The sequence below is a fragment of the Streptomyces sp. NPDC099050 genome (assembly GCF_044759865.1).
In the GTDB taxonomy this organism is placed as follows: Bacteria; Actinomycetota; Actinomycetes; order Streptomycetales; family Streptomycetaceae; genus Streptomyces.
In genome coordinates this window covers 1-112,466 of record NZ_JBIWAE010000009.1, presented here as the reverse complement: position 1 = coordinate 112,466, position 112,466 = coordinate 1, and the positions used below count along the sequence as shown (strand labels likewise).

General features: G+C 72.1%; 106 protein-coding genes, 7 tRNA genes and 1 pseudogene (1 of these 114 running past the window's edge). 84 read left to right on the top strand and 30 right to left on the bottom strand.

Annotated elements, in window-relative coordinates; translation table 11 throughout:
• Together mycP and ACIQV3_RS17475 are read left to right on the top strand one after the other, a co-directional pair.
• A protein-coding gene (gene mycP, locus ACIQV3_RS17480; RefSeq protein ID WP_403713262.1) for a type VII secretion-associated serine protease mycosin crosses the window boundary here: on the top strand, positions 1-1,139 show its 3' portion. 52 nt of this gene lie to the left of the window's left edge; 1,139 of the gene's 1,191 nt are visible here — the last part of the coding sequence; the start codon falls outside the window, past its left edge; the stop codon is at positions 1,137-1,139.
• Between the two features lie 33 nt (positions 1,140-1,172).
• Positions 1,173-1,913, top strand: a complete 741-nt coding sequence (locus ACIQV3_RS17475; protein WP_403713260.1) for an SseB family protein — start codon at positions 1,173-1,175, stop codon at positions 1,911-1,913.
• A gap of 148 nt (positions 1,914-2,061) precedes the next feature.
• Here ACIQV3_RS17475 and ACIQV3_RS17470 read toward each other — a convergent pair whose 3' ends face one another.
• Positions 2,062-2,454: a DUF1844 domain-containing protein gene (locus tag ACIQV3_RS17470; RefSeq protein WP_385377199.1), complete on the bottom strand. Its 393-nt coding sequence runs from the start codon at positions 2,452-2,454 to the stop codon at positions 2,062-2,064.
• A gap of 323 nt (positions 2,455-2,777) precedes the next feature.
• Between ACIQV3_RS17470 and infC the strand changes: the two genes are divergently transcribed.
• From infC to ACIQV3_RS17425, 9 genes are all read left to right on the top strand, one after another.
• Positions 2,778-3,560: a translation initiation factor IF-3 gene (gene infC, locus ACIQV3_RS17465; protein WP_403713425.1), complete on the top strand. Its 783-nt coding sequence runs from the start codon at positions 2,778-2,780 to the stop codon at positions 3,558-3,560.
• A gap of 104 nt (positions 3,561-3,664) precedes the next feature.
• Positions 3,665-3,859 carry a 50S ribosomal protein L35 gene (rpmI, locus tag ACIQV3_RS17460; RefSeq protein WP_215021864.1) on the top strand — a complete coding sequence of 65 codons (195 nt, stop codon included), beginning with the start codon at positions 3,665-3,667 and terminating at the stop codon, positions 3,857-3,859.
• 103 nt (positions 3,860-3,962) lie between these two features.
• Entirely contained in the window at positions 3,963-4,349 is a 387-nt protein-coding gene (gene rplT / locus ACIQV3_RS17455; RefSeq protein WP_214948116.1) for a 50S ribosomal protein L20, read from the top strand.
• A gap of 182 nt (positions 4,350-4,531) precedes the next feature.
• Positions 4,532-5,392 (top strand): RNA methyltransferase, encoded by an 861-nt coding sequence (locus tag ACIQV3_RS17450; RefSeq protein ID WP_327307606.1) that lies wholly within the window; start codon positions 4,532-4,534, stop codon positions 5,390-5,392.
• 55 nt (positions 5,393-5,447) lie between these two features.
• Positions 5,448-6,749: an ATP-binding protein gene (locus ACIQV3_RS17445; RefSeq protein ID WP_403713259.1), complete on the top strand. Its 1,302-nt coding sequence runs from the start codon at positions 5,448-5,450 to the stop codon at positions 6,747-6,749.
• Between the two features lie 151 nt (positions 6,750-6,900).
• Positions 6,901-8,028 carry a phenylalanine--tRNA ligase subunit alpha gene (gene pheS, locus ACIQV3_RS17440; protein ID WP_327307608.1) on the top strand — a complete coding sequence of 376 codons (1,128 nt, stop codon included), beginning with the start codon at positions 6,901-6,903 and terminating at the stop codon, positions 8,026-8,028.
• Positions 8,028-10,556 carry a phenylalanine--tRNA ligase subunit beta gene (pheT, locus tag ACIQV3_RS17435; RefSeq protein ID WP_403713258.1) on the top strand — a complete coding sequence of 843 codons (2,529 nt, stop codon included), beginning with the start codon at positions 8,028-8,030 and terminating at the stop codon, positions 10,554-10,556. Before pheS ends, pheT begins: the two co-directional genes overlap by 1 nt.
• 709 nt (positions 10,557-11,265) lie before the next feature.
• Entirely contained in the window at positions 11,266-12,618 is a 1,353-nt protein-coding gene (locus ACIQV3_RS17430; protein WP_403713257.1) for a transcriptional regulator, read from the top strand.
• 101 nt (positions 12,619-12,719) lie between these two features.
• Positions 12,720-13,250, top strand: a complete 531-nt coding sequence (locus ACIQV3_RS17425; protein ID WP_403713256.1) for an NUDIX hydrolase — start codon at positions 12,720-12,722, stop codon at positions 13,248-13,250.
• Positions 13,251-13,280: 30 nt separating this feature from the next.
• Here ACIQV3_RS17425 and ACIQV3_RS17420 read toward each other — a convergent pair whose 3' ends face one another.
• On the bottom strand, positions 13,281-14,177 hold the full coding sequence (locus tag ACIQV3_RS17420; RefSeq protein WP_243334100.1) for a 3-hydroxybutyryl-CoA dehydrogenase: 897 nt from the start codon (positions 14,175-14,177) through the stop codon (positions 13,281-13,283).
• A 151-nt stretch (positions 14,178-14,328) separates the two neighbouring features.
• On the opposite strand from ACIQV3_RS17420, the gene ACIQV3_RS17415 reads away from it, so the two are divergent.
• Positions 14,329-15,603 (top strand): glycoside hydrolase family 10 protein, encoded by a 1,275-nt coding sequence (locus ACIQV3_RS17415; RefSeq protein WP_403713255.1) that lies wholly within the window; start codon positions 14,329-14,331, stop codon positions 15,601-15,603.
• Between the two features lie 103 nt (positions 15,604-15,706).
• Here ACIQV3_RS17415 and ACIQV3_RS17410 read toward each other — a convergent pair whose 3' ends face one another.
• Both ACIQV3_RS17410 and ACIQV3_RS17405 read right to left on the bottom strand, forming a co-directional pair.
• Positions 15,707-15,904 (bottom strand): DUF1918 domain-containing protein, encoded by a 198-nt coding sequence (locus ACIQV3_RS17410; protein WP_403713253.1) that lies wholly within the window; start codon positions 15,902-15,904, stop codon positions 15,707-15,709.
• A 40-nt stretch (positions 15,905-15,944) separates the two neighbouring features.
• Positions 15,945-16,895 carry a DMT family transporter gene (locus tag ACIQV3_RS17405; RefSeq protein ID WP_403713252.1) on the bottom strand — a complete coding sequence of 317 codons (951 nt, stop codon included), beginning with the start codon at positions 16,893-16,895 and terminating at the stop codon, positions 15,945-15,947.
• Here ACIQV3_RS17405 and ACIQV3_RS17400 point away from each other — a divergent pair.
• Positions 16,894-18,342: a PLP-dependent aminotransferase family protein gene (locus tag ACIQV3_RS17400; RefSeq protein ID WP_403713251.1), complete on the top strand. Its 1,449-nt coding sequence runs from the start codon at positions 16,894-16,896 to the stop codon at positions 18,340-18,342. The two genes, ACIQV3_RS17405 and ACIQV3_RS17400, sit on opposite strands and share 2 nt — an antisense overlap.
• 50 nt (positions 18,343-18,392) lie before the next feature.
• Entirely contained in the window at positions 18,393-19,178 is a 786-nt protein-coding gene (locus tag ACIQV3_RS17395) for an N-acetyltransferase (protein ID WP_403713250.1), read from the top strand.
• A 9-nt stretch (positions 19,179-19,187) separates the two neighbouring features.
• Here the strand turns inward: ACIQV3_RS17395 and ACIQV3_RS17390 are convergent, their stop codons facing one another.
• A complete protein-coding gene (locus ACIQV3_RS17390) occupies positions 19,188-19,793 on the bottom strand; it encodes a carbohydrate-binding module family 14 protein (protein WP_403713248.1) in 606 nt (201 codons plus the stop codon).
• A gap of 285 nt (positions 19,794-20,078) precedes the next feature.
• On the opposite strand from ACIQV3_RS17390, the gene ACIQV3_RS17385 reads away from it, so the two are divergent.
• Entirely contained in the window at positions 20,079-20,411 is a 333-nt protein-coding gene (locus tag ACIQV3_RS17385) for a hypothetical protein (RefSeq protein ID WP_403713247.1), read from the top strand.
• A gap of 11 nt (positions 20,412-20,422) precedes the next feature.
• Here ACIQV3_RS17385 and ACIQV3_RS17380 read toward each other — a convergent pair whose 3' ends face one another.
• Positions 20,423-21,202, bottom strand: a complete 780-nt coding sequence (locus ACIQV3_RS17380) for a LysR family substrate-binding domain-containing protein (protein ID WP_403713246.1) — start codon at positions 21,200-21,202, stop codon at positions 20,423-20,425.
• A gap of 37 nt (positions 21,203-21,239) precedes the next feature.
• On the opposite strand from ACIQV3_RS17380, the gene ACIQV3_RS17375 reads away from it, so the two are divergent.
• The 8 genes from ACIQV3_RS17375 (at position 21,240) to ACIQV3_RS17340 (ending at position 27,828) form a co-directional block, all read left to right on the top strand.
• A complete protein-coding gene (locus ACIQV3_RS17375; protein ID WP_403713245.1) occupies positions 21,240-21,665 on the top strand; it encodes a DUF5997 family protein in 426 nt (141 codons plus the stop codon).
• A gap of 107 nt (positions 21,666-21,772) precedes the next feature.
• Positions 21,773-22,204: a helix-turn-helix transcriptional regulator gene (locus ACIQV3_RS17370; protein WP_403713244.1), complete on the top strand. Its 432-nt coding sequence runs from the start codon at positions 21,773-21,775 to the stop codon at positions 22,202-22,204.
• Positions 22,205-22,213: 9 nt separating this feature from the next.
• Positions 22,214-22,630 (top strand): VOC family protein, encoded by a 417-nt coding sequence (locus ACIQV3_RS17365; RefSeq protein ID WP_403713243.1) that lies wholly within the window; start codon positions 22,214-22,216, stop codon positions 22,628-22,630.
• 280 nt (positions 22,631-22,910) lie between these two features.
• Entirely contained in the window at positions 22,911-23,939 is a 1,029-nt protein-coding gene (gene argC / locus ACIQV3_RS17360) for an N-acetyl-gamma-glutamyl-phosphate reductase (RefSeq protein ID WP_403713242.1), read from the top strand.
• Entirely contained in the window at positions 23,936-25,108 is a 1,173-nt protein-coding gene (gene argJ / locus ACIQV3_RS17355) for a bifunctional glutamate N-acetyltransferase/amino-acid acetyltransferase ArgJ (RefSeq protein WP_403713241.1), read from the top strand. The genes argC and argJ overlap by 4 nt, the downstream gene beginning before the upstream one ends.
• On the top strand, positions 25,105-26,073 hold the full coding sequence (gene argB, locus ACIQV3_RS17350) for an acetylglutamate kinase (RefSeq protein WP_403713240.1): 969 nt from the start codon (positions 25,105-25,107) through the stop codon (positions 26,071-26,073). The genes argJ and argB overlap by 4 nt, the downstream gene beginning before the upstream one ends.
• A complete protein-coding gene (locus ACIQV3_RS17345; RefSeq protein WP_403713239.1) occupies positions 26,070-27,269 on the top strand; it encodes an acetylornithine transaminase in 1,200 nt (399 codons plus the stop codon). Before argB ends, ACIQV3_RS17345 begins: the two co-directional genes overlap by 4 nt.
• 22 nt (positions 27,270-27,291) lie before the next feature.
• The gene (locus ACIQV3_RS17340) at positions 27,292-27,828 is read left to right on the top strand and encodes an arginine repressor (RefSeq protein ID WP_250744663.1); all 537 of its coding nucleotides are present in this window, start codon (positions 27,292-27,294) and stop codon (positions 27,826-27,828) included.
• A 7-nt stretch (positions 27,829-27,835) separates the two neighbouring features.
• On the opposite strand, the gene ACIQV3_RS17335 is transcribed toward ACIQV3_RS17340, so the two are convergent.
• Positions 27,836-28,504, bottom strand: coding sequence for a L,D-transpeptidase (locus ACIQV3_RS17335; RefSeq protein ID WP_403713424.1), 669 nt, complete (start codon positions 28,502-28,504; stop codon positions 27,836-27,838).
• 33 nt (positions 28,505-28,537) lie between these two features.
• Positions 28,538-29,134 carry a pyridoxamine 5'-phosphate oxidase family protein gene (locus ACIQV3_RS17330; RefSeq protein WP_403713423.1) on the bottom strand — a complete coding sequence of 199 codons (597 nt, stop codon included), beginning with the start codon at positions 29,132-29,134 and terminating at the stop codon, positions 28,538-28,540.
• 114 nt (positions 29,135-29,248) lie between these two features.
• On the opposite strand from ACIQV3_RS17330, the gene ACIQV3_RS17325 reads away from it, so the two are divergent.
• The gene (locus ACIQV3_RS17325) at positions 29,249-30,442 is read left to right on the top strand and encodes an argininosuccinate synthase (RefSeq protein ID WP_403713238.1); all 1,194 of its coding nucleotides are present in this window, start codon (positions 29,249-29,251) and stop codon (positions 30,440-30,442) included.
• 122 nt (positions 30,443-30,564) lie between these two features.
• A complete protein-coding gene (gene argH, locus ACIQV3_RS17320) occupies positions 30,565-31,995 on the top strand; it encodes an argininosuccinate lyase (protein WP_403713237.1) in 1,431 nt (476 codons plus the stop codon).
• A gap of 75 nt (positions 31,996-32,070) precedes the next feature.
• Here argH and ACIQV3_RS17315 read toward each other — a convergent pair whose 3' ends face one another.
• Positions 32,071-32,586: an HAD domain-containing protein gene (locus tag ACIQV3_RS17315; protein WP_403713236.1), complete on the bottom strand. Its 516-nt coding sequence runs from the start codon at positions 32,584-32,586 to the stop codon at positions 32,071-32,073.
• A gap of 111 nt (positions 32,587-32,697) precedes the next feature.
• On the opposite strand from ACIQV3_RS17315, the gene ACIQV3_RS17310 reads away from it, so the two are divergent.
• The 3 genes from ACIQV3_RS17310 to ACIQV3_RS17300 all read left to right on the top strand — a co-directional run bounded on the left by ACIQV3_RS17310 (position 32,698) and on the right by ACIQV3_RS17300 (position 36,338).
• The gene (locus ACIQV3_RS17310; protein ID WP_403713235.1) at positions 32,698-33,249 is read left to right on the top strand and encodes a TetR/AcrR family transcriptional regulator; all 552 of its coding nucleotides are present in this window, start codon (positions 32,698-32,700) and stop codon (positions 33,247-33,249) included.
• On the top strand, positions 33,246-34,790 hold the full coding sequence (locus tag ACIQV3_RS17305; RefSeq protein WP_403713234.1) for an MFS transporter: 1,545 nt from the start codon (positions 33,246-33,248) through the stop codon (positions 34,788-34,790). The genes ACIQV3_RS17310 and ACIQV3_RS17305 overlap by 4 nt, the downstream gene beginning before the upstream one ends.
• 69 nt (positions 34,791-34,859) lie before the next feature.
• Positions 34,860-36,338: a membrane-associated oxidoreductase gene (locus tag ACIQV3_RS17300; protein ID WP_403713232.1), complete on the top strand. Its 1,479-nt coding sequence runs from the start codon at positions 34,860-34,862 to the stop codon at positions 36,336-36,338.
• A 6-nt stretch (positions 36,339-36,344) separates the two neighbouring features.
• On the opposite strand, the gene ACIQV3_RS17295 is transcribed toward ACIQV3_RS17300, so the two are convergent.
• A complete protein-coding gene (locus ACIQV3_RS17295; protein WP_267756847.1) occupies positions 36,345-36,965 on the bottom strand; it encodes a 1-acyl-sn-glycerol-3-phosphate acyltransferase in 621 nt (206 codons plus the stop codon).
• Positions 36,966-37,278: 313 nt separating this feature from the next.
• Between ACIQV3_RS17295 and ACIQV3_RS17290 the strand changes: the two genes are divergently transcribed.
• The 3 genes from ACIQV3_RS17290 to ACIQV3_RS17280 all read left to right on the top strand — a co-directional run bounded on the left by ACIQV3_RS17290 (position 37,279) and on the right by ACIQV3_RS17280 (position 39,677).
• Positions 37,279-38,475, top strand: a complete 1,197-nt coding sequence (locus tag ACIQV3_RS17290; protein WP_403713231.1) for a glycerophosphodiester phosphodiesterase — start codon at positions 37,279-37,281, stop codon at positions 38,473-38,475.
• A gap of 106 nt (positions 38,476-38,581) precedes the next feature.
• A complete protein-coding gene (locus ACIQV3_RS17285; RefSeq protein WP_403713422.1) occupies positions 38,582-39,133 on the top strand; it encodes an RNA polymerase sigma factor in 552 nt (183 codons plus the stop codon).
• Positions 39,134-39,170: 37 nt separating this feature from the next.
• Positions 39,171-39,677 (top strand): GNAT family N-acetyltransferase, encoded by a 507-nt coding sequence (locus tag ACIQV3_RS17280; RefSeq protein WP_403713230.1) that lies wholly within the window; start codon positions 39,171-39,173, stop codon positions 39,675-39,677.
• Between the two features lie 23 nt (positions 39,678-39,700).
• Here ACIQV3_RS17280 and ACIQV3_RS17275 read toward each other — a convergent pair whose 3' ends face one another.
• The gene (locus ACIQV3_RS17275) at positions 39,701-40,135 is read right to left on the bottom strand and encodes a hypothetical protein (protein WP_403713229.1); all 435 of its coding nucleotides are present in this window, start codon (positions 40,133-40,135) and stop codon (positions 39,701-39,703) included.
• The gene (locus ACIQV3_RS17270) at positions 40,128-40,496 is read right to left on the bottom strand and encodes a hypothetical protein (protein WP_403713228.1); all 369 of its coding nucleotides are present in this window, start codon (positions 40,494-40,496) and stop codon (positions 40,128-40,130) included. Before ACIQV3_RS17270 ends, ACIQV3_RS17275 begins: the two co-directional genes overlap by 8 nt.
• A gap of 68 nt (positions 40,497-40,564) precedes the next feature.
• Here ACIQV3_RS17270 and ACIQV3_RS17265 point away from each other — a divergent pair, with 68 nt between their 5' ends.
• The 9 genes and pseudogenes from ACIQV3_RS17265 to ACIQV3_RS17225 all read left to right on the top strand — a co-directional run bounded on the left by ACIQV3_RS17265 (position 40,565) and on the right by ACIQV3_RS17225 (position 52,924).
• Positions 40,565-41,254, top strand: coding sequence for an HAD-IA family hydrolase (locus ACIQV3_RS17265; protein ID WP_403713227.1), 690 nt, complete (start codon positions 40,565-40,567; stop codon positions 41,252-41,254).
• Positions 41,255-41,627: 373 nt separating this feature from the next.
• Positions 41,628-42,725 carry a methionine ABC transporter ATP-binding protein gene (locus tag ACIQV3_RS17260; RefSeq protein ID WP_403713226.1) on the top strand — a complete coding sequence of 366 codons (1,098 nt, stop codon included), beginning with the start codon at positions 41,628-41,630 and terminating at the stop codon, positions 42,723-42,725.
• Entirely contained in the window at positions 42,722-43,390 is a 669-nt protein-coding gene (locus ACIQV3_RS17255) for a methionine ABC transporter permease (RefSeq protein ID WP_382974455.1), read from the top strand. The genes ACIQV3_RS17260 and ACIQV3_RS17255 overlap by 4 nt, the downstream gene beginning before the upstream one ends.
• 105 nt (positions 43,391-43,495) lie before the next feature.
• Positions 43,496-44,359 (top strand): MetQ/NlpA family ABC transporter substrate-binding protein, encoded by an 864-nt coding sequence (locus tag ACIQV3_RS17250; RefSeq protein WP_403713225.1) that lies wholly within the window; start codon positions 43,496-43,498, stop codon positions 44,357-44,359.
• 246 nt (positions 44,360-44,605) lie between these two features.
• Positions 44,606-45,217, top strand: a pseudogene (locus ACIQV3_RS17245) (GNAT family N-acetyltransferase); the annotation flags it as partial.
• Positions 45,218-45,521: 304 nt separating this feature from the next.
• Entirely contained in the window at positions 45,522-46,739 is a 1,218-nt protein-coding gene (cbiE, locus tag ACIQV3_RS17240) for a precorrin-6y C5,15-methyltransferase (decarboxylating) subunit CbiE (protein WP_403713224.1), read from the top strand.
• Between the two features lie 227 nt (positions 46,740-46,966).
• On the top strand, positions 46,967-50,296 hold the full coding sequence (cobT, locus tag ACIQV3_RS17235; protein WP_403713223.1) for a nicotinate-nucleotide--dimethylbenzimidazole phosphoribosyltransferase: 3,330 nt from the start codon (positions 46,967-46,969) through the stop codon (positions 50,294-50,296).
• 527 nt (positions 50,297-50,823) lie between these two features.
• Complete coding sequence (gene cobA, locus ACIQV3_RS17230; RefSeq protein WP_403713222.1) at positions 50,824-52,044, top strand: uroporphyrinogen-III C-methyltransferase; 1,221 nt, start codon at positions 50,824-50,826, stop codon at positions 52,042-52,044.
• Positions 52,045-52,111: 67 nt separating this feature from the next.
• A complete protein-coding gene (locus ACIQV3_RS17225) occupies positions 52,112-52,924 on the top strand; it encodes a TrmH family RNA methyltransferase (RefSeq protein ID WP_403713221.1) in 813 nt (270 codons plus the stop codon).
• 23 nt (positions 52,925-52,947) lie between these two features.
• Here the strand turns inward: ACIQV3_RS17225 and ACIQV3_RS17220 are convergent, their stop codons facing one another.
• On the bottom strand, positions 52,948-54,198 hold the full coding sequence (locus tag ACIQV3_RS17220; protein WP_403713219.1) for a protein kinase: 1,251 nt from the start codon (positions 54,196-54,198) through the stop codon (positions 52,948-52,950).
• A gap of 553 nt (positions 54,199-54,751) precedes the next feature.
• Between ACIQV3_RS17220 and ACIQV3_RS17215 the strand changes: the two genes are divergently transcribed.
• The 3 genes from ACIQV3_RS17215 to ACIQV3_RS17205 all read left to right on the top strand — a co-directional run bounded on the left by ACIQV3_RS17215 (position 54,752) and on the right by ACIQV3_RS17205 (position 56,901).
• Entirely contained in the window at positions 54,752-54,937 is a 186-nt protein-coding gene (locus ACIQV3_RS17215; RefSeq protein ID WP_330295472.1) for a hypothetical protein, read from the top strand.
• Positions 54,938-55,309: 372 nt separating this feature from the next.
• A complete protein-coding gene (locus ACIQV3_RS17210; RefSeq protein WP_403713218.1) occupies positions 55,310-56,521 on the top strand; it encodes a phosphotransferase in 1,212 nt (403 codons plus the stop codon).
• A gap of 65 nt (positions 56,522-56,586) precedes the next feature.
• Positions 56,587-56,901 carry a zf-TFIIB domain-containing protein gene (locus tag ACIQV3_RS17205; protein ID WP_403713217.1) on the top strand — a complete coding sequence of 105 codons (315 nt, stop codon included), beginning with the start codon at positions 56,587-56,589 and terminating at the stop codon, positions 56,899-56,901.
• 53 nt (positions 56,902-56,954) lie between these two features.
• Here the strand turns inward: ACIQV3_RS17205 and ACIQV3_RS17200 are convergent.
• The 5 genes from ACIQV3_RS17200 to ACIQV3_RS17180 form a co-directional block, all read right to left on the bottom strand.
• Positions 56,955-57,029, bottom strand: a tRNA-Val gene (locus tag ACIQV3_RS17200).
• A gap of 54 nt (positions 57,030-57,083) precedes the next feature.
• Positions 57,084-57,155, bottom strand: a tRNA-Val gene (locus ACIQV3_RS17195).
• A 19-nt stretch (positions 57,156-57,174) separates the two neighbouring features.
• A tRNA-Val gene (locus ACIQV3_RS17190) sits at positions 57,175-57,246 on the bottom strand.
• A 1-nt stretch (position 57,247) separates the two neighbouring features.
• Positions 57,248-57,321, bottom strand: a tRNA-Cys gene (locus ACIQV3_RS17185).
• 45 nt (positions 57,322-57,366) lie between these two features.
• Positions 57,367-57,439, bottom strand: a tRNA-Gly gene (locus ACIQV3_RS17180).
• 180 nt (positions 57,440-57,619) lie between these two features.
• Here ACIQV3_RS17180 and ACIQV3_RS17175 point away from each other — a divergent pair.
• The 3 genes from ACIQV3_RS17175 to ACIQV3_RS17165 are packed head-to-tail and all read left to right on the top strand — an operon-like array spanning position 57,620 to position 60,428.
• Positions 57,620-58,723, top strand: coding sequence for a chorismate-binding protein (locus ACIQV3_RS17175; protein WP_403713216.1), 1,104 nt, complete (start codon positions 57,620-57,622; stop codon positions 58,721-58,723).
• On the top strand, positions 58,720-59,547 hold the full coding sequence (locus ACIQV3_RS17170; RefSeq protein ID WP_403713215.1) for an aminotransferase class IV: 828 nt from the start codon (positions 58,720-58,722) through the stop codon (positions 59,545-59,547). The genes ACIQV3_RS17175 and ACIQV3_RS17170 overlap by 4 nt, the downstream gene beginning before the upstream one ends.
• Positions 59,548-59,603: 56 nt before the next feature.
• Complete coding sequence (locus ACIQV3_RS17165; RefSeq protein ID WP_403713214.1) at positions 59,604-60,428, top strand: GNAT family N-acetyltransferase; 825 nt, start codon at positions 59,604-59,606, stop codon at positions 60,426-60,428.
• On the opposite strand, the gene ACIQV3_RS17160 is transcribed toward ACIQV3_RS17165, so the two are convergent.
• Positions 60,425-60,925: a DsbA family protein gene (locus ACIQV3_RS17160; protein WP_403713213.1), complete on the bottom strand. Its 501-nt coding sequence runs from the start codon at positions 60,923-60,925 to the stop codon at positions 60,425-60,427. The genes ACIQV3_RS17165 and ACIQV3_RS17160 overlap by 4 nt on opposite strands.
• Before the next feature lie 230 nt (positions 60,926-61,155).
• Here ACIQV3_RS17160 and ACIQV3_RS17155 point away from each other — a divergent pair, with 230 nt between their 5' ends.
• Together ACIQV3_RS17155 and ACIQV3_RS17150 are read left to right on the top strand one after the other, a co-directional pair.
• Positions 61,156-61,599 (top strand): hypothetical protein, encoded by a 444-nt coding sequence (locus ACIQV3_RS17155; RefSeq protein ID WP_403713212.1) that lies wholly within the window; start codon positions 61,156-61,158, stop codon positions 61,597-61,599.
• A gap of 78 nt (positions 61,600-61,677) precedes the next feature.
• Entirely contained in the window at positions 61,678-61,851 is a 174-nt protein-coding gene (locus tag ACIQV3_RS17150) for a hypothetical protein (protein WP_403713211.1), read from the top strand.
• Here the strand turns inward: ACIQV3_RS17150 and ACIQV3_RS17145 are convergent.
• Positions 61,792-62,418, bottom strand: a complete 627-nt coding sequence (locus ACIQV3_RS17145; RefSeq protein ID WP_403713210.1) for a CGNR zinc finger domain-containing protein — start codon at positions 62,416-62,418, stop codon at positions 61,792-61,794. The genes ACIQV3_RS17150 and ACIQV3_RS17145 overlap by 60 nt on opposite strands.
• 228 nt (positions 62,419-62,646) lie before the next feature.
• The gene (locus tag ACIQV3_RS17140) at positions 62,647-63,060 is read right to left on the bottom strand and encodes an SsgA family sporulation/cell division regulator (protein WP_030011909.1); all 414 of its coding nucleotides are present in this window, start codon (positions 63,058-63,060) and stop codon (positions 62,647-62,649) included.
• A gap of 178 nt (positions 63,061-63,238) precedes the next feature.
• Between ACIQV3_RS17140 and ACIQV3_RS17135 the strand changes: the two genes are divergently transcribed.
• Both ACIQV3_RS17135 and ACIQV3_RS17130 read left to right on the top strand, forming a co-directional pair.
• A complete protein-coding gene (locus tag ACIQV3_RS17135; protein WP_403713209.1) occupies positions 63,239-63,721 on the top strand; it encodes a TIGR02611 family protein in 483 nt (160 codons plus the stop codon).
• Between the two features lie 58 nt (positions 63,722-63,779).
• Positions 63,780-63,851: transfer RNA gene (locus ACIQV3_RS17130), tRNA-Val, on the top strand.
• 164 nt (positions 63,852-64,015) lie between these two features.
• Here ACIQV3_RS17130 and ACIQV3_RS17125 read toward each other — a convergent pair.
• Complete coding sequence (locus tag ACIQV3_RS17125) at positions 64,016-66,544, bottom strand: SCO7613 C-terminal domain-containing membrane protein (RefSeq protein ID WP_403713208.1); 2,529 nt, start codon at positions 66,542-66,544, stop codon at positions 64,016-64,018.
• Positions 66,545-66,659: 115 nt separating this feature from the next.
• Between ACIQV3_RS17125 and ACIQV3_RS17120 the strand changes: the two genes are divergently transcribed.
• Positions 66,660-67,184 carry an SRPBCC family protein gene (locus ACIQV3_RS17120; RefSeq protein WP_403713207.1) on the top strand — a complete coding sequence of 175 codons (525 nt, stop codon included), beginning with the start codon at positions 66,660-66,662 and terminating at the stop codon, positions 67,182-67,184.
• Between the two features lie 38 nt (positions 67,185-67,222).
• Positions 67,223-67,294: transfer RNA gene (locus ACIQV3_RS17115), tRNA-Val, on the top strand.
• Positions 67,295-67,415: 121 nt separating this feature from the next.
• On the opposite strand, the gene ACIQV3_RS17110 is transcribed toward ACIQV3_RS17115, so the two are convergent.
• Entirely contained in the window at positions 67,416-68,141 is a 726-nt protein-coding gene (locus tag ACIQV3_RS17110) for a 3'-5' exonuclease (protein WP_403713206.1), read from the bottom strand.
• 255 nt (positions 68,142-68,396) lie between these two features.
• On the opposite strand from ACIQV3_RS17110, the gene ACIQV3_RS17105 reads away from it, so the two are divergent.
• The 3 genes from ACIQV3_RS17105 (at position 68,397) to thrS (ending at position 72,516) form a co-directional block, all read left to right on the top strand.
• Entirely contained in the window at positions 68,397-68,987 is a 591-nt protein-coding gene (locus ACIQV3_RS17105; protein WP_266876553.1) for a DUF4365 domain-containing protein, read from the top strand.
• On the top strand, positions 68,987-70,207 hold the full coding sequence (locus ACIQV3_RS17100) for a hypothetical protein (RefSeq protein ID WP_403713204.1): 1,221 nt from the start codon (positions 68,987-68,989) through the stop codon (positions 70,205-70,207). The genes ACIQV3_RS17105 and ACIQV3_RS17100 overlap by 1 nt, the downstream gene beginning before the upstream one ends.
• Before the next feature lie 332 nt (positions 70,208-70,539).
• Positions 70,540-72,516, top strand: coding sequence for a threonine--tRNA ligase (gene thrS / locus ACIQV3_RS17095; RefSeq protein ID WP_403713203.1), 1,977 nt, complete (start codon positions 70,540-70,542; stop codon positions 72,514-72,516).
• A gap of 51 nt (positions 72,517-72,567) precedes the next feature.
• Here thrS and ACIQV3_RS17090 read toward each other — a convergent pair whose 3' ends face one another.
• A complete protein-coding gene (locus ACIQV3_RS17090; protein WP_403713202.1) occupies positions 72,568-73,233 on the bottom strand; it encodes a potassium channel family protein in 666 nt (221 codons plus the stop codon).
• 67 nt (positions 73,234-73,300) lie between these two features.
• Here ACIQV3_RS17090 and ACIQV3_RS17085 point away from each other — a divergent pair, with 67 nt between their 5' ends.
• On the top strand, positions 73,301-73,861 hold the full coding sequence (locus tag ACIQV3_RS17085; RefSeq protein WP_327307669.1) for an HIT domain-containing protein: 561 nt from the start codon (positions 73,301-73,303) through the stop codon (positions 73,859-73,861).
• Positions 73,862-73,887: 26 nt separating this feature from the next.
• Here the strand turns inward: ACIQV3_RS17085 and ACIQV3_RS17080 are convergent, their stop codons facing one another.
• Together ACIQV3_RS17080 and ACIQV3_RS17075 are read right to left on the bottom strand one after the other, a co-directional pair.
• The gene (locus ACIQV3_RS17080; protein ID WP_403713200.1) at positions 73,888-75,558 is read right to left on the bottom strand and encodes a hypothetical protein; all 1,671 of its coding nucleotides are present in this window, start codon (positions 75,556-75,558) and stop codon (positions 73,888-73,890) included.
• 207 nt (positions 75,559-75,765) lie between these two features.
• Complete coding sequence (locus ACIQV3_RS17075) at positions 75,766-78,000, bottom strand: elongation factor G-like protein EF-G2 (RefSeq protein ID WP_403713199.1); 2,235 nt, start codon at positions 77,998-78,000, stop codon at positions 75,766-75,768.
• 470 nt (positions 78,001-78,470) lie between these two features.
• Here ACIQV3_RS17075 and pgsA point away from each other — a divergent pair, with 470 nt between their 5' ends.
• From pgsA to ACIQV3_RS17000, 15 genes are all read left to right on the top strand, one after another.
• Positions 78,471-79,145: a phosphatidylinositol phosphate synthase gene (gene pgsA / locus ACIQV3_RS17070; RefSeq protein WP_403713198.1), complete on the top strand. Its 675-nt coding sequence runs from the start codon at positions 78,471-78,473 to the stop codon at positions 79,143-79,145.
• On the top strand, positions 79,145-80,077 hold the full coding sequence (locus ACIQV3_RS17065; RefSeq protein ID WP_403713197.1) for a phosphatidylinositol mannoside acyltransferase: 933 nt from the start codon (positions 79,145-79,147) through the stop codon (positions 80,075-80,077). Before pgsA ends, ACIQV3_RS17065 begins: the two co-directional genes overlap by 1 nt.
• Positions 80,074-81,237: a glycosyltransferase family 4 protein gene (locus ACIQV3_RS17060; protein WP_403713196.1), complete on the top strand. Its 1,164-nt coding sequence runs from the start codon at positions 80,074-80,076 to the stop codon at positions 81,235-81,237. The genes ACIQV3_RS17065 and ACIQV3_RS17060 overlap by 4 nt, the downstream gene beginning before the upstream one ends.
• A 71-nt stretch (positions 81,238-81,308) precedes the next feature.
• Complete coding sequence (locus tag ACIQV3_RS17055) at positions 81,309-81,848, top strand: hypothetical protein (protein ID WP_403713195.1); 540 nt, start codon at positions 81,309-81,311, stop codon at positions 81,846-81,848.
• 165 nt (positions 81,849-82,013) lie between these two features.
• A complete protein-coding gene (gene pdxS, locus ACIQV3_RS17050) occupies positions 82,014-82,931 on the top strand; it encodes a pyridoxal 5'-phosphate synthase lyase subunit PdxS (protein ID WP_112446777.1) in 918 nt (305 codons plus the stop codon).
• Between the two features lie 7 nt (positions 82,932-82,938).
• The gene (gene pdxT / locus ACIQV3_RS17045; protein WP_327307676.1) at positions 82,939-83,532 is read left to right on the top strand and encodes a pyridoxal 5'-phosphate synthase glutaminase subunit PdxT; all 594 of its coding nucleotides are present in this window, start codon (positions 82,939-82,941) and stop codon (positions 83,530-83,532) included.
• Between the two features lie 57 nt (positions 83,533-83,589).
• On the top strand, positions 83,590-84,342 hold the full coding sequence (locus tag ACIQV3_RS17040) for a YebC/PmpR family DNA-binding transcriptional regulator (RefSeq protein WP_243334244.1): 753 nt from the start codon (positions 83,590-83,592) through the stop codon (positions 84,340-84,342).
• A 182-nt stretch (positions 84,343-84,524) separates the two neighbouring features.
• Positions 84,525-85,061: a crossover junction endodeoxyribonuclease RuvC gene (gene ruvC / locus ACIQV3_RS17035; RefSeq protein ID WP_403713194.1), complete on the top strand. Its 537-nt coding sequence runs from the start codon at positions 84,525-84,527 to the stop codon at positions 85,059-85,061.
• Positions 85,058-85,690 carry a Holliday junction branch migration protein RuvA gene (gene ruvA / locus ACIQV3_RS17030; protein ID WP_403713193.1) on the top strand — a complete coding sequence of 211 codons (633 nt, stop codon included), beginning with the start codon at positions 85,058-85,060 and terminating at the stop codon, positions 85,688-85,690. Before ruvC ends, ruvA begins: the two co-directional genes overlap by 4 nt.
• Before the next feature lie 72 nt (positions 85,691-85,762).
• Positions 85,763-86,824: a Holliday junction branch migration DNA helicase RuvB gene (gene ruvB / locus ACIQV3_RS17025; protein WP_327251803.1), complete on the top strand. Its 1,062-nt coding sequence runs from the start codon at positions 85,763-85,765 to the stop codon at positions 86,822-86,824.
• A 165-nt stretch (positions 86,825-86,989) separates the two neighbouring features.
• On the top strand, positions 86,990-87,457 hold the full coding sequence (gene yajC, locus ACIQV3_RS17020) for a preprotein translocase subunit YajC (RefSeq protein ID WP_403713192.1): 468 nt from the start codon (positions 86,990-86,992) through the stop codon (positions 87,455-87,457).
• Positions 87,458-87,610: 153 nt separating this feature from the next.
• The gene (secD, locus tag ACIQV3_RS17015) at positions 87,611-89,410 is read left to right on the top strand and encodes a protein translocase subunit SecD (protein ID WP_403713191.1); all 1,800 of its coding nucleotides are present in this window, start codon (positions 87,611-87,613) and stop codon (positions 89,408-89,410) included.
• A gap of 3 nt (positions 89,411-89,413) precedes the next feature.
• A complete protein-coding gene (gene secF, locus ACIQV3_RS17010) occupies positions 89,414-90,466 on the top strand; it encodes a protein translocase subunit SecF (RefSeq protein ID WP_403713190.1) in 1,053 nt (350 codons plus the stop codon).
• Entirely contained in the window at positions 90,463-91,017 is a 555-nt protein-coding gene (locus tag ACIQV3_RS17005) for an adenine phosphoribosyltransferase (RefSeq protein ID WP_383955410.1), read from the top strand. Before secF ends, ACIQV3_RS17005 begins: the two co-directional genes overlap by 4 nt.
• A 347-nt stretch (positions 91,018-91,364) precedes the next feature.
• The gene (locus ACIQV3_RS17000) at positions 91,365-93,800 is read left to right on the top strand and encodes a RelA/SpoT family protein (RefSeq protein ID WP_403713189.1); all 2,436 of its coding nucleotides are present in this window, start codon (positions 91,365-91,367) and stop codon (positions 93,798-93,800) included.
• Positions 93,801-93,873: 73 nt separating this feature from the next.
• Here ACIQV3_RS17000 and ACIQV3_RS16995 read toward each other — a convergent pair whose 3' ends face one another.
• Positions 93,874-95,103 carry a DUF349 domain-containing protein gene (locus tag ACIQV3_RS16995; RefSeq protein ID WP_403713188.1) on the bottom strand — a complete coding sequence of 410 codons (1,230 nt, stop codon included), beginning with the start codon at positions 95,101-95,103 and terminating at the stop codon, positions 93,874-93,876.
• Positions 95,104-95,307: 204 nt separating this feature from the next.
• Positions 95,308-96,102 carry a peptidylprolyl isomerase gene (locus ACIQV3_RS16990; protein ID WP_403713186.1) on the bottom strand — a complete coding sequence of 265 codons (795 nt, stop codon included), beginning with the start codon at positions 96,100-96,102 and terminating at the stop codon, positions 95,308-95,310.
• Positions 96,103-96,256: 154 nt separating this feature from the next.
• Between ACIQV3_RS16990 and ACIQV3_RS16985 the strand changes: the two genes are divergently transcribed.
• The 5 genes from ACIQV3_RS16985 to ACIQV3_RS16965 all read left to right on the top strand — a co-directional run bounded on the left by ACIQV3_RS16985 (position 96,257) and on the right by ACIQV3_RS16965 (position 101,444).
• Entirely contained in the window at positions 96,257-96,967 is a 711-nt protein-coding gene (locus ACIQV3_RS16985) for an MBL fold metallo-hydrolase (RefSeq protein WP_403713185.1), read from the top strand.
• Positions 96,968-96,977: 10 nt separating this feature from the next.
• A complete protein-coding gene (gene hisS / locus ACIQV3_RS16980) occupies positions 96,978-98,237 on the top strand; it encodes a histidine--tRNA ligase (protein WP_403713184.1) in 1,260 nt (419 codons plus the stop codon).
• A gap of 244 nt (positions 98,238-98,481) precedes the next feature.
• A complete protein-coding gene (locus ACIQV3_RS16975) occupies positions 98,482-99,102 on the top strand; it encodes a vitamin K epoxide reductase family protein (protein WP_403713183.1) in 621 nt (206 codons plus the stop codon).
• Positions 99,103-99,155: 53 nt separating this feature from the next.
• Entirely contained in the window at positions 99,156-100,511 is a 1,356-nt protein-coding gene (locus ACIQV3_RS16970) for a replication-associated recombination protein A (protein WP_403713182.1), read from the top strand.
• A gap of 225 nt (positions 100,512-100,736) precedes the next feature.
• Complete coding sequence (locus ACIQV3_RS16965; protein WP_403713181.1) at positions 100,737-101,444, top strand: HNH endonuclease family protein; 708 nt, start codon at positions 100,737-100,739, stop codon at positions 101,442-101,444.
• Positions 101,445-101,482: 38 nt separating this feature from the next.
• Here the strand turns inward: ACIQV3_RS16965 and ACIQV3_RS16960 are convergent, their stop codons facing one another.
• Complete coding sequence (locus ACIQV3_RS16960; protein ID WP_403713180.1) at positions 101,483-102,373, bottom strand: DUF2470 domain-containing protein; 891 nt, start codon at positions 102,371-102,373, stop codon at positions 101,483-101,485.
• Between the two features lie 55 nt (positions 102,374-102,428).
• On the opposite strand from ACIQV3_RS16960, the gene rpsD reads away from it, so the two are divergent.
• Positions 102,429-103,040, top strand: a complete 612-nt coding sequence (gene rpsD, locus ACIQV3_RS16955; protein ID WP_112446798.1) for a 30S ribosomal protein S4 — start codon at positions 102,429-102,431, stop codon at positions 103,038-103,040.
• A 38-nt stretch (positions 103,041-103,078) separates the two neighbouring features.
• Here the strand turns inward: rpsD and ACIQV3_RS16950 are convergent, their stop codons facing one another.
• Complete coding sequence (locus ACIQV3_RS16950) at positions 103,079-105,355, bottom strand: ATP-binding protein (RefSeq protein ID WP_403713178.1); 2,277 nt, start codon at positions 105,353-105,355, stop codon at positions 103,079-103,081.
• A gap of 169 nt (positions 105,356-105,524) precedes the next feature.
• Here ACIQV3_RS16950 and ACIQV3_RS16945 point away from each other — a divergent pair, with 169 nt between their 5' ends.
• The 7 genes from ACIQV3_RS16945 to ACIQV3_RS16915 all read left to right on the top strand — a co-directional run.
• Positions 105,525-105,965, top strand: coding sequence for a DUF948 domain-containing protein (locus tag ACIQV3_RS16945; protein ID WP_403713177.1), 441 nt, complete (start codon positions 105,525-105,527; stop codon positions 105,963-105,965).
• An 8-nt stretch (positions 105,966-105,973) separates the two neighbouring features.
• On the top strand, positions 105,974-106,321 hold the full coding sequence (locus tag ACIQV3_RS16940) for a DUF6167 family protein (protein ID WP_403713176.1): 348 nt from the start codon (positions 105,974-105,976) through the stop codon (positions 106,319-106,321).
• A complete protein-coding gene (gene alaS, locus ACIQV3_RS16935; protein WP_403713175.1) occupies positions 106,321-108,990 on the top strand; it encodes an alanine--tRNA ligase in 2,670 nt (889 codons plus the stop codon). Before ACIQV3_RS16940 ends, alaS begins: the two co-directional genes overlap by 1 nt.
• A 2-nt stretch (positions 108,991-108,992) precedes the next feature.
• On the top strand, positions 108,993-109,463 hold the full coding sequence (gene ruvX, locus ACIQV3_RS16930) for a Holliday junction resolvase RuvX (protein ID WP_243334308.1): 471 nt from the start codon (positions 108,993-108,995) through the stop codon (positions 109,461-109,463).
• Positions 109,464-109,590: 127 nt separating this feature from the next.
• Complete coding sequence (mltG, locus tag ACIQV3_RS16925; RefSeq protein WP_403713173.1) at positions 109,591-111,357, top strand: endolytic transglycosylase MltG; 1,767 nt, start codon at positions 109,591-109,593, stop codon at positions 111,355-111,357.
• A 6-nt stretch (positions 111,358-111,363) separates the two neighbouring features.
• Positions 111,364-112,191 (top strand): shikimate dehydrogenase, encoded by an 828-nt coding sequence (locus ACIQV3_RS16920; protein WP_403713171.1) that lies wholly within the window; start codon positions 111,364-111,366, stop codon positions 112,189-112,191.
• 138 nt (positions 112,192-112,329) lie between these two features.
• Positions 112,330-112,466, top strand: a 137-nt coding sequence (locus ACIQV3_RS16915) for a chorismate synthase (RefSeq protein WP_403713421.1), incomplete at its 3' end; no start/stop codon positions are given.

Here is a 112,466-nt window from a genome sequence, read left to right as displayed (position 1 = left end):
CCGTCACCGTCGCGCCGCCGGCCGCCGCGGACTCCATCCGCGACAGCCAGTGGCCGCTGATGGCCCTGCGCACCGAGGAGGCCTGGGGCACCACCAAGGGCGAGGGGGTCACCGTGGCCGTCCTCGACACCGGGGTCGATCCGTCCCACCCCGACCTGGCGGGCGCGGTCCTGGAGGGCATCGACCTCGTCGGCATGGGGGCGGTGCCCGGCGACGAGACCTGGGCCCGCCACGGCACCGGCATGGCGGGGATCATCGCCGGGCGCGGCCACGGCTCCCAGTGGCGCGGCGGCGTCATCGGCATCGCCCCGCAGGCCAAGATCCTTCCGGTCAGGGTGATCCTGGAAGAGACGGACCCGGGCCGGGAGAAGGCCCGCGCGAGCAAGGGCGGCGCCCTCGCCGAGGGCATCCGCTGGGCCGCCGACCACGGCGCCGACGTGATCAACCTCTCGCTCGGCGACGACAGCAGCGACGCCCACCACGACGCCACCGAGGACGAGGCCATCCAGTACGCCCTCGCCAAGGGCGTGGTGGTGGTCGCCTCGGCCGGCAACGGCGGCAACAAGGGGGACCGCATCTCCTATCCGGCGGCCTACCCCGGGGTCATCGCCGTCACGGCCGTCAACCGAGAGAACAAGAAGGCGAAGTTCTCCACCCGCAACTGGTACGCCACCGTCAGCGCCCCGGGTGTCAAAGTGGTCGTCGCCGCCCCGCCCCGCGGATACGGCGAGGGCTGGGGGACCAGTGCCGCCGCGGCCTTCGTCTCCGGCGCCGTCGCCCTCGTCAAGGCGGCCCACCCCGACCTGTCCCCGGCGCAGATCAAGAACCTGCTGGAGGACACCGCCTCCGACCCCCCGCCCGGCGGCCGCGACGACTCCCGCGGCTTCGGCCTGGTGGACCCGGCCGCCGCGCTCCAGGCCGCCGACGCGATCGCCCCCGAACCGGTGCTGCCCGCACCCGTCGCGGCAGCGAACCCCTACTTCGGCGCCGGCCCCGATCCGGTACCCGATCCCGGGCCCTGGGCCCGCTTCGGAGTTCCGGTGGGCGGGGTCGCGGGGCTGGCCCTGCTCGTGACGGCCGGAGTGCTGGCCCGGCGGCCCCGGCCCCGGGTCGGACGGCGGGACCCCGACGCGGGATAGGCGCGGGGAGACGCGGGATAGGCTCGGGGAACTGTGGCGAACAAAAACATTCCGGACCCCGGTTTCTCCGACGACGACGGCTCGGCCGACCCCCGCCTGAGCGCGGCCCTGGCCGCCTGGGCCGAGGACAGAGCCAAGGAGCCGGAGGTGCTGGCGGCCCTGAAGGACGCCCGCCTGCTGGTTCCCGTCGTGGCGGTCCTCGGTGAGGTCGAGACCGACCCCGAGACCGGACTCAAGCGCGAGAAGACCAGCGACATGGCCGTGCCGACCCTGCGCGCGGGGGACCGGCGGGCCCTGCCCGCCTTCACCTCCACCGCCTCGCTGGCCCTGTGGGACCCGGCCGCCCGCCCGGTCGCGGTGCCGCTGCACCAGGCGCTGGCCGCCGCCGCGCACGAGAAGGCCGACACCCTCGTCCTGGACCTCTCGGGACCGGTCCCGTACCAGCTCGCGGGCCCCGCGCTGCTCGCGCTCGCCGAGGGCCGCACGGACGCCGGCCCGCTCGCCGACCCCGCCGTGCGCGAGGCCGTACGGGCCGTCGTGACCGCCGAGCCGGCCGTGCTCGGCGCCCACCTGGGCCCGGGCGGCGCGGACGCCGACGGAACCCTGGCGATCGTGCTGGCCGCCGGTCCGCAGGCCGCGGCGGCGGCCCGCCGGGTGGCCGAGGCCCTCGCGGCCGACGAGACCCTGCGCGCACGCCTCGTAGGCGGACTGGACCTGGCACTGCTCCCGGAGGGGGCCCCCGTCCCGCCGGGCGAGCCGCTCTTCACGCGCTGAGCGCCTCCGAAACGTTTCCGAACGTTTCCGAACGACCCCGAACGACCCCGAACGACTGCGAATGCCTCCCAACAACGCAGAACGCCGGAGGGCCACACCTTGACGTCAAGGTGTGGCCCTCCGGCGTTCTGCGGCGCGCTTCGCGCGGTTACGCGTACACCGGACCCGTGAACTTCTCGCCCGGGCCCTGCCCCGGCTCGTCCTGCACCAGCGAGGCCTCGCGGAAGGCCAGCTGGAGGGACTTCAGACCGTCGCGCAGCGGGGCCGCGTGGAAGGAGCTGATCTCGGTGGCGCTCGCGGTGACCAGGCCGGCGAGGGCGGTGATCAGCTTGCGGGCCTCGTCGAGGTCCTTGTACTCGGAGTCCGGCTTGTCCAGGCCCAGGTTGACCGCCGCAGCGCTGAGCAGGTGGACGGCCACCGTGGTGATGACCTCGACGGCCGGCACGTCCGCGATGTCGCGGGTCAGGTCGTCGTAGTCGGGAGCGGCCGGGGATTCGGAGGGGGCACCGGAGGAGGATCCGGAGGGCGTCGCGTCAGTCATGTGCCCCACGATATGCCGTGCGGCGGGCTTGCAACGCGGGTGCTAGTATGTACTTCGACCGGCCGGACACTTATGTGCCCGGCCCACAAGTGGAGGCTCCGATTCTCCCACCCAGCCACCCTCACGGGAGGCGGGTCACCGGTCTGGTGGTATCCATCGTTCCGTACGGACGATGGAAAGCTGCCCGATTTTGCGCCCCGCGGTTCGCACGCGACGGTGCTCCGGTTGTATTGGAGCCCCCGCCTGTGCCCGGCGGGGCTTTTTTCATTCCCCGCCGCGGTCGGTCTGACGGAAAAACGTCAGCGGCTGTCCTCCAGGCAGCCGTGTGGTGCTACCGAGGAGGATCCATCAGCACCGAGCCCCGCATCAACGACCGGATTCGCGTTCCCGAGGTACGACTCGTCGGCCCGAGTGGCGAGCAGGTCGGCATCGTGCCGCTTGCCAAGGCGCTCGAGCTCGCGCAGGAGTACGACCTCGACCTGGTCGAGGTCGCGGCGTCCGCACGCCCGCCGGTCTGCAAGCTCATGGACTACGGCAAGTTCAAGTACGAGTCGGCCATGAAGGCCCGTGAGGCGCGCAAGAACCAGGCGCACACGGTCATCAAGGAAATGAAGCTCCGGCCGAAGATCGACCCGCACGACTATGACACCAAGAAGGGTCACGTCGTTCGGTTCCTCAAGCAGGGCGACAAGGTCAAGATCACGATCATGTTCCGTGGTCGCGAGCAGTCCAGGCCGGAACTCGGCTACCGACTGCTGCAGCGTCTGGCTTCGGACGTCGAGGACCTCGGGTTCATCGAGTCGAACCCGAAGCAGGACGGCCGAAACATGATCATGGTTCTCGGTCCGCACAAGAAGAAGACCGAGGCGATGGCCGAAGCCCGCGAGGCGCAGGCCGCCCGCAAGGCCGAGCGCCAGGGTGTTGCGCACGGTGACGAGAGTGGTGACGAGGCCCTGGACGCCGACGCCGCGCTCGAGGCCGAGAACGCCGCACTCGAAGCCGAGGACGTGGACGCCGAGGACGCTTCCGACGAAGCGACCGACGCGGCGGCCGAGGCCGGCACCGACGAGGCAGCCGCCTCGGACGAGGCCTCTGCCCAGGCCTGATTCCGAGGCAGCCCGTCTCGGATCACCGATACAACATGACGCTCCCGTGAGCCGGCCCCCACCAGGGCCGGTGGGGGCGCCACCGACGAGGAGATAACGGCGCCATGCCGAAGAACAAGACGCACTCCGGGACCAAGAAGCGCTTCAAGATCACCGGCTCCGGCAAGGTGCTCCGTGAGCGCGCCGGCAAGCGCCACCTGCTCGAGCACAAGTCGTCCCGTGTCACCCGCCGCCTGACCGGCACCGCGGAGATGGCCCCCGGCGACGCCAAGAAGATCAAGAAGCTTCTCGGCAAGTGACGTCCTCCGCTCCCCTTCCGGGAGCGGAAGCACGTCAAGACCGGGACCCCATCGAATTCGGGCCGTGTGAACACAACCACGGCCCCGCTACAAGGAGTACACAGTGGCACGCGTCAAGCGGGCAGTAAACGCGCACAAGAAGCGTCGGGCAATCCTCGAGGCGGCGAAGGGTTACCGCGGTCAGCGTTCGCGCCTGTACCGCAAGGCCAAGGAGCAGGTCACCCACTCCCTGGTCTACAACTTCAACGACCGCAAGAAGCGCAAGGGCGACTTCCGTCGGCTCTGGATCCAGCGCATCAACGCGGCTGCCCGTCAGAACGGCATGACGTACAACCGCCTCATCCAGGGTCTGAACGCCGCCAACATCGAGGTGGACCGCAAGATCCTCGCCGAGCTGGCCGTCAACGACGCCAACGCGTTCGCCGCGCTGGTCGAGGTCGCGCAGAAGGCCCTCCCGGCCGACGTCAACGCCCCGAAGGTCGCTGCCTAAGCAGCACGCCCTCAAGGCTGCAGTATCTTGCCCGGACCCGCAGGCCTCGCGCCTGCGGGTCCGGTGCGTTGACCCTCCGGTGGGTTGACCCACAGGTGGGTCGTCCCTCCAGTCGGTTGACCCACCAGTCGCGTTGACCCACCAGTTCCACCCGCTGTACGTACGGAAGCGAGCCGACCGCCATGGGCACCCCCGCCGAGCTGATCTCCCCCCGGTCCACCCGGGTGGCCGCCGCCAGGCGCCTGGCGCGACGCAATTTCCGCACCAAGGAGCGCCGCTTCATCGCCGAGGGCCCGCAGGCCGTGCGCGAGGCCGTGGAGCACCGCGGCGCCGGGGGCGAATCCACGCTGATCGAGCTGTTCGCGACCGTGGAGGCCGCCGAGCGCTACGCCGACATCGTCGACGCCGCGTACGCCGCCGGAGCCCGTGTCCACTACGCCTCCGACGAGGTGCTCGCGGAGGTCTCTCAAACGGTCACCCCGCAGGGCCTGGTCGGCGTCTGCCACTTCCTCGACTCCCCGTTCGAGGAGATCCTGAAGGCCCGGCCCAAGCTGGTCGCCGTCCTCGCGCACGTCCGCGACCCCGGCAACGCCGGTACGGTGCTGCGCTGCGCGGACGCCGCCGGAGCCGACGCGGTCGTGCTGACCGACGCCTCCGTGGACCTGTACAACCCCAAGTCGGTACGCGCCTCCGTGGGCTCCCTCTTCCACCTCCCGGTGGCCGTCGGCGTGCCCGTGGAGCAGGCCGTGGCGGGGCTGCGCGCGGCCGGCGTACGGATCCTCGCCGCCGACGGGGCCGGCACGGACGACCTCGACGCCGAGCTCGACGCGGGCACCATGGGCACCCCGTCGGCCTGGATCTTCGGCAACGAGGCCTGGGGCCTGCCCGAGGAGACCAGGGCGCTCGCCGACGCCGTCGTACGGGTCCCGATCCACGGAAAGGCCGAGAGCCTGAACCTCGCCACGGCCGCCGCGGTGTGCCTGTACGCGTCCGCGCGAGCACAGCGGGCGCCCGGAGGGTGCCGCTCCGTGACCCCCAGCTAGTAATGTGGCGGCCCGGGGGCCCACCGTGGTACTCGGAGATGTGGGGTACGGGGACATGACCGTCGGTACGAACAGCTCGCCAGGCGCCGCCAAGGCGGCCGGCGCACCGGTCCTGGCGACGGTGTCCCAGCTGGCCGCGCCCGCCGCCCGGGTGCCCGTGCAGCAGCCCCAGGAAGCCCCCGCAGCGCCCCCGCGGGCCCGGCCCGCGGCTGCGTCCGCTTCCGCTCCCCCTTCCCCTCCTGCTTCCGCTCCCGCGAGCGAGGACACCGACGGGCTAGGCGAGTACGCCGCGCTCGGGATCGACCCCGACGACCTGCCCGACGGGCTCGTGATCGCCGACGCCACCGGCCGGGTCATCTGCTTCAACTCCGCCGCCGCCCGGATCACCGCCCTGGTGGCGGGCGAGGCCCTCGGCCTCGGGATCGAGCGCGCCCTGCCGCTGGAGGACCTCGAAGGCCGCCGCTGGTGGGCGCTGACCGACCCCTACGGAGGGCTCGCCACCCGGCGCGGACAGCCCGAGCGGAACCTGCTGCTCCCCGGCGGCCGCGAGGTGCTGGTCTCCGCCCGGTACGTGCGCACCCACCCCAAGGGCCCGGTGCGCCGGCTCGTGGTCACCCTGCGGGGCACCGAGGCCCGGCGGCGCACCGAGCGCAGCCACGCCGAGCTGATCGCCACCGTCGCGCACGAGCTGCGCTCCCCGCTCACCTCCGTGAAGGGGTTCACGGCGACGCTGCTCGCCAAGTGGGAGCGGTTCACCGACGACCAGAAGCGCTTGATGCTGGAGACCGTCGACGCCGACGCGAACCGCGTCACCCGGCTCATCACCGAGCTCCTGGACATCTCCCGCATCGACTCGGGCCGTCTGGAGGTGCGCCGCCAGCCGGTGGACATCTCCACCGCCGTGGGCCGCCACGTCCAGGCGCTCACCGCCAACGGGCAGGCCCCGGAGCGGTTCCTGGTCAGCGTGAGCCGGCCGCTGCCGGACTGCTGGGCGGACCCCGACAAGATCGACCAGATCCTGGGCAACCTGCTCGAAAATGCGGTGCGCCACGGCGAGGGAACCGTCACCATCGACGTGACGCCGACCAGCTTCGCGAACGCCGCGGGGAAGACCGAGAAGGGAACCGCCGTCACCGTGACCGATGAAGGCCCCGGTATCCCCGAGGAGTCGATGGGCCGCGTCTTCACCCGTTTCTGGCGGGGCAGCAAGCGCGGCGGCACCGGCCTGGGCCTCTACATCGTCAAGGGCATCGTGGAAGCCCACGGCGGCACCATCAAGGTCGGCCGCGGCCCCGGCGGCGGCGCCGAGTTCCGATTTATCCTGCCCGTCGGCGCCCCGGCATACCTCACGCAGTAGCCCTGCGGAGCGTCTCGCCAGGCGGCCCACGGGCCCCTTCACCCCCAGCGACCTTTAGACTCGACCTTTGGCACCTTTGTGTCCTAGTGCCGAGCGCGTCCTGCGCGTCGCGCGGGGGACCACCAGCCAGCCATCGGAAGTACGGGAAGAGATGTCGGCACCGAACAAGTCGTACGACCCTGTTGAGGTCGAGGCACTGAAACCGGATGAGATCGAGCGCATGCGGGACGAGGCGCTCGCCGCCTTCGCCGCCGCCGGCGACCTCGACGAGCTTCGCGAGGCGAAGACCGCGCACATGGGCGACCGCTCGCCCTTGGCGCTCGCCAACCGCGAGATCGGCGCGCTGCCCCCGCAGGCCAAGGCCACCGCGGGCAAGCTCGTGGGCCAGGCCCGCGGCGCCGTGAACAAGGCGTTCGGGGCCCGCACGGTCGCGCTCGAAGCCGAGCGCGACGAGCGGGTGCTGGTCGAGGAGGCGGTGGACGTCACGCTGCCCTACGACCGCGTGCCCGCCGGCGCCCGGCACCCCCTGACCACGCTGATGGACCGCATCGCGGACATCTTCGTGGCCATGGGGTACGAGGTCGCGGAGGGCCCCGAGGTCGAGGCGGAGTGGTTCAACTTCGACGCCCTCAACTTCACGCCCGACCACCCCGCGCGCCAGATGCAGGACACCTTCTTCGTTCGGGGGCCGGAAGGCACCGAGGGAGACGAGTCCGGCGTCGTGCTGCGCACCCACACCTCCCCGGTGCAGGCGCGCTCGCTGCTGGAGCGCAAGCCCCCCGTCTACATCGTGTGCCCGGGGCGGGTGTACCGCACCGACGAGCTCGACGCGACGCACACCCCGGTCTTCCACCAGGTCGAGCTGCTCGCCGTGGACGAGGGCCTGACCATGGCGGACCTCAAGGGCACGATGGACCACATGGTCCAGGAGCTGTTCGGCGAGGGCACCACCACGCGCCTGCGCCCGCACTTCTTCCCCTTCACCGAGCCGTCCGCCGAGATGGACATGCAGTGCTACGTGTGCCGCGGCGAGTCGGTGGGCAACCCCGACCGTCCGTGTCGCACCTGCTCCAGCGAGGGCTGGATCGAGCTCGGCGGCTGCGGCATGGTCAACCCGAAGGTGCTCACCGCCTGCGGTGTGGACCCGGAGAAGTACAGCGGGTTCGCCTTCGGATTCGGCATCGAGCGGATGCTGATGTTCCGCCACAACGTAGAAGACATGCGAGACATGGTCGAGGGTGACGTTCGTTTCACCCGGCCGTTCGGGAGTGAGATCTGATGCGCGTCCCGCTTTCTTGGCTGCGGGAGTACGTCGACCTCCCCGCGGGTGAAACCGGTCGCGACGTGGCCCACAAGCTCGTCGACGCCGGCCTCGAGGTCGAAACCGTCGAGCAGCTCGGTGGCGGGCTCAAGGGCCCGCTCGTCGTCGGCCAGGTGCTGACCATCGAGGAGCTCGAAGGCTTCCGCAAGCCGATCCGCTTCTGCACGGTCGACGTCGGCCAGGCCAACGGAACCGGCCTGCCGCAGGAGATCGTCTGCGGCGCCCGGAACTTCTCCGTCGGCGACAAGGTCGTCGTGGTCCTGCCGGGCGCGGTGCTGCCCGGCGACTTCGCGATCGCCGCGCGCGAGACGTACGGCCGCACCTCCCACGGCATGATCTGCTCCGGCGACGAGCTGGGCATGGGCGACGACGGCACGCACGGCATCATCGTGCTGCCGCACGAGCACGAGGTCGGCTCCGACGCGATCAAGCTCCTGGAGCTGGTCGACGAGGTCCTCGACATCGACATCACCCCGGACCGCGGCTACTGCATGTCCATGCGCGGTGTGGCCCGCGAGGCCGCCACCGCGTACGGCCTGCCGCTGCGCGACCCGGCGCTGCTCGACGTGCCCCAGCCGAACTCGTACGGCTACCCCGTGAAGATCGACGACCCGCGGGGCTGCGACCGCTTCACCGCGCGCACGGTGACCGGTCTCGACCCCGAGGCGCGCTCCCCGATCTGGCTCACGCGCCGCCTCCAGAAGGCGGGCATGCGCCCGATCTCGCTCGCCGTCGACATCACCAACTACGTGATGCTCGAGCTCGGCCAGCCGCTGCACGCCTACGACCGCTCGCGCATCGACGGCACCATCGGCGTCCGCCGGGCCGAACAGGGCGAGAAGTTCACCACCCTCGACGGGGTCAAGCGCACGCTCGACTCCGAGGACCTGGTGATCACCGACAACAGCGGCCCGATCGGGCTCGCCGGTGTCATGGGCGGTGCCAACACCGAGATCGCCGACTCCGTCACGGACCCGGAAACGGGCGCCGTCACCGGCACCACCGAGGTCGTCGTCGAGGCCGCGCACTTCGACTCCGTGTCGATCTCGCGCACCGCCCGCCGCCTCAAGCTGTCCTCGGAGGCGTCCAAGCGCTTCGAGCGCGGCGTCGACCCGCAGGCCGCCGCCGCCGCCGCGCAGCGCACCGTCGACCTGCTCGTGCTGCTCGCGGGCGGCACCGCCGAGGCCGGCGTCACCGAGCTCACCGCACCGGGCGCCCCGCGCACCATCGCGATGAGCGCGGACCACCCCGACAAGGTCGCGGGCATGGACTACGGTCGCGAGACCGTCGTACGCCGCCTGCAGGAAGTCGGCTGCGACGTCTACGGCCAGGACGAGCTCGTGGTCACCACGCCCTCGTGGCGGCCCGACCTCGCCGAGCCCAACGACCTCGCCGAGGAAGTCATCCGGCTGGAGGGTTACGGGAACCTTCCCTCCACCCTCCCGCAGGTGCCCTCCGGCCGCGGTCTGACCGCCCGGCAGCAGCTGCACCGCCGGGTCGGGCGCGCGCTGGCCGGCGCGGGCTACGTGGAGGCGCTCAGCTACCCCTTCATCGGGGAGGGCGTCTTCGACCAGCTCCAGCTGCCCGCGCACGACGCCTCCCGCCAGGTCGTCAAGCTGGTCAACCCGATCTCCGACGAGGAGCCGGCGCTGCGCACCACGCTGCTGCCGGGTCTGCTCGGCGCGCTGCGCCGCAACGACAGCCGGGGCAGCCACGACCTGGCCCTCTTCGAGACCGGCTCGGTCTTCCGGGCCGCCGCGCAGCCGGGCGTCGCCGTACGCCTCGGCGTCGACCGGCGTCCCACCGACGAGGAGATCGCCACCCTGAACGCGGCCCTGCCCGCGCAGCCGCGCTACGCCGCGGTCGTGCTGGCCGGGGCCCGCGAGCAGGCCGGCTGGTGGGGCAAGGGCCGTCCGGCCGACTGGGCCGACGCGGTCCAGGCGGCGCGCTCGCTGGCCGTCGAGGCCGGTGCGGAGCTCGTCGTGCGCCAGGGCCAGTACGGTCCCTGGCACCCGGGCCGCTGCGCCGAGCTGCTCGTCACCCTGGACGGGGTGGAGACGGTCATCGGCCACGCCGGTGAGCTGCACCCGCGCGTGGTCAAGGCGATGGGCCTGCCGGCCCGCACCAGCGCGATGGAGCTCGACCTGGACCGCCTCGCGGCGGCCGGCGGCGAGTCCCTCCAGGCGCCCCGGATCTCCTCCTTCCCGGTGGCGACCCAGGACGTGGCGCTGATCGTGGACGCGTCGGTGCCGGCTTCGGCCGTCGAGGACGCGCTGCACAAGGGCGCGGGTGAACTGCTGGAGTCCCTCCGGCTGTTCGACGTCTTCGAGGGAGAGCAGGTGGGCGAGGGCAAGAAGTCCCTGGCGTACGCGTTGCGCTTCCGCGCGGCCGACCGGACGCTGACCGCAGAGGAGTCCACGGCGGCCCGCGACGCGGCGGTCGCCCTGGCGGGCGAGCGCACGGGCGCGGTGCTGCGCGGCGCGTAGCCGCTGCCGCCGCTCCTTGTGGCACCGAGGGGGTGCATCCCGATCACGGGGTGCACCCCCTCACCCGTTCCACCCGGCTGCGCGAGGTGCGGGGCTGCCCTGCGGGGCTGCCCTGCGGGGCTGGTCCCCTACCCGCCCTTCCACCGTTCCCCGGGCTCCGCCCGGACCCGGTCCTCAAACGCCGGACGGGCTGGAAAATCCAGCCTCGCCGGCGTTTGAGGCGCGGGGTCTGGGGCGGAGCCCCAGGGAACGGGCGAAGGGCGGGTAGGGGACAGCCCCGCAGGGCCCGGGGACGCGGTCGCGGACGTCCGCGCGGCTGGGTCGCGGGCGTCCGCGCCCGGGCGGGGGACCACGCGGGCCGGGCCCGGTGGGTGGGCCCGGCGCGCGCTCGGTCCGGCTCGGCCGGGGCCCGGCGACCAACCAGGACCCGGCGGAGCCGAAACGCGCCGCCCGCCTGCCGTGGAGTGTCGGGCAGACAACAGGACGGGCGGCGCGGTTGACGGGTCGTCGCACTGTACGAGGGGGAGCCGACGACCCGAGCCGCCTCTTGGCGAGGCCCTTAAGTGAAGCGCTCGGACGGACCCCCGCGCGAGGGTGCGTATCGCATTTATGCGCGTACTGGCTTCACACCCTGTGTGAATTGGATGCAGTACACCCCGTGTGAACCCCGCACCCACTAGCCTGGATCCGACGAGCCCTTGGAGCGGCCATGCAGCCCAATGCACTGCTCGACGCCCTCCTCGCCGAGGCGGGCATGTCCCATGCCGGACTCGCCGCGTACGTCAACCAGGCGGGCCGTTCCCGCGGACTTGCCCTGCGTTACGAACACACCGCCGTGGCGCGGTGGTTGAAGGGGCAGCGGCCGCGCGGCCAGGTGCCGGACCTGATCTGCGAGGTCATCGGGGGGCGGCTGAGGCGGCCGCTCTCTCTCGACGACGTCGGGTTCGGTCTGCCCGGACAGGCCGCCGATCCGCACGGTCGTTGTGGCGGCGCAGTCCCGCTCAGCGGCTTCGTCGACCGCGCCGCCGCCCTGTGGCGCTCCGACGGCCACGGCCGCCAGCCCCTCGACGCCGGGGCGCTGACCGGTACCCCCGCGGTGATGCCGGTATGGGAGTGGGAGAACCCGCCGGAGGACGCCGACGTGTCGAGGGAGGGGCCGACCCGCGTCGGACCCGAGCACGTGGAGATCCTGAAGGCCGCCCGCGCGCACTACGAGCTGATGTACCGCAGGGCCGGCGGCGTGGCCACCCGCGACCGGGTCGTCCGGTTCCTCGGTACCGAGACCGCCCCCCTGCTGCGCGGCAGTTACTCCGACGGACTCGGCCGCAGCCTGCACCGGGCCGGGGGTTCCCTGGTGGCCGTGGCGGGGATCTGCGCCTACGACTCGGACGCGCACGGGCTGGCACAGCGCTACTTCCACCAGGCGCTGAGGCTGGCCAAGGCGAGCGGGGACCGGGGGCTCGGGGCCTACGTGATCGCGCTGATCGTCAACCAGAGCCTGCACCTACGGGAGTTCCGCCAGGCCGTGGCCTTCGCCGAGGCCGCCCTGCGCGCGGCCGGCCGGCACACCACCCCGGCCCTGGCCGCGGACCTGTACGCCATGCAGGCCAAGGCCTACGCCCAACTCGGCGATACCGCGGCCGCTTTGGCCTGCATCCGCAAGGCCGAGGCGGCGGCGGAGCGGATCCGGCCCGGCACGGAGCCGGACGAGACGGGGTACGTGCAGCCCGGGCTGGTCAACGTACAGGTGGCGGAGGCGCTGCTCGGGCTGGGTGATCTGCGGGGGGCCCGGGAGCAGGCTTCGGCCGCCGTGGGCACGCCCGCGCACGACCGGGGCCGGGTGCACCGGCTGGCGATGCTGTGCGAGATCCAGCTGCGCCAGGGCGAGGCCGATCAGGCGGTGGCCTCGGCGGCCGAAATGGCCGAGCGGGCCAAGGGAATGGAGTCGCTGCGCCTGCGCGACCGGCTGCGCGCGGTCCGGGAGCAGCTGCTGACCAGCGGTTGTTCGGGGGCCGAGGACACGGCCGAGCTCATCGACGGGGCGCTGCGCGTTCCGCTGTGACATGCCCCGTGGCGTTCACTGCGCCGCCCTGTGCGCGTTCCCCTGGGCCGGGGTGAACTGCTGCCATGTTGCCACCTACTCGATCGGAAGGTGGCAGAACCGTGCAGTGGACGAACCTGAGTGAGCAAACCGTGTACACGAACCGCTGGTTCGACGTGAATCTCGCCGACGTGGAACTCCCCGACGGCCGGCACCTGGACCACTTCGTCATCCGGCTGCGCCCGGTCGCCGTCGCCACGGCCGTCAACGCGGCCAACGAGGTGCTGCTGCTGTGGCGCCACCGCTTCATCACCGACAGCTGGGGCTGGGAACTGCCCGCCGGGGTCGTCGAGGACGGGGAGTCCGTGGAGCGGGCGGCCGCCCGCGAGATGGAGGAGGAGTCGGGCTGGCGGCCCGGCCCCCTGCACCACCTGATGACCGTGGAGCCGTCCAACGGGCTGACCGACGCCCGCCACCACCTCTACTGGGCGGACGGGGCCACGTACGTGGGCCACCCCGAGGACGACTTCGAGTCCTCGCGCCGCGAATGGGTACCGCTCAAGCTGGTCCCCGGCATGATCGCGCGCGGCGAGATCCCGGCCGCCAACATGGCGGCCGGGCTGTTGCTGCTGCACCACCTGCGGCTCGGCTGACCCGCAGGTGGCGGGGGTGCGGCCGAGGGGTCAGCCGTACGGGTAGAAGCCCGAGCCGGTCTTGCGGCCGAGGCGGCCGGCGTCGACCATGCGCTGGAGCAGCGGGGGAGCCGCGTACAGGGGCTCCTTGAACTCCGCGTACATCGAGTCGGCCACCGAGGCCACCGTGTCCAGGCCGATGAGGTCCGCGAGCTTCAGCGGGCCCATCGGGTGGGCGCAGCCCAGCTCCATGCCGTTGTCGATGTCCTCGCGGCTCGCGATGCCCGACTCGAACATCCGGATCGCGGACAGCAGGTACGGGATGAGGAGCGCGTTGACGACGAAGCCGGAACGGTCCTGGGCGCGGATCGCGTGCTTGCCCAGCGCCTGACCGACCAGCGCCTCGGCGCGCTTGATGGTCTCGTCGCTCGTGGTCAGCGCCGGGATCAGTTCGACGAGCTGCTGCACCGGGGCCGGGTTGAAGAAGTGGATGCCGATGACCTGGTCGGGACGCGAGGTCGCGACGGCCAGCTTCACCAGCGGAATCGAGGAGGTGTTGGAGGCGAGGATCGCGTCCGGGCGGGTGACCACCTGGTCGAGGACCTGGAAGATCTCCGTCTTGACCTGCTCGTTCTCGACGACCGCCTCGATCACGAGGTCGCGGTCGGCGAACTCGCCGAGATCGGTGGTGAACGACAGGCGGGCCAGTGTCGCGTCCCGCTCCTCCTCGCTGATCTTGCCGCGTTCGGCGGCCCTGGTCAGAGAGGTGTGCAGCCGGGTCCGCCCGAGTTCGAGTGCCTCGCCGGTGGTTTCGGCGACCATCACCTCGAGCCCGCTCCGGGCGAACACCTCCGCGATGCCCGCGCCCATCTGGCCACAGCCCACTACGCCGACGCGTGCGATGTCGTCTGGGAGGTCCGTCACATCGTGCCTTTCGCTGCTCTCCATCGCGGGTCCCCCGTACTCGTGCAGTGGTAACTGCGTTCCGGCGCCCGCCACGCCCCCCGACGTTACCCCCGTCCTTGCCCGGCGTGTCGGGCCGGGGCGGGCATGCTGGGCGGACAGTAAGCAATGTCACGTAGCGGATCGGAGTCGTCACATGGCGTCCATCGGGAGGCGGAGCATCGGGAGGAGGGGAGTCCTGGCCGCGGCGGCGGGGGTGCTGGCCGCCGTGGCGGCCGCCCCCGCGCGAGCGGCGGGGCCGGCGGAGGCGGGCGGGGCGGGGCGGGGGCGCGCGGCGGGCGAGCCCGCGTTCCGCGGGATGTGGGTGGCCTCCGTACAGAACGTCGACTGGCCCTCGCGGAGCGGGCTTTCCGCGCGCGAGCAGCGCGCCGAGCTGCTGGACCTGCTCGACACCGCCGTCGCCCGCCGCCTCAACGCGGTGATCCTCCAGGTCCGGCCCACCGCCGACGCGATGTGGCCCTCGGCGCGCGAGCCCTGGTCGCAGTGGCTCAGCGGGGAGCAGGGGGTCGACCCCGGCTGGGACCCGCTCGGCACGGCGGTGGCCGAAGCGCACGCCCGGGGGCTGGAACTGCACGCCTGGTTCAACCCGTACCGGGTGGCCAACCACACCGACAGCAGCCTGCTCGTCCCCGGGCACCCGGCCCGGCGCAACCGGGGCTGGACCGTGCCTTACGGCGGCAAGCTGTACTACAACCCGGGGCTGCCGGAAGTCCGCCGCTTCGTGCAGGACGCCATGCTCGACGCCGTGGCCCGCTACCCCCTCGACGGGGTGCACTGGGACGACTACTTCTACCCGTACCCCGTCGAGGGCCGCGATTTCGACGACGACGACGCCTACGAGCAGTACGGCCGGGCCTTCGCGACCCGCGCCGACTGGCGCCGCCACAACACCGACACCCTCGTCCGCGAGATGTCCGAGCGGCTGCGGGCGCTGCGCCCCGCGACGCGCTTCGGCATCAGCCCCTTCGCCGTCTGGCGCAACTCCGACCGCGATCCGCTCGGTTCGCCGACGCAGGCGGGCGTCGCCACGTACGACGACCTGTACGCGGACACCCGCAAGTGGGTGCGCGAGGGCTGGATCGACTACATCGTGCCGCAGGCGTACTGGCAGATCGGCCACCCGGCCGCCGACTACGCCGCCATCGTCCCCTGGTGGGCGCGGACCGTCGCGGGCACCCGCGTCCAGCTCTACGTGGGGGAGGCGCTGTACCGCTGCGATGCGCAGAGCTCCACGGCCGCCTGGCGCGATCCGCGCGAGCTGTCCCGGCACCTGCGGTTCGCCGCCGGATACCCGGAGGTCCGCGGCCACGCCTACTTCTCCGCGAAGCAGGTGGACGCGGACCCCAACGGGGCGATGGCCCGGGTGGTCGCCGATCACTACCCGACGCCGGTGGCGGTGCCGCCGCGCTGATCCGGTGCTCCGCGGCGGCCCTTGCCGGCCTTGCCTCCGGCAGCCGGTAAGGGCCGCCGTACTTCCGGCGGCCGGCCCTCGCCGGAGGGACGGCCGCCGTTCCTCAGTGGTCCTGGTCGGCCGGGTGCTTCACGACGCAGTCGGGGCCGGGGGACATGACGGCCTCGTGTCCGTCCGTGAAGCGGACGCGGTAGGGAGGGGTGCCGTTCTCTCCCAGGACCTGGGTGATCTCACCGACCTTGTCGTGCTGGCCCACGATCCTGCCGTGCTGAACCAGCTGGTCGCCCTCGGTCGCGCGCATGCTGACCTCCTCGGTGGCGGTCCGATCCGGTGCTAGCAGTTTAGGTCGTCCCGCCCCTTTTTGACCCGTCGGGCCGCTGCGTCACGGCGATGCAGACGAGCACCGCGCAGGCGGCGACGGGCGCGGCCGGGGACAGGTGCTCGCCGAGCAGCAGCACCGACCACAGCAGGGTCAGCAGCGGCTGCGCGAGCTGGAGCTGGCTCGCGCGGGCCGCCCCGATCTCGGCCATGCCCCGGTACCAGACGAAGAGGCCGAGGAAGGAGGAGCCGACCGCCACCCAGACCAGCCCGGCCACCCCCCGGCCGGTCAGCTCGACCGGTTCGTACGCGAGCCCGAGCGCGGAGCCGATCAGGCCGATGGGCAGGCACACCACCAGCGCCCAGGCGATCACCTGCCAGCCCGGCAGCAGCCGGGCCAGGCGCCCGCCCTCGGTGTACCCGGCCGCGCACACCAGCAGCGCGGCGAAGAGGAGGGCGTCGCCGGCCGACAGGGCGCCGCCGCTCTGGGCGACGGTGAAGCCGAGGACGATGACCGCGCCGGCCACGGCCGCGGCCCAGAACCGCCGCGAGGGCCGGGCCCCGGTGCGCAGAGAGGAGACGACCGCCGTGGTGAGCGGGAGCAGACCGACGACCACGGCGGCGTGCGAGGTGGTGGAGGTCTGCAGGGCGAGGGTGGTCAGCAGCGGGAAGCCGACGACCACACCGCCGGCGACGACCGCCAGCCCCGCCCAGTGGGCGCGGGCCGGCACCGGGACGCGCAGGGCCAGCAGGAAGGCGCCGGCCGTCAGGCCCGCGAGCAGACAGCGCAGGCCGAAGAGGGACCACGGGCCGAAGCTCTCCAGGCCCCAGGCGGTGCCGGGGAAGGTCAGCGAGAAGGTGACGACTCCGGCCGCGGCGAGCGTGGTGCCCCCGAGGGCGGGCCGGCGGGTGCCGGTACCGGTGCCCCGAACTGCTATCGCGTGGGGGAGAGTAGCGCTATTCTGTGCTGTCATGTACGAGCGTAGCAGTGTGGCGGAACTGGCGGAGTCCCTTCGCGCCGAACTGGACCGCTACTCGGTGGGTGGAAAGCTCCCGTCGAGCAGGGCCCTGGTCGAGCAGTACCGGGTCAGCCCCGTCACCGTCTCCCGGGCCCTCGCCCAGCTCGCCGCCGAAGGCCTGGTGGTCACCCGACCCGGAGCCGGGGTCTACCGTGCGCAGCCCCGTACGCGGGCACCCGCGCCCGGCGACACCTCCTGGCAGGCCGTCGCCCTGAGCGCCGAGGACTCCGGCGAGGTGGTTCCGCGCTCCGTGGACGCCTCCGGGGTGCTGGTCACCCTGGCCGCCCCGCCCGCCGGGGTCATCGAACTGCACAGCGGCTACCTGCACTCGGCGCTCCAGCCCGAGCGGGCCATGGCGGCGGCCCTCGCCCGGGCCGGCCGGCGGCCCGGGGTGTGGGGGAGGCCGCCCGTGGAGGGCCTGCCCGAGCTGCGGGACTGGTTCGCCCGGGAGATCGGCGGGGCCGTCGCGGCCGGGGACGTACTGGTGACCGCGGGCGGCCAGAGCGCGCTCGCCACCGCCCTGCGGGCGCTCGCCCCGCCCGGGGCGCCGATCCTCGTCGAATCCCCGACCTACCCGGGGCTGCTGGCCCTCGCGCGGGCCGCCGGCTGCCGCCCGGTGCCGGTCCCGGTGGACGCGGACGGGGTCCGGCCGGAGCTGCTGGCCGCCGCCTTCGAAGCGACCGGGGCGCGGGTGTTCGTATGCCAGCCGCTGTTCCAGAACCCGACCGGGACCGTGCTGTCCGGGGAGCGGCGGGGGGAAGTGCTGCGGATCGCGCGCGCCGCCGGGGCGTTCGTCCTGGAGGACGACTACGCGCGGTCCCTGGCCCACGAGGACTCGGGCCCGCTGCCGGCGCCGCTCGCCGCCGACGATCCCGACGGGGTGGTCGTCCACGTGCGGTCCCTGACCAAGGTCACCTCGCCCAGCCTGCGGGTGGGCGCGCTGGCGGCCCGCGGCCCGGTCTTCGACCGGCTGCGCGCCATCCAGGTCGTGGACAGCTTCTTCGTGCCCCGGCCGCTCCAGGAGGCCGCCCTGGAGCTGGTGGGCGCACCCGCCTGGCCGCGCCACCTCAAGTCCGTGGCCGCCGAGCTGCGCCATCGCCGGGACGTCCTCACCGGAGCGCTGCGGCGGGAGCTGCCGGAGCTGGAAGTGCCCCATCCGCCGCGCGGCGGCTACCAGTTGTGGGCGCGGCCCGGCGGGGGCGGCGACGACGCGGCCTTCGTCGCGGCCGCGCTGCGGTCCGGGGTCGCGGTCGCGCCGGGACGGCCGTACTTCTGCGCGGAACCGCCCGGCCCGTTCGTCCGGCTGAGCTTCGCCGGGGTGTCCGGCGCGGGCGAACTGACCGAGGCAGTACGGCGGTTGCGGGCCGGCCGGGATCCGAAGGCGACGGCCCCATTCGGTTGAGACGGCCCAATTCGGTTGAGGCGCCGATGAGCCGTGCCTAGCCTGCGGGCATGGACGACAGCACAGACACCAGCGCCAGCGGTTCGGGCATCCGGATCACCACGATCGCGGAGCGGCCCGAACTGGCGGCCCGGCTCTGGGACATGAAGGACTCGTGGCCCGAGTTCGCGCAGCACGACGCGCTGGCCTGGCTGTTGTATCCGCGGATGGTGGCCGAGTTCCCGGAGTACGTCCTGATCGCCACGGACGGGGACGCGGTGGTCGCCCGGGGCTTCAGCCTGCCCTTCGCGCAGCACGCGCCGGGCCGCGACGGGGTGCTGCCCGCACAGGGCTGGGACCGGATCCTGATGTGGGCCTTCTCCGACCTGCGGCGCGGGGTCGAGGCCGACACCGTGAGCGCGATCGAGATCAGCGTCGCGGCCGACCGGCAGGGCGAGGGGCTCTCGGGCCTGATGCTCGCCGCGATGCGCGAGAACGCCCGCGCGCGCGGCTTCGCCGAGGTGGTGGCCCCGGTCCGGCCCAGCGGGAAGCCCGCCGAGCCGGACACCTCGATCCACGCGTACGCGTACCGCACCCGCGAGGACGGCCTCCCGTACGACCCGTGGCTACGGGTCCACGTGCGGGCGGGCGGCGTCATCGATTCGGTGGCCCCGCTGTCGATGACGATCACCGGCTCCCTCGCCCAGTGGCGGGAGTGGACCGGCCTCCCCTTCGACGCGGCCGGCCCGGTCCGGGTTCCGGGAGCCCTGTCCCCGGTCCACTGCGAACCGGAGCAGGGCTTCGCGGTCTACGTGGAGCCGAACGTCTGGGTCCGGCACGCGCTTTCCCGGAGCTAGAGGGGCGGTCTAGAGGAGCGCGATGGGGGCGGTGGCGGAGGAGGAGAGGTAGATCCCGCCGATGCCCGCGTAGGTGGCCCGGTAGCCGCGCAGGAGTTCGTCCAGCGGGATCGTCAGCCGGGCCGGGGTGTCGCAGCGGGCGGCCCCGAACTGGTCGGTGACGGCGGTGCACAGCGTCCGGCCGCCGACGGTGGTGAAGGTGACCGGTACGCCGTCCAGCCCGGCCGGGGCGTCCGCGATCCGTACGGTGGTGCTGAGGTTCCTGACCCCGAAGAGCAGCCCGCTGAGCTTCGCAGGACCGGCCGTGGTGACCGTGGCCACGGCGGGCCGGACCAGCTCGGGCGCCGCGCAGAGCTGGGTGCCGGGGGCGTAGACCTGCCCGGTGGGGCAGGCCACGACGGTGGCGATCCCGCCCGCGCACTGTACGTAGAACCGCTGGTCCTGCGGTCGCGGCAGCCGCCCGGTGGCGCCGCCGGCGCACGAGCCCTCGGCGGCGCTCGCGGGCACGGCCCCCATGCCCAGCGCGAGGAGCGCCCCGGCGGCCAGTGCGGCGAGCGCGGCCAGCCCCTTGCGGGCCCGTTTCCGGCTGGCCGGTCCCTTGGCGATGCGTAACACCCTTGCCCCCTGATCACTCAGTGTGATGAAATGACTACGAAGTGACCATAGGGGCGGGTGTGTGACGGGCGCAACGCCCTCGGGCCATCGCCAGAAAGTGCGATTACCCCCTGGCTTGAACGCGTTCAGTTCACGTGGGTTCGGCACGGGGGCGCGGGCACGGCGGGGATCGCGGCGCCCGGGCGGCGAGCGGCGAGCGGCGGCGCCGCGACGCGCCGGGCACGGGCCGCCCACTCCTGGCAGCGGGGGATCGCGCTGGCCGCGCTGCTCCTCCCGGTGGCGCCCGTGGCGGTGCTGCTCAAGGAGGGCGCCCCGCTCTTCGCGCTGGTGCTCCCGGTCCTCCTGCTCGCGGTGCCGACGGTGCTGCGCGGGAACCGGGCGCGGTTCAAGGCCTCGTGCGTGGCCGTCGCCGTCGTGCCGGCGGGGTGGTCGCTCGCCGGCGGGCCGGACCTGGCATGGATCTTCCTGCCGGTGTCGCTGCTCCTGCTGTGCGCGGCCTTCGCCGACCCGCGCGCGCACCCGGCCCTGGCCGCGGTCGCGACGGTCCTCGCCGTGTTCGTCGGGGTGGTGCCCGGCATCATCGCGATCACCGCCGCCCTCACACTGGCCGGCCGCTGAGCGGAACCCTCCTACCGGCCGCGGGGCTTCCCGCGCTTGCCGGTGGACTTCGCCGTGGCCTTGCCGCCCTTGGGGGCGCCGGAGCGCGGGTTCCTTGCGGCTGGCTTGCCGCCCGACTTGGGGGCGGGCTTACGGGCCGGCTTGGCCTTCTTCTGCTCGGGCTCGGGCTGCGTACGGCCGCGTCCGCGCGAGCTGTTGACCGTCCGCCCGCGCACGATCCCGATGAACTCCTCGACCAGCTCGGGGGTCTCGTCCGCCTCGGGCCACGACAGCGCGACGCGGGATTCGGGGGCGTCCAGCAGGGTCCGGTACGTGAGGTCCTTGCGGTGGTGCAGCCGCGCGAGCGACTGGGGCACGACCAGGACCCCGATGCCCGCCGCCACCAGCTCGATCGCGTCGGCCGTGGTCTCCGGGCGCTGGAGCGCGGCCTTGCCCGGCAGCTGCTCCCATTCGAGGGTGTCGTCCAGCGGGTGGAGCACGATGTCGTCGGCCAGCTCCGCGATCGACAGCTCCTCGGCCGCGGCCATGAGGTGGTCCTTGGGGATCACGACGACCGTGGTCTCGGTGTAGAGCGGGATCGCGCTGAGGTCCGTACGGTCGATCGGCAGCCGGACGAAGCCGGCGTCGGCGCCGCCGCCGCGCAGGAGGGCGGGAGCCTCGGCGGGAGTGACCTGGACGAGGGTCAGCGCAACGTCGGGCAGCCGCTCCTTCCAGATCCGGACCCACTTCGTGGGAGTCACCCCGGGGACGTATGCGAGCTGGAACGACGGGGGTGTCCGGGAGTCTGTCACCCGGCCAGATTACCGGCCGTGGTCGGAGGTGGCGCACATGCTCGATACCCTGGACCTCATGACGTCGCACCAGACCACCCAGACCATGAAGCCCGCCACCGCGGCGAAGAAGCTGGGTGTGTACCTCGAGGCCACCCCCGCAGAGTTCCAGGAGGGTGTCGTCTCGCGCACCGAGCTCACCGCCCTCCAGGCCGAGCCGCCCCAGTGGCTGCAGGACCTCCGGAACAACGGCCCGCACCCCCGTCCGGTGGTTGCGTCGAAGCTCGGCGTCTCCATCGCCGGCCTGGCGCGCGGCGGTGTCACCGAGGCGCTCACCACGGAGCAGATCGAGGCCCTCAAGCAGGAGATGCCGGAGTGGCTCGCGAAGGAGCGCGCCACCCAGGCGGACGTCCGCAAGGAGACCGTCCGCATCAAGCAGATGCAGGCGGAGAAGGCCGAGAAGGCCGCGAAGACCGAGAAGTAGCGGCCCCGCCGGACCCCCGCCGGACCCCGGTCGGACGCCGGTCGGACCCCGGTCGGACCCTGGTCGGACGCCTGTCCGCCCGCACCCGCCGTGAGATGCTGGTGCGCGTGACGATCGAGGACCTGGTGCGGCTGCGGCGGGCCCGGGATCGGATGGACCGCGACTACGCCGAGCCGCTGGACGTGCCGGCGCTGGCGTCCGTCGCCCTCATGTCGCCCGGGCACTTCTCCCGCAGCTTCCGGGCGGCCTTCGGGGAGACCCCGTACAGCTATCTCATGACCCGTCGCGTCGAGCGGGCCAAGGCGCTGCTGCGCCGGGGCGACCTGAGCGTGACCGAGGTCTGCTTCGCGGTCGGATGCACCTCGCTGGGATCGTTCAGCTCGCGCTTCACGGAGCTGGTCGGCGAGCCCCCCAGCGCCTATCGGGCCCGGCGGCACGAGGCGGGCGCCGCCATCCCGGCGTGCGTCGCCAAGGTCCACACCCGGCCCGTCCGCAGGCCCGCCGGTGGCGGGGGAGCGGGATCCGCGGCCGCGTCGTAGCGTCGGGGCATGACCATCAAGCTCGCGCAGTGCTTCATCGCCGTCGACGACCACGACAAGGCGCTGGCCTTCTACCGCGACGCCCTCGGCATGGAAGTGCGCAACGACGTCGCGTTCGAGGGGATGCGCTGGGTGACCGTCGGCTCGCCCGAGCAGCCCGACGTGGAGATCGTCCTCGAACCGCCGCTCGCCGACCCCGGGGCCTCGCCCGCCGATCGGCAGGCGATGGCGGAACTGCTGGCCAAGGGCGTGCTCCGCGGGGTGATCTTCGCGACGGACGACGTGGACGCCACCTTCGAACGCATCCGGGCCAGCGGCGCGGAGGTGCTCCAGGAGCCCGCCGACCAGCCGTACGGGGTCCGCGATTGCGCCTTCCGCGATCCGGCCGGCAATATGCTCCGCTTCAACCAGCCCCGGACCCGCTGACCCGTGACACGCTGACCCCGGACCCGCTACCCCGAGCCGCTGACCCCGAGCCGCCGTCCGCGAGGCCGAGGGGCTGAGGCGGGTGAGAGCCGGCGCGGCCCGGGCGGCCGAGCTGGTCGACCTGCTGGTGGCCGTGGTGAACGGCAATGGTCGCGGTGGTGTCCCTGGAGACCCCGGCCCCGTCTTCCTGACCGGCCACGGGGTTCCATCGGACTTGTCCCGCTGCTTTGCATAAACGTGCGGCCGTACGTATAGTCATGCCATCGAGGAGGAGGGTCCGATGGTGGTACGTGTAGCGGTGGCCGGTGCGAGCGGATACGCGGGCGGGGAAGTGCTGCGCCTGCTGCTGGCGCACCCCGAGGTGGAGATCGGCGCGCTGACCGCGAACTCCAACGCCGGGCAGCCGCTCGGTGCGCTCCAGCCGCACCTGGTGCCGCTGGCCGGACGCGTTCTGGAGGCGACCACGCCCGAGGTGCTCTCCGGTCATGATGTCGTCTTCCTGGCCCTGCCGCACGGCCAGTCCGCCGCCGTGGCCGCCCAGCTCGGCGAGGAGGTCCTCGTCGTCGACATGGGCGCCGACCACCGGCTCCAGGACTCCGCCGACTGGGACGAGTTCTACGGCGCCCCGCACGCCGGGACCTGGCCCTACGGCCTCCCCGAGCTGCCCGGCGCCCGCGCCGCGCTGGCCGGCTCCAAGCGCATCGCCGTCCCCGGCTGCTACCCGACCGCCGTCTCGCTCGCGCTGTTCCCGGCCTACGCCGCGCAGCTCGCCGAGCCCGAGGCCGTGATCGTCGCCGCCTCCGGCACCTCCGGCGCAGGCAAGGCGCTCAAGCCGAACCTGCTCGGCTCCGAGGTCATGGGCTCCATGAGCCCGTACGGGGTCGGCGGCGGCCACCGCCACACGCCCGAGATGGTGCAGAACCTCAGCCCCGTCGCCGGGCAGCGGGTTTCCGTCTCCTTCACGCCCACGCTGGCGCCGATGCCCCGCGGCATCCTGGCCACCTGCAGCGCCAAGGCGCTGCCGGGCACCACGGCCGACGCGGTCCGCGCCGCGTACGAGAAGGCCTACGCGGACGAGCCCTTCGTACACCTGCTGCCCGTGGGGCAGTGGCCGGCGACGGCGTCCGTCTACGGTTCCAACGCCGTTCAGATCCAGGTCGCGTACGACGAGGCCGCGCAGCGGATCATCGCGATCAGCGCCATCGACAACCTGACCAAGGGCACCGCCGGCGGCGCGGTCCAGAGCATGAACATCGCCCTCGGGCTCCCCGAGGCGCTGGGTCTTTCCACGATCGGAGTCGCACCGTGAGCGTCACGGCAGCACAGGGGTTCACGGCGGCGGGCATCGCCGCCGGGATCAAGGCGAACGGCAATCCCGACCTGGCCCTCGTGGTCAACACCGGGCCGCGCCTGGCCGCGGCGGGCGTCTTCACCTCCAACCGGGTCAAGGCCGCGCCCGTCCACTGGTCCGAGCAGGTCCTGCGCGGCGCCACCGTCAGCGCGGTGGTCCTCAACTCCGGCGGCGCCAACGCCTGCACCGGCCCCAAGGGCTTCCAGGACACCCACGCCACCGCCGAGAAGGTCGCGGAGGTCCTGAACCAGCAGGGTCTCGGGAACGGTGTCAACGCCGGCGAGGTCGCCGTCGCGTCCACCGGCCTGATCGGCGTCCTGCTCCCGATGGACAAGCTCCTCCCGGGCATCGAGACCGCGGCCGCCGCGCTCTCCGCCGGCGGCGGCGAGGCCGCCGCCATCGCCATCAAGACCACCGACACCGTGCACAAGACGGCCACGGTCAGCCAGGACGGCTGGACGGTCGGCGGCATGGCCAAGGGCGCGGGCATGCTCGCCCCGGGCCTGGCCACCATGCTCGTCGTCCTCACCACGGACGCCGACCTGGACAGCGCCACCCTCGACAAGGCGCTGCGCGCCGCGACCCGCACCACCTTCGACCGGGTCGACTCCGACGGCTGCATGTCCACCAACGACACGGTGCTGCTGCTCGCCTCCGGCGCGTCCGGCCAGGTGCCGGCGTACGAGACGTTCGCGGAGGCCGTGCGCACGGTCTGCGACGACCTGGCCCGCCAGCTGATCGGCGACGCCGAGGGCGCCAGCAAGGACATCCGCATCGAGGTCATCGGGGCGGCCACCGAGGAGGACGCGGTCGAGGTCGGCCGGTCCATCGCCCGCAACAACCTGCTCAAGTGCGCCATCCACGGCGAGGACCCGAACTGGGGCCGCGTCCTGTCCGCGATCGGCACCACGAAGGCCGCCTTCGACCCGGACCGGCTGAACGTCGCCATCAACGACGTCTGGGTCTGCAAGAACGGCTCGGTCGGCGAGGACCGCGACCTGGTGAGCATGAAGGGCCGCGAGGTCCGCGTCACCGCCGACCTGTCCACCGGTTCGGAGTCCGCGGTCATCTGGGCCAACGACCTGACCGCCGAGTACGTCCACGAGAACAGCGCGTACTCCTCATGAGCACCGCACGCAGGCACACCGCCCTGCCCAAGGCCGAGATCCTCATCGAAGCCCTGCCCTGGCTGACCCGGCACAACGGCAAGGTCGTCGTCATCAAGTTCGGCGGCAACGCCATGATCGACGAGGACCTCAAGGCCGCCTTCGCCCAGGACGTCGTCTTCCTGCGCCAGGCCGGCCTGAAGCCGGTCGTCGTGCACGGCGGCGGCCCGCAGATCAACGCCCAGCTCAACAAGCAGGGCCTGGTCAGCGAGTTCAAGGCGGGTCTGCGCGTCACCACGCCCGAGGCGATGGACGTCGTACGGATGGTCCTGGCCGGGCAGGTCCAGCGCGAGCTGGTCGGGCTGCTCAACCAGCACGGGCCGCTGGCCGTCGGCATGACCGGCGAGGACGCGCACACCATCACCGCCACCAAGTACCTGCCCGAGATCGACGGCGAGAGCGTCGACATCGGGCGGGTCGGCGAGATCACCGCCATCGACACCGGTGCGATCGAAGCGCTGCTGGCGGACGGCCGGATCCCGGTCATCTCCTCCATCGCGCGCAGCGCCGACGACCACCACGTGTACAACGTGAACGCCGACACGGCCGCCGCGGCGCTCGCCGCCGCGCTCGGCGCCGAGACGCTGATGGTCCTCACCGACGTGGAGGGGCTCTACGCGGACTGGCCCAACAGCGACGAGGTCATCAGCCGGCTCACCGTGAGCCAGCTGGAGAAGCTGCTGCCCGAGCTGTCCAGCGGCATGGTCCCCAAGATGGAGGGCTGCCTGCACGCCGTCCGCAACGGGGTGACCACCGCCCGGGTGATCGACGGACGGGTCCAGCACTCGATCCTGCTGGAGATCTTCACGGACGAGGGAATCGGCACGATGGTCGTGCCCGACGCACAGGCAGCGGTCACACAGGCAGCGGCAATACAGGCAGCGGCAACACAGGCAGTCCAGACACAGGGAGGGGACCCCGCATGACCGGAAACCAGGAGTTCGCCGCCCGCTGGCAGGGCGCGCTGACCAACAACTACGGCACCCCCGCGTTGGCGCTCGTACGCGGCGAAGGCGCGCAGGTCTGGGACGCGGACGGCAAGCAGTACACCGACTTCGTCGGCGGCATCGCGGTCAACGCCCTCGGGCACGCCCACCCGGCCATCGTCACCGCGGTGACCGAGCAGATCTCCACCCTGGGCCACGTCTCCAACCTCTACGCCTCCGAGCCGGTCCTCGTGCTCGGCGAGCGGCTGCTCCAGCTCTTCGGCCGCCCCGGCAAGGTCTTCTTCTGCAACTCCGGTGCCGAGGCCGTCGAGGCCGCCTTCAAGATCGGCCGGCTGACCGGGCGGACCCACATGGTCGCCACCGACGGCGGCTTCCACGGCCGCACCATGGGCGCCCTGGCGCTCACCGGCCAGCCCAAGAAGCAGGCCCCGTTCCTGCCGCTGCCCGGAGACGTCACGCACGTTCCGTATGGCGATGTGGAGGCCCTGCGGGCCGCCGTCACCGAAGAGACCGCATTGGTGATCATCGAGCCGATCCAGGGCGAGAACGGCGTGGTCGTCCCCCCGGCCGGCTACCTGACGGCCGCCCGCGAGATCACCCGTGCCACCGGCACCCTGCTCGTCCTCGACGAGGTGCAGACCGGCATCGGCCGCTGCGGCCAGTGGTTCGAGCACCAGGCGCACGAGGGCGTGGAGCCCGACGTAGTCACCCTCGCGAAGGGCCTCGGCGGTGGTCTGCCGATCGGCGCCGTCGCCGCCTTCGGGCCCGTGGCCGACCTGCTCCAGCCCGGTCACCACGGCACCACCTTCGGCGGCAACCCGATCGCGTGCGCCGCCGGCCTCGCCGTGATCGACACCATCGCCGCCGACGGGCTCCTCGACCAGGTCAAGGAGCGCGGCGAGCGTCTGCGGGGCGGAATCGAGGGATTCGCACACCCGCTCGTCTCGCACGTCCGCGGTGCGGGCCTCCTGCTGGGTATCGTGCTGACCGAGCCGCTCGCACCGCAGGTGCAGCGCGCGGCTCAGGACGCCGGCTTCCTGGTCAACGCGCCCGCCCCCGACGTCGTACGGCTCATGCCCCCGTACGTGCTGACCGAGGCCGAGGCGGACGCGTTCCTCCAGGCCCTGCCCGGCGTGCTGGACGCGGCGAAGTCCGCCGCGGACGTGGACGGATGATCAATCGGGGAATGGGACGACGATGAGTCAGGCGCAGGAACACGAGCCGAACGGCCAGTCCGTTCCGCAGACCCGCACCGCGCGCCACCGGCGGATCGTGGACATCCTCAACCGGCAGCCGGTCCGCTCCCAGAGCCAGCTGGCCAAGCTGCTCGCCGACGACGGGCTGAGCGTCACCCAGGCGACGCTCAGCCGCGACCTCGACGAGCTCGGCGCGGTGAAGATCCGCAACACCGGCGGCGAGCTGATCTACGCGGTTCCCAGCGAGGGTGGCTTCCGCACCCCGCAGGCGCCGCTCGGCGAGTCGGCGAAGGAGGAGCGCATGCGGCGCCTCTCCGGCGAACTGCTGATCTCCGCGGAGGCCTCCGCGAACCTCGTGGTCCTGCGCACCCCGCCGGGTGCGGCCCAGTTCCTCGCCTCCGCGATCGACCAGGCCGAACTCCAGGCCATCCTCGGCACGATCGCGGGCGACGACACCCTGATGCTGATCAGCCGCGACCCGGCGGGCGGCCAGGCCCTCGCCGACCACCTGCTGAGGCTGGCCCAGAAGGAAGGCTGAGCCTTCCTCAGAACCGGGTGACGGCCAGCTCGCCGGACTCCGTGCCGATCGCGATGTGCGGCTGCCTGCGCGGGTCCGCCCAGCGCAGCACCGCGCGCATCGCGCTCTCGGGGACCGACACGCAGCCGGCGGTCGCGCCCTTGCCGTTCACGTGCAGGAAGATGCCCGCGCCCCGGCCCCGTACCGGGTGCTCGTAGTTGAAGTCGACGACCAGGGCGTGCGCGTACTGCTTCGCGTACGCGGCCAGGTGCTCCGCCTCGCCGGGCGCGCAGTCCGCGGGCAGCGGCTCCACCCAGCGGTTGTAGCTCGCCGAGGCGTTGTCCTGGCACCACCAGGAGTCGGGGGTCACCCGCCGGTAGCGGTACGCCGTACCGGCCGGGGCGGGCGCGATGCCGAAGGCGTAGGGGAGCGCGTACAGGCCCGCCGGGGTGGTGTTCGTGCCCTGGGTCCGGGGCGCGCCCTCGGTCAGCCCGTTCGCGCCGAAGCGGGCCGGCGCGCTCCCCGTCGCGTACCAGCGGCCCGCCCGCCGGTCCCACCAGGTCAGGCGCCCGGTCGTGGAGCCGGCGGCCGGAGCCACGGCGGTGATCAGCTGGCTGCCGCCGCCGGTGTCGGCGAGCCGGGCGGGCAGCGGGGGGTCACCGTGGGGGCTCCGTACCAGCAGGCTGGTGACGATCAGTGAGGTGGCGAGGAGCGCGGTACGCAGCACATGTCAGACGGTACGGGGCGGAAGGGGCAGCGGCAGCGCAGGCAGGCCGTCGACGCTCACTGCGATGAACTCCTTCTTCTCGCAGTAGGCGTTGAACCCCTCGTCCGTCTTGCGGCCGAAGTACTCCGCGTGGAGCGTGCGCTCGCCCTGGTACTCCATCATCGGGACGGCGAACCCGCACACGGTGGCGATCCGCCGGGTCCTCACGAGGATCACGGCGCGCGCCGAGGGCCCGTCGGCGTCTGCGAACCGCTCGATCAGCCCGTCCCAGCGCGGGTCGTCGCGGAAGACCGCCTCGCCGTCGCCGTGGATGCGCACGATGTTCGGCGGCCCGCTGAACGCGCACCACATCAGCGTGATGCGGCCGTTCTCGCGGACGTGCGCGATGGTCTCGGCGCCGCTGCCGCCGAAGTCCAGGTAGGCGAGGGTCGTCTCGTCGATGACGACGAGCGTCCCGGCGCGGCCCTTGGGGGAGAGGTTGACGTGTCCGTCACCCGAGAGCCGGGAGCGGCGCAGCCTGAAGGCGGCCCGGCGGGGTGGCCGAGCAGGCTCCGCAGCGGCGGTGCGTCCGGCCGCTGGGGGTCGACCGCTCCCATATATGCGCAGGTCAGCGGAGGTGACCCCGGACTCGATTGACGAAACATGCAGAGCAGTGCATAGTTATGCCTACCGCTGTTGGGCAAGACGGCGGATGCACCGTGTAAGGAGAACCCCGTGGCCGAGCGCGTCGTACTCGCCTATTCAGGCGGCCTGGACACCTCCGTCGCCATCGGCTGGATCGCCGAGGAGACGGGCGCCGAGGTCATCGCCGTCGCGGTGGACGTCGGTCAGGGCGGCGAGGACCTGGACGTCATCCGCAAGCGGGCGCTCGCCTGCGGCGCGGTAGAGGCCGAGGTCGCCGACGCCAGGGACGAGTTCGCCGACGAGTACTGCCTCCCGGCGATCAAGGCGAATGCCCTCTACATGGACCGCTACCCGCTGGTCTCCGCGCTCTCGCGGCCGGCCATCGTCAAGCACCTCGTGGCCGCCGCCCGCAAGCACGGCGCCACCACCGTCGCCCACGGCTGCACCGGCAAGGGCAACGACCAGGTCCGCTTCGAGGCCGGCATCGCCGCCCTCGGCCCCGACCTCACGTGCATCGCCCCGGTCCGCGACTACGCGATGACCCGCGACAAGGCCATCGCCTTCGCCGAGAAGGCGAACCTGCCGATCGCGACCACCAAGAAGTCCCCGTACTCCATCGATCAGAACGTCTTCGGGCGCGCCGTCGAGACGGGCTTCCTGGAGGACATCTGGAACCCGCCGATCGAGGACATCTACGAGTACACCGCGGACCCGGCCCTGCCGCGCGAGGCCGACGAGGTCGTCATCTCCTTCAAGGAGGGCGTCCCGGTCGCCATCGACGGCAAGCCCGTCACCGTGCTCCAGGCCATCCAGCAGCTCAACGAGCGCGCCGGGGCCCAGGGCATCGGCCGGATCGACATCGTCGAGGACCGGCTCGTGGGCATCAAGTCCCGCGAGGTGTACGAGGCCCCGGGCGCGATCGCGTTGATCACCGCCCACCAGGAGCTGGAGAACGTCACCGTTGAGCGCGAACTGGCCCGCTACAAGCGGCAGGTCGAGCAGCGCTGGGGCGAGATGGTCTACGACGGTCTGTGGTTCTCCCCGCTGAAGCGGGCGCTGGACGGTTTCGTCAACGAGGCCAACCAGCACGTCAGCGGCGACATCCGGATGACCCTGCACGGCGGCCGCGCCGTCGTCACCGGCCGGAAGTCGGACGAGTCGCTCTACGACTTCAACCTCGCGACCTACGACTCGGGCGACACCTTCGACCAGTCGAAGGCCCAGGGATTCATCGAGATCTTCGGTCTGTCCTCGAAGATCGCGGCCCGCCGCGACCTCGCCTGATCCACACCGTTCGTACCCTCGCTACCCCGGGTAACCGCAGTACGAACCGCTTCCCCGTTACCTCCGCGGCGGGGAGGCGGTTGCACATCCGAAGCCATGCACGTTCTTGAGGAGCAGTAGCTGTGAGCAGCAACAACGGTGGTGACGTCCGGCTCTGGGGCGCCCGGTTCGCCGACGGTCCCGCCGAGGCCCTCGCGAAGCTGTCCGCGTCGGTCCACTTCGACTGGTGCCTGGCCCCGTACGACATCGCGGGTTCCAAGGCCCACGCCCGCGCGCTCGCCAAGGCGGGCCTGCTGACGGCGGACGAGCTCGGCCGCATGCTCGACGGTCTGGACCAGCTCGCGGTCGACGTGGCGAACGGCTCCTTCACCGGCACCATCGCCGACGAGGACGTCCACACCGCACTGGAGCGGGGCCTGCTGGAGCGGCTCGGCGCCGACCTCGGCGGCAAGCTGCGCGCCGGCCGGTCGCGCAACGACCAGATCGCCACCCTGTTCCGCATGTACCTGCGCGACCACGCCCGGATCATCGGGGGCCTCGTCGCCGAGCTCCAGGACGCGCTGATCGGCCTCGCCGAGGCGCACGCCGACGTGGCCATGCCGGGCCGGACCCACCTGCAGCACGCGCAGCCGGTGCTCTTCGCCCACCACGTACTGGCCCACGTGCAGGCCCTGTCCCGGGACGCGGAGCGGCTGCGCCAGTGGGACACCCGGACCGCGGTGTCCCCGTACGGCTCGGGCGCCCTGGCGGGCTCCTCGCTCGGCCTGGACCCGGAGGCGGTCGCCGCCGACCTGGGCTTCGAGCGCGGCTCGGTCGGCAACTCCATCGACGGCACGGCCTCGCGCGACTTCGTCGCCGAATTCGCCTTCGTCACCGCGATGATCGGCATCAACCTGTCGCGGATCGCGGAGGAGATCATCATCTGGAACACGAAGGAGTTCTCCTTCGTGACCCTGCACGACGCCTTCTCCACCGGGTCCTCGATCATGCCGCAGAAGAAGAACCCGGACATCGCGGAGCTGGCGCGCGGCAAGTCGGGCCGCCTCATCGGCAACCTGACGGGCCTGCTCGCCACCCTGAAGGCCCTTCCCCTGGCTTACAACCGGGACCTCCAGGAGGACAAAGAGCCGGTCTTCGACTCCTGCGACACCCTCGAAGTCCTGCTGCCCGCCTTCACCGGCATGATGGCGACCCTCACGGTCAACCGGGAGCGGATGGAGGAGCTGGCCCCGGCCGGCTTCTCGCTCGCCACCGACATCGCGGAGTGGCTGGTCAAGCAGGGCGTGCCGTTCCGGGTGGCGCACGAGGTGGCCGGCGAGTGCGTCAAGGAGTGCGAGGGGCTCGGCATCGAGCTCGACGAGCTGACGGACGAGCAGTTCGCGAAGATCTCGGAGCACCTGACGCCGGAGGTCCGTACGGTCCTCAACGTCAAGGGCGCACTGGCCTCCCGCGACGGCCGCGGCGGCACCGCCCCGTCGGCGGTCGCGATCCAGCTCACGGAGCTGAAGGCCGACCTGGTCATCCAGCACGCCTGGGCCACGCACAAGAACTGACCGCGGTGCCCGGAGGGGCGGTCGGAGCCTTCGGGCCCCGGCCGCCCCTCCGGCGTGTCCGGTCGGGCTCCGGCGTCACGCCGCCCAGTCCGCCAGCGCGTCGAAGTCGGCCCGGACCAGCCCGATCTGCTCGTCGATCCGCAGCAGCAGCGCGTGCGCCGGGTGGCGCTGCTCTACGTATGCGCGGTCCAAGTCGGTGATGTCGTCGTCGATCCAGGCGAAGGGCCGCTCGCCCGCGTACTCCAGGATGTACTGGGTCTTCCAGAAGGTCCCGCGCGGCGCCCGCCCGTGCATCTGGGGCCAGTCGATCCAGGGGAGCTCCGGCAGGCCCAGGTGCGGGCCTATCCACTCGTTCGCCTCGCCCTTCCAGGTGGTCGCCCAGACCAGCTCGTACGCCTCCGCGAGCGCGAGCAGCTCCTCGCCGTGGCCGGGATTCAGCCAGACCCGCAGCGGCTTCGCGCTCTGCGCCTCCGTCCAGCCCGTCGGGCGCATCCGGTGGGTGCGGTAGCCCTCGGGGCGGCGCTGGGGCTTGGCCGCGTAGGGGTTCAGCGGGCCGTCCACGTCGATCAGCAGCAGGGGCTTCGGGTTCATCTCGGCATGCTTCCTTCCGGCGCCCGAGGGGGCACCTCATTTTTGAGTGAGGGAGCGGGTGAGTGAGGCCTCGATGAGACACTGACGTCTCATTCGGGTTATGGTTGTCTCATGGCCATGGATCGTGATCAGGTGCTCCGCGCCGCCGCCGCCCTGCTCTCCCGCAAATCGACCGCCACGATGGACGAGGTCGCGAGGGCCGCCGGCATCGGCCGCGCGACCCTCCACCGGCACTTCGCGGGGCGCGACGCCCTCGTACGGGCGCTCGAGGAGCTCGGGATCCGGGAGTTCGAGGTGGCCTTCGACAACGCCCGCCTCGACGAGGGCACGGCCGTGGACGCGCTCCGCAGGCTCGTCGCCGAGGCGGAGCCCAACGCCGAGCTGCTGGCCTTCCTCGTCACCGAGAACCAGCTCTTCGAGGGGGACCAGGTCAACGAGGGCTGGGCCCGCCTCGACGCCCGCGTCGGCGAGCTCTTCCGGCGCGGCCAGCGCGAGGGCGACATCCGGATCGACCTGAGCCCCGCCTGGCTCACCGAGGCCCTTTACAGCCTCATCGGCGCCTGCGCCTGGGCCGTCATGGACGGCCGGGTCGCAGCCAAGGACTTTCAGTACATGATCATCGAGTTGCTGCTCGGTGGCGCACGACGGAGTGTGGAGAAATGAGCCGTACCGAACAGCTGACCCGGACGAAGGGGGCGGAGGGCCGTCGCCGCGGGCGCTGGCTCGCGCTCTCCGTGCTCGTACTGGCCGTCCTGCTGGTCGCCGTCGACGCCACCGTACTCGGTCTCGCCACGCCCGCCCTCAGCGAGGACCTGAAGCCCTCGGGCACCCAGCTCCTGTGGATCGGCGACATCTACTCCTTCGTCATCGCCGGCCTGCTCGTCTCCATGGGCTCCCTAGGCGACCGGATGGGCCGCAAGAAGCTCCTCCTCGTCGGCGCGACCGCCTTCGGCGCCGTCTCGGTCCTCAACGCCTACGCCACCAGCCCCGAGATGATGATCATCGCCCGGGCCCTGCTCGGCGTGGCCGGCGCGACCCTGATGCCCTCCACCCTCGCGCTGATCCGCAACATCTTCCACGACCCCAAGGAGCGCAGCCTCGCCATCGGCATCTGGGGCGCCACCGCCTCGGCCGGCGCGGCCGTCGGCCCGGTGGTCGGCGGAGCCCTGCTCCAGCACTTCTGGTGGGGCTCGGTCTTCCTCATCAACCTCCCCGTGATGGTCGTCCTGGTCATCGTCGGCATCAAACTGCTGCCCGAGTCCAAGAACCCGGTCGCCGGCCCCTGGGACCTCTTCAGCGTCGGCCTCTCCCTCGTCGGCATCATCGGCGTGGTCTACGCCGTCAAGCAGGTCGCCACCCACGGCATGGGCTGGGAGGTCTGGGCGGCCGCCGTCATCGGAGCGGGCGCGCTCTACACCTTCGTACGCCGCCAGTTCACGCTGCCGGCCCCGCTCCTCGACATGCGACTGTTCAAGCACCGCGGGTTCTCCGGCGCGGTCCTCGCCGACCTGCTCACCGTTTTCGGCCTGTCCGGGCTGGTCTTCTTCCTCTCCCAGTTCCTCCAGCTCGTCCAGGGCCGCGACCCGCTCGAAGCGGGTCTCGCCGAACTGCCCGCCGCCGTCGGCGCCGTGGTCACCGGCCTGGTCGCCGGAAGGTACGCCCGCAAGTACGGGGTACGGGTCATCGTGACCGCAGGCCTCGCCGCCATCGGCATCGCGCTGGCCGCGCTGACCGTGATCCACAAGGAGACCGGCTACCCGCTGCTCGGCGCGGCCCTGCTCATCGTCGGCCTCGGCGCCGGCTTCTCCTTCACGGTCACCGCCGACGTGATCCTCTCCAGCGTCCCCAAGGAGCAGGCCGGTTCCGCCTCGGCCGTCTCCGAGACCGCCTACGAACTGGGCGCCGCCCTCGGCATCGCCCTGCTCGGCTCGGTCGTCACCGGCGTCTACCAGGGCTTCACCGCCCCCGCCTCCGTCACCGGACCCGTCGCCGACGCCGCCCACGAATCGCTCGGCGGAGCCGTCGAAGCCGCACGGTCGCTGGACCCGCAGACCGCCCAGCAGATGGTCGGCGCCGCCCAGGAGGCCTTCGTGGACGGCCTGCGGCTGGCCTCCGGCGTCGGCGCGGCCGTCCTGCTGGCCACCGCGGTGGCGGCCTGGTTCCTCCTCAAGGGGCAGGAGCTCCAGGACGGCATCGAGCACTGACCCGAGGCCAGGGGGTGCTGTTTCAGCCACAGTTGACAGTCCGTCGGACCGCGGGACACCATCCCGGCGATGGAGATCACCGACCTGAGCCCCGCTGAGCGCCGCGTATGGGACGCCTTCCCCCGGGGAGAAGGCGTCGACTTCCGGGAGGACCGGGCCGAGGAGGCCACGGGCGGCGCCTCGTGGGGACCCGACCGGACCGTACGCGCCGAAGTCCTGGCCTTCCTGCTGCTGCGCGGCGCGGCCCCGCTCGACGGGCAGGTCCCCGGGCTGAACGTCCGGGGCGCCCGGATCACCGGCAAGCTCAACCTCAAGTACGCCGACATCGAACACGCGATCCGGCTACGGGCCTGCTGGTTCGAGCGCAAACCCCTGCTCTACGGGGCCCGGTTGCGCATCGTGTCACTGAGCGACTCGGCGCTGCCCGGCCTGACCGCCTCCACCGTCAGCGTCGACATAGCGCTCAAGCTGTCCTGCTGCCGCATCACCGGGCCGGTACGCCTCGCCGGCGCCCGGATAGCCGGCGGACTCTTCCTCCAGAAGGCGGTCATCGGCACGGCGGGCCCTGCCGAGGCGGGCCAGGAGGCGGCGCTCCAGTTCAACCACGCCGACATCGGGACCGACGTCATCGCCATGGAACTGACCGTCCACGGCCAGACCCGCATCAACGGCGCCACCGTCGGCGGCCAGATCAACTTCGACGACGCCCGGCTCCTCGCCCCCGGCGCCACCGCGCTGCACGCCGAAATCCTCAACGTCGGCACCGACCTGCGCGCCATGCGGCTGGAAGCCCGCGGCCGGGTGAACCTCACCGGCTCCCGGATACCGGGCCAGCTCAACCTTGCCTACGCCCGCCTCATCAACCCCGGCGGCATCGCGCTGCGTGCCTCAAGCTGCGTCGCCGGCGAGGTGTGGCTGCGCAACTGCCCGACCGTCCAGGGCGACGTGAACCTGCGCCGTTCCCAGTTCGACCTGCTCCACGTCGCGCCCGAGACCTGGCCGCAGCAGATTCGCATCGCGGGACTCTCCTACCGAGCCCTCAGTCCACACGTCCCCGCCGAGCAGCGCCTGCCCGTCCTGGCGCGGGAGGAGTCGGGCTACCTCCCGCACGCCTACGAACAGCTGGCCGCGGCCTACCGCACGGCGGGCGACGAGGCGGGAGCACGGACCGTCCTCCTGGCGAAGCTGCGCCGCCACCGCGACACCCTCCCGCGGGTCGCGAGGTTCTGGGGGCTGCTCCAGGACGCCACCGTCGGCTACGGGTTCCGCCCGCTGCGCGCCGCGGGCTGGCTGCTGGCCCTGCTGATCACGGGGACGCTCGCGTACGGGCTGCACCCGCCCCGGGAACTGAAGCCGGGGGAGGCGCCGGAGTTCAACCCGGTCTTCTACACGCTCGACCTGATGGTGCCGATCATCAGCTTCGGCCAGGAGGCGGCCTACACGCCGGACGGCTGGTACCAGTGGCTGTCGTACCTGCTGATCGTGACCGGCTGGGTCCTCGCCACGACGACCGCGGCGGGCGTCAGCCGGTCACTGCAACGGCAGTAGCGGGGGTCAGGCCGCCTTGGCCTTGGTCGCGTACATGTCCACGTACTCCTGGCCGGAGAGCCGCATGACCTCGGCCATCACCGAGTCGGTGACGGCGCGCAGCACGTAGCGGTCGCGGTCCATGCCCTCGTACCGGGAGAACTCCATCGGCTCGCCGAACCGGACGGTGACGCGGCCCGGGCGCGGCATGCCGGCGCCGCCGGGCTGGAGCTTGTCGGTGCCGATCATCGCGAAGGGGACGACGGGCGCGCCGGTCATCAGGGTCAGGCGGGCGATGCCGGTGCGGCCCCGGTAGAGGCGGCCGTCGGGGGAGCGGGTGCCCTCGGGGTAGATCCCGAAGATCTTGCCCTCTTCGAGGATCCGGCGGCCCGTCATCAGGGCGGCGACGCCGCCGTTGGCCCCGTCGCGGTCCACCGGGATCATGCCGGCGCCGGTGAAGAACCAGGCCATGGCCCGGCCCTTGATGCCCTTGCCGGTCACGTACTCGTCCTTGCCGATGAAGTGGACCGTGCGGTCGCACACCAGCGGCAGGATCATCGAGTCGATGAAGGTGAGGTGGTTGCCCGCGAGGATCACCGGCCCGGTGCCCGGAATGTTCTCGATGCCCTCGACGCGGGTGCGGAACATCAGGCGCATGACGGGTCCGACAGTGGCTTTGATCAGGCGCGTACGGAACAACGTGGGCCCTCCGGCATCGAAAAGCTAAGGTTCTCGCACCCACCACGCGGCGGTAGTGCAGGTGAGGACGATACTCGCGGGTCCCCTCTGATCGCACATCGGGTTCACGAGGTGGATACGCAGTGTTGACGCACGTTTCCGCCGTGTTCCGCCCGTGCACCCCCGCCCGCCACCCGAGCTTGCCTACCATCGGCACGCGGATTCGGGCCGCAGGCCCCGGAGATCCCGGGACGCCCGGCCCTTGTCCGAGGGGGAGACACTCATGACGCAGGGTGGGGCAGCGCGGCGCACGGTACTGGGCGCGGCCGTCGTGGCGGCGGGCGGAGCCTTCGGTGGACTCGCGGCGGGCGGCGGCTCGGCCGCGGCGGCGGAGAGCGGCCACGGGGGAGGCGCGGGAGGCCCGGGAGGCGGGCAGGGCGGCGGTTACCGCGACCTGCCGGTGCCTACGGTCATCGGACACCGGGGAGCCAGCGGCTACCGGCCCGAGCACACGCTCGCGTCCTACCAGCTCGCGCTCGACCTCGGCGCCGACGTCGTCGAGCAGGACCTCGTGCCCACCAAGGACGGCCACCTGGTGTGCCGCCACGAGAACGAGATCGGCGGCACGACGGACGTCGCCGAGCACCCCGGCTTCGCCTCCCGCAAGACGACCAAGACGATCGACGGGGTCACGGTCACGGGCTGGTTCACCGAGGACTTCACCCTCGCCGAGCTGAAGACCCTGCGGGCGAAGGAACGCATCCCCGCCCTCCGGCAGCGCAACACCCTCTACGACGGCCGCTGGGACGTCCCCACCTTCGAAGAGGTGCTCCGCTGGGCCGACCGCGAGGGCCGGCGGCGCGGGAAGCGCGTGTGGCTGCACGTGGAGACCAAGCACCCCAGCTACTTCCGCGGCCTGGGCCTCGGCCTGGAGGAGCCCCTCGCCAAGCTGCTGCGCCGCTACGGGCGCGACGGCCGCGGAGCCCCGCTCTTCCTGCAGTCCTTCGAACCCTCCAGCATCCAGCGGCTCTCCCGGCTGGTCTCCGCACCGCGCGTGGTGCTCCTCTCCGCGGCGAGCACCCGCCCGTGGGACTTCGAGCTGGCCAAGGACCCGCGGACGGTCGCCGATCTGGTCAAGCCCGAGGGGCTGCGGTGGATCGCAGGCTTCGCCCAGGGCATCGGGCCGACCATGGACCTGATCCTGCCGCGCGACGCGGCCGGCAAGCTCGGCGCCCCGACCACGCTGGTCGCGGACGCCCACGCGCGGGGGCTGATCCTGCACCCCTACACCGCGCGCAACGAGAACAACTTCCTGCCGGCCGATTACCGCAAGGGCGCCGACCCGACCGCCTACGGGGACGCCTTCGGCGCCTTCAAGGCCTACTTCGAGCAGGGCATCGACGGCATCTTCACCGACCATCCCGACACCGGCCTGCTCGCGGCGGAGGCCTTCCGCCCGGGCCGCGGCGACCAGGGCTAGACCGGACGAGAGGACCCGGCCGTCAACGCCCGACCGGAGCTTCTCGTACGAGTGGGCCGTGCCCGGCGGGGAAACCGCCCGGCACGGCCTTCGCGTCCCGCCCGGCATGGACCTGCTGAAGGCTGATCTCCCCGACCTGTTCGAAACGCTCCGCCCGCTGCTCTCGGCCGAGGCGGCCGCCGAGACCGCCGGCACCGGGGTGGAGGCCGACGACGTGGAACAAGCCGTCTGGGTCAGACTGCTGGAACACCGGCGGATCCCCGCCGAACCCGCCGACTGGCTGCGCCGGGCGGTGCGCGGGGAAGCCCGAAGGGCCCGGCGCCGGGCCCGGCGCGAAGTCCCGTACGACCGGCCCTCGGTGCACGGCGGGCCCGGCGCGGGGACCCGTACCAGCACGGGCGCGCAACCGGAAGACGCCCTCCTGCACGGCGAGGCGAACCGGGCCCTCCGATCGGCGGTCGCCCGATTGCCCGGAAGGTGTCCGGAGCTGATGAGGGCACTTCTTTCGCCCAGGGACCTCACCTACCGTGAAATCGCAGGAGAGTTGGGTATCTCACAAGGAAGTTTGGGGCCCGTCCGTTCCCGATGCCTGGGATGTCTGCGCAGAATGCTGGCCGTAGAGGTTGCGGCTCCCTCCCTGCGGGGAATGGAGCGGTAGACCAAAAGGCCACCAGGTGAGCGGGAGGCATGCGCACATGGGCATGAGCGTGACCATTTCGGCGGCAGCTGCCGAGGATGCCGAGCAGATCATCAAACTGCAGTATCTGGCGTTCCAGAGCGAGGCCGAGCTGTACGGCAACTACCGCATCCAGCCGCTCACCCAGTCCCTGGACTCCCTCAAGGCCGAGCTGGCCACGGACACCGTGCTGGTGGCCCGGCTCGGTGAGGAGATCGTCGGCGCCGTGCGCGGCACCGTCGACGAGGAGGGCACCGGCAAGATCGCCAAGCTCTGCGTGCACCCTCGGCTCCAGGGCCACGGCCTCGGCGCCCGGCTGCTGGGCGCGGTCGAGGCGGCCCTGTCCGGCAACGACGCCACCACCCGCTTCCGGCTGCTCACCGGCCACAAGAGCGAGTCGAACCTGCGTCTCTACCGCAAGGCCGGCTACACCCAGGTCGGCGGGCGCACCGCGTCCGACGGCGTCCGCCTGGTGATCCTGGAGAAGGAGGCCAAGGAGGCCACCGACTTCGCGGTCAGCGCCTAGCGGTCACCTCTGGCGCCCGACTCCTAGCGCTTCGCCCTCAGCCAGAGCATCCCGGTGATCGGCAGGATCACCGGGATGAACAGGTACCCCATCCCGAAGTCCGACCACACGGTCGCGTCGGGGAAGGCCTCGGGCCGCGCCAGGGTCCAGGTGCCCACGACGAGTACGCCGGCCAGCTCGGCGGCGCAGCAGATCCGCGCCGCCTTGCGGGCCGTCTCCCCGCCGCGCACCAGCGAGTACGTGATGAAGGCGTAGACGAACGCGGCCGCGGCGGACAGCGAGTACGCGAGCGGAGCCCGGTCGAACTCCGTGGAGATCTGGTAGATCGAGCGCGAGACCGCGCCGACGGTGATCACTCCGTAGAACCAGACCAGCAGCACCCCGGGTCCGGTCACCAGTCGCTTGCGTCCGGCCGGCGGGGTGGCGGCGGCCGTGGCGTCCGTGTCGGTATCAGGCACCGGTGTTTCCCCAGATGTCGTAGAGCCGTACTTCGAGCACGGCGAGGACGACCGCTCCCGCGGCCACCGTCACCGAGCCCCATTTGGTCCGCTCGCTCAGCGAGAGCAGGCCCGCGGCCGGGACGGTCGCGAAGGCGCCCACCAGGTACGCCAGGAAGAGCACCGTGCCCTGGCCGGGCTTCTCGCCGCGGGCGAGCTGGACCAGGCCGATCACCAGCTGCGCCAGGACCAGTACGGTCACCACGGCCATGCCGATGAAGTGCCAGTCCTTGGTCGGCTGGTCCCGCGAGGCGGCGAAACCGCACCAGGCGGCGAGGGTGAGTGCGGCCACGCCGATGGCGAGCGTCAGGGCGTCGAGCATGCAGCGAGGGTATTACGGGCCGAAAGACCCGATGCGCTCACCCCTGCCCCGGGGCTTTCCTGGAAGGCATGAACCTGCTGCATGGGAAGCTCGGCCCGCGGTTCGACGCGCTGCTGTTCGACAACGACGGCACGCTCATCTCCTCGATGGAGTCGGTGCACCGCTGCTGGACGCGCTGGGCCCGGGAGTACGGGATCACCGAGGAGGCCTTCGCCGCGGTGGAGCTCCACGGCCGTCCGGCCGCGGAGATCATCGCCGACCTGCTGCCCGAGGACGTACGGGCCGGGGCGCTCGCCCGGATCGAGCTGCTGGAGACCGAGGACGTGGCGGGCGGCGTGGTCCTGCTGCCCGGTACCAAGGAACTGCTCTCCGCCCTTCCCGCCGGCCGCTGGGCCGTGGTCACCTCCGCCACCCGTCCGCTCGCCGAGGCCCGGCTGCGGGAGGTCGGCATCGCCGCCGGCGAGGAGGGGGGCCCGGAGATGGTGGCCGCCGACGACATCACCCGCGGCAAGCCCGACCCGGAGCCCTTCCTGCTGGCGGCCGCCCGGCTCGGTGTGGACCCGGCCCGCTGCGCGGTCTTCGAGGACGCACCCGCCGGCCTCGCCGCGGGCCGCGCCGCCGGGATGACCACCGTGGCCTTGACCACAACCCACCCGGCCGCCGAACTCGACGCGGACGTGGTCGTACGGGACCTCTCGGCCGTGTCCGTACTGGTCGGAGCCGATGGCGTGACCATTGAGACGGACGATCGAGCCTGACCACTGTTGTCCGCTATGCGGCCGAAATTCGTCCGCTATTCGGACACCTTTGATCGGTGACGGGGAACGTCTGGTTTACTGGGGCCCATGACCACGACGAGCAGCCGCACCCTTGCGACCGAGGCGACGATGACGCCCGGTGCTCGTTGTATGTGTCGAATGCGCGCCTTCTGAGGGCCCCTGCCCCAGGTCTCACGCCCCGAAGCGAGACCGGCCGAGCAGCTCCCGGCACCTTCGTGCGCCCGGACCGCTCCTGCCCCGCGCATGCGCCGAAGCCGTCGATTTCCGATGGTTCGCCCCGTATCGCGTCCCCAGATGTTCGCCCCGTGCCCGGCACCCGCTGCGCCGCGCACTCGACAGCGACGGAAATCCTGTGATCACCACATCGGGCCTCACGAAGGTCTACCAGTCCCGTGGCCGCGAGGTCACCGCCCTGAACGGCGTCGATCTGCACGTCCGCCAGGGCGAGGTCTACGGAGTCATCGGCCAGAGCGGCGCCGGAAAGTCCTCCCTGATCCGCTGCGTGAACCTGCTGGAGCGCCCCACCACCGGCACCGTGTCCGTCGACGGCGTGGACCTCACCGCCCTCGCCGGCCGGGGCCGGCGCGCCGGCAAGGAGCTCCGCGAGGCCCGCAGCCGCATCGGCATGGTCTTCCAGCACTTCAACCTGCTGTCCTCGCGCACCGTCCAGGGCAACGTCGAGCTGCCCCTGGAGATCCTCGGGGTCTCCGGCCGCGAGCGCTCCCGCAAGGCGCTCGAACTGCTCGACCTCGTCGGCCTCGCCGACAAGGCCAAGTCCTACCCCGGCCAGCTCTCCGGCGGCCAGAAGCAGCGCGTCGGCATCGCCCGCGCCCTGGCCGGCGACCCCAAGGTGCTGCTCTCCGACGAGGCCACCAGCGCCCTGGACCCGGAGACCACCCGCCAGATCCTCCAGCTGCTGCGCGACCTCAACCGCCAGCTGGGCCTGACCGTCCTGCTCATCACGCACGAGATGGACGTGGTCAAGTCCGTCTGCGACTCGGCGGCCCTCATGCGCCACGGCCGGATCGTCGAGGCCGGCAAGGTCACCGAGCTGCTGGCCACCCCCGGCTCCGAACTCGCCCACGAACTGTTCCCGCTGACCGGCTCCGCGACCTCCGCGGAGCACACGGTCATCGACGTCACCTTCCACGGCGAGACCGCGACCCAGCCGGTCATCTCCCAGCTGGCCCGCACCTACAACATCGACATATCGATCCTCGGTGCCGCGATGGACACCGTCGCCGGCCGCCAGATCGGCCGCATGCGCATCGAACTGCCCGGCCGCTACGAGGACAACGTCGTACCCGTCGGCTTCCTGCGCGAGCAGGGCCTGCAGGTGGACGTCGTGGAAGCGGACGCGGCAGCGGACGGGGACGTGGACGTGGACGGGGACGTGGGCGGGGACATCGACGGCGAACTGGCCGAGCTGGTCAAGGATGGTGCGAAGTGACCTGGTCCGAAATGCAGCCGCTGCTCACGCAGGGCACCTTCGACACCCTCTACATGGTGTTGTGGTCCGCCCTCGTGACCATCCTGGGCGGACTGCCCATCGGCATCCTGCTCGTCCTGACCGACAAGGGCGGCCTGCTCCAGAACCGCGCGGTCAACAAGATCCTCGGCGTGATCGTGAACATGGGCCGCTCGCTGCCCTTCATCATCCTGCTGATCTTCCTGATCCCGGTCACGACGGCGATCGTCGGCACCTTCATCGGCCCCACCGCCATGATCGTCCCGCTCGCCATCGGCGCCATCCCCTTCTTCGCCCGGCTCGTCGAGACCGCGGTCCGCGAGGTGGACCACGGCCTGATCGAAGCCGTCGAGTCCATGGGCGGCGGCATCCCGACCCTGGTCGGCAAGGTGCTCCTCCCGCAGGCGCTGCCCTCGCTGATCGCCGCCGTCACCACCACGGTGATCACCCTGATCGGCTACTCGGCCATGGCCGGCGCGGTCGGCGGCGAGGGCCTCGGCTCCAAGGCCATCACGTACGGCTTCCAGCGCTTCGAGACCGGCTTCATGATCGCGACCGTCGTGGTGCTGATCGTGCTCGTCACGGTGATCCAGCTCATCGGCGACGGCGTGGTACGCCTCCTCGCGCGGCGCGGTCGGACAGCCTGATCCGGGCCTGAGCAGCCGGACATCAACCAACTTTCCCCAAGAAAGCCCGCACTTGTCGTGCTTGGGCCGTCATCCATACAGCAGGACGCAAGAAAGGCACTCTTCGTGCGCAAGAACATCAAGCTCACCGCCCTCGCCGCCACCGTCTCGGCGCTCGCCCTCGGACTCACCGCCTGCGGCAGCTCCTCGGACCCGTCCTCCACCAAGGCCGACGGCGGCAAGACCGATGAGAGCAAGCCCCTGGTCGTCGCGGCGTCCCCGTCCCCGCACGCCGACGTCCTGAAGTTCGTGAAGGACAACCTGGCGGCCAAGGAAGGCCTCAAGCTGGAGGTGAAGGAGTTCACGGACTACGTCCTGCCGAACACCGCCACCCAGCAGGGCCAGGTCGACGCCAACTACTTCCAGCACGTGCCGTACCTCGACGACTTCAACAAGAAGAACGGCACCGACATCGTGCCCGTCGTGAACGTGCACCTGGAGCCCCTGGGCCTGTACTCCAAGAAGAACAAGGCCCTCACCGACATCAAGGCCGGCCAGACCATCGCCGTCCCCAACGACCCCACCAACGAGGGCCGCGCGCTCCAGCTGCTCGCCGCGAACAACCTCATCACCCTCAAGGAGGGTGTCGGCACCGCCGCCAAGCTGTCCGACATCACCGACAAGAAGGGCCTGGAGTTCAAGGAGCTGGAGGCCGCCACGGTCCCGCGCGCCCTGAACGACGTGGACGCCGCCGTCATCAACGGCAACTACGCCATCGAGGCCAAGCTCGTCCCGGCCAAGGACGCGCTCGTCCTGGAGAAGGCCGAGGGCAACCCGTACGCCAACATCCTGGCGGTCAAGAAGGGCAACCAGGACGACCCGCGGATCCAGAAGCTCGCCAAGCTCCTGAACTCCCCCGAGGTCAAGAAGTTCATCGACGACAAGTACGAGGGCTCGGTCATCCCGGCCTTCGGCAAGCCCGTCGCCTAGTTCCGGACCGCACCACCGGCCCGGCCCCAACCGGCCGGACCGGGCAACCGGCCCCGTACGCCCCACCGGTGTACGGGGCCGGGCGCTGCCCGCTTCCGGGCAGCCCGGCCCTGCACATCACCAGGCCGATGCTGCATGCTGTGGCCTACGACCCGCGGCTGCGGACCGCGTGCCCCGCGCATGCCGTCCCGCGCCACGGTCGCCTCGCACCACGGTCGCACCACGGTCTCAGGCTTGGAGCTGCGCATGACTACCACCTTCCCGGACGTCACCATCAGCACGGACCGGCTGGTGCTGCGCCCCTTCGAGGAAGAGGACGTCACCGCGCTCGCCGAGATGATGAACGACGAACACGTCACCGCCTGGACCTCCGTCCCGCACCCCTACACCTACGCAGACGCCGTCACCTGGGCCACGAGGACCGCCCACACCGAACGCACCGAGGGCCGCGGCATCGTCTTCGCCGTCACCGAGTTCCTCACCCAGCGACTCGTCGGCATCGTCCACCTGCAGGACACCGACTGGCGGAGCCGCACCACCGAGGTCGGCTACGTCACCGCCCCCTGGGCCCGCGGCGAGGGCTACGCCAGCGAGTCCGTCCGCGCCGTGGCCCGCTGGCTCTTCACCGACCAGCGCTTCGAACGCCTCGAACTGCGCACCGCCGCCGACAACACGGCCTCCCAGCAAGTGGCCCAGAAGACCGGCTGCATCAGTGAAGGCGTCCTGCGCAACGCCTGCATAGTGCGCACCCAGAACCACGACGGCTCCTGGACCGACACCCGCAGCGACCTCATCGTCTGGGGCCTGGTCCCCGAAGACCTCGACGAGGACGACGACGGCTACTCCGGCTACTCAGACGAGTACTCCGGCGACTACGGAGACGGCTACGCGGACGGCTACTCCGTGGGCTACGCGGACCCCCGCGACGAAGCGGGCGACGGCGCACGCGGGAGCGCACGCGACGGCGCACGGGACCATGCACGCGAGGCCCACCGGATCCAGCCCCTCCACGCGAACGACGCGAACGGCTACGCCCTCTTCTCGGACCGGAACTGACCGGACGACCGGGTAGTCTCACCAAGCCCGACCCCCTCGACGAAGCTTCGCCCCGCCCTGGCCACCGCCGGGCGGGGCCCGCTCCCACACCAGGAGACTGACGAAGATGGCCGACCGGGTCACGGTGATCGGCTGGGACGGCTCCCCCCTGACCGCGGCAGCCCGGTCCGCGCTCTCCGCCGCCACCCTGGTGGCAGGCGCCGCCCACCACCTCGCACTCCCCGAAATCCCGCCCACCGCCGAACAGGTGCGCCTGGGCAGCCTGCCCCTCGCCGCCCGCCGGATCGCCGGCCACCGCGGCACCGCCGTCGTCCTCGCCGACGGGGACCCCGGATTCTTCGGCGTCGTACGGGCCCTGCGCGCCCCGGAACACGGCCTGGAAGTGGAGGTCGTACCGGCCGTCTCCGCCGTCGCCGCCGCCTTCGCCCGTGCCGGGATGCCCTGGGACGACGCCCAGGTCGTCGTCGCCCACAGCCGCACCCTGCGCCGCGCCGTCAACGTCTGCCGCGCCCACTCCAAGGTCGCCGTCATCACCTCGCCCGGCGCCGGCCCAGCCGAACTCGCCCTGCTGCTCGAAGGCGTCCACCGCACCTTCGTCATCTGCGAGGAACTCGGCACCGACAAGGAACAGGTCACGGTCCTCACCTCCGACAAGGCCGCCGACCACAGCTGGCGCGACCCCAACGTCGTCATCGTCATCGGCGGTACGGGACCGGCCGCGACCGCCGCCGAACCGGCCTGGCTGCTGGGCCGCAGCGCGACCCCGACCGCCGGACGGGGCTGGGCCCGCCCCCAGATCGACGTGGGAGAAGGGGAGTCCACGCAGCTGCGCGCCGCCCAGCTCGCCCGGCTCGGCCCGCGTACCGGAGACCTCGTCTGGGACATCGGCTCCGGCTCCGGAGCCCTCGCCGTGGACGCCGCGGCCCTCGGCGCCGCCGTCATCGCCGTCGATGCCGACCGGCACGCTTGCGAACGCACAACCGCCGCCGCCCGCGCCCGCGGTGTGCAGCTCCAGGTCGTCAACGGCCGCGCCCCGCACGTACTCGAAACCCTGCCCGAACCCGACGTCGTCCGCGTCGGCGGCGGCGGAGCCCAGGTGGTGGCCGCCGTCGCCGACCGGCGCCCCGAACGGATCGTCAGCCACGCCTCCACGCGCGACGAGGCGGAGGCCATCGGCCGGGTCCTGGCCGAGGGCGGGTACACCGTCGAGTGCGCGCTGCTCCAGTCCGTGGCCCTGGACACCCGCACCTGGGCCGAACAACGACGCTCCGTGGTGTTCCTGCTGGCCGCCGAACGCCCCGTTCACCGCCCGGACCGACCCTAGCCACGAGCCCGGGGTAGGCTGGCCGATCGTCACACCGCCCGGACGATTCGGGCACGCGGCTCCGGCCGGCGCGCGACGTGGCGCAGTCCACAGAGGACCGTGCCGGTTATGGCCGACACGGTGGCGAACGGGCAGGACAATACTTACTGGTTGTCGTGCGGTCGTACGTGAGGCCTCGTGGGCGACCGGGCAGTCGAAGAGGCAACACCGATGGGCGAGGGGTACGCATGACTGACACCGGCCAGGTTCCGGGCGAGGGTTTCCCGGACAGCACGGGCATGGTGGATCAGCAGGGCGTCCCCGCCCCGGTTCCGCTGTCCTCCCCGGCGACCGGGAGCTACGCCTTCCAGGACCTCGTGGACAACCCGGCCGAACCGGAGGACGAGGAACTGCTGCTGATGCCGAGCAGTCAGGGCGCGTGGAGCGACCCCCAGGTCGTCCCGCCGGTGCCCGCCTTCCCCGAGTTCCCCGAGCCCTCCGCGTACGCGGACGCCCCGTACGCGGACGGCCCCTACGCCGACTTCGCGGGAACCCCCGAGTACCAGCAGCCCCACCCGGCCCAGCTCCCGGTCCCCGAGGCACCGCTCGGCTACGAGCCCGCCGGGTACCCGCAGCAGTCCTTCGAGGGGCAGCCGTTCGCCGGGCAGCCCTTCGACGGGCAGCCGTCCTTCGACGGGCAGCAGTCCTTCGCCGACGCCTCGTACGGCGCCGGTGTGCACGAGGCCGGCGGCCGGGACACCGGCGCGCTGGACCTCGGCGGCCTCGTGGCCCCGCAACAGCAGCCGCTGTCCGCTTCCCAGCTCCAGTCCCCGGTGGCTCCCGTCGCCCCGGCCCCGGTGCGGCGGCCGCTGCACATGGGCCCGCCCGTGCCCGAGGCCACCGGCGGAGTCGTACGGTCCCTCGCGGACCGGGGTCCGGCCGCGACGCCGGCGCCCGCGCAGGCCCCGGTTCCGCCGGAGCCGGTCGCGCCCGGCGCCGTCCCGGTCGACGCCGTGCCCTCCTCGCTCGCTCCCGCCGCCGCCGAGCCCGCCCCGGCCCTGAGCACCCCGGCGATGCCCGTCCCGGTGCGGCAGTCCGGTCCGCCGACCACGGGGCCCGAGTACCTGGACTTCACGCAGGCCGAGGGCGAGGCCGTGGCCGTCGCCGAGCAGGTGCCCGGCCCGGTGCAGCAGCAGCCGGTCGAGATCCCGGTGCAGGCCGGGACGCCGTGGACCGTGGAGCCGGCCGCCGAGGCCGCGCACGCCCCGGAACCCGTGGCCGAGGCCGTGGTCGAGCCGGTGGCCGCCCCCGAGCCGGTGGCCGCCCCCGAGCCCGTGGTCGAGCCGGCCATCGAGCCGGTCCTCGTGGAGCCCGTCGCCTTCGCCGAGCCCGCGCCGGTTCTCGCGCCGGAGCCCGGGTTCGCGCCCGCGGCGGAGGCGGAGCCCGTGGCCGCCGCCGTCGCCGAGGCGGTGCTCGTGGAGCCCGCGCCGGAGGTCGTAGCCGAGCCCGCCGTCGCCGTCGTCGAGCCCGAGGCGGCCGTCGTATCGGCGCCCGGGCCCGTTGTGGTCGCCGAGGCGACCGTGGTTCCCGAGGCGACCGTGGTTCCCGAGGCCGTGGCCGCGCCCGTGGCCGTCGTCGCCGTCGAGCCCGCGCCCGAGCAGCAGCCCGCAGAAACGGTGGCTCAGGCCGAGGAGCCGGAGCCCCTGCCCGAGCCCGCCGCCCTCGTGCTCCCCGAGTCCGAGCCGGTCGCCGTCGCACCGGCGGACGTACAACCGGAGGCCGGGGCTCCCGAGGCCGGAACCGAGCCGCGGCCCGAGCCGGAAGCCGAGCCCGAGGCCCCCGTCACCGAGGCGGCCCCCGGATACGCCGACGCCGAGCGCGAGGCCGTCCTGCGCGTCATGCGCGAGCGCCGTGACATCCGCAAGGGCTTCCGCCGCGACCCCATCCCGCACGAGGTGCTGCTGCGCGTCCTGGAGGCGGCCCACACCGCGCCCAGCGTCGGCCACTCGCAGCCGTGGGACTTCGTCGTCATCAAGTCCGCCGAGACCCGCCGGACGATGCACGAGCTCGCCGAGCGCCAGCGCGAGGCCTACGCGAAGTCGCTGCCCAAGGGCCGCGCCAAGCAGTTCAAGGAACTCAAGATCGAGGCCATCCTCGACACCCCGGTGAACATCGTGGTCACCGCCGACCCCACCCGTGGCGGCCGCCACACCCTGGGCCGGCACACCCAGCCGCAGATGGCCCCGTACTCCTCGGCCCTCGCCGTGGAGAACCTCTGGCTCGCGGCGCGCGCCGAGGGTCTCGGGGTCGGCTGGGTCAGCTTCTTCGACGAGCGCGAGATGGTCCGCGAGCTCGGCCTCCCGGAGCACCTGGAGGTCGTCGCGTACCTGTGCGTCGGGTACGTGGACGAGTTCCCCGACGAGCCCGAGCTCGCGCAGGCCGGCTGGTCGCAGCGGCGGCCCCTCTCCTGGGTCGTGCACGAGGAGACGTACGGGCGCCGCGCGCTGCCCGGCGAGGAGCCGCACGACCTGCTCTCCGAGACGGTCGCCAGCATCCGCCCGCTCGACGCGAAGGCGCTCGGCGAGGCGTGGGAGCGGCAGAAGCGCATGACCAAGCCCGCCGGGGCCCTGGGCATGCTCGAGATCATCTCGGCCCAGCTGTCCGGTCTCTCGCGGGTCTGCCCGCCGCCGATCCCGGAGCCCGCCGCGGTCGCGATCTTCGCGGGCGACCACGGCGTGCACGCCCAGGGGGTCACCCCGTGGCCCCAGGAGGTCACCATGCAGATGGTGGCCAACTTCCTGGGCGGCGGCGCGGTCTGCAACGCGTTCGCCAACCAGGTGGGCGCCGAGGTCTGCGTGATCGACGTCGGCGTCGCCGGCGAGCTCCCGGCGACCCCGGGCCTGCTCCCGCGCAAGGTCCGCCCGGGCACGGCGGACCTGTCGACCGGCCCCGCGATGACCCGTGAGGAAGCGGTCGCGGCGATCGAGGTCGGCATCGAGACGGCCCGCGACCTGGTCGCGGCGGGGAACAAGGCGCTCCTGACAGGAGAGATGGGCATCGCCAACACCACGGTGTCGGCGGCGCTGATCTCGGTCTTCACCGGAGTGGACCCGGGCGAGGTCACCGGGCGGGGCACGGGCATCAACGACGAGACGCACGCCCGCAAGGTCGAGGTCGTGCGGCGCGCCCTGGAACTGCACCAGCCGGACCCGGCGGACCCGATCGGCGTCCTGGCGGCGATCGGCGGCCTGGAGCACGCGGCGATCGTGGGCCTCCTCCTCGGTGGAGCCTCCCTGCGGACCCCGGTGATCCTGGACGGCGTCAGCGCCGGCGCGGCCGCGCTGGTGGCCCGGGCGATCGCTCCGGAGTCGCTGTCGGCGTGCATCGCCGGACACCGCAGCGCGGAGCCCGGCCACGTGGCCGCCCTGAACAAGCTCGGCCTGCGCCCGCTCGTCGACCTGGACCTGCGCCTCGGCGAGGGGACGGGGGCGCTGCTGGCGCTGCCGCTGGTGCAGAGTGCTGCGCGGGCGATGCACGAGGTGGCTACGTTCGACTCGGCCGGGGTCACGGAGAAGTAGCTCGGCGGGCTGCGGGGCCGGGGCGGGAGGACGGGGACGGGGCCGGGGACGGGGTGGGGTGTCGTCCGGGACTCATGATTTATGGCGCCCTGAGCCTGCTCCGTCCCGTATGGCCTGTTTTCGCGCCAACAAATCACGTTTTACGTCCCGGACGACACCCCACCCCGTCCCCGTCCCCTCCGGGTGAATCCAGCCCCTCCGCCTAAATCCAGCCCCTCCGGCGTTTGAGGAGCGGGGGTCCGGGGGCGGAGCCCCCGGTTTCGGGAAGGGGCGGGGTGGGGAGAGCCCCGCAGGGCCCGCATGAGCCACCTCGGCCTGGGAGCCCGCCGGCGTGAGCCCCCTGGCCTGGGGCGGAGCCCGGGGTGGGTCGGGTCACGGCTCGGCCGGGGCCATGGCCCCCGAGGCGACCACCGCGCAGGTGGGTCGTATCGTGGACCCCGGACGGGCCACCGCACGTCACCGCCCGATCAGCCGCTCCAGCGACGCAGCGGCCCGCCGTCACCGCCGCATCAGGAGCCGCAACCGCCATGGGACACCCGGCACACCCCGCCTACCCCGTCGGACTCCGCCTCACGGGCCGCCGCGTCGTCGTGATCGGCGGTGGGCAGGTCGCCCAGCGCCGGCTGCCCGCGCTCATCGCGGCCGGCGCCGACATCGTCCTGATCTCCCCCTCCGCGACCCCCTCGGTGGACGCCATGGCGGAGACCGGCGAGATCCGCTGGGAGCGCCGCCGCTACGAGGACGGTGACCTGGCCGGCGCCTGGTACGCCCTGGTCGCGACCCGGGACCGGGCCGCCAACGACACCGCCTCCGCCGAGGCCGAACGCGAGCGCGTCTGGTGCGTCCGCGCCGACGACGCCGAGGCCGCGAGCGCCTGGACCCCGGCCACCGGCCGGGTGGAGGGCGTCACCGTCGCCGTACTGAGCGGCAACGACCCCCGGCGCTCCGCCGCCGTCCGCGACGCGGTCGTCGAGGGGCTGCGGGACGGCTCCCTGACCGCCGCCCGCCCGCACACCCCCGGCGTGTCCCTCGTCGGCGGCGGTCCGGGCGATCCGGATCTGATCACGGTCCGCGGCCGGCGTCTCCTCGCCGAGGCCGACGTGGTCATCGCGGACCGGCTCGGTCCCCGCGACCTCCTCGACGAACTCCCGCCGCACGTCGAGGTCATCGACGCGGCGAAGATCCCGTACGGCCGTTTCATGGCCCAGGAGGCCATCAACGACGCGCTCATCACGCACGCCAAGGCCGGCAAGGCCGTGGTGCGGCTCAAGGGCGGGGACCCGTACGTCTTCGGCCGCGGCATGGAGGAGCTCCAGGCCCTCGCCGAGGCGGGCATCCCCTGCACGGTCGTGCCCGGCATCTCCAGCTCCATCTCGGTGCCCGGAGCGGCCGGCATTCCGGTCACCCACCGGGGCGTGGCCCACGAGTTCACCGTGGTGAGCGGGCACGTCGGTCCCGACGACCCGCGCTCGCTGGTGGACTGGGCCTCGCTCGCCAAGCTCACCGGCACTCTCGTCATCCTGATGGGCGTCGACAAGATCGGCCTGATCGCCGAGGCGCTGGTCCGCCACGGCCGCCCCGCCGACACCGCCGTCGCCGTCATCCAGGAGGGCACCACCGCCTCCCAGCGCCGCGTGGACGCCACCCTGGCCACGGTCGGCGAGACCGTCCGCGCCCAGGAGGTGCGGCCGCCCGCCGTCATCGTGATCGGCGACGTGGTGAAGGTCCACCGGCCCGTGGCCGACTGACACCCCCGCAATCCCGCAACCCGGCGGAGCCGTTGGCACCGCACCCAGGACAAGGCAGTATCACCCTGTGGCTGATCTCATCACCGTCGAGGACCCCGACGACCCGCGCCTGCGCGATTACACGGGCCTGACCGACGTAGAACTCCGGCGCCGGCGCGAGCCCGCGGAAGGCCTCTTCATCGCCGAAGGCGAGAAGGTGATCAGACGGGCCAAGGACGCCGGGTACGAGATGCGCTCCATGCTGCTCTCCGCGAAGTGGGTCGACGTCATGCGCGACGTCATCGACGAGCTCCCGGCCCCGGTCTACGCCGTCACCCCGGAGCTCGCCGAGCGCGTCACCGGCTACCACGTGCACCGCGGCGCCCTGGCCTCCATGCAGCGCAAGCCGCTGCCCACGGCCGAGGAGCTGCTCGCCACGACCCGGCGCGTGGTCATCATGGAAGCGGTGAACGACCACACCAACATCGGCGCCATCTTCCGCAGCGCGGCCGCCCTCGGCATGGACGCGGTCCTGCTCTCGCCCGACTGCGCGGACCCGCTGTACCGGCGCTCCGTCAAGGTCTCCATGGGCGCCGTGTTCTCCGTCCCGTACGCCCGGCTGGAGGCCTGGCCCAAGGGCCTGGACTCGGTCCGCGAGGCGGGCTTCAAGCTGCTCGCCCTCACCCCGCACCAGAAGGCCTCGCCGATCGACGTGGCGGCTCCCGGGGACCTGGAGCGGGTCGCGCTGATGCTGGGCGCGGAGGGGGACGGGCTGTCGACGCAGGCACTGGTCGCGGCCGACGAGTGGGTACGGATCCCGATGGCGCACGGGGTGGACTCGCTGAACGTGGGCGCGGCCGCGGCCGTCGCCTTCTACGCGGTGGCCGGCGGCCGCTCGTAGGGCTCCTCGAACGCCTGAGGCCCCTAGAGCTTCTGGGCCAGCGCGATGCCCAGCGCCACGAGCAGCGTCACCACGACGAAGACGATCAGGCGCTGGCGCATCAGCTTGGGGTCCGGCCGCGCCGGACGGCGCCCCGTGCCCGTCGTACGGGGAGCCGGGCGGCCGCCCGTACGTCCGGCGGTGGAGCCGGGTCCCCGCGAGCCGGTGCCCCGGGGGGACGAGGGCCGCGAGTCCGGGCCGCCGCGCGGTCCCTGTCCCCTGGGCTGCGCCTTGCCCTGGCCCGCTCCGGTTCCGGTGCCCGGACGTCCCGGGGCGGGCGTGCCGGCGGTACGGCGCTCCGTGCGCTGCTCGGCGTACCCCTCGCCGTCCTCGACGTAGCCCTCGGGCAGCCGGCCGGTCGGCCGCTCGGCCGACCGCGCCCGCTGCGCCGGCGGGCGGCTGTCGCCCATCCCGTGCGCCTCGCGGGCCGCGATCTCCTTGAGCCGCATCGACAGCTGGAGCGTGGTCGGCCGCTCGTCGGGATCCTTCGCGAGGCAGGCCCGTACGAGGGGTGCGAGCGCGTCAGGAACACCCTGGAGGTGGGGTTCCTCGTGCACCACGCGGTAGAGCATGACCTCGGAACTGCCGTGCCCGAAGGGCGAGTCGGCGGTGGCCGCGTAGGCGAGGGTGGCGCCGAGGGAGAAGACGTCGGTGGCGGGGGTGACGGCGGCGCCGCGCACCTGCTCGGGTGCCAGGAAGCCGGGGGAGCCGACGGCCGTGCCCACGTGGGTCAGGGTGCTGGCGCCGGTGGCCCAGGCGATCCCGAAGTCGATGATGCGGGGGCCCTTGGGCGACAGCAGGATGTTCGAGGGCTTGAGGTCGCGGTGGACCACCCCGGCCTCGTGCACGGCGACCAGTCCCTCGGAGAGCGCTGCGCCGATCGCGGCGATGGCCGAGGCCGTCAGGGGGCCCTCCTCGGCGACCTTGTCGTGCAGGGAGGGGCCGGGTACGTACTGCGTGGCGAACCAGGGGCGCTCGGCCTCCAGGTCCGCGGCGACCAGGCGCGCGGTGCACCCGCCGCGGATCCGCCGGGCGGCGGAGACCTCGCGGGCGAAGCGCGAGCGGAACTCCTGGTCCTCGGCCAGGTCCGGCCGGATCACCTTGAGCGCGACGCGCTGTCCGCGCCGGTCGGAGCCCAGATAGACGACGCCCATGCCACCGGCGCCGAGGCGCCGGTGCAGCCTGAACGAGCCGACGACACGCGGGTCCTCGCGCCGGAGCCGCATCATCGCCATGTCCACCCCGCTGACCGGTCGTCCTGTTGACGTGGCACAGCTTACGGACCATCCGGCATGCGCGCTCAGAGGCCGCGCCCTCGCCGGGAGATTCGATTGTCAGTACGGGGCAGTCCACTTGGGGATTCGCCGGACCACCGGTAGGACGCATGTGCGGAGAAGGGTGGTTCGCTCAAGCCGGGGCGGGACCAAGGGAATTGGGGTTCGGGCCGGGACGGCGGGGGAGCGGTGGCCGGGGGGACGGCCGGGCCCGCCCGGTTGATCTTGGGACCGCCTGGTCGGCGGCCGAACGTGTGCGGTGAGTGACGGAAGTGAGCGAAGTCACCACGCTCTGGTCATCCCCTCCGGGAAGACCCTCAGAGCGGGAGGCGGGTCTCCACCCAGGGGAGTACGCGCGAGGTGGACTCCTCATCCTCCTGGAGGCCAGGCAATGGGTACGAAGGCATGAGGCCAGGAGCCCTCGCCGCGCCTAGTGTTGAAGCAAGCGGCGGGTGGAGAACACTCGTCCCCCGAGGTCACAAACCCGCCGCTGCCAAACGACAGGGAGAGGACCATGGCGGACATCGCACGGCAGGGACGCAAGGCATTCGCGTTCAACGGCCATGAGTCCGGTCGTCGCCACCCACTGGTGGCCGCGGCCATGGTGCTCCCCCTGGCCGCCCTCCTGCTCTTCCTCTTCGGAGGCTTCGACCAGGTGGTGGCACAGGCGTCGTCCGTAAGCGTGATGCTGGGGCGCTGAGCGGCGCCCCGGGCCCAGGAGAGCGGCCTGGGCCGGGACTGTCACCGGCCGAACCCCGTGGGGACGGGGGAGCGGTCGACGGACGGCAGGTGAAGGGTGCTGCGCGTAAGGCTGGGGAGCCGGACGCGCAGCACCCTTTTTCATGCCCTTCCCGCCCTTCGTGCGCGCCCCCTCTCGACGCGCCCCCTCTCGACGCGTCCCCCGCGCCGCTCGGCGCCGGCGCGCCTCCCGGGCTCCGGGCCGCCGCGCCGGACTCCGTCCGGCGGTACCGCCCCTGCCGAGCGCGTCCGTGCTGCGTACGCTCGTTCCGAGGAGCACCCGCCCGGGGTGCGGAGCGCGGGGGAGAGCCGAGGCGTGGTTCCGCTGGAGCGAGTGAGCGCGGCCGAGCTCGCCGCGTACGCCGGTGCGGCGCGGTACGTACTCCTCGCGGACCGCGACGACGGCACCGTGGTCCGCTGCGGGGACGTCGTGGCCAAGGCGCACGCGGGCGACAGCGATCCCGACGCCCTGGCCGTACGGATCCGCGTGGCCGGGGACCCGGCGCTGGCCGGGGTGCTGCTGCCCCCGCTGCGCACCGGGCTCGGCCTGCTCGGCTCCCGGCCCGTCTCCCTGTGGCCCTACGGTGCTCCGGTCGCTCCGGACCGCCCCGAGGAGGCCCCCTGGGAGCAGGCCGCCGAGCTCCTGGCCGCCCTCCACCGGACCCCGCTACACCACCTCCCGTACCCGGTCCCCCCGATGCGCGGCCCGGCGAAGCTCGCCCGGGCCCTGCGCCGCCTCGACGTGGCGCACCCGCCGGGTGCTCCGGTCGTCGCGGGGCGCGCCATGCAGGGAGGCCCCGCGTCCGTGGGCGCGGAAGCCGGGCACCCGGGCGGCGCGCGACGGGAGCGCCCGGCAGGGGAACGCGCCGCCGACCGCGATCGCAGGCAGGAACGAGGCTCCGGGAGCGGGCCGACCCGGACCGAGGCGGCTGCCGCCCTCCCGGTCGAACCGTCCGGCGGCCGGGCCGAACGAGCCCGCCGCGCCGTCCTGTCCATCCCCGCCGGGCAGACGGTCCCGGTCGGGCCGACGGGCGCGGGCGCGGGGCCGGACGCCGACGCCGCGGAGCTGGCACGGCTCGTACGGGCCGCCGCGGCCACGCTTCCCGGGTGGGCCCGGGGGGAGGGGCCGCCGCCGTCCGGCGGGGCGCTGTGCCACGGCGACCTGCACCTCGGGCAGCTGGTCCGGAGCCCCGCCGGGGGCTGGCGGCTGATCGACGTGGACGACCTGGGACTGGGCACGCCCGCCTGGGACCTCGCCCGCCCCGCGGCCTGGTACGCGGCCGGGCTGCTCGACATCGGGACCTGGCTGCGCTTCCTCGACGCCTACCGCGCCGCCGGCGGTCCCGCGGCCGGTGCGCCCGGAAGCGATCCCTGGCCGGAACTCGATCTCGCGGCCCGCGCGCTCACCGTGCAGACGGCCGCGCTGGCGCTCGCCAAGGCCTCCCACGAGCGGCGCCGACTCGATGACGTGGAGCGGCTGATGGTGGAGGCATGCGCCCGAATTGCCTCCCTCCCGCCCGACTTGGAGCCGACGGCTCCGTCGTAGGGTGAGCGTCACGCCACCGGGTACGCATCCGGTGTCCACGCGAACGGCGAGGAGTTGATCCGGTCATGCAGTGTCCGAAGTGTCACGCGATGATGCACACGTACAACCGCAACGGTGTCCAGATAGAGCAGTGCAGCGGCTGCCGCGGCATCTTCCTCGACTACGGCGAGCTGGAGGCGCTGACCCGCCTGGAGTCCCAGTACACCTCCCAGTACGGCCAGGTCCCGCCCCCGGCCGCCCCGCCGGCTCCGGCCCCCGCCGCCTACCCGCAGCAGCACGCCGCTCCCGCGCCCGCCTGGGGCGCCCCGCAGCACGGCGGCCACGGGCACGGGCACGGCCAGCGCAAGGGCGGCTTCGGCCGGATGCTCTTCTCCTCCTGAGCCCGCACACGCGAAAGCCCCGGCCGTGGAAACGGCCGGGGCTTCCGGACTACTGGTGCGCGATACTGGGATTGAACCAGTGACCTCTTCCGTGTCAGGGAAGCGCTCTCCCGCTGAGCTAATCGCGCGGGACCACGTTCACGGTGCGAACACCGAAGGCGGTAGGTGTGAAGCATACTGCGTGCGCGATACTGGGATTGAACCAGTGACCTCTTCCGTGTCAGGGAAGCGCTCTCCCGCTGAGCTAATCGCGCGGGGATCCTTGCGGACCAGTGGACGATACTGGGATTGAACCAGTGACCTCTTCCGTGTCAGGGAAGCGCTCTCCCGCTGAGCTAATCGTCCTTGGAGGTGGAGACGGGATTTGAACCCGTGTAGACGGCTTTGCAGGCCGTTGCCTCGCCTCTCGGCCACTCCACCACGGAGCAAGAGGGGGGTCCTCGGGAAGATGATCCCCCACCTCAGAGCGGACGACGAGACTCGAACTCGCGACATCCACCTTGGCAAGGTGGTGCTCTACCAACTGAGCTACGTCCGCAGGTCACCGTGTTCGCTCCGGGGTTTTCCCCCTTCGCTCCCTGGCGACGTGTTGAACTCTAGCGGATTCCCGGGCCAGCTCAAAAACGCGTTTCCGCAGCGTGCTGCCGCCTGATCACCGCCGGTCACCCGGCGGACGCCTCACCGGCGCGCGGGCTTCACCGGTCATAGACTCGCAGCCGTGCACGACCTGCCTCCCCTTGCCCGCTTCGGCGGCCTTCTCGCGACCGATCTCCGAGATGTCACCAGCGATCCTGGTGCCCTCGACTCCACCGGCTTCTGGGCGGTGACGGCCGATTTCGAAGGCCGTCTCGTCTGTGCGCGCTTCGGGGACATACGTCCCGATCCGGTGCCGGCTCCCGTACCCGGGGCCTGGCGCGGCCCCGACGCCGACGAGTGGACCTCCTCCCTCGACCGCGCCGCGTACACCGCGGGCGTACGCCGCATCCGCGAGCACATCGAGGCGGGGGAGGTCTACCAGGCCAACCTCTGCCGCGTGATGTCCGCGCGGCTTCCCGATCCGGCGGGCGCCGATGTGGACGCCCTGACCGCGCTGCTCGCGCGCGGCAACCCGGCCCCCTACGCAGGAACGATTCGGCTGCCGGCCCACGGCGTCGAGATCGCCACCGCTTCCCCCGAGCTCTATCTGCGCCGCTCCGGCCGCCGCGTCGAGTCCGGCCCGATCAAGGGCACCGGCCGCACCGCCGCCGATCTGCTGCCCAAGGACCACGCTGAGAACGTGATGATCGTGGACCTCGTGCGCAACGACCTCGGCCGGGTCTGCGCCACCGGCTCCGTGACCGTCCCCGAGCTGTGCGCGCTCGAAGAGCACCCGGGCCTCGTCCACCTCGTCTCCACCGTCGCCGGGGAACTCGCCGAGGGCGCCGGCTGGCCGGAGCTGCTCGCCGCGACCTTCCCGCCCGGCTCCGTCACCGGAGCCCCCAAATCCTCGGCCCTGCGGATCATCGAGGCCCTGGAGACCGCCCCGCGCGGCCCCTACTGCGGAGGCATCGGCTGGGTCGACGCCGACCGGGGCACCGCCGAGCTCGCCGTCGGCATCCGGACCTTCTGGATCGACCGCACGGCCCCCGGCGGCCCCCGGCTGCTCTTCGGCACCGGCGCCGGGATCACCTGGGGGTCCGACCCCGACCGCGAGTGGGCGGAGACCGAGCTGAAGGCCGCCCGGCTGCTGCGGGTAGCGTCGGGAGCGATCGAGGCGAACGCGACCGGCACGACCGGCACGATCGACGCACAGACGGACGACAGCGGGAGGACCGTACGGTGAGGATCTGGCTCGACGGAGCACTGCGGGACGCCGACGAATCGAAGGTGTCCGTGTTCGACCACGGCCTCACCGTCGGCGACGGGGTCTTCGAGACGCTCAAGGCGGAACACGGGACGACCTTCGCGCTCACCCGGCACCTGGACCGGCTCACCCGATCCGCCCGGGGGCTCGGCCTGCCGGACCCCGACCTGGACGAGGTGCGCCGCGCCTGCGCGGCCGTACTGGAGGCCAACCCGCTGCCGCTCGGCCGGCTGCGGGTCACCTACACCGGGGGCGTCTCCCCGCTCGGCTCCGACCGCGGCGAGGCCGGCCCGACGCTGATCGTCGCGCTGGCAGGGGCCACCCGCCGCCCCGACACCACCGCCGTGGTCACCGTGCCGTGGGTGCGCAACGAGCGCTCCGCCGTGGCGGGACTGAAGACCACCTCGTACGCCGAGAACGTGGTCGCGCTCGCCGCCGCCCACCGGGCCGGCGCCTCCGAGGCCCTCTTCGCCAACACCGTCGGGCGGCTCTGCGAGGGCACCGGCTCCAACGTGTTCGTGGTCCTCGACGGACAGCTGCACACCCCGCCGGTGGTCTCCGGCTGCCTCGGGGGCATCACCCGGGCCCTCGTCGCCGAATGGTGCGGGGCCAAGGAGACCGACCTGCCCTTCGAAGCGCTGGAGCAGGCGGAAGAGGTCTTCCTGACCTCCTCCCTGCGCGACGTCCAGGCCGTCGTACGGATCGACGGGCGCGAGCTGGGCTCCGCCCCCGGTCCCGTCACGGCCGAGGCCATGCGGATCTTCGACGCCCGTTCCGCCGAGGACACCGACCCCCGCTCCTGACCGGGACCGGACAATTCCGCTGTGCTTCGGGCCGCGGGGCGGGTAGAACTCGACTGATGACCACCACCCTGCGGCCGAGCGGGCCGCTTCAGCAGAGCACCGGCGGGGCGCGCTCGCGCCCGTACGAGATCCGCGTCAACAGCAGGCGCGTCGGCGCCCTGCTGCTCGCCGCGGACACCCACTTCGGGCCGACGGTCGCCGAGATCCGCGAACTCGCCGTCGAGGAGCCCGACCGCCGGCGCGGCCGCGCCACGGTCGCCGCGCTCGCCGCCGAGGAGGTGCTGCGGGGCTGGGGCTGCCGACGGGTCCGCGTCTCGGTCCCGGCCGGCTCGGCCGGTGGCCTGCGGCTGGCCGCCGCCCTCGGATACGCCGAGTACAGCCGCAACATGGCCAAGGACCTCCCGGCCGAGCCGCCCGCCCCGTCCGAGGGGGTGGCGGGCCGCCCGATGACCGAGGCGGAGTTCGAGACCTGGCACGCCGCGGCACTGGAGGGCTACGCGCAGAGCTGGGTCAGCCGCGGCATGCCGGCCGGGGCCGCGCGCACGAAGTCCGTGAACGACCACGCCTCCATGCTGCCCCTGGGCCTGGCCACCCCGGGCGTCAGCTTCTCCGTACTGGAGGCGGCCGGCGTCCCCGTGGGCACCGTGTGGGTCGCGCCGAGCGGCGGGAACTCGTACGTCTACGACGTCGCGGTCGCCGAGGAGCACCGCGGCCGGGGCCACGGCCGTGAGCTGATGCTCCTCGCGGAACGGACCGCCCTCGCGGCCGGCCACCGGGTGCTCGCACTGCACGTCTTCACCGACAACGTCCCGGCCCTGCGCCTCTACGAGTCCCTCGGCTACCGGACGACCGACTTCAACTACGCCAAGGACCTGATCTAGGGCGTCTCGGCGAGGAGCCGGTCGGCGATCTCCTCGATGCGCTCGCGCAGGCCGTCCTGGCTCTTGCCGCCGTCGAGGCGCACTCCGTCGATCACGTACGTGGGGGTGCCGGTCACGCCGATCGCCTTGCCCTCGGCCTGGTCGGCGTCCACGATCAGGATGTGCCGGCCGTCGATGAGGGCGGTGTCGAACTCCTCGGCGTCCAGGCCCAGTTCGCGCGCGACCTCGACGAGCACCGGTTCGCCGGCCTTGCCGAGTTCCGCGGTGCGGGCGAGGACGGCCTCCACGTAGGGCCAAGCCCGCCCCTGCTCGGCGGCCTCCTCGGCGGCCTGCGCCGCGGCGAAGGAGTGCTTGTGCTTCTCCAGCGGGAAGTGGCGCAGCCGGATGTCCAGCCGGTCGCCGTAGCGGGCCCGCAGGGCGCGCACGTCGCCCAGAGCGCTGTGGCAGTCCGGGCACTGAAGTTCGCACCAGACGTCGAGGATCACGGAATCGGTCATACGGACAGTCTCCCAGCCCCCGGGTGCCCCCCGGTGCCCCCCGGTGCCCCCGGGCACGAGCACGGACCGGGACCTCGGGAGGAGACCGGACCCGGAGATGTCCCGGAGATCCGCCCGCGGAGGGCTCCGGCCGTGGCCAGGGCGAGGGTCACCGGTGCAGGATGGATGGGGACAGAACGCCCGGCCCGCCGGCCGGGTCCGACCGACCGAACCGCCCCTGGAGGCCCCGCATGCTCGCCGAGACCATTTGCTCCGCGGTGTCCGCGGCGGGCCTGGGCATCGCCGCGCTGACCGCCTACCGCAAGCGATTCCTCGCGGCCACGCGGATCGCGGCGTACGCGCTGGTGCCCGTCGGCCTGGTGATGACGGGCGTCGTGGCGTGGGCGACCGGAATCGTGTTCAAGCCGACCGTATGGGCCGGCTTCGCCGTGCTGGGGCTGGCCTGGCTGCTCTTCGTGACCACCCGCGCGATAGAGCGGCGCGCGGTGGGCGCGGGGGAGGGGAAGCAGAAGCGGCCGAAGGCGGCCAAGGGGCGCCCGGCCCAGGAGGCCGTCGCCCCGGCCGCCTCCGCACCCTCGCTGGGTGACGGTGCCCGCCCGCGGCCGGCCCAGACGGCCGCTCCCGCCGAGGACTTCTCCGACATCGAGGCGATCCTCAAGAAGCACGGCATTTGACGGGATCCGGTGAACTCGCGGGTCCGTCTGGCGTGTTGAGCGGCGCGTGCGGGCCCGCTGGGCCATCATCGCCCCGACATGCTCGACACATCACCGGGTGAGCCCGCCGTTCCCGTGCCGGCCACCGTCCCCGTCGCCGAGGAGCCGAGAGGCTGCCTCTTCGCGCTCTCCCAGCCGCCCCTGATGATCTTCCTAGCCGTGATCGGCGGTCTGCTGCTGCTCGCCGCCCTGCACGATCTCTTCCTGCTCTGAGCCGGGCTCCGTCCCCAGTTCCGATTTGCGCCGGGCCCGGTACGCCGCCACGTGCAGCCGGTTCCCGCAGGTACGGCTGTCGCAGTAGCGCCGGGAGCGGTTGCGGGACAGGTCGACGAAGGCCCGCCGGCAGTCCGGGGCCTCGCAGCGGCGTAGCCGCTCCTGCTCGCCGGAGACCACGATGAAGGCCAGCGCCATGCCGCCGTCGGCCGCCAGGTGGTCGCCCACCGAGGCGCCCGGGGCGAAGTAGTGCACGTGCCAGTCGTAGCCGTCGTGGTTGGTCAGCTGCGGGGTGGTCCCGGCCGTCGCGACCAGCTCGTTGATCAGTACGGAGGCGATGCGGGAGTTCGGCGCCGCGAAGACCTGGGCGAATTTGCCGCGCACCGTGCGCACGCCGGCGAGGTCGCGGGCGCTGAGCTCGCCGACGTCGCTGATCGCGTACTCGTGGACGAAGGCGCGCAGCGCGTTCACGTCCGCCAGTGCGTCGGGCTGCTCCGTCTCGGCCGAGGTGTTCACCAGCGCGACGACGACGTCGAGCGCGCGACGGGTGTCGTGGGGGATCTGCACGGGGTCTCCCTGAAGGGCCGGGCCTGCGGTGACGGTCCGCTGCCGCCGCTGGCCGACTCTAGCGGGTCGCCCGCCAAGCGCACCGGCGCCGTCCGCGCGGGTGGCTTCCGCGTGAACAGCGCCGGCACTTCCGTATGTGGTTGTCCGCCGTACACCGTCGCCCCGAGTCGGACGGTGTCGTACGGCCCCCGGGCTCAGCCGGGGGAGGGTTCCCTCTGTAGGCCTGGCTCAGGATTCGGCCAGGATGTGGGAGAGCTCCTTGTCGAGGTCGAAGTGCCGGTGCTCGGTTCCTGGTGGAACCGCGGCGTCCGTCCGCTTGAGGAACGACTCCAGTGCTCGGGCGGGTGCTTCGAGCAGCGCTTCTCCCTCCGGTGAGCTCAGGGCGATGCAGACGACTCCCTGACCGTGACTGCGGGACGGCCAGACACGGACGTCGCCGGTACCGGTGGGCCGGTGAAGGCCCTCGGCGAGGAGGTCGCGGGCGAATACCCATTCGACCGTCTCCTCGGCGCCGGTGTGGAAGGTGGCGTGCACGGCGTAGGGATCGGCCGTGTCATACCGCAGGCCCGCGGGAACAGGCAGTGAGGACTCGCTCGACACAACGAGGCGCAGGTGCAGCTCGCAGCTGACCGTGGTGTTCATAAGCGCCAGGGCCTTTCGCTCAGTGTGCGCTCGGGGATTCGCACGTCGGCGAAATCGACATGCCACCTACGGTGCCGTTGTAAACCCCTCTGACCGTTTTGCGGACCTCTGGGTCCCTCGAACGGCGGATCCAAACGACCATTCACGTGTGCTCGGACCCTCCGGTAGATTCGACTCCATGAACACGGGGAGTGACCGCGAGACCAACGAGTCCGCCAACGAGTCCGGTGACGAGTCCGGCAGCGAGTCCGGCATCGACTCCAGCGCCGCCGAGGAGGAGCCGAAGGGCGGGCACGTCTCCAAAGCGCCGGACTTCATCAAGGCCCGCCGGAGCCTGCACCTGAGCTGGCAGGTCGGCGTCTTCGTCGTCGGCCTCGCCGTCGTCGGCGCCGGCGTCGCCATGCTGGTGCTGCCCGGCCCGGGCTGGGTGGCGATCTTCGCGGGCCTCGCGATCTGGGCCACCGAATTCGCCTGGGCCCACTTCGCGCTGCGCTGGACCAAGCGCAAGGTCAGCGAAGCCGCGCAGAAGGCCCTGGACCCGAAGGTCCGCCGCCGCAACATCATCCTGACCAGCGTCGGGCTCGCGATCGCGGGCGTCCTGATCGGCTTCTACCTGTGGAAGTACGGGGTCGTCCTGCCCTGGAACCTCAAGGACCAGTGAGCACGGCCGCCCATGGCGGAGAGCACCGCTGACATGCGGTAATGTTTGCGGTGCGTCCGGGCGATTAGCTCAGTGGGAGAGCACTTCGTTCACACCGAAGGGGTCACTGGTTCGAACCCAGTATCGCCCACCCGGACCAGAGGCCCGGAGACTTTTCACAGTCTCCGGGCCTCTGGCGTTTTCCCTCGTACGGCCCACGGCCGGCACCCGTCCGGCCCTGGCGCCGGGGTGCGTTCGCCAGGGTCGGACGCCGGTGCCGGACGCCGGGGTCGGAAGGCGGGGTCGGAAGGCGGGCTACTTCAGCCGCCCGATCGCCTCCCGCAGCCGGCGGGCGTCGCGCAGCCGCTTCTCGTAGGTGGCCCCCACCACCAGCAGCAGTACCCCCGCCAGGGCCGGCGGCAGCCAGCGCGGCAGCGCGTCCACGACCTGGACGACGTACGGGGTCAGCTCGTGCAGCGCCACCGCCGCCAGCGTCGCCCCGCCCAGCAGCAGCGGCGCCCGGAGCCGGCCGCGGGCACCGACCAGGGTCACCCCGAACGCGGCCGTCCCCAGCAGCAGCGGCCGCAGCCAGTGCGGATCGCCCCACACCGCGAGGGTGCTCGGCAGCAGGGTCGCCGCCAGCCCCGGCCCGTACGCGGTCCAGGACCCGGTCAGCGGATCGCGGCGCCGCCGCAGGAAGCCCACGGCCAGCGCCGCCGCCGTCACCGGCAGGGTGTACGCCTCGGGCACCGTCACCTCCGAAGCCGCGAGCCGTACCCAGGTCGCCGCCAGGAACAGCGCTCCAGCCGGCCAGCCCGCCGCCGACCGGCGCTCGGGCCGCACCGCCGCCGCCGCGCACACCACCCCGGCCAGGGCCAGGACCAGCGCGAGCACCGGAGCGTCCCCGGTGGCCAGCGCCAGGGCGAGGAGACCCGCCGCGGCCGCCGCGACCTCCGCCGGGACCCGTACGGGGCCGAGCCGCGGCCCGAGCGCCGCCACGGCCGCCGGGGCCACCAGCACCGCCGGCGCCCACCAGGCCACCGGCCGCTCCAGCAGCGCGCCCAGCGCCACCGCGAGCAGCGCCGCGTACCCGACGGCGAGGGCCGCCGCGCCCGCGCGGGCCCGCACCGGGGCGGGCCGGTACGACGCTCCCGCCGCGCACGCCGCCCCCAGCAGGCCGAACACCGCGAAGGTGGCCAGCCGGCCGTCCAGGGCCGCCACGGACACGCTCAGGGCCCCCGCCAGGGCGCAGGCGCCCGCGGCGACCCCCGCGAGGCCGCGAAGGGCGACCGTCGCGAACGCCGGGGCCGCCGGGGCCGCCGTGACCGCCGGGGCCGCCGGGGAGCCGGAGCCCGCGGGGCCGCCTTCACCGACGGGCGCGGTCCCGGTCCCGGTCGGGCCGCCGGCGGCGGCCCGCGCCTCCTTCGCGGGGGCGCCGGCGAGCGGCACCGCCGCGGAACGCAGCGCGAGCGCCCCCGCCGCCAGCGTCACCGCGAGCTGGGCCGCGAAGACCGCGCCCGGGGCCGCCTCGAGCACCACGGGGGCCGTGAACAGCGCCGCCCAGCCCAGGACCACCGCGGCCACCCCCGGCTCCGGGCGTCCCGGGAGCACCCGGACCAGCCACCACGCGGCCCCGGCCGTCAGCAGCAGGACCACCAGCGGAGCGAGCCCCGAGCCATCGACGGCCGCCCCGGCGGCGGTCGCGGCGGGCGTGGTCACCGACCAGACCTCCTCCAGCACCCGCAGCCGCCCCAGCAGCACCGTCGCCACCCACGCCGCGGCGAGCGCCGCCTGCACGACGGCGACCCCCGCACCGGCCAGGGCGAGGCCGCGCCGGACCGGCTCCGGGAGCGCGGGGACGCGTAGGGCGCCCAGCAGGGGCAGGGCCACCGCGAGGTACACGACCGCCGCCCAGGACGGGCTCAGCTCCGGCCGGAACGGCCCGCCCACCGCCGCCACCGCCGCGAAGGCGCCGGCCGCCGCGAAGGCGGCCCGCAGGACCGGGGCGCGCCACGCCACCGCCAGCGCGAGCACGGCCACCGCCGCCAGCCGCACCGAGGGAGCCAGGGCCGAGCCCGTCGACTCGGCGTCCAGGGACTGCGCCAGGGCCGTCAGCAGCGCGGCCCCGCCCGTCACCGAGCCGGCCGCCCCCGCCCAGCGGGCCCGGCGACCTGGCCGCAGCAGCGCGAGCCCGGCGTCCAGCGCCGCGGTACCCAGCAGGGCCCAGGCCATGTCCAGCCCGTCCGCCCCGGCGGCCAGCGCCGCCAGCGGCAGCGGGAGCTGCGCCGTCAGCAGCGCCGCCGGAACCGGGATCCGCAGCGCGGGCAGGCAGCGCCCGTACCCCGCCCACACCGCCGCCAGCACCGCGGCCGCGCCCGCCGCGTACGCCAGGCCGTCCACCTCCGGCATGCCGACGGCGTACAGCGCGTACGCGTCGAGCACCGTCAGCAGCAGACCGACCGCGGCCACCGCCTCGGCGGTCGAGCGCAGCCCCCGGCGCAGTAGCGCCACCGGGGCGCCCAGCGCCGCCGCCGTCACCACGCCGAGCACCGCACTGCGTCCGGCGATCCCCAGGGAGCCCCAGCTGACCAGCGTGAACGCCAGGGCCGCGACCGCCAGCAGCACCGCGCCCAGGACCAGCAGCACGTTCTGCGCACCGGGACCCGAGGCTTCCGGGCCCTGCGCGGGCGCGGCCGGCCGGGCCGTCGCTCCCCACGCGTGGGGAGCCCGGGCGCCCAGCAGCCAGGCGCGGCGAGTCAGCAGGAAGTGGCGCCGGGCGTCGAGTTGGATCAGTTCGCGGTCGATGAGCACGAGCTCCTCGGCCGGTGGCAGGGGGTTTTCCATGGTTCGGAGTGTGGCGCCCGTCACCCCGTCAGGACATGGGTGCGCGTACTCATCTCCGGATGAGTTCCGGCTGAGTACCCGGTGCGCGCGCCCGCCGCGCGCGAGACTGGGAGACATGGACCGAAGCAGCCATGGCGGCACGTCCGGCGGCGACCGGGCCGCCCCCGCCAACCCCGGTGGCCGGTGGACCCGTTACCGCTTCCGCAGCGTGTGGGACCTCGACGCCGCGCCCGCCCGCGTGTACGCCGCCCTGGAAACTCCCGAGTCCTACCCCCTGTGGTGGCCCCAGATCCGCGCCGTCGCCCCCGCCGCCGACGGGAACGGCGGCACCGCCACCATCCGCTCCGTCCTCCCGTACACCCTGCGCGTGGGCGCGGCCGAACTCCTGCGGGACCCCGTGCGCGGCGTCCTGGAGGTCGCGCTGCTCGGCGATCTGGAGGGCTGGGCACGGTGGACCGTACGGGCGCGGGCCGGCGGCACGCGGGCGCTGTACGAGCAGGAGGTCGAGGTGCGCCGCCCCCTGATGCGCCTGCTCGCGTTCCCCGGGCGGCCCGTGTTCCGGCTCAACCACACGCTGATGATGCGGTCCGGACGGCGCGGGCTCGCCGCACATCTGGCGGCCCGGCCGGAAGCGGTTTGAACCAGCCCCGGGGCTTCTGTATTGTTCACACCGTTCCCGGGCGATTAGCTCAGCGGGAGAGCACTTCGTTCACACCGAAGGGGTCACTGGTTCGATCCCAGTATCGCCCACCGGGACAGGCCGGTCCGTCTGATGACGGACCGGCCTTCCGCATGTACGGGCCCTTGCCGCACGGGCCCTTCGCCCTTGCCGTACGAACTCTTGCCGTACGAACTCTTGCCGTACGGCCCCTCACGCCGCCGCGGGCAGCTCCGGCCGCAGCGGCCAGTTCGGATCCACCGACTCCGGTGTGCCCTGCCGCGCGAACCACGCCTGGAGCCCCCGCGCCTGCGCCGCGTGCCACACCTGTTGGAGCGTGTGCAGCTCCGCCGGTGTCAGCCGCTCCAGCCGGCCCGCGAACCTGCGCCCCACGGCCCGTACCAGCTCCAGGGACGCCAGCGCGTCCGCACCCGCGTCATGGGCACCCTCCAGCTCTATCCCGTAGTGCGCGCACAGGTCCGTGAGCGTCCGGCGACCCTTGCGGTAGCGGTCCAGATGCTTGTCGAGCACCCGCGGATCCAGCACCGTCAGCGGCCGGTTGTCCAGGTACCGGGCCAGCGAGGACGCCCGGTGGCGGCGCAACTCCCGGTCCAGCAACGTCAGATCGAACGGCGCGTTCATCACCACCACCGGCCGCCCCGCCACCTGCTGCTCCCCGAGCGCGCGGGCTATCTCCTCCACCACCGGCGCGGGCCACCGGCCGTTGCGCTGGAGGTGGTCATCGGTCAGACCGTGCACTTCCGTGGCTCCCGGGGGTACCGGGATGCCGGGATTGACCAGCCATCGCGTCGAGCGGATCCGGCCGCCCGCGCACTCCTGAACGATGAGCGCGGCGGACACGATGCGGTCCCGCTCCACGTCCACCCCGGTCGTCTCCGTGTCGAATGCGGCCAGCGGGCCCTCGTACCAGCGTGTCATGGCGAACTCCTCGTCACCCGTCGGCAGATGGCCCCACCCGGGCACCGCGCCCCAGGCCCGCCACCCTTGCCCGAAACGGTGATACCCGGGCTCTTTGCCCCGTACGCCGTTTGCGGGACGCCGACTGCGGAGACAACTCAACTGGGGGACCGCACACATGACCGGTCGTCAACCCCGACACCCTGACACGCACCTGACGCGGCCCGCGCACGGCCGCTTCGACGGGGACAGCCCGGAAGGCATGGGGAGCCGGCCATGGCGCTCGCGCAGCCCGAACCGGGCGGGGTGCTCGCGGGGCAGATCGATCCGCGGACCGACCCGCGGAGCGGACCGCTGCGCGGCACGCTCGCCACCACCGCCTGCATGGAAACCCTCCAGGTGGGATACCTGCACGCCGTCGTTGCCGCGGCGGGCTGCTCGCTGTCCCAGCCCTTTCCCGACAACGGCATCGACTGGCACGTCAGCCACGGCGCCCCCGAGCACGTCATCGACGACGAGGTGACCATCAAGGTCCAGCTCAAGGCGACCTACCAGATACCGCCCAGACCGGCCGGGCCCACCTTCGGCTTCACCCTCGACAACGAGCACCTGGTGAAGCTGGCCCGCAGTCCGGTCGCCGTGCACAAGATCCTCGTCGTCATGCTCGTCCCGCGGGAACGCGACCAATGGCTGAGCGCCGGACACGACCGGCTCGACCTGCGGCACTGCTGCTACTGGACCAATCTCGCCGGACACCCCGTGACCGGCCGGCGCCGGACCACCGTACGGATCCCGACCACGCGGATCTTCGACGACCGGGCGCTCTGCGAGATCATGACCCGGGTCGGGTCGGGAGGGACACCTTGATGAACTGGCAGTCACCGCACCTGGAGCCGCTCTCCTCACCGGAGTTCGCCGCGGGAACCCCCGATCCCGCGCAGGTCGATCCGCTCGTGCTCGGCGCCCTGCTGCACCGGCACGGCTGGCTGCGACGGGGCGGCGCCGCCGGACGGTACGGCCGCTGGACGCCGCCCGCCCCGTACGCCACGGGCAGCGGCGGCACCAGCCTCCTCGTCCCCGAGAGCCGGGCCTTCCCCGACTGCGTCGACCTGCTCGAAGAGGCGCTCACCGCGCTCTCGCGCAGCGCGCTGCCCTCCGCGCGCGAGGTGCTGTACGGGCTCAGCGTGCCGAGCGACGAGATCCGCTGGGAGCGCGAGATCCCGCGAGGGGCGTACGGACTCCAGGGCGAGGCCGACTGGACGGTCCAGGAACAGCTCCGCTCGGCCGCCCGCCAGCTGCTCCTCGCCGGGGCGCTGGCCGACCGGGCACGGGCCGGGTACTACGGAGCCCGCCACCGCGGCCAGGCGGAGCGGGCGCTGGACGGGGTCCTGGTCGGGCCGGCCCCGGGCGGCCGGAAGCTGACGGCCTACGTCCCCGTCGACGGAGGCCGGGGCACCGTGACCCGGCTGCACCACGCGCTGCACGCCGCCCGCGAGGCGGTGGACTACCAGCGGGCCACCGGCGGCATGGAAGCCTTCGACGCGGCGGTCGAGGCCGGGGTCAGCCGGGAGCTCGCCGAGGCGCTGATCTCGCTGGTCCACGGCTCGGAGGGGGCCCGGGTGGCCCTCGCCTGGGCCCCGGCGGCCGGGGTCCCGGCGGGGTGCGCGGCCCGGCCGGAGCCGGTGGAGTTCTCGCCCGGCGACCTGCCGGTGCTCCGGGAGGCGGCCGCGCGCTACACGCGGGACGAGCCGGCGGTCCCGGTCCGGGTGGCCGGCGCGGTGGTCCGGATGCGGCGCTCGGCCCCCGGAGGCGGGGGCACGGTCCGGCTGCGGGTCCTCGCCGGGGCGGAGATCCCGTACGTCCGGGTCGTGCTCGACGAGGAGTCCTACCGGGTGGCGGGCCACGCGCACCTGGTCGGACTGCCGATCCGGGTCAGCGGGCGCCTGCAGCGCCGGGGCGGCTTCCGCCGGCTGACGGACGCCGCGGACGTCCGTCCGGTCCCGCTGGACGAGGTCGAGCGGGACCGGCTGATGAAGTCCCTGGACGAGTCCCTCGACGCGGCGGACGTACTGCCGTCGGACGACTGACGCGTCGGTGCGCGCCCCGGCTGCCCTGCGGGGCTGTCCCCTACCCGCCCTTCCACCGTTTTCCGGGCTCCGCCCGGACCCGGTCCTCAAACGCCGGACGGGCTGAAATGTGCCGCGCAGCGGCAAATCCAGCCTCGCCGGCGTTTGAGGCGCGGGGTCTGGGGCGGAGCCCCAGGGAACGGGCGAAGGGCGGGTAGGGGACAGCCCCGCAGGGCAGCCGGCGAGTGCTCCGCGTGGGGGGCGCCCTCACCGTTTAGCGGCTCAGCCCATCCGCTCGGTACGATTCAGGCGCGCAGTGTTCGCTCGCGCACCCCCTGAGTCAGGAGAGACCGGTGTCAGACGTCCGTGTGTTCATCCAACGCGATTCCGAGCGGGACGAGCGCGTGGTGGCCACGGGCACTACGGCGGCAGAGCTCTTCGCCGGCGAGCGCACCATCGTCGCCGCGCGCATCGCGGGCGAGCTGAAGGACCTCGCGTACGAGGTGAAGGACGGCGAGACCGTCGAGCCCGTGGAGATCTCCTCTCCCGACGGCCTCGACATCCTGCGCCACTCCACCGCGCACGTCATGGCGCAGGCCGTGCAGGAACTGTTCCCCGAAGCCAAGCTGGGCATCGGCCCGCCGGTCCGGGACGGCTTCTACTACGACTTCGATGTCGCGAGGCCCTTCACCCCCGATGACCTCAAGGCCATCGAGAAGAAGATGCAGGAGATCCAGAAGCGCGGCCAGCGCTTCGCCCGCCGCGTCGTCACCGACGAGGCGGCCCGCGAGGAACTCGCGAACGAGCCCTACAAGCTGGAGCTCATCGGCATCAAGGGTTCGGCCTCGACCGACGACGGCGCGAACGTCGAGGTGGGCGGCGGCGAGCTGACCATCTACGACAACTTCGACGCCAAGACCGGCGACCTGTGCTGGAAGGACCTCTGCCGGGGCCCCCACCTGCCGACCACCCGCAACATCCCGGCGTTCAAGCTGATGCGCAACGCCGCCGCCTACTGGCGCGGCAGCGAGAAGAACCCGATGCTCCAGCGCATCTACGGCACCGCGTGGCCGTCGAAGGAGGAGCTGAAGGCCCACCTCGACTTCCTCGTGGAGGCCGAGAAGCGCGACCACCGCAAGCTCGGCACCGAGCTCGACCTGTTCTCCGTACAGGACGAGATCGGCTCCGGCCTGGCCGTCTTCCACCCCCGTGGCGGCGTCATCCGCCGCACCATGGAGGACTACTCGCGCAAGCGGCACGAGGAAGAGGGCTACGAGTTCGTCTACACCCCGCACGCCACCAAGGGCACCCTCTTCGAGAAGAGCGGCCACCTGGACTGGTACGCGGAGGGCATGTACCCCCCCATGCAGCTCGACGGTGGTACCGACTACTACCTCAAGCCCATGAACTGCCCGATGCACAACCTGATCTTCGACGCGCGCGGCCGCTCCTACCGCGAACTGCCGCTGCGCCTCTTCGAGTTCGGCACCGTGTACCGGTACGAGAAGTCGGGCGTCGTGCACGGCCTGACCCGCTCGCGCGGTTTCACCCAGGACGACGCGCACATCTACTGCACCAAGGAGCAGATGGCGGAGGAGCTCGACCGCACGCTGACCTTCGTGCTGAACCTGCTCCGCGACTACGGTCTGACCGACTTCTACCTGGAGCTGTCCACCAAGGACCCGGAGAAGTTCGTCGGCTCGGACGAGATCTGGGAGGAGGCCACCGCCACCCTCCAGCAGGTCGCCGAGAAGCAGGGCCTGCCCCTGGTCCCCGACCCGGGCGGCGCCGCGTTCTACGGCCCGAAGATCTCGGTCCAGTGCCGTGACGCGATCGGCCGGACCTGGCAGATGTCGACCGTGCAGCTCGACTTCAACCTGCCGGAGCGCTTCAACCTCGAGTACACCGGCCCCGACGGCACCAAGCAGCGGCCGGTCATGATCCACCGTGCGCTGTTCGGTTCCATCGAGCGGTTCTTCGCCGTGCTGCTGGAGCACTACGCGGGCGTCATGCCGCCGTGGCTCGCCCCCGTCCAGGCGGTCGGCATCCCGATCGGCGACTCCCACATCGAGTACCTGCAGGAGTTCGCCGCCGAGGCGAAGAAGAAGGGTCTGCGCGTCGAGGTGGACGCCTCCTCCGACCGCATGCAGAAGAAGATCCGCAACCAGCAGAAGCTGAAGGTCCCCTTCATGATCATCGTCGGTGACGAGGACATGGCCGCGGGCACCGTCTCCTTCCGCTACCGCGACGGTTCGCAGGAGAACGGCGTCCCGCGCGACCAGGCGCTGGCCAAGCTCGTGGACGTCGTGGAGCGCCGCGTCCAGGTGTGACGTCCGCGGCGGTCGTGACCGCCGCTCGACGGCCCGGAGCCCCCGGGGACCTCAGGTCCCCGGGGGCTCCTCCTCGTCTCCCCGCCGGAACACGTGGAGCATCCAGGAGGAGAAGGAGCCCGTCACCGCGCCCAGCAGGGCCAGGCCGCCCGCCATCAGGAACACTGCGATGATGCGGCCGATCGGGGTGACCGGGGCCATGTCCCCGTAGCCCACCGTGGTCAGCGTCTCGCACACCCACCACACCGCGTCCCCGAAGGTGTGGATCGTGGCCCCCGGGGCCCGGCGCTCGAAGTGGTAGACGCCGAGCGCGCCCGCGAACCCGAGCAGCCCCGCCGACAGGCCGGCGTACGACATCACCCGCGCGTACAGCCCCTGGCGCGGGCGCTTCCGCCGGGCCTGGATCGCGTTGTGGACCTTGACCATGCGCAGGGGCCGCAGCATCGGCAGCAGCACGATCAGGGTGTCCAGCCAGTGCACGCGGACGAAGCGCAGCGGGCGCATGCCGCTCAGGATCAGCCGGGCCGCGTAGTCCACGATGAAGCAGGCCCACATCAGTGCGACCACGCCGAGGCCGATGTCCCGCCACAGGGGGTGGGCCCGGTAGGCCAGTACGGAGACCGCGTAGGCGGCCAGGAAGAGCAGGGAGGCGTAGAACAGCGGCAGCTCGGTCCGGCGCTCCCAGGCCTGGTCACCGGTCTCGGGTGCATCGTTCATGGGCTCAGCATCGCTTCCCGCACACCGGTGTTCGCCCCGGCGACACGCCGCTCCGGGCCAAGGTCATATGCTGCATCCCATGACGATTGAGCCGGAGCAGCAGATCGGTGTGGGCACGCAGGACGCGTTCCAGCGTCTGTGGACGCCCCACCGGATGGCCTACATCCAGGGGGAGAACAAGCCGACCGGGCCGGAGGCCGGGGACGGCTGTCCCTTCTGCGGGATTCCGGAGATGTCAGACCAGGACGGGCTGGTCGTGGCCCGGGGCAGGCACGTCTACGCCGTGCTGAACCTCTACCCGTACAACGGCGGCCACCTGATGGTCGTGCCGTACCGGCACGTCGCCGATTACACGGACCTGGACGCCGCGGAGACCCTCGAACTGGCCGACCTCACGAAGCGGGCGATGGTCGCGCTGCGCAAGGCCTCCGGTGCGCACGGGTTCAACATCGGCATGAACCAGGGCCAGGCCGCCGGCGCCGGCATCGCCGCGCACCTGCACCAGCACATCGTGCCCCGCTGGGGCGGGGACACGAACTTCATGCCGGTCGTGGGCCACACCAAGGTCCTGCCCCAACTCCTCGCGGACACCCGGCAGATGCTCGCCGACGCCTGGCCCTCCGACTAGGGACGGCCGGGTCGTGCCGCGCGGGTTCACGCGTCGTAGACGTCCGCCTTGCGCGGTGCGGCGTCCTGGACCAGGCCGCTGACGATCATCGAGCGGTTGGTGAAGCGTTCGGTGTCGACCCCGTTCTCCTCCAGGACCCGCATCGCGGCGGTGTGCACCGCCCGCAGGACCGGGGTCGCGGCGCGCATCGCGTCGTCCGCCATGAAGCGGTGGCGCCACGGCTGGCCGGCCCAGACGTGGCGGACGCCGAAGGGCTCCGGGAGGACGAGCTTGCCGCCCAGGAAGTCCAGGAGCGGCGGGTACCAGGTGAAGGGCGCCCGCACGGCGAGACGTACGACCTCGCTCGTGTCGACCACGGGCCGCTTGAGTTCCACGGTTTCCCAGAAGCGTACGGATTTGGCGACCTCGTCCACCGGCGCCGCCGATTTGGTGGTGAACAGGCCGTGTACCGGGCCGAGTGCGTGCCCGGTGACCTCCACGCGCAGGGTCTTGTAGAGGACCGTGACCGTGACCAGCATGGTGATCACGAGCTGGCCGTCCCAGAGCGGGTACTGGATGCCGAGGTAGTGCCGGTTGCCGGCGCTGAACTGCTGCTCGTTGCAGATCCGGGTGATCTCGTGCGGCTTGACCAGGAAGGTGTCCACGTCCGCTCCGCTGGGACGGGTCACTTCCTTGGCGCCTTCGCCGACCGGGGTGACGATCCAGTGCTGGATCGACGCGGGCGGGAGGCCTCCGGTGTGCAGGGGGCCGCGCTCCAGCTTGCGCAGCTGGGCGTCGACCGCGCGTATGACGTCCCAGCTGCGGAACGGGTGGATCTCGTGGCCCTCGTTCTTGGGGGCCAGCTCCTCGGCCATCTGCCAGCTGCCCCAGCGGGTGCCCATGCCGAGGATGCCCTTGGGACCGGCGTAGAAGACGGCGTTGCTGCGGTCCTCGGCGGTCAGCTTGGCCAGGGAGTGGCGCAGGTCCTCGCGGGCCTTCTCGTCGGGGTTGCCGGGGACGGCCTCGGGGATCTTGGCGGCGACCCCGCCGCCGCCCGCGAGGAGCCCGTCCCAGCGGGAGCGCAGGTCTTCCGCGGTGGCCTCGCAGAGCCGGCGGGCGAGGAACCAGCCGACGACCGGGGCGATGACCATGGCGCGGACGTAAAGGCCCAGGAAGCCGGTCACCGGGAGCCGGAACATGAGCACGGCGACCACCAGGCCGACGCCGACGAGGAGCGCCGTGCCCATCCAGGAGGCCCGTTTGGCCTTGGAGCCCGCCAGGGCCTTGCGGGCCCAGAACAGGCCGAGCCACAGCAGCAGGCCGGGGAGGAACACGACCCCGCAGACGAGCATGATCAGGCGGAGCTTGCGGTCGCGCTCCTTGCGGATGCGGGAGGCGGCCAGGCAGTGCTCCACGACGGTCTGCGGGTCGGCGCCGAAGGACTGGATCAGGGGCTTGCGGGTGGGCGGGATGGTGCGTGCCTCGACGGCGCGGCAGAAGGCCTCGCCGAGGTTGGGGGCGAGCAGGGACACCTTGGCGGGTTTGACGACGGACTCGTGGTACTCGTTGTTTGCCTTGAGTATCTCTTCCAGCTTGGTGTCGCGCCCGCCGTCCCGGTAGGCGGCGGAAGCGAGGGCGTTGGTCGCGGCGGTCTGGCCGCTGCCGCCCTGAAGTGGGATCTGTGCCCCGGGCCTGAAGTCGAATCCGTCGTCCGCCACCGCTGCCCCCATCGCTGTGCGTCGTACTCGTGTACCTCGTGTGCGGGCCTGCCCGCGCTGCCGCCCGCCCGGTCCACCTGCTTGGTCTACCCGTCCGGTCTGCCCGCCTCACGCGCGGACGAGCCTATCGGCCGATTCCTCCCCATGGTGATGGGACAGGTAAATGCCGCCCACCGCAAGCGGGTTGGGTGGGCGACTGAAGTGACGCTATGTCAGTTGGCTTCCCTTCTCTGACTGTTCGCGCAGCTTGTCCGCTATCTGTGGTGGCATCGGCTCGTGCCGTGCGTACGTACGGCTGAACAGCCCCGTGCCGTGCGATACGGAGCGCAGCTCGACGGCGTACCGGCCGATCTCGACCTCGGGGATCTCGGCGAGGACCCGGGTGCGGCCGGTGCCCGCCGCGTCGGTGCCCACGACGCGGCCCCGGCGGCCGGCGAGGTCGCTCATGACGGGGCCGACGTACTCGTCGGGAACGAGAACGGCGAGCTCGGCGACCGGTTCGAGGAGCCGGACGGAGGCTCCGGAGGCGGCTTCGCGCAGGGCGAGGGCGCCGGCGGTCTGGAAGGCGGCGTCGGAGGAGTCCACTGAGTGGGCCTTGCCGTCGAGCAGGGTGATGCGTACGTCGACCAGCGGGTAGCCGGCCGAGAGCCCCCGGGCGGCCTGCGCCCGGACGCCCTTCTCCACGGAGGGGATGAACTGGCGCGGCACCGCTCCGCCGACGACCTTGTCGACGAACTCGATGCCGCTGCCCGGCGGCAGCGGCTCGACCTCGATCTCGCAGATGGCGAACTGGCCGTGCCCGCCGGACTGTTTCACGTGCCGCCCCCGGCCGCCGGCCTTGCCGCCGAAGGTCTCGCGGAGGCTGACCTTGTGCGGGACCGGGTCCACCTGGACCCCGTAGCGGGTGCGCAGCCGTTCGAGCGCGAGGTCCTGATGGGCCTCGCCTATGCACCACAGGACGAGCTGGCGGGTGTGCGGGTTCTGTTCGAGCCGCATGGTCGGGTCCTCGGCGACCAGCCGGGCCAGGCCCTGGGAGAGCTTGTCCTCGTCGGCCTTGCTGTGGGCCTCGATGGCGAGGGGGAGCAGCGGGTCGGGCATCGACCAGGGCTCCATCAGGAGGGGGTCGTCCTTGGCCGAGAGGGTGTCGCCGGTCTCGGCGCGGGTGAGTTTGGCCACGCAGGCCAGATCGCCGGCGACGCAGCGGGTGAGGGGACGCTGCTGTTTGCCGAAGGGGGAGGTCAGGGCGCCGACGCGCTCGTCCGCCTCGTGAAGATCGGGGCCCTCGGGTCCGCGGTCGGTCGGTCCGTGGCCGCTGGCGTGGCCGCTGACGTGGACCGTCTCGTCGGGGCGCAGGGTGCCGGAGAACACGCGGACGAGCGAGACACGGCCGACGTAGGGGTCGGAGGAGGTCTTCACCACCTCGGCGACGAGCGGTCCGCCGGGATCGCAGGTGACCGCGGGGCGGGCCGCGCCGTCGGGGGTGGTGACGCCGACGGGCGCGCGCTCCAGGGGGGTGGGGAAGCCGCCGGTGATCAGTTCGAGGAGTTCTACGGTGCCCAGGCCCTTGCGGGCGCCGTCGGCGGCGGGGGCGGCCATCAGGACGGGGTGGAAGGTGCCGCGGGCGACGGCCCGCTCCAGGTCGTCGACCAGGGTCTTGAGGTCGATGTCCTCGCCGCCGAGGTAGCGGTCCATGAGGGTCTCGTCCTCACTCTCGGCGATGATCCCCTCGATCAGCCGGGCGCGGGCGTCGGTGATGAGGGCGAGTTCGCCGGGGTCCGGGTCGCGTTCGACGCGGTCGCCGGAGGTGTAGTCGTAGACGCGCCGGGAGAGCAGCCCGAGCAGTCCGGCCACCGGGGCGTGGCCGTCGGGGGCGGTGGGGCCGTGCAGGGGCAGGTAGAGCGGGCGCACGGCGTCGGGGTCGTCCGCCCCGAAGGCGTCGCCGCACACCGTGGTCATCTGCGTGTAGTCGGCGCGGGCGGCTTCCAGGTGGGTCACGACGATGGCGCGGGGCATGCCGACGGCGGCGCATTCGTCCCAGACCATCCGGGTGGCTCCGGAGAGTCCGTCGCCGTCCTCGGCGGCCGAGATCACGAACAGGGCGGCGTCGGCTGCGCGCAGCCCGGCCCGCAGCTCACCGACGAAGTCGGCGTAACCGGGGGTGTCCAGGATGTTGATCTTGATTCCGGCCCACTCCACGGGGACCAGGGAGAGCTGGATGGAGCGCCGGCGGCGGTGCTCGATCTCGTCGTAGTCGGAGACGGTGGCGCCGTCCTCGACGCGCCCGGCCCGGTTCACGGCGCCGGCGGTCAGGGCCAGGGCCTCGACCAGGGTGGTCTTGCCGGATCCGCTGTGGCCGACCAGCACGACGTTCCGTACGGACGCGGGGTGGTCGGCCGTCGGTGCTCTGCCGGCGGCTCCGGATTGGTGCGATGCGGCTCCCACGATGCTCGTGCCTCCCGATTGGAGGGGATGGAGGGGAAAAGACCCCCTTCGAGCTTTGCACTGCCGTCACATGGCGTCCATACGTCGTACCGGAGGCGCCGCGGGAGGTGCGGGGCGAGGCGCGCGGGAGGCGCGCGGCGAGGCGCGGGGGAGGCGCGCGGAGGAGGCGCGGGGGAGGCGCGCGGAGGAGGCGCGGGGGAGGCGCGCGGGGGAGGCGCGGGGGAGGCCTCCGGGGGCGGCGCCCGGGAACGTGCCGGGGCGGCGCCCGGGCGAAGGTGTCCGGAAACGTGCCCGGAAACAGGCCCGGAAACAGGTCCGGGCGGGCCGTCCGGAACGTGGCGAACGGCCCGAGAACCGCCCGCGTCGTGTGAACCGGTGGGTGCGCGGCGCCGGCGGCCCGGGGCCCTGGCTACGATGGGCCAGCCGGTGGCCGTGGTGGCCGTGCGGCCCAGCGACCCTCCGGGAAGGCCATGCTGAACAAGTACGCGCGTGCATTCTTCACGCGTGTTCTCACGCCATTCGCCGCTTTTCTGCTCCGGATGGGAGTGAGTCCCGACGCGGTCACCCTCATCGGCACGGCCGGAGTGGTGGCCGGAGCCCTGGTCTTCTACCCCATGGGCGAGTTCTTCTGGGGCACGATCACCATCACGCTCTTCGTCTTCTCCGACCTGGTGGACGGGAACATGGCCCGCCAGGCCGGCGTCTCCAGCCGGTGGGGCGCGTTCCTCGACTCCACCCTCGACCGGGTGGCGGACGCGGCGATCTTCGGCGGACTCGCCCTCTGGTACGCGGGTTCCGGGAACAACAACGCGCTCTGCGCCGTCGCCATCTTCTGCCTGGCCAGCGGCCAGGTGGTCTCGTACACCAAGGCCCGCGGCGAATCCATCGGGCTGCCGGTGGCCGTCAACGGGCTCATCGAACGCGCCGAACGCCTGGTGATCACGCTGGTCGCGGCCGGTCTGTCCGGGCTGGAGACCTTCGGCGCCCCCTCGTGGATCGGCCTGCTGCTGCCGATCGCGCTCTGGGTGGTCGCGGTGGGCTCGCTCGTGACCCTGATCCAGCGCGTGGTGACCGTACGGCGCGAATCGGCGGAGGCCGACGCGGCCGCCGCCGCGGGAACCCCCTCCGAAGGCGGTACGCCCTGATGGGCAAGGCACAGGACAAGCTGGTCGACGGGCTCTACGGGCTCGGCTGGGCCGGAGTCAAGAAGCTGCCCGAGCCGGCCGCCGGAGCCCTCGGCCGGCGGATCGCGGACTTCGTCTGGAAGCGGCGCGGCAAGAGCGTGCTGCGCCTGGAGTCGAACCTGGCCCGGGTGGTGCCGGACGCCACGCCCGAGCGGCTGCGCGAGCTGTCGCACGCGGGCATGCGCTCCTACATGCGGTACTGGATGGAGTCCTTCCGCCTGCCGACCATGGCCAAGGAACGATTCAGCTCCGACGTGGAGATGAAGGACGACCACATCCTGCGCGAGGCCCTGGCCTCCGGGCGCGGAGTGGTGGTGGCCCTCCCGCACCTGGCCAACTGGGACCTCGCCGGCGCCTGGGCCGTCACCCACATCGGAGTCCCCTTCACCACCGTCGCCGAGCGGCTCAAGCCGGAGACCCTCTACGACCGCTTCGTCGCCTACCGCGAGAGCCTGGGCATGGAGGTGCTCCCGCACAACGGCGGCGCCGCCTTCGGCACGCTCGCGCGGCGGCTTCGCTCCGGCGGGCTCGTCTGCCTGGTCGCGGACCGGGACCTGTCGGCCTCCGGGATGGAAGTGGACTTCTTCGGCTCCACGGCCCGCATGCCGGCCGGCCCGGCGCTGCTCGCCCAGCAGACGGGCGCCGTCCTGCTCCCGGCGACCCTGTACTACGGGGAGGCGCCGAAGATGTACGGCCGGATCCACTCCCCGGTGGAGGTGCCCGCGAAGGGCACCCGGCAGGAGAAGACGGCCGTCATGACGCAGGCGGTCGCCGACGCCTTCGCGCAGGGCATCGCCGAACACCCGCAGGACTGGCACATGCTCCAGCGGCTGTGGCTGGACGATCTGGACACCAGCGGCCGCGACGGCCGGCCCGAGGAGCGCTCCGCGTGAAGATCGGGATCGTCTGCCCGTACTCCTGGGACGTCCCCGGCGGGGTCCAGTTCCACATCCGGGACCTGGCGGAACACCTGATCGGCCTCGGCCACCAGGTGTCGGTCCTGGCCCCGGCGGACGACGAGACCCCGCTGCCCCTGTACGTGGTCTCGGCGGGGCGGGCGGTGCCGGTGCCCTACAACGGGTCGGTCGCCCGGCTCAACTTCGGCTTCTTGTCGGCCGCCCGCGTACGGCGCTGGCTGCACGACGGGGTCTTCGACGTGGTCCACATCCACGAGCCGATGGCCCCCTCGCTCGGGCTGCTGACCTGCTGGGCGGCGCAGGGCCCGATCGTGGCCACCTTCCACACCTCCAACCCGCGCTCCCGGGCGATGCTCGCGGCGTACCCGATCCTGCAGCCGGCGCTGGAGAAGATCAGCGCCCGGATCGCGGTGAGCGAGTACGCGCGGCGCACGCTGGTCGAACACCTCGGCGGGGACGCGGTGGTCATCCCCAACGGCGTGGACGTGGACTTCTTCGCCAAGGCCGAACCGAACCCGGCCTGGTCGGGCCAGACCCTCGGCTTCATCGGCCGCATCGACGAACCCCGCAAGGGCCTGCCGGTCCTCATGGCGGCCTTCCCGGCCATCGTGGCGGCGTGCCCGGACGTACGCCTCCTGGTGGCGGGCCGCGGAGACGAGGAGGAGGCGGTCGCCTCCCTGCCCGCCGAACTCCGCTCCCGGGTCGAGTTCCTCGGCATGGTCTCCGACGAGGACAAGGCGCGGCTGCTGCGCAGCGTCGACCTGTACGTGGCCCCGAACACGGGCGGCGAGAGCTTCGGCATCATCCTCGTCGAGGCACTCTCGGCCGGGGCGGCCGTCCTGGCCGCCGACCTCGACGCCTTCGCGCAGGTCCTGGACCAGGGGGCGGCCGGGGCCCTCTTCTCGAACGAGGACCCCGACTCCCTGGCGGCATCGGCGATCGCCCTCCTGCGCGACCCCGCCCGCCGCGAGGAACTGAGCGCGCGCGGCTCGGCCCACGTACGGCGCTTCGACTGGTCGACGGTGGCGGCGGACATCCTGGCCGTCTACGAGACGGTGACCGACGGCGCGGCGGCGGTCGCGGAGGACGAACGCGTCCCCCTCCGCACCCGCCTGGGCCTCACGCGAGACACCTAGCCCTCCGGCCCCGGGGCTCCGCCCCGGACCCGTTGCCGCGTGCGGCGCATTGAAGGGTAAGGTCGCGGCCCGTGATCGAAACCCTTGTCTGGATTGCCCTCGTCCTCGGCCTCGTCGGGGTTTACCTCAGTTGGACCGCCGGCCGCCTCGACCGGCTGCACTCCCGGATGGACGCCGCCCGCGCCGCCCTCGACGCACAGCTCGTCCGCCGGGCGTCCGTCGTGCTGGAGGTCGCCACCTCCGGGGTGCTCGACCCCGCCTCCTCCCTCGTCCTGTACGAGGCCGCGCACGCCGCCCGCCAAGCGGAGGAGGAGCACCGCGAGGTCGCCGAGAGCGAGCTCAGCCAGGCCCTGCGCGCCGTCTTCGCGGACGCGGAGCAGGTCGACGCGCTCAAGGCCGCCCCGGGCGGTGCGGAGGCCACCGAGGAGCTCGCGGCGGCGGTCCGCCGGGTGCCGATGGCACGCCGGTTCCTCAACGACGCCGTCCGCGCGGCCCGCGCCCTGCGCCGGCACCGCAAGGTCCGCTGGTTCCGGCTGGCGGGCCACGCGCCCTTCCCGCTGGCCTTCGAGATGGACGACGAGCCTCCGGTGGATCTGGCCGAGCGGCCGTAACTTGTACCCAATGGCCAAGTCGCAAGGAGCCACCGGCTGCACATTGGCCCTTGCCGTGGACTGGTCGAGAGGGTTTCCTCGGTCCAGTACCACCAGGTCGTACCACCAGGTCGCTCTGGCGATCGCCAGCAACGCCTGAATCTTCCTTTCGAGTGAGGTCAATCCGTGAGCACGCTTCCCTCCACCCCGCAGTCCGCCGAGTCGGCGATCGGTACCTCCCGCGTCAAGCGCGGCATGGCCGAGCAGCTCAAGGGCGGCGTGATCATGGATGTGGTCAACGCCGAGCAGGCGAAGATCGCCGAGGACGCCGGCGCCGTGGCCGTCATGGCCCTGGAGCGGGTTCCCGCCGACATCCGCAAGGACGGCGGCGTGGCCCGGATGTCCGACCCGAACATGATCGAAGAGATCATCGAGGCCGTCTCCATCCCGGTCATGGCGAAGTCCCGCATCGGCCACTTCGTCGAGGCCCAGGTGCTCCAGTCCCTCGGCGTCGACTACATCGACGAGTCCGAGGTCCTGACCCCGGCCGACGAGGTCAACCACTCCGACAAGTGGGCGTACACCACCCCCTTCGTCTGTGGCGCCACCAACCTGGGCGAGGCCCTGCGCCGCATCGCCGAGGGCGCGGCCATGATCCGCTCGAAGGGTGAGGCCGGCACCGGCAACGTCGTCGAGGCCGTCCGCCACCTGCGCCAGATCAAGAACGAGATCGCCCGCCTGCGCGGCTACGACAACAACGAGCTGTTCGCCGCCGCCAAGGAGCTGCGCGCCCCGTACGAGCTGGTCAAGGAAGTCGCCGAGCTCGGCAAGCTCCCGGTCGTGCTGTTCTCCGCCGGTGGCGTCGCCACCCCCGCCGACGCCGCGCTGATGCGCCAGCTCGGTGCCGAGGGCGTCTTCGTCGGCTCCGGCATCTTCAAGTCGGGCGACCCGGCCAAGCGCGCCGCCGCCATCGTGAAGGCCACCACCTTCTACGACGACCCGAAGATCATCGCGGACGCCTCCCGCAACCTGGGCGAGGCCATGGTCGGCATCAACTGCGACACCCTCCCCGAGTCCGAGCGCTACGCCAACCGCGGCTGGTAATCACCTCATGACGAACACCCCCGTAGTTGGTGTCCTGGCACTCCAGGGCGACGTACGGGAACACCTGATCGCCCTGGCCTCGGCTGACGCCGTGGCCAGGCCGGTCCGGCGTCCCGAGGAGCTCGCCGAGGTCGACGCCCTGGTGATCCCCGGCGGCGAGTCCACGACCATGTCCAAGCTCGCCGTGCTGTTCGGCATGCTGGAGCCGCTGCGCGAGCGCGTGCGCGCCGGGATGCCGGTCTACGGCACCTGCGCCGGCATGATCATGCTCGCCGACAAGCTGCTGGACGGCCGCGAGGACCAGGAGACCCTGGGCGGCATCGACATGATCGTGCGCCGCAACGCCTTCGGCCGGCAGAACGAGTCCTTCGAGGCGCAGGTCGACTTCGCGGGCATCGAGGGCGGCCCCGTCGAGGGCGTCTTCATCCGGGCCCCCTGGGTCGAGTCCGTCGGCGGCGCCGCCGAAGTGCTCGCCACGTACGACGGTCACACCGTCGCCGTGCGCCAGGGCAATGTCCTCGCCACCTCGTTCCACCCGGAGCTCACGGGTGACGACCGGGTCCACGCGTACTTCGTCGACATGGTGCGCGCGGGGCTGTAACGGCGTCCCGGTAGGATCTGAGACGAACACTGTTGGTGACGCGAAGGAGACAGGCAGATGTCCGGCCACTCTAAATGGGCTACGACGAAGCACAAGAAGGCCGTGGTTGACGCCAAGCGCGGCAAGCTCTTCGCGAAGCTGATCAAGAACATCGAGGTCGCGGCCCGTATGGGCGGCGCCGACATCGATGGCAACCCGACCCTCTTCGACGCCATCCAGAAGGCCAAGAAGAGCTCGGTCCCGAACAAGAACATCGACTCCGCGGTCAAGCGCGGCGGCGGCCTCGAGGCCGGCGGCGCCGACTACGAGACGATCATGTACGAGGGCTACGGCCCGAACGGCGTCGCGGTGCTCATCGAGTGCCTCACCGACAACCGCAACCGTGCCGCGTCCGACGTACGGGTCGCCATGACCCGCAACGGCGGTTCGATGGCCGACCCGGGGTCGGTCTCGTACCTGTTCAACCGCAAGGGCGTCGTCCTGCTGCCCAAGGGCGAGCTGTCCGAGGACGACGTCCTGGAGACGGTGCTGGAGGCGGGCGCCGAGGAGGTCAACGACCTCGGCGAGCAGTTCGAGATCATCAGCGAGGCCACCGACATGGTCGCGGTCCGCACCGCGCTCCAGCAGGCGGGCATCGACTACGACTCGGCCGACTCCAACTTCCTGCCGACCATGCAGGTCGAGCTGGACGAAGAGGGCGCGCGCAAGATCTTCAAGCTGATCGACGCACTGGAGGACAGCGACGACGTGCAGAACGTCTTCGCCAACTTCGACGTCTCGGACGAGGTCATGGAGAAGGTCGACGCCTGAGCTCCCCTTTGCGGCTGAACCGCCGCCGCTCTCGCGGACGTGGTTGCTCGCCGTCTGGGTTGCTCAATTGATGGTTGCTGTATTCGACGGGCCGACAGGACACACCCTGTCGGCCCGTTCTTTGTCAGTGGTGCCGGATAGCCTGCACGGACACGGACGGGTGATCGAGGGAAGGGTGTGCGGTGCGCGTACTGGGCGTTGACCCGGGCCTGACCCGATGTGGTGTCGGTGTGGTCGAGGGGGTGGCGGGCCGCCCCCTGACGATGCTGGGCGTGGGGGTCGTACGGACGCCCGCGGACGCCGAGTTGGGCGACCGGCTCGTCGGCATCGAGCGGGGCATCGAGGAGTGGCTCGACGAGTACCGCCCCGAAGTCCTCGCGGTGGAGCGGGTGTTCAGCCAGCACAACGTCAGCACGGTGATGGGCACCGCCCAGGCCAGTGCCGTTGCCATGCTGTGCGCCGCGCGCCGCGGGATACCGGTCGCGCTGCACACCCCGAGCGAGGTCAAGGCCGCCGTCACCGGCAGCGGACGCGCCGACAAGGCGCAGGTCGGAGCCATGGTCACCCGGCTGCTGCGGCTGTCCGCCCCGCCCAAGCCCGCCGACGCCGCGGACGCCCTCGCCCTCGCCATCTGCCACATCTGGCGCGCCCCCGCGCAGAACCGCCTCCAGCAGGCCGTCAACCGGCATGCCAGCGCCCTGAAAGGCCGCACCACATGATCGCCTTCGTCAGCGGCCCGGTCGCCGCGCTCGCCCCCCACCTGGCCGTCATCGAGGTCGGGGGAGTGGGCATGGCCGTGCACTGCACGCCGAACACCCTCGCGGGCCTGCGGACCGGTGAGCCGGCCCGGCTGGCGACGTCCCTGGTCGTACGGGAGGACTCGCTGACGCTGTACGGCTTCGCCGACGACGACGAGCGCCAGGTCTTCGAGCTCCTGCAGACCGCGAGCGGGGTCGGACCGAAGCTCGCGCAGGCGATGCTGGCGGTGCACAGCCCGGACGCGCTGCGCGTAGCCGTCTCGGTGGGGGACGAGAAGGCCCTGATGGCCGTCTCCGGCATCGGGAAGAAGGGCGCGCAGAAGCTCCTGCTGGACCTCAAGGACAAGCTCGGCGCGCCGCTGGGATCGAGCGGCATGGTCGGCGCGCAGCGCGCGGCGGCCTCCGGCCCGGCGCCCTGGTCGGAGCAGCTCTCCGCCGCCCTGATCGGGCTGGGCTACGCGCCCCGCGACGCGGACGACGCGGTCTCGGCCGTCACCCCGCAGGCGGAGGCCGCGATCGCCGCCGGCGGCTCGGCCCCGGTTCCGCAGCTCCTGAGGGCGGCCCTCCAGTCCCTGAACCGGGCCCGGTAAACGGGTGCGGAGCCCCGGGATACGGCCCCGCGCACAGACCACCGCACCACCCCGAGAAGGCAGACTGACACCGTGAACTGGGATGACGAGAGCGACGACCGGATCGTCGCGGCCGCGGCGGACGGCGAGGACACCGCCGTCGAGGCGGCCCTGCGGCCCAAGGACCTCGGCGAGTTCGTCGGGCAGGAGAAGGTCCGCCAGCAGCTGGACCTCGTCCTGAAGGCGGCCCGTCAGCGCGGTGCCACCGCCGATCACGTGCTGCTGTCGGGTGCCCCGGGCCTGGGGAAGACCACCCTGTCCATGATCATCGCGGCCGAGATGGGCGCGCCCATCCGGATCACCTCCGGCCCCGCGATCCAGCACGCGGGCGACCTCGCGGCCATCCTCTCCTCCCTCCAGGAGGGCGAGGTGCTCTTCCTGGACGAGATCCACCGGATGTCCCGGCCCGCCGAGGAAATGCTCTACATGGCCATGGAGGACTTCCGCGTCGACGTGATCGTCGGGAAGGGGCCGGGGGCCACCGCCATCCCGCTGGAACTTCCCCCGTTCACCCTCGTCGGGGCCACGACCCGGGCCGGTCTGCTCCCGCCCCCGCTGCGCGACCGCTTCGGCTTCACCGGCCACATGGAGTTCTATGCCCCCGAGGAGCTGGAGCGCGTCATCCACCGCTCCGCGCGGCTCCTCGACGTGGAGATCGACACCGCCGGCGCCGCCGAGATCGCCGGCCGCTCGCGCGGAACCCCCCGTATCGCCAACCGGCTGCTGCGCCGCGTCCGCGACTACGCCCAGGTCAGGGCCGACGGCGTGATCAACCGCGAGGTTGCCGGCACCGCCCTGAAGGTCTACGAGGTCGACGAGCGCGGGCTCGACCGGCTGGACCGGGCCGTCCTGGAGGCGCTCCTGAAGCTCTTCGGCGGGGGTCCCGTCGGCCTGTCGACGCTCGCCGTGGCCGTGGGCGAGGAGCGGGAGACCGTGGAGGAGGTGGCCGAGCCGTTCCTCGTACGGGAGGGGCTCCTGGCCAGGACCCCGCGGGGGCGGGTCGCGACCCCGGCCGCATGGGCTCACCTGGGGCTTGTCCCGCCACAGCAGGGCGGGAACGGATCAAGCGGACAACAGGGCCTCTTCGGGACCTGACGGCGCGGAGGTTCGCCCCCTCAGGAACTGCGGTGACATGCTGGGCGTTGTTCCATCGGTGCGGACTCGCCTAGACTCCGCCGATGCCGACCCTTACGGTCGGCGTACCCACCCCCCGTACAAAGGCCGTGCGCTCGTGCGGTCGATGCGAAGGACCTGCGCCCCGTGAATATCATGTCCCTCCTTCCGTTCGTGCTGATCATCGGGGCGATGTTCCTGCTGACCCGCAGCCAGAAGAAGAAGCAGCAGGCGGCCGTGCAGATGCGCGACCAGCTGACCGCCGGCACCGGCGTCCGCACCATCGGCGGCATGTACGCCACGGTGAAGGAGATCGGTGAAGACACCGTCACGCTCGAGGTGGCCCCCGGCGTCCACGCGATCTACGCGAAGAACTCCATCGGCGCCGTGCTGGAGGACGAGGAGTACAACCGCATCGTCCACGGCATCACTGATGATCTGACGATCGACACGCCGGTCGTCCCGGACGACGCGTCCTCCCTGACCGGGGACGAGGCCCCCAAGCTCGACCTGGGCAAGAAGGACGAGCCCAAGGCCGACGAGCCCTCGGCGGACGAGCCCAAGGGCGACGAGCCCAAGGACGGCAAGAGCGACGGCGACGCCGGCGCGAAGTAGCGCTGGGCCGGGGACCGAGCGGGCCGCCTGACCGGCAGCCCCGTCGGTCCCCGCCAGTGACCCTTCTGCGGGGGGCAGGGGTCCCCACACACATTTCGTGGCCGTCCGCGCGCTGACCCGGCGCGGGACGGTTGGACAGGGAGATACGACAAGGTGGCAGCACCGAAGAAGGGCCGGCGGCCCACGGGGGCTCAGGGGAGGCCGGGGCGTTCCCTGGCCATCATCCTGATCGCGATGGTGGCGCTCACCGCGGGGATGTTCCTCTCGAAGCAGACGACGCCGCGACTCGGCATCGACCTCGCCGGCGGTACGAGCATCACGCTCAAGGCCAAGAGCGAGCCCGGCAAGCCGGACGCGATCAACGAGACCAACATGAACACGGCGGTCGGCATCATCGAGCGCCGCGTCAACGGTCTCGGTGTGTCGGAGGCCGAGGTCCAGACCCAGGGCCGCGACCACATCATCGTGAACATCCCCAAGGGGACGAACGAGCAGCAGGCGCGCGAGCAGGTCGGTACCACCGCCCAGCTCTACTTCCGCCCCGTGCTCGCCGTCACCGAGGGTGCCCCGGCTCCCCCGGAGGCCAGCCAGAGCGGCTCTCCGAGCGCCGCCCCGAGCGGCTCCGGCAGCCCGTCCGCCAGTGCGGCCACTCCGTCGTCCAGCGCCACTTCCCAGGGCCGTGCGGTCAGCGAGGCCCTCAAGGCCCCGAACGCCCCCTCTCCCTCGCCCTCGGCGAGCGAGTCGAAGAAGGCAGACGACAAGGCGACCCCGTCCACCTCGCCGTCCGCGTCGCCGTCCGCGACGTCCGCCGACCAGGCCGCCGCGGCGGCCCTGCAGGCGAAGTTCGCCGCGCTCGACTGCACCGACGAGGCGCAGCGCACCGCCGTCAGCAAGGACGTCAAGCCCGAGGACCCGACGCTCGCCTGCGGCAAGCGCGGCGACGTTTGGTACAAGTGGGTGCTCGGTCCGGCCCAGGTCGACGGCAAGGACGTGAAGGACGCCAAGGGTCAGATCGACCAGCAGCGCGGCATCTGGATCGTCACGATGCAGTTCACCGACAAGGGCGCCGACAAGTTCGCCAAGATCACCGGTGAGCTCGCCGCCAAGCAGGAGCCGCAGAACCAGTTCGCCATCGTGCTCGACGGCCAGGTCATCTCCGACCCGAGCGTCCGCGAGGCGCTGACCGGCGGCAACGCCGAGATCTCCGGCAGCTTTGACCAGAAGTCCGCGATGGACCTGGGCAACATGCTCTCGTACGGCGCCCTGCCGCTGTCCTTCCAGGAGGACAGCGTCACCACCGTCACCGCCGCGCTCGGCGGCGAGCAGCTGAAGGCCGGCCTCATCGCCGGTGCCATCGGCCTCGCCCTCGTGGTGATCTACCTGCTGGCGTACTACCGGGGTCTGGCGTTCGTCGCCATCATCAGCCTCATCGTCTCCGGCATCCTCACCTACACGATCATGGTGCTGCTCGGTAAGGGCATCGGCTTCGCGCTGAACCTGCCGGCGGTCTGTGGTGCGATCGTCGCGATCGGCATCACAGCCGACTCCTTCATCGTGTACTTCGAACGCATCCGGGACGAGATCCGCGAGGGCCGCACCCTGCGTCCGGCCGTCGAGCGTGCCTGGCCGCGCGCCCGCCGCACGATCCTGGTCTCCGACTTCGTGTCGTTCCTGGCCGCCGCGGTGCTGTTCATCGTCACCGTCGGCAAGGTGCAGGGCTTCGCCTTCACCCTGGGTCTGACCACCCTGCTCGACGTGGTCGTGGTGTTCCTCTTCACCAAGCCCGTCATGACGCTGCTGGCCCGTACGAACTTCTTCGCCAGCGGTCACCCGTGGTCCGGGCTGGACCCGAAGCGACTGGGCGCGAAGCCGCCGCTGCGACGCTCGCGTCGTACCGGCTCCGACGCGGCCGCCGCGACCGTCTCCGTTCCCGTCGACGCAAAGGAGGCGTGAGAGATGTCGAAGCTCGGAGATCTCGGCGCCAAGCTGTACCGGGGTGAGGTCGGCTACGACTTCGTCGGCAAGCGCTTCGTCTGGTACGGCGTTTCCATCCTGATCACCATCACGGCGATCGTGGCCGTGGCCGTCTCGGGCCTGAACATGGGCATCGAGTTCAAGGGCGGTGCCGTCTTCACCACTCCGAAGACCTCCGTCTCGGAGCAGCAGGCCCGCGAGGACGCGGAGGAGGCCTCCGGCCACGACGCGATCGTCCAGAAGCTCGGCACCGGCGGCCTGCGCATCCAGATCTCGGAACTGGACACCGCCGCCGCGGCCGACGTGAAGACCAAGCTCGCCGCCGACCTCAAGGTCGACGCGACGCAGATCAACGCGGACCTGGTCGGCCCCAGCTGGGGCGAGCAGATCGCCAACAAGGCCTGGACCGGCCTCGGCGTCTTCATGGTCCTCGTGGTGATCTACCTGGCCATCGCCTTCGAGTGGCGGATGGCGGTCGCGGCGCTCATCGCGCTGATCCACGACCTCACCATCACCGTCGGCGTGTACGCGCTGGTCGGCTTCGAGGTCACCCCGGGTACGGTCATCGGTCTGCTGACCATCCTCGGTTACTCCCTCTACGACACCGTCGTCGTCTTCGACGGTCTCAAGGAGGGCTCGAAGGACATCACCAAGCAGTCCCGCTGGACGTACAGCGAGGTTGCCAACCGCAGCATCAACGGCACCCTGGTCCGCTCGATCAACACCACCGTCGTGGCACTGCTCCCGGTCGGGGCCCTGCTCTTCATCGGTGGCGGCATCCTCGACGCCGGCATGCTGAACGACATCTCGCTGTCGCTGTTCGTCGGCCTCGCGGCCGGTGCCTACTCGTCGATCTTCATCGCGACCCCGCTGGTCGTGGACCTGAAGGAGCGCGAGCCGGCGATGAAGGCCCTGAAGAAGCGGGTGCTCGCCAAGCGTGCGTCGGCTGAGGCCAGGGGCGAGTCGGCCGAGGACGCCGGGACCGAAGACGCGCCCGAGGTAGTGGCGCAGGGCCGGTCGGGACGGCGCCGGTGACCGCGGAGCTGCCCTCCGGCGTACGGGACCTGCTGCTCAGCCGGATCACGGACGTCGAGGACTACCCGAAGCCGGGCGTGATGTTCAAGGACATCACCCCGCTGCTGGCCGACCCGAAGGCCTTCGGCGCCCTCACGGACGCGCTGGTGGCCCTGGCCGGGCAGTACGGGGCGACGAAGATCGTCGGGCTGGAGGCGCGGGGATTCATCCTGGCGGCTCCGGTGGCCGTCCAGGCGGGCATCGGCTTCGTACCGGTCCGCAAGGCCGGCAAGCTGCCCGGGGCGACGCTCCTGCAGTCCTACGACCTGGAGTACGGGTCGGCGGAGATCGAGATCCACGCGGAGGCGCTGTGCGCCGACGACCGGGTCATGGTCATCGACGACGTGCTGGCCACCGGTGGCACCGCGGCCGCCTCGCTGGAGCTGATCCGGCGGGCGGGGGCGGAGGTCGCCGGGGTCGCGGTCCTGATGGAACTCTCGTTCCTGCCGGGGCGTGAGCGGCTGCTGCCGGCGCTGGGCGATGCGCCGCTGGACGCGCTGATCGTGGTCTGACCCTGCTCTCCCCGAAGCGGGCGTGCACCGGGAAATCCCGGAGCGCGCCCGCTTCGGCGTGTGCGGGCCGCCGCGCGGGGCGGAGTCTCCTGCCCTCCCTTCCTCCATCCCCCAGACTCCGTCCGGGGGGACCCCCAGCCGGGGCTCCGCCCCGGACCCCGGTCCCCAAACGCCGGACGGGCTGGATGTGGCCGGGCCCGGTGCGGGATGTGGCCGGGCCGGCAGGAGTCGGGGTGGACTCGGGGAACGGGGTGCCGGAACCCTCGCTACGATGGGTTATCCGGACCGGACACGGGCACCGGATCCTCCCCCACACTCCGTGCGGGGGGACCCCCTGAGGAGCGCTCTTGCCAGACGAGGTCCAGCCAATCTCCGCCGCGCAGCCCGACCCGGAGGCCGAGCAGCCGGCCGCGGCCGCCGCCGCCACGCCCCCGCCGGCTCCGCCGGCACTGCCGGTCAAGCCCGCGTCCGCGAAGTCGGCCGGGTCCTCCCATCGGGTGCGCGCCCGGCTGGCCCGCCTCGGTGGGCAGCGCTCCAACCCGTACAACCCGGTCCTGGAACCGCTGCTCCGCATAGTCCGCAGCAACGACCCCAAGATCGAGACGGCCACGCTGCGGCAGATCGAGCAGGCCTACCAGGTCGCCGAGCGCTGGCACCGCGGTCAGAAGCGCAAGAGCGGCGACCCGTACATCACCCACCCGCTCGCGGTGACCACGATCCTCGCCGAGCTGGGCATGGACCCGGCCACGCTGATGGCGGGGCTGCTCCACGACACCGTGGAGGACACCGAGTACGGGCTGGAGGACCTGCGGCGCGACTTCGGCGACGCGGTGACCCTGCTCGTCGACGGGGTCACCAAGCTCGACCGGGTCAAGTTCGGCGAGGCCGCCCAGGCCGAGACCGTCCGCAAGATGGTCGTGGCCATGGCGAAGGACCCCCGGGTCCTCGTGATCAAGCTCGCCGACCGGCTGCACAACATGCGCACCATGCGCTACCTCAAGCGCGAGAAGCAGGAGAAGAAGGCCCGCGAGACGCTGGAGATCTACGCCCCGCTGGCGCACCGGCTGGGCATGAACACCATCAAGTGGGAGCTGGAGGACCTCGCCTTCGCGATCCTCTACCCCAAGATGTACGACGAGATCGTGCGGCTGGTGGCCGAAAGGGCACCCAAGCGGGACGAGTACCTCACCGTCGTCACCGACGAGGTGATGGCCGACCTCCGGGCCGCCCGCATCAAGGCCACCGTCACCGGGCGCCCCAAGCACTACTACAGCGTGTACCAGAAGATGATCGTGCGCGGCCGCGACTTCGCCGAGATCTACGACCTGGTCGGCATCCGGGTCCTCGTCGACACCGTCCGGGACTGTTACGCCGCCCTCGGCACCGTGCACGCGCGCTGGAACCCGGTCCCCGGCCGGTTCAAGGACTACATCGCGATGCCGAAGTTCAACATGTACCAGTCGCTCCACACGACGGTCATCGGACCCAGCGGCAAGCCCGTCGAGCTGCAGATCCGCACCTTCGACATGCACCGCCGCGCCGAGTACGGCATCGCCGCGCACTGGAAGTACAAGCAGCAGACCGTCGCCGGCACCTCGAAGGTACGCACCGACGTGCCGCAGGCGGCCAAGGGCAGCGCGGGCCACGACACCGTCAACGACATGGCCTGGCTGCGCCAGCTGCTGGACTGGCAGAAGGAGACCGAGGACCCGAGCGAGTTCCTCGACTCGCTGCGCTTCGACCTCTCGCGCAACGAGGTCTTCGTCTTCACGCCCAAGGGCGATGTCATCGCCCTGCCGGCCGGAGCCACCCCCGTGGACTTCGCGTACGCCGTCCACACCGAGGTCGGCCACCGGACCATAGGAGCGCGGGTCAACGGGCGGCTCGTACCGCTCGAATCGACCCTCGACAACGGAGACCTGGTCGAGGTCTTCACCTCCAAGGCCGAGGGCGCCGGCCCGTCCCGCGACTGGCTGGGCTTCGTCAAGTCCCCCCGGGCCCGCAACAAGATCCGCGCGTGGTTCTCCAAGGAGCGCCGCGACGAGGCCATCGAGCACGGCAAGGACGCCATCGCGCGGGCCATGCGCAAGCAGAACCTGCCGATCCAGCGCATCCTGACCGGGGACTCCCTCGTCACCCTCGCGCACGAGATGCGCTACCCCGACATCTCCTCGCTCTACGCGGCGATCGGCGAAGGCCACGTCACCGCGCAGAACGTCGTGCAGAAGCTGGTCCAGGCCCTCGGCGGCGAGGACGCGGCCAACGAGGACATCGAGGACACCATCCCGCCGGCCCGCGGCCGCAGCACGCGCCGCGGAAACGCCGACCCGGGCGTGGTGGTCAAGGGCGTCGAGGACGTGTGGGTCAAGCTGGCCCGCTGCTGCACCCCGGTGCCCGGCGACCCGATCGTCGGCTTCGTCACGCGCGGCAGCGGCGTATCGGTTCACCGCGCCGACTGCGTGAACGTGGACTCGCTCTCCCAGGAGCCCGAGCGGATGCTGGAGGTCGAGTGGGCGCCCACCCAGTCCTCCGTCTTCCTGGTCGCCATCCAGGTCGAGGCGCTCGACCGGTCCCGGCTGCTGTCCGACGTCACCCGGGTCCTGTCGGACCAGCACGTGAACATCCTGTCGGCGGCCGTGCAGACCTCCCGCGACCGGGTGGCCACCTCCCGGTTCACCTTCGAGATGGGCGACCCGAAGCACCTGGGCCACGTCCTGAAGGCCGTACGGGGCGTCGAGGGCGTCTACGACGTCTACCGCGTGACCTCGGCCCGCAGGCCTTAGCGGGGCACACGCGAAGGGGCCCCGGTACGCACCGCGTACCGGGGCCCCTTCACCATGCCGGGCGGCCGGGAAATCAGCCGCCGAACTCCTCGAGACCCTTCAGCGCCTGGTCCAGCAGGGCCTGACGGCCCTCCAGCTCCCGGGACAGCTTGTCGGCCCTGGAGTTGTTGCCCTGCGCGCGCGCCGTGTCGATCTGGCCGCGCAGCTTGTCCACCGCCGCCTGCAGCTGACCCGTCAGACCGGCCGCACGCGCCCGCGCCTCCGGGTTCGTACGGCGCCACTCGCCTTCCTCGGCCTCCTGGATGGCCCGCTCGACGGTGTGCATCCGGCCCTCGACCTTGGGACGCGCGTCCCGCGGTACGTGGCCGATGGCCTCCCAGCGCTCGTTCAGGGAGCGGAACGCGGCACGGGCCGCCTTCAGGTCCGTGATCGGGACGAGCTTCTCGGCCTCGTCGGCCAGCTCCTCCTTCAGCTTCAGGTTCTCCACCTGCTCGGCGTCGCGCTCCGCGAAGACCTCGCTGCGCGCCGCGAAGAACACGTCCTGGGCGCCGCGGAAACGGTTCCACAGGTCGTCCTCGGACTCGCGCTGCGCGCGGCCGGCGGCCTTCCAGTTCTCCATCAGCTCGCGGTAGCGCGCGGCCGTCGGACCCCAGTCGGCCGACTTCGACAGCGACTCGGCCTCCGCGACCAGCTTCTCCTTGACCTTGCGTGCGTCCTCGCGCTGCGCGTCGAGCGAGGCGAAGTGGGCCTTGCGGCGCTTGGAGAAGGCGGAGCGGGCGTGCGAGAAGCGGTGCCACAGCTCGTCGTCCGACTTGCGGTCGAGGCGGGGCAGACCCTTCCAGATGTCCACCAGGGCCCGCAGCCGCTCGCCGGCGCTGCGCCACTGGTCGCTCTGCGCCAGCTCCTCGGCCTCGGCCACGAGCGCGTCCTTGGCCGTACGGGCCTCGTCCGTCTGCTTGGCCTTCTGGACCTTGCGCTCCTCGCGGCGCGAGTCCACGGTCGACACCAGCTTGTCCAGCCGGACGCGCAGCGCGTCGAGGTCGCCGACGGCGTGGTGCTCGTCCACCTGGGTACGCAGGTGATCGATGGCCGTCTGGGCGTCCTTGGCGGCCAGATCGGTGGTCCGCACCCGTCGTTCGAGGAGGCCGATCTCGACCACCAGGCCCTCGTACTTGCGCTCGAAGTAGGCCAGGGCCTCCTCCGGGGTGCCGGCCTGCCACGAGCCGACGACCTTCTCGCCATCGGCAGTACGCACGTACACGGTGCCGGTCTCGTCGACTCGGCCCCACGGGTCGCTGCTCACAGCGCCTCCTCCACCTGATGCCTTGCGAGGGGTTCACCCCCTGGGCATCGTCCACAGTTTCCTGGGGCGGGCAGCGCCCGCCCTGCACAACGCCAACATAGGCGACCGCCGGGCCGGCTGTCCGCATCCAGCACGACGGAATATCGCCGTAGCGGCGTAAGCGTCATCGCGGATACAGCCGGGGCCCGGGGCGCCCGGTCCCGGTCAGTTCTGGGTGACGGTGCCCTTCTCGATGGTCACGGGGGTCTTGGGGGCGCCGTCCTGGCCGCCGTCGGCCACACCGGCCTTGGCCACCTCTTCGAGCACCTTCAGACCGGCCGCGTCGATCTTGCCGAAGGGGGTGTACGACGGGGGGAGCGGGCTGTCCTTGTAGACCAGGAAGAACTGGCTGCCGCCCGTGCCGGGCTGGCCGGTGTTGGCCATCGCCACCGTGCCCGCCGGGTAGACGACCTGGCCCGTCGCGTTGGGCTTGCCCAGCGCGTCGAGGTTCTCGTCCGCGATGGTGTAGCCGGGGCCGCCCCTGCCCGTGCCCTCCGGGTCACCGCACTGCAGGACGAAGATCCCGCCCGTCGTCAGACGGTGGCACTTGGTGTTGTCGAAGAACTTCTTGTCGGCGAGCGACTTGAACGAGTTGACCGTCTGCGGGGTCTTCGCCGCGTCCATCTCGAACGTGACGTCGCCCGCGCTGGTCTTCAGGCCGAAGGTGTACTTCGCCTTGGCGTCGATCGCCATCGCCGGGGAGGGGGACTGCTGCGGCGTGGGCGCGGCCGAGGCCGGGGCCGAGGGGGTCGCGGCCGGGTCGGCCGCCTCGTCCTTCTTGTCCTTGTCGAACACACCGCCGGCCACGAGGCCGACCAGCGCCGCGACGACCACGGCCACCGCCGCACCGATCACGGCGAGACGCTTGCGCGACTTCTGCCGCGCCTCGGCACGCCGCTGCTGCTGGCGTTCGTACTTTTCCCTGGCGAGCTGGCGCCGCCGCTGATCGCTCGTGACCACCGGGTCGTCTCCTTGTGCGTATCTGGTACCACTGTCCGGGCTGGGTTAGGCCGTACCGTATATGGGTTCGCTGTGTAATGAGCGGCGCCGGTAGGCTCTGAGCAGCAGCATTCCGATCTGCAAGCCTCCCGCCGGACGACGATTGAGGACGAACGTGCTGATTGCCGGATTCCCCGCCGGGGCCTGGGGGACCAATTGCTACGTGGTCGCCCCCGCCGCCGGTGAGGAGTGCGTCATCATCGACCCGGGCCACCAGGCCACCCAGGGTGTCGAGGAGACGCTGAAGAAGCATCGGCTCAAGCCCGTCGCGGTCGTCCTGACCCATGGCCACATCGATCATGTGGCCTCGGTGGTCCCGGTGTGCGGAGCACACGACGTACCGGCCTGGATCCATCCCGAGGACCGCTTCATGATGAGCGACCCGGAGAAGGCCCTGGGCCGTTCCCTCGGAGCCCAGCTCATGGGCGAGCTCACGGTGGGGGAGCCCTCCGATGTCAAGGCGCTGACCGACGGCGCGAAGCTCGCCCTCGCGGGCATGGAGCTCACCGTGTCGCACGCCCCCGGCCATACCAGGGGGTCGGTGACCTTCGGGACGCCCGCGGCGGCGGACATCCCGCCGCTGCTGTTCTCGGGCGACCTGCTCTTCGCCGGCTCCATCGGGCGCACCGACTTCCCCGGCGGCAGCCACGCCGACATGCTCGAATCGCTGGCCCGCGTGTGCCTGCCGCTCGACGACGCGACCGTGGTGCTGCCCGGACACAACGAGCACACGACCATTGGCCGTGAGCGAGCCACCAACCCGTACCTGCGGCAGGTGGCCGCCGGCCTGGGAGACGGTTTCACGTCTCCACGACGAGGAATGTGACGAGAGTTTCGTGAGTACTTTTCAGGCCCCCAAGGGCACGTACGACCTGCTGCCGCCCCGCTCGGCCACCTTCCTGGCGGTCCGCGAGGCGATCTCCGCGCCCCTGAAGAACTCCGGCTACGGGTACGTGGAGACCCCCGGCTTCGAGAACGTCGAACTGTTCTCGCGCGGCGTCGGCGAGTCCACCGACATCGTCAGCAAGGAGATGTACACCCTCACCACGAAGGGCGGCGACCAGCTCGCCCTGCGCCCCGAGGGCACCGCATCCGTGCTCCGCGCCGCCCTGCAGGGCAACCTGCACAAGCTCGGCGGCCTGCCCGTCAAGCTCTGGTACTCCGGCTCGTACTACCGCTACGAGCGGGCCCAGGCGGGCCGCTACCGCCACTTCTCCCAGGTCGGCGCCGAGGCCATCGGAGCCGAGGACCCGGCGCTGGACGCCGAGCTGATCATCCTGGCCGACCAGGCGTACCGCTCGCTGGGCCTGCGCGACTTCCGCATCCTGCTGAACTCGCTCGGCGACAAGGAGTGCCGCCCGGTGTACCGGGAAGCCCTCCAGTCCTTCCTGCGCGGGCTCGACCTCGACGCGGAGACCGTGCGCCGGGCCGAGATCAACCCGCTGCGGGTGCTCGACGACAAGCGGGCCGACGTACAGAAGCAGCTCGTCGGCGCCCCGATGCTGCGCGACTACCTCTGCGACGCCTGCAAGGCGTACCACGAGGAGGTGCGGGCGCTGGTGACGGCGGCCGGGGTCGCCTTCGAGGACGACGAGAAGCTCGTGCGGGGCCTGGACTACTACACCCGCACCACCTTCGAGTTCGTCCACGACGGTCTGGGCTCCCAGTCCGCGGTGGGCGGCGGCGGCCGCTACGACGGTCTCTCCGAGATGATCGGCGGGCCGGCGCTGCCGTCGGTGGGCTGGGCGCTGGGCGTGGACCGCACGGTGCTGGCGCTCGAAGCGGAGGGGGTCGAACTGGACATCCCGTCCGCGACCTCCGTCTTCGCGATCGCCCTGGGCGCGGCGAAGCCGGTGCTGTTCGGTCTGGTGACCGAGCTGCGGCGGGCCGGTGTCGCGGCGGACATCTCCTACGGGGGCAAGGGCCTCAAGGGTGCGATGAAGGACGCGAACCGCAGCGGGGCCCGCTTCGCGGTGGTCGCGGGTGACCGCGACCTCGAAGAGGGCGTGGTCCAGCTGAAGGACATGCAGTCCGGTGAGCAGACCCCGGTGGCCCTGGCCGACGTGGTCGCCACGGTCCAGGCCCGCCTGGCCTGACGGACGCTGCCGCCTGGTGGGGCGGGGCCGGGGGAGCCGCCGCGCGGAGCTCTCCCGGCCCCGCCCTTCGCTCCGGCCGCCGTGGCGAAGACGGTCAGCCGTCGCGCCGGCTCTTCCACCTGAAGGTCAGCAGGCACAGCGGTCCCCCCGTGCGTACCGCCTCCTGTCCGTCGAAGGGTGGACAGTGGTCGGGTACGGCACAATGGCCGGTGCTTGTTGACCTTGCAGATGTGGAGCGGGCCGGATGACGACACGAGGGACCGAAACGGACACCGCCGGGACGCGGACGGCCGTCGGCGGCAGCCGGGCGCTCGCCCTGCTGCTGGTGATCACGGGAGCCGCGGGGCTGCTCGCCGCCTGGGTCATCACGATCGACAAGTTCAAGCTGCTGGAGGACCCGGACTTCGTGCCGGGCTGCAGCCTCAACCCGATCGTCTCCTGCGGCAACATCATGAAGAGCGACCAGGCGGCCGTCTTCGGCTTCCCGAACCCGATGCTGGGGCTGGTCACCTACGGCATGGTCGTCTGCGTGGGCATGAGCCTGCTCGCACGGGCGCGATTCCCGCGCTGGTACTGGCTCACCCTGAATGCCGGGATGCTCTTCGGCGTCGGCTTCTGCACCTGGCTGATGTACCAGTCGCTCTACACGATCAGCTCCCTGTGCCTGTGGTGCTGCCTGGCCTGGGTCGCCACCATCGTCATGTTCTGGTACGTCACTTCGCACAACGTCCGGGGCCGCCTCCTGCCGGCCCCCGGCTGGCTGCGGGCCTTCTTCGACGAGTTCACCTGGGTGCTGCCCGTCCTGCACATCGGGATCATCGGCATGCTGATCCTGACCCGCTGGTGGGACTTCTGGACCTCCTGAGCCCGGCCGGCCGGGCGGGCGGGAGTGTCGGTGGCCTCGCATAGGCTTCCGGTGTGGAACCAGATCTCTTCACCGCCGCCGCCGAAGACCGCCAGGCGAAGGACCCCTCCAGTTCTCCGCTGGCCGTCCGGATGCGCCCGCGCACCCTGGACGAGGTCGTCGGTCAGCAGCACCTGCTGAAGCCCGGCTCCCCGCTGCGGCGGCTCGTCGGGGACGGTGCGGGCGGCCCCGCCGGTGCCTCCTCGGTGATCCTCTGGGGCCCGCCCGGCATCGGGAAGACCACGCTCGCGTACGTGGTGAGCCAGGCGACGAAGAAGCGGTTCGTCGAGCTGTCCGCGATCACCGCCGGCGTGAAGGAAGTACGGGCCGTCATCGAGGGCGCCAAGCGGGCGGCCGGCGGGTACGGCAAGGACACCGTCCTCTTCCTCGACGAGATCCACCGCTTCAGCAAGGCGCAGCAGGACTCGCTGCTGCCCGCCGTGGAGAACCGCTGGGTCACGCTGATCGCGGCGACCACGGAGAACCCGTACTTCTCGATCATCTCCCCGCTGCTGTCGCGCTCGCTGCTCCTGACGCTGGAACCGCTGACGGACGAGGACCTGAGCTCCCTGATGCACCGGGCGCTGACGGAGGAGCGCGGCCTCGGCGGCGCGGTCACCCTGCCGGCGGACGCGGAGGCGCACCTGCTGCGGATCGCCGGCGGCGACGCGCGGCGCGCGCTGACGGCCCTGGAGGCGGGCGCGGGCTCGGCGATCGCCAAGGGCGAGGCGGAGATCAGCCTCCAGACGGTGGAGGAGGCCGTCGACCGGGCCGCGGTGAAGTACGACCGGGACGGTGACCAGCACTACGACGTGGCGAGCGCGCTGATCAAGTCGATCCGCGGCTCGGACGTGGACGCGGCGCTGCACTATCTGGCCCGCATGATCGAAGCGGGGGAGGACCCCCGGTTCATCGCGCGCCGGCTGATGATCTCGGCGAGCGAGGACATCGGGCTGGCCGACCCGACGGCCCTGCCGCTCGCGGTGGCGGCCGCCCAGGCGGTGGCGATGATCGGCTTCCCGGAGGCCTCGCTCACGCTGTCGCACGTGACGATCGCGCTGGCGCTGGCCCCCAAGTCGAACACCGCGACGACGGCGATCGGCGCGGCGCTGGCCGATGTCCGGGCGGGCCTGGCGGGTACCGTCCCGGCGCACTTGCGTGACGGCCACTACAAGGGGGCGGCGAAGCTGGGACACGCCGTGGGGTACGTGTACCCGCACGACGTGCCCGGCGCGATCGCTGCGCAGCAGTACGCGCCGGACGAGGTGCACGGCAAGCGGTACTACGAGCCGACCCGGTACGGGGCGGAAGCCCGCTACGCGGACGTGGTGGAAAAGGTCCGCGAACGGCTGCGCGGGGCCGGCTCCTGACCTGCGGCGCCGTTCCCGGGGGCCAGCCCCCGGACCCCCGCTCCTCAAACGCCGGAGGGGCTGAAGAGATCGCCTCGGGGTCCGGGGCGGAGCCCCGGGGAACGGGCGAAGGGCGGGGAGGGGACTTCGCCCCGCGCAGCGGCGAGGGTTGCTGCGGGGACGGCCCCGCGCAGCGGGGTCGTGTCGCGGGCACGGGGTCAGGGAGCCGGGCCTAGGCTCCGTCGCATGGGACGTCCCGCTCCGCTCATCGCCGTCGCAGCCGTGCTGCTGCTCAGTGGGTGTCACCATGGAGACGGCGAAAGGGCACGGGCCAGCGCCGCCGCACTCGTCGCCCAGGCCCCCCTCGCGAGCGCCGGGTTCCCGCCGGCCGCCCCCGTCGCCAAGGGCGGGCTCGGCAAGCTCAAGGTCGAGTGGGGCAGGAACTGGGAGACGTACAAGCGCGAGAACTTCGGCAAGTACTGGTCCGACGAGACCGACGCCGTCGGCGGCCGCAACGGGTGCGACACCCGCGACGACGTCCTGCGCAGGGACCTCCGGGAACTCCGCGAGGGCGACAGGAACCCCTGCGTCGTCCTCTCCGGAGTGCTGAAGGACCCGTACACGGGGAAGGAGCTCCCCTACACCTACCGCCGCGCCTCGCAGATCCAGACCGACCACGTCGTCGCCCTCGGCGCCGCCTGGCGCGGGGGCGCGTACGCCTGGACCCCGCAGCGGCGCCTGGAGTACGCCAACGACCTGGACGTGCTGCTCGCCGTGGACAAGCAGACGAACTACGACAAGAGCAGCAAGACCGCGGACAAGTGGAAGCCGCCCCAGAAGGGCTACTGGTGCGAGTACGCGCGGCGGTACACCGGGATCAAGGCGAAGTACGGGCTCTCCGTGACCCCACCGGAGAAGCAGGCGCTGCAGGACATGCTCGGCACCTGCCCGTAGGCCGGCAGAGCCCCGTCGTCCCGCAGTCCCGTAGGCCCCTAGCCGGCGAAGAGCGTGCTCATCGCCCGGCGCAGGCCGCGGACGTCGGTCACCGGCTCCGGGAAGTCGAAGCGGGCGTCGAAGGCGGTGGCGCCCCGGATGAAGCGGACCCGCAGGCCCAGCCGGTCCAGCGCGAGGGGGACCGCCGTCAGGTCCGCGGCCTCCCGGGTGCCCAGCAGGCCGCACAGGTCACCCATCCGGTCGCCGTGCGAGGAGGCCAGGTGCTGGAGGAGCTCCGTCTCGTGGGCCACCATCGGGTCGGGCTCGGCTGTCGCCAGCAGGTCCGGGTCCACGTGCTCGGCGCCCCACAGGTCGTCCACCGAGATCTCGCCGACCTCCAGGCGCAGCAGCACCCACGCGGGCCGGCCGGCGGCCGGGGCGTCGAGCGACTCGGACAGTCCGAGGAGCTCGCCGACCGGGTGCCGCTCCGCCAGCAGCGCCGCGCAGGCCGCCCGTTCGGCGGCCCCGCGCACCGGCGTGAGCCACCCGGCGAGCCAGGCGCGGCCTCGGATACGATGGGGCACGGACACCGGCGCCACATCCGTGATCTCGATCACGGCGGTGAGGTCGTCGTCCTGGGCGTGAGCGGCTGCCCTGGCAGCCGCGGATTCCCCTGATACCAGGAGAATCACGTCCCCGTCCGGGGTGACGGTCCTGGCGGCCGGCATTCCCGTCCCGAGCTCCTCCCGGTCATAAGCACCCGGGAGCGTGAGGGATACTGAGGCGTTGGACTCTACGAGGGTTCGTACGCGTTCGGCTCCGGTGAGCTGCCGAACGCCTTCCCTGGGACGCGGCTGACCTTGCCTATCGTCGCCGAAAGCAGATCCTGTTTCGTTTGGATCTGAACTTCGGTGCGCACTGGGCAGGGGGATCCCATGTGGTCGAGACATTACGTCCTCCTCGCTAAGGTAAGCCTCACCTAACTTACATGGAGGTAGGTTCCACGTGAACCAGAAGCGACCCAAGGTCAAGAAGTCGCGTGCCCTCGGCATTGCGCTGACCCCGAAGGCCGTCAAGTACTTCGAGGCCCGCCCCTACCCGCCGGGCGAGCACGGCCGTGGCCGCAAGCAGAACTCGGACTACAAGGTTCGTCTGCTGGAGAAGCAGCGTCTGCGCGCTCAGTACGACATCTCTGAGCGTCAGATGGCCCGCGCGTACGACCGCGCCAAGAAGGCCGAAGGCAAGACGGGCGAGGCGCTGGTCGTCGAGCTCGAGCGTCGCCTCGACGCCCTGGTCCTGCGTTCGGGCATCGCCCGCACCATCTACCAGAGCCGTCAGATGGTCGTTCACGGCCACATCGAGGTCAACGGCGACAAGGTCGACAAGCCGTCGTTCCGCGTCCGTCCGGACGACGTCATCACGGTGCGCGAGCGCAGCCGCGAGAAGGTTCCGTTCCAGGTTGCCCGCGAGGGTGGCTACGCAGGCGAGGGCGAGACCCCCCGTTACCTGCAGGTCAACCTGAAGGCCCTGGCCTTCCGCCTGGACCGCGACCCGAACCGCAAGGAAATCCCGGTCATCTGCGACGAGCAGCTCGTCGTCGAGTACTACGCCCGCTGATCCAGCACCACCAGCGGACTTAGCCCTCACAGGCTGGTTCAGCCCGCCGGTTCCCCTTCGGGGGAGCCGGCGGGTTTCCTGCTTTTCACCCCCGCCGCCCCCGGGTGCGCCATCGGCCGTTCGGCGCGCTCGGCCCGCTCCGCGGCGCCGCGCGGCCTCGGCAGCGGACCCGTCGGCACGGGCGCCGGCTCCGGTCCCCGCAGGGCGCGCTCGACCAGGGCGTCCAGCGGCAGGGTCCGGCCGTGCCGGGCGCAGGACGCGTACCGCTCGGCGCCCAGGAGTTCGCCCGCCCGCTCCTGGCACATCAGCCGCGGGGCGTTGAAGTACCCCGAGCCGAACAGCCGCATCCCCACCCCGTCCCACAGGGGCTCCGCCGCGCCCTGCAGGACCGCGGCCTCCGCCGGATGCCCCTCGGCCACCGTGACCAGCGCCAGCAGCTCCACCGCCAGCACCAGTCCCACCAGGTCGCGGAACGTGTGGTTGATGGCCACGCACTCGGCCAGCAGCCGCCGCGCCTCGGCCGTGCCCCCGGCGTCCAGCGCCGCGTACGCCAGGACGTACAGGGCGTACGCCTTCGTCCAGCGCTCCCCGCGCTCCTCGCAGATGTCCCGGACCTCCCGGCACAGGGAGAGCGCGCCCGCCAGCTCCCCCTGGAAGGCCAGCGCCATCGCCAGCTCCACCTGGCACATCAGGACGTTGCTGTTGAGCTCCCCGGCCTCCCGGTAGCGCTCCAGCGCCGAGCCCAGCAGCTCCCCGGCCCGGGGCATGTCGTCGGAGACCAGTGCCAGACAGCCCATCCGGTGCACGGCGTAGGCGCCCGCCACCGGGTTCTCGCTCCGCACGGCCCCGTCCCGGCATTCGTACAGCGCGCTCATCGAGGCCACCGGGTCGCCCTGGAGCGCCGCCACGTACCCGAGCACCCACAGCGCCTTCAGCCGGGAGCTCTCGTACTCCGCCCCGGCGAGCCCGAGGTCGCCTTCCAGGGTCCGGTCCAGCCAGTGCCGCCCCTCGGTGAGCCGGCCGCAGCCGGCCCAGAAGAACCACAGGGTGCCCGCCAGGTACTGGCCCAGGTGGGTCTCCTCCGGCTCGTCCAGGCAGCACTCCAGCGCGAGCCGCAGGTTCGGCAGCTCCGCCTCCACCAGCGCGGCCACCTCCTCCTGGCGCGGACTGAACCAGTCCAGCTCGCACCAGGTCGCCAGGCCCATGTACCAGTCCCGGTGCCGGCGCCGCAGCCGCCGGGCGTCGCCCAGCGACTCCAGCCAGCCCGCCCCGTAGATCCGTACGCTCTCCAGCATCCGGTAGCGGACCCCGGCCGCAGTCTCCTCCCGGACCAGCAGGGACTGCCCCAGCAGCTCCCCGACCAGGTCCAGCACCGAATCCACCGGCAGGTCCGGGCCCGCGCACACGTACTCGGCGGCGTCCAGGTCGAACTGCCCGGCGAACACCGACAGCCGTGCCCACAGCAGCCGCTCCCCGGCCGTGCACAGCTCGTGGCTCCAGCCGATCGCCGTGCGCAGCGCCCGGTGCCGGGGCAGCGCGCCGCGCGAGCCGCCCGTCAGCAGGGCGAAGCGGTCCTCCAGCCGGGACAGCACCTGCTCCGGCGACAGCGTGCGCAGCCGGCCCGCCGCCAGCTCCAGCGCCAGCGGCAGGCCGTCGAGGCGGGCGCACAGCTCGGCCAGCACCGCCCGGTTGGACTCCGTCAGGGCGAAGGCCGGATCGGCCGCGGAGGTCCGCTCGATGAGCAGCGCCAGGGCCTCTTCCGGGTCCAGCGGCGCCAGCGGCCAGGACAGCTCCCCGTCGAGGGTCAGCGGGCGCCGGCCGGCGGCGAGCACGCGCAGGCCGGGGGACCGGCGCAGGAGGTCCCGTACCAGGTCGGCGGACTCGTCGACCAGCTGCTCGAAGCCGTCCAGGACCAGCAGCAGCCGCCGCTCGGCCAGGTGTTCGGCGAGGACCGTCCGGAGCGGCCGGGTCGTGTGGTCGGTCAGCCCGAGCGCCTCGGCGAGCGTCAGCTCCAGCAGCGCCGGATCCCGTACGGAGGCCAGCTCGGCCAGCCACACCCCGTCGCAGTAGCGTTCCTGCGCGGGAACGGGGGGTTCGCCCGCACCGACCGGCCCGGCCGCCGCGTCGGCCGCCGCCCGGGCCGCCGCCAGCACCAGGCGGGTCTTGCCCACGCCGCCCGCGCCGGTCACCGTGACCAGCCGCGAGGCGTCCAGCAGACGTTCCAGCTCGGAAAGTTCGCCGCCCCGTCCGACAAAGCCGCTCAGGTCCGAGGGAAGGTTGCCCGGCGTCCTTCGTGGAATGGGTCTTTGTCGCATGGGACACGGAGCGTACTGGTCCGCATGCGCTGCGTACAAGGCGGGTCCGTTCCGGCCGCCCCGCGGGCGCGGCGCCCGGGAATTGCGGTACTGCGGCGGATCTCCGGCGCGATAGGGTCGGAGGACGACTTTTTCGCTTGGTGATCAATCTGTAGAGAGCGGTGTGAACGTGTCCGGTGGAGAGGTGGCCGGAATCCTCGTGGCCGTCTTCTGGGCCATCCTGGTCTCCTTCCTCGCCGTGGTACTGGTGAGGCTGGCCCAGGTGCTCAGGGCGACCACCAAGCTGGTGGCCGACGTGACCGAGCAGGCCGTCCCGCTGCTCGCGGACGCCTCCACCACGGTCCGCTCCGCCCGCACCCAGCTCGACCGGGTCGACGCCATCGCGAGCGACGTACAGGAAGTCACCTCCAACGCCTCCGCGTTGTCCTCCACCGTGGCCTCCACCTTCGGCGGCCCGCTCGTCAAGGTCGCGGCCTTCGGCTACGGCGTCCGCAAGGCGCTGGGCAAGGGCGGCGCGAGCGCGCAGGACGATCCGGGCAAGACCTCCCGCCGGACCGTGATCGCCGGCCGTACGGTGCCGGCGGCCAGGCGCCGGAAGCAGAAGGGCTGAGATCTCCGATGTTCCGCCGAGCCTTCTGGTTCACCGCCGGCGCTGCCGCCGGCGTGTGGGCCACCACCAAGGTCAACCGGCAGCTCAAGAAGCTGACGCCGGAGAGCCTCGCCGCCCAGGCCGCCGAAAAGGCCGTCGAGGCGGGCCACCGCCTCAAGGACTTCGCCCTCGACGTCAAGTCGGGAATGTCGCAGCGCGAGGACGAGCTGAACGACGCACTGGGACTCCACCAGGATCCCGACCTGCCCGCCAGCGTCACCGCCCTCCCCGCACCGCGGCGACTGCGGGCCCTCGAGCAAGACCAGACCAAGAACCATTTTTCGAAGGTTACGTACAACCGGAATGAGGACCACTGATGGAGTCGGCTGAAATCCGCCGCCGCTGGCTGAGCTTCTTCGAGGAGCGCGGTCACACCGTTGTCCCTTCGGCGTCGCTCATCGCGGACGACCCGACTCTGCTGCTGGTGCCCGCGGGCATGGTGCCGTTCAAGCCGTACTTCCTCGGCGAGGTCAAGCCCCCCGCGTCCACGCTCACCAGCGTGCAGAAGTGCGTCCGTACGCCGGACATCGAAGAGGTCGGCAAGACCACCCGCCACGGCACGTTCTTCCAGATGTGTGGCAACTTCTCCTTCGGCGACTACTTCAAGGAAGGCGCCATCAAGTACGCCTGGGAGCTGCTCACCAGCTCCGTGGCGGACGGTGGCTACGGCCTGGAGCCCGAGAAGCTCTGGATCACGGTCTACCTCGACGACGACGAGGCCGAGGCCATCTGGCGCGACAAGGTCGGCGTCCCGCAGGAGCGCATCCAGCGCCTGGGCAAGAAGGACAACTTCTGGTCCATGGGCGTGCCGGGCCCCTGCGGTCCCTGCTCGGAGATCAACTACGACCGCGGCCCCGAGTTCGGCGTCGAGGGCGGCCCCGCCGTCAACGACGAGCGCTACGTGGAGATCTGGAACCTGGTCTTCATGCAGTACGAGCGCGGCGCCGGCGACGGGAAGGAAGACTTCCCGATCCTCGGCGACCTGCCGTCGAAGAACATCGACACCGGTCTCGGCCTCGAACGCCTCGCCATGATCCTGCAGGGCGTACAGAACATGTACGAGACCGACACCCTGCGCGTGGTCATGGACAAGGCCACCGAACTCACCGGCGTGCAGTACGGCGCCGAAAAGGGCACGGACGTCTCGCTGCGCGTGGTCGCCGACCACATCCGCACCTCGACCATGCTCATCGGCGACGGCGTGACCCCCGGCAACGAGGGCCGCGGCTACGTGCTGCGCCGCATCATGCGCCGCGCCATCCGCAACATGCGCCTGATGGGCGCCACCGGCCCGGTCGTCCAGGACCTGGTCAACGTGGTCATCGAGACGATGGGGCAGCAGTACCCGGAGCTCGTCACCGACCGCAAGCGCATCGAGACCGTCGCGCTCGCCGAAGAGGCCGCCTTCCTCAAGGCCATCAAGGGCGGCACGAACATCCTCGACACCGCCGTGAGCGAGACCAAGGCCGCCGGCGGCACGGTCCTGGCCGGCGACAAGGCGTTCCTGCTCCACGACACCTGGGGCTTCCCGATCGACCTCACCCTGGAGATGGCCGCCGAGCAGGGCCTCGCCGTGGACGAGCCCGGTTTCCGCCGCCTGATGCAGGAGCAGCGCGACCGCGCCAAGGCCGACGCCAAGGCCAAGAAGACCGGCCACGCGGACATGTCCGCCTACCGGGAGATCGCCGACGGCTCCGGCGCCACCGAGTTCACCGGCTACGCCACCAACCAGGGCGAGTCCACCATCGTCGGCCTCCTGGTCAACGGCGTCTCCGCGCCCGCCGCCTCCGAGGGCGACGAGGTCGAGGTCGTCCTCGACCGCACCCCCTTCTACGCCGAGGGCGGCGGCCAGCTCGCCGACCAGGGCCGCATCAAGCTCGACTCGGGCGCCGTCATCGTCGTCCGCGACGTGCAGCAGCCGGTCCCGGGCGTCTCCGTGCACAAGGGCTCCGTCCAGGTCGGCGAGGTGACGGTGGGCGCCTCCGCGTACGCCGCCATCGACATCCAGCGCCGCCGGGCCATCGCCCGCGCCCACTCGGCCACCCACCTGACGCACCAGGCCCTGCGCGACGCGCTCGGCCCGACGGCCGCCCAGGCCGGTTCCGAGAACTCGCCCGGCCGCTTCCGCTTCGACTTCGGCTCGCCGAACGCCGTGCCCGGCTCGGTCCTCACCGACGTCGAGCACAAGATCAACGACGTGCTGTCCCGTGAGCTCGACGTCACCGCCGAGATCATGAGCATCGACGAGGCCAAGAAGCAGGGCGCCATCGCCGAGTTCGGCGAGAAGTACGGCGAGCGCGTGCGCGTCGTGACCATCGGCGACTTCTCCAAGGAGCTGTGCGGCGGCACGCACGTCGGCAACACCAGCCAGCTCGGTCTGGTGAAGCTGCTCGGCGAGTCCTCCATCGGCTCCGGCGTGCGCCGCGTCGAGGCTCTCGTCGGCGTGGACGCGTACAACTTCCTCGCCAAGGAACACACGGTCGTCGCCCAGCTCCAGGAGCTGGTCAAGGGACGTGCCGAGGAGCTCCCGGAGAAGATCGCCTCCATGCTCGGCAAGCTGAAGGACGCCGAGAAGGAGATCGAGAAGTTCCGCGCGGAGAAGGTCCTCCAGGCCGCCGCCGGTCTCGCCGCCGGCGCCCAGGACATCCGCGGCGTCGCCCTCGTCGTGGGCACCGTGCCGGACGGCACCGGCGCCGACGACCTGCGCAAGCTGGTCCTCGACGTCCGCGGCCGCATCCAGGGCGACCGACCGGTGGTCGTCGCCCTCTTCACCACGGCGAACGACCGTCCGCTGACCGTCATCGCCACCAACGAGGCCGCCCGCGAGCGCGGTCTCAAGGCCGGCGACCTGGTTCGTACGGCCGCCAAGACCCTCGGCGGCGGCGGTGGCGGCAAGCCGGACGTGGCCCAGGGCGGCGGCCAGAACCCGGCCGCCATCCCCGAGGCCATCGCCGCGGTCGAGCGCCTCGTCGTAGAGACGGCCTGAAGATGACACTGCGCCGCGGCCGCCGTCTGGCCATCGATGTCGGTGACGCCCGGATCGGGGTCGCCTCGTGCGACCCCGACGGGGTGCTGGCCACACCGGTCGAAACCGTTCCGGGCCGGGACATCCCCTTCGCCCACCGGCGGCTGCGGCAGCTCGTCGCGGAGTACGAGCCCATCGAGGTGGTGGTCGGTCTGCCCCGCTCGCTCAGCGGGCGGGAAGGGCCGGCCGCGGCCAAGTGCCGCGCCTTCGCCACGGAACTCGCCAAGGGCATCAAGCCCGTGACGGTACGTCTGGTGGACGAGCGGATGACCACGGTCACCGCCGCCCAGGGCCTGCGGGCCTCGGGGAAGAACGCCAAGAAGAGCCGGTCGGTCATCGACCAGGCGGCCGCCGTGGTGATCCTTCAGAACGCGCTGGAGACCGAACGGGTATCAGGTAATCCGCCCGGTGAGTGCGTCGAAGTGGTTGTCTGATCGCGATACGGTAACGTTCCGCGCGATGTGACGGCATTCGAACAGCCGTCGCCCATCAGAAGAGGCGGAACCGTGAGTCGCGTCAGACGGAGTCGCGGCCAACGCCCTGCGGCGCGCTAGGGGATCGATGACTGAGTATGGCCGGGGCCCTGGCCCCGAACCGTGGCACCCCGAGGACCCGCAGTACGGGGACCAGGGGTGGACCGGGCACGAGGCCCAGCCGGGTCAGATGCCCTATGTCGCAGGCCCGCAGCAGTACCAGCAGGAGCCTCAGCCCCAGCAGGCCTACTACCCGCAGCAGCAGGGCCAGTACCCCCAGGCCCAGCAGACGCAGTACCAGCAGCAGCAGCAACAGCAGCAGATGCCGTATCCCCAGCATCCGCAGCAGCAGCAGTACCCGCAGCAGCACCCCGAGTACCCGCAGCAGCATCAGCAGCACCAGCAGCACCAGGAGACGTACGGGGGCCAGGGCGGCGGCCAGGTCTGGGACACCGGGCAGGGCCAGTACGCCGCGGTCCCGCAGGCCGCCGACCCGTACGCGGGCGCGGATCCGTACGCGCAGCAGCAGTCGAGCGGCTACCCCGGCGAGGCCCCCGACCTCTACGGCAGCCCCGAGGCCTTCCCGCCGCCGCGCCCCCCGAGCATGCGGCACCTGCAGACCGAGGAGCCCTGGCAGGAAGAAGAGGACGCCGCGGCGGACTCCTTCCTCGCGGGCGGCGGTGACGCCGGGGACGGCGAAGACGACGGTGACGGCGACGACGGCGGGCGCGGCGGCCGCCGGTCGGGCCGCTCCGGCGACAAACCGAAGAAGCGCAGCGGCATGGCCTGCCTCATCGCGGCCGTGGTCATCATCGGCGTGGTCGGCGGTGGCGGCTACTACGGCTACAGCTATCTGAAGGACAGGTTCTCCACGGCCAAGGACTTCTCGGGCGAAGGCATCGACGAGACCGTCGACGTGGAGATCCCCAAGGGCGCCGGCCTGGGTCAGATGGGCCGCATCCTGAAGGAAGCGGGCGTGGTCGCGAGCGCCCAGGCCTTCGTGGACGCCGCGGGCAGCAACCCCAAGGGCCAGTCGATCCAGCCCGGCATCTATCCGCTCAAGAAGAAGATGTCGGCCGCTGCCGCGGTCACGGTCATGACCGACCCCTCCAAGCTGCACGTGCTCACCATCACCGAGGGCATGCGCAACAGCACGGTCTACGACGCGATCGACAAGAAGCTCGAGAAGCCGGCCGGAACCACCAAGGACATCGCCCTCAAGCAGGCCAAGAGCCTCGGTCTGCCGGCGTGGGCGAACAACGACAAGAACATCATCGATCCCCTCGAGGGTTTCCTGTACCCGATGCGCTACGACCTGAGCAAGGACAGCACCCCCGAGTCCCTGCTCAAGCAGATGGTCAAGAACGCGACGGACAAGTACACCGAGCTCGGGGTCGAGGGCAAGGCCAAGGAACTGGGCCTGAGCAACCCGCTCCAGGTGATCACGGTCGCCAGCCTCGTCAACGCCGAGGGCAAGAACCACGACGACTTCCGGAAGATGTCGGAGGTGGTCTACAACCGCCTCAAGAAGACCAACGACGTCACCAACCAGAAGATCGAGTTCGACTCGACGTACAACTACGTCAAGAACCAGAGCGAGATCAACTTCAACCTCACGGAGGCCAAGGCCTTCGTCAACCCGTACAACACGCACAACATCAAGGGGCTGCCGCCCGGCCCGATCGGGAACCCCGGCCTGGACGCGCTGACCGCTACGCTCAGCCCGGACCACGGAGGCTGGATGTTCTTCGTGTCGGTCGACGGCGACAAGACGACCTTCACCAAGACGTACGACGAGCACCTCAAGCTCGTCGCCGAGTTCCAGGAACGGCAGAAGCAGAAGAACGGCGGGTAGCAGGACATGTCACGGATACGGGCCGCGGTGCTGGGTTCGCCCATCGAGCACTCCCTCTCACCGGTGCTGCACCGCGCCGCGTACCAGGAGCTCGGCCTCGGGGACCGGTCGTACGACCGCTTCGAGATCGACGAGGCCGCGCTCCCCGGCTTCATGGCACGGCTCGGCCCCGAGTGGGCCGGGCTGTCGCTGACCATGCCGCTCAAGCGGGCGGTCATCCCGCTGCTCGACGAGATCAGCGACACCGCCGCCTCCGTGGAGACGGTCAACACCGTCGTCTTCACCGAGGACGGCCGCAGGGTCGGGGACAACACCGACATCCCCGGCCTGCTCGCCGCACTGGGCGAGCAGGGCGTCCAGAAGGTGGAGTCCGCCGCCGTCCTCGGCGCGGGCGCCACCGCCTCCTCGGCGCTCGCCGTGCTGGCCCGGATCTGCACCGGCGAGGTGACCGCGTACGTACGTTCCGAGGCCCGGGCCGCGGAGATGCGCGCGTGGGGCGAGCGGCTCGGCGTGGACGTCCGTACGGCCGACTGGTCGCGGGCGGCCGGGGCACTGGACGCGCCGCTGGTCATCGCCACCACCCCGGCCGGCGCCACGGACGAGCTGGCCGCCTCCGTGCCCGCCGCTGCGGGCACCCTCTTCGACGTGCTGTACGACCCCTGGCCCACGCCCCTGGCCGCGGCCTGGACGCAGCACGGCGGCAAGCTCCTCGGCGGCCTCGACCTCCTGGTCCACCAGGCGGTCCTCCAGGTCGAGCTGATGACCGGCTGCCCCACCGCCCCGCTCGCGGCCATGCGCGCCGCCGGCGAGGCGGCACTGCGCGCCCGCCACTGAGCGGGAGCGGAAACCCTTCCTAGATCCACATCTCACCCCGGGCCGGGGTGCGCCGCCGTCCGACAGTTGGACCGGAGGGCGGTGTACCGGCCCGGACATGGGAGGATCGGGTGTAGGCGGGTCCGGGCCGCGCACCCGATCGCGCCATCGATGAATCAGGCGCGAGCACGAGGAGCATCGTTGAGCAGGTTGCGTTGGCTGACGGCCGGGGAATCTCACGGCCCGGCTCTGGTAGCGACGCTGGAGGGGCTTCCCGCCGGCGTTCCGGTCACCAC

Excerpts from the sequence above, each read along its gene's own strand:
- ACIQV3_RS17470 (WP_385377199.1), bottom strand. The coding sequence starts at position 2,454 with ATGACTGACGCGACGCCCTCCGGATCCTCCTCCGGTGCCCCCTCCGAA.
- rpmI (WP_215021864.1), top strand. The coding sequence starts at position 3,665 with ATGCCGAAGAACAAGACGCACTCCGGGACCAAGAAGCGCTTCAAGATC.
- ACIQV3_RS17450 (WP_327307606.1), top strand. The coding sequence starts at position 4,532 with ATGGGCACCCCCGCCGAGCTGATCTCCCCCCGGTCCACCCGGGTGGCC.
- ACIQV3_RS17445 (WP_403713259.1), top strand. The coding sequence starts at position 5,448 with ATGACCGTCGGTACGAACAGCTCGCCAGGCGCCGCCAAGGCGGCCGGC.
- pheS (WP_327307608.1), top strand. The coding sequence starts at position 6,901 with ATGTCGGCACCGAACAAGTCGTACGACCCTGTTGAGGTCGAGGCACTG.
- pheT (WP_403713258.1), top strand. The coding sequence starts at position 8,028 with ATGCGCGTCCCGCTTTCTTGGCTGCGGGAGTACGTCGACCTCCCCGCG.
- ACIQV3_RS17430 (WP_403713257.1), top strand. The coding sequence starts at position 11,266 with ATGCAGCCCAATGCACTGCTCGACGCCCTCCTCGCCGAGGCGGGCATG.
- ACIQV3_RS17420 (WP_243334100.1), bottom strand. The coding sequence starts at position 14,177 with ATGGAGAGCAGCGAAAGGCACGATGTGACGGACCTCCCAGACGACATC.
- ACIQV3_RS17415 (WP_403713255.1), top strand. The coding sequence starts at position 14,329 with ATGGCGTCCATCGGGAGGCGGAGCATCGGGAGGAGGGGAGTCCTGGCC.
- ACIQV3_RS17410 (WP_403713253.1), bottom strand. The coding sequence starts at position 15,904 with ATGCGCGCGACCGAGGGCGACCAGCTGGTTCAGCACGGCAGGATCGTG.
- ACIQV3_RS17400 (WP_403713251.1), top strand. The coding sequence starts at position 16,894 with ATGTACGAGCGTAGCAGTGTGGCGGAACTGGCGGAGTCCCTTCGCGCC.
- ACIQV3_RS17405 (WP_403713252.1), bottom strand. The coding sequence starts at position 16,895 with ATGACAGCACAGAATAGCGCTACTCTCCCCCACGCGATAGCAGTTCGG.
- ACIQV3_RS17395 (WP_403713250.1), top strand. The coding sequence starts at position 18,393 with ATGGACGACAGCACAGACACCAGCGCCAGCGGTTCGGGCATCCGGATC.
- ACIQV3_RS17375 (WP_403713245.1), top strand. The coding sequence starts at position 21,240 with ATGCTCGATACCCTGGACCTCATGACGTCGCACCAGACCACCCAGACC.
- ACIQV3_RS17365 (WP_403713243.1), top strand. The coding sequence starts at position 22,214 with ATGACCATCAAGCTCGCGCAGTGCTTCATCGCCGTCGACGACCACGAC.
- argC (WP_403713242.1), top strand. The coding sequence starts at position 22,911 with ATGGTGGTACGTGTAGCGGTGGCCGGTGCGAGCGGATACGCGGGCGGG.
- argB (WP_403713240.1), top strand. The coding sequence starts at position 25,105 with ATGAGCACCGCACGCAGGCACACCGCCCTGCCCAAGGCCGAGATCCTC.
- ACIQV3_RS17345 (WP_403713239.1), top strand. The coding sequence starts at position 26,070 with ATGACCGGAAACCAGGAGTTCGCCGCCCGCTGGCAGGGCGCGCTGACC.
- ACIQV3_RS17340 (WP_250744663.1), top strand. The coding sequence starts at position 27,292 with ATGAGTCAGGCGCAGGAACACGAGCCGAACGGCCAGTCCGTTCCGCAG.
- ACIQV3_RS17315 (WP_403713236.1), bottom strand. The coding sequence starts at position 32,586 with ATGAACCCGAAGCCCCTGCTGCTGATCGACGTGGACGGCCCGCTGAAC.
- ACIQV3_RS17310 (WP_403713235.1), top strand. The coding sequence starts at position 32,698 with ATGGCCATGGATCGTGATCAGGTGCTCCGCGCCGCCGCCGCCCTGCTC.
- ACIQV3_RS17305 (WP_403713234.1), top strand. The coding sequence starts at position 33,246 with ATGAGCCGTACCGAACAGCTGACCCGGACGAAGGGGGCGGAGGGCCGT.
- ACIQV3_RS17300 (WP_403713232.1), top strand. The coding sequence starts at position 34,860 with ATGGAGATCACCGACCTGAGCCCCGCTGAGCGCCGCGTATGGGACGCC.
- ACIQV3_RS17295 (WP_267756847.1), bottom strand. The coding sequence starts at position 36,965 with ATGTTCCGCACCCGCGTCGAGGGCATCGAGAACATTCCGGGCACCGGG.
- ACIQV3_RS17290 (WP_403713231.1), top strand. The coding sequence starts at position 37,279 with ATGACGCAGGGTGGGGCAGCGCGGCGCACGGTACTGGGCGCGGCCGTC.
- ACIQV3_RS17285 (WP_403713422.1), top strand. The coding sequence starts at position 38,582 with ATGGACCTGCTGAAGGCTGATCTCCCCGACCTGTTCGAAACGCTCCGC.
- ACIQV3_RS17280 (WP_403713230.1), top strand. The coding sequence starts at position 39,171 with ATGGGCATGAGCGTGACCATTTCGGCGGCAGCTGCCGAGGATGCCGAG.
- ACIQV3_RS17270 (WP_403713228.1), bottom strand. The coding sequence starts at position 40,496 with ATGCTCGACGCCCTGACGCTCGCCATCGGCGTGGCCGCACTCACCCTC.
- ACIQV3_RS17265 (WP_403713227.1), top strand. The coding sequence starts at position 40,565 with ATGAACCTGCTGCATGGGAAGCTCGGCCCGCGGTTCGACGCGCTGCTG.
- cbiE (WP_403713224.1), top strand. The coding sequence starts at position 45,522 with ATGGCCGACCGGGTCACGGTGATCGGCTGGGACGGCTCCCCCCTGACC.
- cobT (WP_403713223.1), top strand. The coding sequence starts at position 46,967 with ATGACTGACACCGGCCAGGTTCCGGGCGAGGGTTTCCCGGACAGCACG.
- cobA (WP_403713222.1), top strand. The coding sequence starts at position 50,824 with ATGGGACACCCGGCACACCCCGCCTACCCCGTCGGACTCCGCCTCACG.
- ACIQV3_RS17220 (WP_403713219.1), bottom strand. The coding sequence starts at position 54,198 with ATGGCGATGATGCGGCTCCGGCGCGAGGACCCGCGTGTCGTCGGCTCG.
- ACIQV3_RS17215 (WP_330295472.1), top strand. The coding sequence starts at position 54,752 with ATGGCGGACATCGCACGGCAGGGACGCAAGGCATTCGCGTTCAACGGC.
- ACIQV3_RS17205 (WP_403713217.1), top strand. The coding sequence starts at position 56,587 with ATGCAGTGTCCGAAGTGTCACGCGATGATGCACACGTACAACCGCAAC.
- ACIQV3_RS17165 (WP_403713214.1), top strand. The coding sequence starts at position 59,604 with ATGACCACCACCCTGCGGCCGAGCGGGCCGCTTCAGCAGAGCACCGGC.
- ACIQV3_RS17160 (WP_403713213.1), bottom strand. The coding sequence starts at position 60,925 with ATGACCGATTCCGTGATCCTCGACGTCTGGTGCGAACTTCAGTGCCCG.
- ACIQV3_RS17155 (WP_403713212.1), top strand. The coding sequence starts at position 61,156 with ATGCTCGCCGAGACCATTTGCTCCGCGGTGTCCGCGGCGGGCCTGGGC.
- ACIQV3_RS17150 (WP_403713211.1), top strand. The coding sequence starts at position 61,678 with ATGCTCGACACATCACCGGGTGAGCCCGCCGTTCCCGTGCCGGCCACC.
- ACIQV3_RS17140 (WP_030011909.1), bottom strand. The coding sequence starts at position 63,060 with ATGAACACCACGGTCAGCTGCGAGCTGCACCTGCGCCTCGTTGTGTCG.
- ACIQV3_RS17135 (WP_403713209.1), top strand. The coding sequence starts at position 63,239 with ATGAACACGGGGAGTGACCGCGAGACCAACGAGTCCGCCAACGAGTCC.
- ACIQV3_RS17125 (WP_403713208.1), bottom strand. The coding sequence starts at position 66,544 with ATGGAAAACCCCCTGCCACCGGCCGAGGAGCTCGTGCTCATCGACCGC.
- ACIQV3_RS17120 (WP_403713207.1), top strand. The coding sequence starts at position 66,660 with ATGGACCGAAGCAGCCATGGCGGCACGTCCGGCGGCGACCGGGCCGCC.
- ACIQV3_RS17110 (WP_403713206.1), bottom strand. The coding sequence starts at position 68,141 with ATGACACGCTGGTACGAGGGCCCGCTGGCCGCATTCGACACGGAGACG.
- ACIQV3_RS17105 (WP_266876553.1), top strand. The coding sequence starts at position 68,397 with ATGGCGCTCGCGCAGCCCGAACCGGGCGGGGTGCTCGCGGGGCAGATC.
- ACIQV3_RS17100 (WP_403713204.1), top strand. The coding sequence starts at position 68,987 with ATGAACTGGCAGTCACCGCACCTGGAGCCGCTCTCCTCACCGGAGTTC.
- ACIQV3_RS17090 (WP_403713202.1), bottom strand. The coding sequence starts at position 73,233 with ATGAACGATGCACCCGAGACCGGTGACCAGGCCTGGGAGCGCCGGACC.
- ACIQV3_RS17085 (WP_327307669.1), top strand. The coding sequence starts at position 73,301 with ATGCTGCATCCCATGACGATTGAGCCGGAGCAGCAGATCGGTGTGGGC.
- pgsA (WP_403713198.1), top strand. The coding sequence starts at position 78,471 with ATGCTGAACAAGTACGCGCGTGCATTCTTCACGCGTGTTCTCACGCCA.
- ACIQV3_RS17065 (WP_403713197.1), top strand. The coding sequence starts at position 79,145 with ATGGGCAAGGCACAGGACAAGCTGGTCGACGGGCTCTACGGGCTCGGC.
- pdxT (WP_327307676.1), top strand. The coding sequence starts at position 82,939 with ATGACGAACACCCCCGTAGTTGGTGTCCTGGCACTCCAGGGCGACGTA.
- ACIQV3_RS17040 (WP_243334244.1), top strand. The coding sequence starts at position 83,590 with ATGTCCGGCCACTCTAAATGGGCTACGACGAAGCACAAGAAGGCCGTG.
- ruvA (WP_403713193.1), top strand. The coding sequence starts at position 85,058 with ATGATCGCCTTCGTCAGCGGCCCGGTCGCCGCGCTCGCCCCCCACCTG.
- secF (WP_403713190.1), top strand. The coding sequence starts at position 89,414 with ATGTCGAAGCTCGGAGATCTCGGCGCCAAGCTGTACCGGGGTGAGGTC.
- ACIQV3_RS16975 (WP_403713183.1), top strand. The coding sequence starts at position 98,482 with ATGACGACACGAGGGACCGAAACGGACACCGCCGGGACGCGGACGGCC.
- ACIQV3_RS16965 (WP_403713181.1), top strand. The coding sequence starts at position 100,737 with ATGGGACGTCCCGCTCCGCTCATCGCCGTCGCAGCCGTGCTGCTGCTC.
- ACIQV3_RS16960 (WP_403713180.1), bottom strand. The coding sequence starts at position 102,373 with ATGTCTCGACCACATGGGATCCCCCTGCCCAGTGCGCACCGAAGTTCA.
- ACIQV3_RS16950 (WP_403713178.1), bottom strand. The coding sequence starts at position 105,355 with ATGCGACAAAGACCCATTCCACGAAGGACGCCGGGCAACCTTCCCTCG.
- ACIQV3_RS16940 (WP_403713176.1), top strand. The coding sequence starts at position 105,974 with ATGTTCCGCCGAGCCTTCTGGTTCACCGCCGGCGCTGCCGCCGGCGTG.
- alaS (WP_403713175.1), top strand. The coding sequence starts at position 106,321 with ATGGAGTCGGCTGAAATCCGCCGCCGCTGGCTGAGCTTCTTCGAGGAG.
- ruvX (WP_243334308.1), top strand. The coding sequence starts at position 108,993 with ATGACACTGCGCCGCGGCCGCCGTCTGGCCATCGATGTCGGTGACGCC.
- mltG (WP_403713173.1), top strand. The coding sequence starts at position 109,591 with ATGACTGAGTATGGCCGGGGCCCTGGCCCCGAACCGTGGCACCCCGAG.
- ACIQV3_RS16920 (WP_403713171.1), top strand. The coding sequence starts at position 111,364 with ATGTCACGGATACGGGCCGCGGTGCTGGGTTCGCCCATCGAGCACTCC.